The sequence below is a fragment of the Marinobacterium profundum genome, assembly GCF_001528745.1.
Lineage (GTDB): Bacteria > Pseudomonadota > Gammaproteobacteria > Pseudomonadales > Balneatricaceae > Marinobacterium_A > Marinobacterium_A profundum.
The window spans coordinates 57,672-173,014 of record NZ_BCNS01000091.1; the positions used below are offsets into that span (position 1 = coordinate 57,672).

Consider the following 115,343-nt stretch of genomic DNA (forward strand, 5'->3'; position numbering starts at 1 on the left):
CTGCACCCGCGCCAGACCAGATCCAATTACGGTTCGGCAGGCGATCAGCGACGGGCGAGGATCCTTCTTCGCCAATGCGATGGCCGCCACCACTGCCTCTATATCATGGCCGTCAACCTCGATAACGTGCCAGCGGGCCACGCGAAAGCGCTCGGCAACGTCCTCGCTCATCGACAATTCAGTACTGCCATCGTCGGTAATGCGGTTGTCATCCCAACACAGTATCAATTTGCCCAGCTGCAGATGCCCGGCCAGCGAAATCATCTCCTGGCCAATACCCTCCTGCAGACAGCCGTCGCCGACAAAGGCGTAGGTATGGTGATCGACCAGCCCGATTCCGAACTTCGCACTCAGGTTCGCCTCGGCGACGGCCATGCCAAAGGCATTGGCAATACCCTGACCCAGCGGGCCTGTGGTGACCTCGATACCAGCGGCCGGATCGATCTCTGGATGTCCGGCGCATAGCGAACCCAGCTGGCGAAAGCGCTTGATTTCATCAAGGCTGAGGTCGGCGTAGCCGCTTAGGTAGAGCAACGTATACAGCAGCATTGAACCGTGCCCGTTCGACAGCACAAAACGGTCCCGGTCGGCCCAGGTCGGGTCCGCCGGGTTGTACTTCAGGTGCTGCGTAAAAAGCGCTGTGGCAATTTCAGCCATGCCCAGGGGCACGCCCTGATGTCCTTCTCCCGCCTGCACTATGGCGTCGATGGAAAGAAAGCGAATCGCGTGGGCCAGAGGCTGCAGGTTTTCCGGCGTCATGACAAAGACCTCCCGGACGACTTCCGCTGGGAAGGCGTCGATACTAGTGATGTTCAGGTATTTCCAAATGTTATGGCTGCGCTGCACAGGCCAAAGTCCGCGAGCGGCGGGCTAACGCACCCCGTTCAGGGCGTAGTAGCTGCGGATGACCTGGCTGTCATCGGCACGGCCATCACCACGCCCGGAGGTAGCAAGAAAGAGCTGATGCGCCGCAGCGGCAAGCGGCAGAGCAGCCCTGGTCTCGCTCCCGGCCTCCAGCACTATCCCTAGGTCCTTGACGAAGATGTCCACCGCACTGGTAACCTCAGGATCTGGCTGCAGCATGCGCGGCCCACGATCCTTCAGCATCCAGCTCGATGCCGCCGAGCCGCCCATGATTTCCAGCAATACCTTCAGATCCACACCGACCTTGGCCGCCAGGGCAAAGGCCTCGGCCACAGCTGCGATATGCACGCCGCAGAGCAACTGGTTGACCGTTTTCACCATGGCGCCCTGACCCGGCCGCTCCCCGACATGAAACAGCCGCTGCCCCATGGTCTGGAAAAGCGGCTGCATCTCATCAAAGGTGGCGCGCTCCGCGGCGGCCATAATGGTCAAAGACCCCGCCACAGCACCGGCAACACCGCCGGAGACAGGCGCGTCGACAAATCGATGGCCCGCAGCGACCACCTGGTCCGCAATGCGCTCCACCGCCCCGGGAGGGCAAGTGGCCATCAGGCAAACAATCGCACCCGCGTTCAACTCCGCCAGAGCCCCGTCGGCGATCAGCACCTGCTCGGCCTGGGCGGCATTGACCACCATCAAAATCAGGATATCGACAGCCCGCATTGCCCCAACGCCGGGGTCCGCAGACTCGCCGCCGGCCGCACTGAGCGCGCCTAGTGCCTGGGGGTTCAGATCAATACCCCGCACGCGAAAGCCGCTGGCGAGCAGGTTTTTGGCCATGGGCAGGCCCATCGCGCCGAGTCCGGCGAATGCAATCGTCTTCATGGTTTAACCTTTTCGAGAACGAAGTCCCCGCGAACACGGGGACTTTTCGTGATGTTAGTAGAGAGTGAACGCTGGCACGAAGGAAATCAGCCCCAGAACCGTGATGGCCATCAGATAGAAGGGCCAAAGTTCGCGGGTAATTTTCCCCACAGGCTCGCCGGAGATGGCCGCAGAAATAAACAGCGTCGTACCGACGGGCGGCGTGAAGAGCCCAATGCTGAGATTGACCGCCATCATGATGCCGAGCTGAATCAGATCCAGGCCAATGGCATTGCCGATCGCCACAAAGGTCGGCCCCAACAGCAGTATCGCGGCCGGAAGGTCAAGGAACATGCCGATCATCAGCATGATCAAGTTCATCATCAGAATGATCATCACCGGCGACTCGAGCGTATACAGAGCCCACTCAGCGACAGCGGTCGGTATGGCTTCCACCGTGAGGACATAGCCCACTAGGTTGGAGGCAGCGATCACCAGCATGACCACCCCGGTGGTCACCGCGGTATGAATCAGGGCGTCATACAGGCGGCGTACTGTGAGGTCACGGTACAGCAGCGCACTGACCATCAGACCATAGGACACCGCTAGCACACTGACTTCGGTCGGCGTTGCGATGCCCGCCCGCAGCAGCACAACGATAAAGGCCGGCATGGCCAGTGCCGGAGCCGCATTGAGAGTGGCCCGCAGAATGTCGCGCAGAGTAACTTCTGCGGTCAGGCGTTTGAAACCGCGCAGACGCCCCGAGAGGTAGCAGATGAGCATGAAGCCGGAGCACAGCAGCAACCCCGGCAGGATGCCCGCAAGGAAGAGCGCCGCGATCGACTGGTTGGAAATTGTCGCGAATATAATCAGCGGGATCGACGGCGGAATAAGCCCGGCAATGACCGAAGACGACGCTGTCGCCGAAGCTGCGAACGCCGCCGGATAGCCTTCGCGTTTTTGCCAGGGAATCAGCATGGAGCCCAGCGCCGAGGCCTCGGCTACCGCCGACCCAGACACGCCGCCGAAGATGGTAGAGCCAACCACAGTAACCTGACCCAGACCGCCGTGAAAACGGCCGACCAGGGTGGTGGCGAAGTGGATCAGTCGCTTTCCAAGGGTGCCTCCCATCATCAGGCTGCCGGAAAGCATAAAGAACGGAATCGCCAGTAGCGGAAAACTCTGGGTTGGCTGAAAGATCTTCACAACGGCAATGACGCTCGGCATTCCCCCCAGGGTAATCGCCGCCAGCCCTGCACTGATAACCAGCGCATAGCCAACCGGTACCGCCAGTACCAGCAGAGCACCAAACACCAGGATCATTAAAAGAGTCATACATCCTCCTCAATATGGTGTCTGCGCACGGCGAGTGGATCACCTGCCTGCAGCAGACGCACGAAGGTGGTCAGCGCGGTTATCCCCAGTCCGGTAAAGCCCACTATCAGGGCCAGATAGGCCCAGCGCGCAGTAATCCCGGTCACCGGGTATACCTCGGAGCCGGTAATCGCAACCACATCGAGGCCGACCCAGGCGAGGTAGAAGAAGGTCACCAGTACCAGAACCTGCTGAGCGAGTAAAAGCACCCGATTGCCGGTTCGGCCCAGCAGGGCATTGAGCGCCGTGACGGCGATGTGCTGACCACGCTGGGCCGCCAGCACCACGCCGCTCATGACCAGCCAGGGGAACAGGAGATTGGGCATTTCTGTGGGCCAGCCCATACCCTGGTTGGTGACGTAGCGGACGATCACCTCTGCCATCAGGGAAACGAACATGATGACGAGGGACGAGATCGCGATCACCGAACTGGTGACCACGATCACATCATCGACCCACTTCACCACCAGAGCTGTGACGCCAATTCTGGCCACAGGAATGGGTGAGTGGGTCGTCATCATTGCTTGCCAGCCTCCGCAACAATCAGTGCCACCAGATCAGGGTATTGCTCAGACCACTTGTCGTAGACCGATTTGGTCTTCTGTATGAAGGGCGCCTGGTTCACTTCGTTGATCACCACTCCGGCATCGGTCAACTTCGTGCGCAAATCGGCGTCCGCGGCCAGCGACATTTCGCGGTTTAGCGTGCCGGCTTCGACTGCAGCCTCGCGCACGGCTTGCTGATCCCCCTTGGACATCTGGTCCCAGATCATCTTGCTGGCCAGCAGTGGCGTGGTTTCGTACTTGTGCCCTGTCAGCGAGATGTACTTTTGCACCTCATGCAGCTTGGACGAATAGATATTCATCAATGGGTTCTCCTGGCCATCAAAGACACCCTGCTGCAGGGCGATATAAAGCTCGGAGAACGCCAGCGGCGCCGGATTGGCACCCAGGGAATTGAAGATATCGAGGGTTACGGGGTCGGGCGGCGTACGCAGCTTGATACCGGCCAGATCTTCCGGCGTGCTGATCGGCCGGGTGTTGTTGCTGACGTGACGGATGCCGTTGTCCCACAGCGCCAGCAAAACCAATCCCTTGCCATTGGCCAGTTCATCGAGCTTGTCACCAACCGGGCCATCAACCACCTGGTAGGCGTGCTCCAGGTTGCGGAACAGGAAGGGCAGGCCCAGCGCTGCAAACTCCGGCACCACACCAGAGGTAGTGCCCTGGGAGTTGGCGCTAAAAGCCATGGTTCCCAGGCGCATATTGGTGAGTGACTCGGCGTCGTCGCCGTACTGGGCACTACCCCCGACTTCGACCTTGATCCGGCCTTCAGTCTTTGCATCCACCAGTTCGGCAAACCTCAGCGAGGCTTCCGCCTTGGGATTACCGGGCGCCGCGTTATGCGACAGGCGCAGTACCTGCTCCGCCCAGAGGGGCGATGCCGTCAGAGCCAAAGTTGCTGCAATTGCAATCAGTGATTTTTTCATGAGTATTTCCTTGTTTTTCTTTTAATGGACTCAGGGTGTCATATTGACACTGTTAAAACTTGAATTGGCAGTTCAAATAAAACAGCCGATCAAGCATCAGCCGTGGATAAGCATGCCTCCATTGACGTCGATAACCGCACCGGTGATGTAGGACGACAGTTCAGACGACAGAAATAGATAGGTTCCGGCGACATCATCCGCGCTACCCATGCGATTCAGTGGAATGCCGGCGATAATTTCAGCCATCTTGTCGTCGGCGATCTTGCCGGCATTGATATCCGTCTGAATCAGACCCGGCGTGACGCAATTCACACGGATTCCACTGGGACCGAATTCCCGCGCCATTGCTTTTGCCAAACCCAGCACACCGGCCTTGGCCGCCGAGTAATGCGGCCCGCCGAGGATGCCGCCGCCGCGCTGAGCCGACACCGAAGACATGCAGGTGATCGCCCCCGACTGCTGGTGCTTCATCTGCGGTATCACTGCCTGAGACAGGTACAGCACGCCACGCAGGTTGACGTCCAGCACGCGATCCCAGCTTGCCGCATCAATTTCCAGCGTCTTCACCGGCTGTGTGATACCGGCGTTATTGATCAGAATGTCGATCCGGCCGAACTCGGCCACGGCGCGCTCGGCGGCCTGTTCGCAGGCAGCCTTGTCGGTTACGTTGCAGCCGTAGCCACGATGCTCAGGGCCAAGGGTAGCCGCGGCCTGGGCCGCAGCCGACTCATCGAGGTCCAGAATCACGACTCTGGCGCCATGACGGGCAAACAGCTGTGCCGTGGCTATCCCGATACCCCGCGCCGAGGCGGCGCCGGAGATCAGTGCGACCTTGCCCTGCAGTAGAAGCGAATGGTTCATATTGTCGTCCTGTTATTGTTGTCTTCAGTGTGCCGCAACAAGATAGGCTCAGCCGAGCCAGCCTTTAAGCGTCTCGGTCATCACGCTTGTGGAAATGCCATATCGGTCATGCAGGGTTGGCAACGCACCGGCATCCAGAAAGGCATCAGGCAGCGCAATCTGACGGAACGGGGAGCTGATGCCTGCACGCAGCAGCTCGGTCGCGACCGCCTCGCCGAGGCCGCCGATAGCCGAGTGGTTCTCGGCCACGACCACCAGTCGACCGCCGCGACCCGCCTCGCGCAGGATGGTTGCGGTGTCCAGCGGCTTGATCGTCGCCACGTGCAACACCGCCGCATCGATCTTGTCCCGTGCCAGTTCCAGGGCAACCTCAAGTGCGCGCATCGTCATGATCCCGGAGGAGATAATCAGCACATCTCGACCGTCACGCAGCAGCTTGGCCTTGCCCAGCTCGAACTTGTAGTCGTATTCATCCAGCACCAGGGGCACCTGACCACGCAACAGGCGCATATAGACAGGCCCATCGTGCTCCGCCACCGCAGGTACCATCTGCTCAATCTCCAGCGCATCGCAGGGATCAATCACGGTAATGCCAGGCATGGCCCGCATCAGCGCCAGGTCTTCTGCCGCCTGGTGACTGGGGCCGTAGCCGGTGGTCAGCCCGGGCAGTGCACAGGCGATCTTTACGTTCAGGCCCTCTTCGGCAATGGCCTGATGCATGAAGTCGTAGGCACGGCGGGTGGCGAAGACTGCGTAGGTGGTGACGAAGGGCATTGCCCCCTCATGGGCCAAGCCGGCCGCAGCCCCCATCAACAGCTGCTCGGCCATGCCCATCTGATAGAAACGCTCGGGACAGGCCTGGGCGAAAATGTGTAAATCGGTGTACTTGGCCAGATCCGCCGTCATGCCGACGACCTCCGGACGCCGGGCAGCCAGCTCAACCAGCGCATGGCCAAAAGGGGCCAACTGCGTGCGCTGACCTTCGCTTGCGATAGACGCAATCATGGCCGAGGTTTTCAGTTTGGGTTTCTGGACATTGGTGTTCATGCGTTCCTCCCGGCATCCAGTGCTGTGAGAGCAAGCTGCCATTCGTGTTCGTCGACGCGGATAAAATGATTCTTCTCGCGGGCTTCGAGGAAGGGAACGCCGCAGCCCATCCGGGTATCAGCGATGATCATGCGCGGCTTGGCACCGGTGTAGCTGCGCGCAGCGTCAAATGCCGCCATGACCGCGTCCAGGTCATTACCGTCAATGCGTTGCGTGAACCAGCCGAAGGCTTCCATCTTGTCGACCAAGGGCTCAAATGCCATAACCTGCCCCGACGGACCGTCCGCCTGCTGATTATTGACATCGACGATTGCGATCAGATTATCGAGTTTCCAGTGCGCGGCCGACATCAACCCCTCCCAGACAGCACCCTCGTCGAGCTCGCCATCGGAAAACAGCGTGTAGACGAAGGACTTAGACGCCTTGCGCTTGAGGCCCAGACAGCGGCCGACGGCGATGGTCAGCCCCTGGCCAAGCGAGCCCCCGGACATTTCCATGCCCGGCGTGTAGCTGGCCATGCCGGACATCGGCAGGCGGCTGTCATCACTGCCGTAGGTTTCGAGTTCTTCCTGGGGAATGATGCCTGCGTCGATCAGCGCTGCGTAGAGCGCGATGGCATAGTGACCATTGGATAGCAGAAAGCGGTCACGCTCTTCCCATTCAGCATCGCCGGGCTTGAAACTCATGGCGCGACCGTAGGCCACCGCCAGCACATCGGCGATATCGAGCGCCTGTCCGATGTACCCCTGTCCCTGCACTTCCCCCATCAACAGCGCATTGCGGCGGATGCGGTAGGCGCGCTCGGCAAGCTCGGCGCGGGCTTCTTTTAGACTTGTGTCCACGCGGTTCTCCTTGGTTACAACCGGCTCCAGTTTCGAGCACGGCTGATACGTCATTTCGACCTTTCGGATTATTCCCGCCGGCTGACCTTGCGGCTGCTCAGCGAGTGATAACCAGACTATTCCCTTGAATAAGTGCGCTCAAACGAATTAATCTGGCCGATAGGTGAACTGAGTTCAGGCGAATAATGCGATGCAAAATAGAGTACCGATCAAGGCAGTACAGGCATTCGAAGCAGCTTCCAGGCTGTCGTCCTTCGCACTTGCAGCAGAAGAACTCTTCGTAACACCCTCTGCGATAAGCCATCAAATCAAGCTGCTGGAAGAGCAATTTGGGGTGCGACTCTTTCATCGGGTGCATAGAGCCGTGGTGTTGACCGATGCCGGTCGACGCTATGCCGAGGAGGTAACCGCCGCCTTTTCCCGCATCGATATGGCAACGCGGGAGCTCGGGCGCACGGCACGCAGCGACATCTTGACCGTCCATTCGACGCCGAGCTTCGCCTCACAGTGGCTGATGCCTCGCATCGCCCGTTTCAGCGCACGCCACCCGGACATAGACGTCAGGCTCAACGCCTCCCACGAACCGACCGACCTGCTCACCCAGGGTGTGGATATCGATATCCGCTACGGCATGCGGCGCCTGCAGCCCGCCGGCACCATGGTGATACCCTTTCCGCCCGAAACCATAGTGCCTTTGTGTGCCCCTGAGCTAGCGGAGGGCGAGCATCCGATTCGCTCAGTGGAGGATCTTCGCCACCACACGCTAATTCACAGCGAAGTGTGCATGGTCAGCTGGCGCGACTGGTTGCGCCAGCACCGCAAGGTGCAGTTCGACATCTCACGCGGTCCGCGCTTCGACCGTTCCTTCATGGCTATCAGCGCTGCAGTGGATGGCATGGGAGTGCTGCTGGACAGCCTGCGACTGGTACAGCGCGAGCTTCAGACCGGCCGACTGGTGGCACCGCTCGGCCTCAAGGGGCCCAAGGTGCATGGCTATACGTTCAATGTCCTCAAGGCCCAGGCGGACCTGCCGAAAATCCGCAGTTTTCAGGACTGGCTGCTGGCGGAGCTGGACAAGGACGCGAACTGAGCATTAAGCATTTCGCGTTTTTATTCCCAAACGACAGGCGAAAAAAATGCGGACATCTCTGTCCGCATTTCTTATATTTCGCTGCCTACTGATTCGAGATCAATCGATGCGCTCGAAGATCAGATCCCAGACGCCGTGGCCGAGTTTCTCGCCGCGGTTCTGGAACTTGGTCACCGGGCGGAAATCCGGCTGCGGCGAGAACTCGCCGGCACCTGCGCTGTTGCGATAACCTTCAGCCACCGACATGACTTCCATCATGTGCTCGGCATAGTTTTCCCAATCGGTGGCCATATGGAACTGACCGCCGACCTTCAGCTTGCTGCGTACCGTCTGGGCAAAGGCCGGCTGCAGGATACGGCGCTTTTTGTGCTTTTTCTTGTGCCAGGGATCAGGGAAGAACAGCTGCAGACCATCGAGACTGGCATCGGGGATGCACTTTGCCAGCACTTCCACAGCATCTTCGGCATAGACCCGAATATTCGCCAGGCCTTCGGTGCGAACATTGTTCAGCAGGCGGCCGACACCCGGACGATGCACCTCTATACCGATGTAGTTTTTCTCCGGCATCTGACGCGCCATCTGCAACAGCGAATCCCCCATGCCAAAGCCGATTTCCAGCACCAGTGGTGCTTCACGACCGAACACGGCCGCAGGCTCGATCATGCCAGCGGCGATCTCCAGCCCCAGCTCGGGCCAGGCTTCGTCCAGTCCACGCTGCTGGCCTTCGGTCATGCGCCCTGCGCGCAGGACAAAACTGCGCACGGCGCGCATCGGTTTCTGATCTTCAGTCATTCTCGGCTTACTTAGGTTAACGAGTTACAGATTTTGCGTGACCGCGGGCGGCCAGCTTGCCGGACGCCCGCTGCTGCATTAGATAATGCCTTCCATTGGCGAAGACGCACTGGCGTACTTCTTGCGCGGCATGCGGCCAGCCAGATAGGCCTCGCGCCCGGCTTCGATGGCCTTGCGCATGGCAGAGGCCATCAGCAGCGGATCACGGGCGCCAGCGATAGCGGTGTTCATCAGCACGCCTGCACAGCCCATTTCCATGGCCAGAGCAGCGTCTGAGGCGGTACCTACACCGGCATCCACCAGAATAGGCACATTGGCCGCTTCCATGATCAGGCGAATGTTATGCGGGTTGAGGATACCCAGGCCAGAGCCAATCAGGGATCCCAGCGGCATTACGGCGATACAGCCCATTTCTTCAAGCTGCTTGGCAACGATGGGATCGTCATTGGTATACACCATGACCTTGAAGCCATCCTTGACCAGCATCTCGGCACCCTTGAGGGTCTCGACGATATTGGGGTACAGGGTTTTCTGGTCACCCAGCACTTCCAGCTTCACCAGGTCGTGGCCATCCATCAGCTCACGTGCCAGCTTGCAGGTGCGCACGGCATCTTCAGCTGTGTAGCAACCGGCCGTATTAGGCAGGATGGTGTATTTTTCCGGCGAAACAGCATCGAGCAGGTTGGGCTCGTCGCGATTCTGGCCGATGTTGGTGCGACGCACGGCAACCGTGACAATCTGCGCACCGCTGGCTTCGATCGCCCGGCGGGTTTCATCAAGGTCCCGGTATTTGCCGGTGCCTACCAGCAGCCTGGAACTGTACTCTTTGCCCGCGATAATCAGCGGGTCATGGCGTAATTGCTCTGACATTCCGTCTCCACCGTTCGTAGTGTATTAAGGGATCTTCGCGGCGATGCTTAGCCGCCGCCAATAGCCTGCACGATCTCGATCTGGTCGCCGTCGTTCAGGCGCAGCGCCACATGCTGGCTGCGCGGAACGATTTCCATATTGACCTCGGCCGCAAAACGCTTGCCGCCCAGCCCCAGCTGTTCAACCAGATCGGCAAGACTGCACTGGTCGTGCAGCTCCATGGTGTCACCGTTTAGCACTATTCGCATTGATCCAATTCCGAACTTTTTTTCGGCCAGCCAACCGGGCTGCTGCCGCAATTATTGTTTTGAAGCGCTGAACCTGCACGCAGCCAAGCCAAGCATCAGCCAGCCGGCCAGAAAGGTCAGGCCACCCAGCGGCGTCACGGCGCCCAGCCAGCGAATACCGCTGAGCGACAGTATATAGAGACTGCCACAGAACAGCAGGATGCCCAGACCAAAGCAGTTGCCACTCAGGCGCAGCCATCGCGACGGCTGCTGCAGCCCCAGCAGTATCACCGCCAGCCAGGCCAGGCTGTGGTAGAACTGATAGCTCACGGCGGTCTGGAACACGTCCAGCATATCCGACGTCAGACGTCCGCGCAGGCCGTGACTGCCAAAGGCTCCCAGCGCCACAGCGCAAAAGCCGCTCAGTGCCACCAGGCGCAGACTGATCGCTGTATTCATGCAGCACCCCGCAAAATGAAGCGCATTATACCCCAGTGTTGCGATCACGGGTGGCTGCTCTGCCCGCACATGACAAAGCCGCCCGCAGGCGGCTTTGTTGGCAATCGACGCCAGAGCGGCGGGCCGGTCAGGCCTGCAGCAGCGCGCCCTTGATCTTCTTCATGGCGTTCTTTTCAAGCTGGCGAATACGCTCGGCGGACACCTGATACTTGGCGGCCAGCTCATGCAGTGTGGCTTTCTCATCCATCAGCCAACGCTGGGCCAGAATGTCCTGACTGCGCTCATCAAGCTGCTTCATCGCACTCAGCAGATTGGCCTGGGAGTTTTCTTCCCAGTTGGAGTTTTCAACCTGGAGCGCGGGGTCGGCCTGATCGTCTTCCAGAAAACTCGCCGGCGCCAGGTAAGCGCGGTCTTCGTCTTCGTCGGCCGGGGCATCAAAAGCGGTATCACTGGACGCCAAGCGACCTTCCATCTGTCGCACCACCGCCGAATCAACGCCCAGGTCTTCTGCAATGGCATCGACTTCGGCATTGTTCATCCAGCCCAGACGCTTTTTCTGCGACCGCAGGTTGAAGAACAGTTTGCGCTGCGCCTTGGTAGTGGCGACCTTAACGATGCGCCAGTTACGCAGAATGAATTCGTGCATTTCGGCCTTGATCCAGTGCACCGCAAAGGACACCAGGCGCACGCCCATGCTGGGATCAAAACGTTTTACGGCCTTCATAAGACCGACATTGCCTTCCTGCACCAGATCTCCCAGCTGCAGCCCGTAGCCGGAGTAGGATTTGGCGATATGTACCACAAAACGCAGATGCGACATTACCAAACGGCGAGCCGCTTCAAGGTCGTTCTGGTAAAACAGGCGCTCTGCCAGTTCGCGCTCTTCCTCTGCCGTCAGCACGGCGATCGCACTGACCGAGCGCATGTAGGCTTCCAGGTTACAACCCGGAGAGAGGATGTCGACGACTTGCAAGCTCTTGCCCATAGAATGTTACCTCAGTGTTACTTTCAGCTTGTCTATCCTAAATCCGCTAATATGACCGGCCCCGGGTAGTGAAGTTCCCAAGGCCACGACAAGCCAGAATTGCCTGCGGACCGGTAAAAATAGCGATATCCAGCCTAAACCGCAAGTGTGACGCCTTAATGTCACGCACTCAGCCACCAAACAGGCTTCAACTGGGTTCAATTTGCCGCAGGTGATGCCCTACCGCCAGCCAGGCGCCGAGCCAGCCCAGCATCAGGCTGGTCAGCAACAGAATCAGACTGCCGCTCAGCCCCAGCCCCATAGGTTCAAAATCGCTCAGGTAGAGCCGAGCCAGCTCCGCTACTGGCTCCTTGAGCGTTAGCAGACTGAACTGAATCAGACACCAGGCCAGAGCTGCACCCAGCAGGCCATACCAGGCACCGGTATAAAGGAAGGGACGCCGCACCCAGGCATCGGTACCGCCCACCAGCTTGGCAACTATGATCTCGTCGCGCCGGCTCTCAATCGACAGCCGAATGGTATTGCCCACCACCAGCACGACCGCCAGCCCCAGCAACAGGCCCAGCACCAGCACCGCGCGCTGTGTCAGCTGCACAAAGGCACTCAGGCGCTGCAGCCACTCCAGATCCAGCACCGCCTCATCCACTTCCACCAACGCCTGCAGCTTGGCCTTGAGTACCGGCAATGCCACCAGACTGCGATCCAGCGGCTGTACAGTAATTACCGCCGGCAGCGGGTTTTCATCCAGTAAATCGACGATATTGCCAAAGCGCGACAGCTCCCGAAACTCCAGCAACCCCTGGGCACGGCTGATCAGATCCACCGCCGCCAGATCATCCCGCAGCAGCAACTCACGGCTGAAGCGATCGGCGGCGGCATCATCCATTGCAGGGCTCAGATACAGGCTGATGCGGGGCTCATGGTCCCAGCCTTCGCTGAGTTGCTGCACATTTTTAAGACCGGTGAGCAAAAAGCCGGGCAGGGCCAGGGCGATGGCCAGTACCGCCAGCGTGATCAGCGTCGGCAGGGGCGTGGCGAAGAGCCGGCTCCAGCTCTGGCGCGCCATCAATACATGATGGCGGCGCCAGTTACGATTACGGCTGCGCCTGTCGATACGGTCCTGCTGCGCCCCGCGCCGCGGGGCATTCTTTTCATCCACGGCCATCGGCGATCAACCTCCCGTTACGCAGCACCAGGGTACGGTGGCGCATGCGCTCTATCAATGACAGGTCGTGGCTGGCAATCAGCACTGTGGTACCTACCCGATTGAACTGCTGAAACAGCTTCATGATTTCTTCGGACAACTCCGGATCCAGGTTACCGGTAGGCTCATCCGCCAGCAGCACACGAGGCTTGTGGACGATAGCCCGGGCAATACCGACACGCTGCTGCTCGCCGCTGGAGAGGCTGATCGGACTCTGATTTTCCTTGTCCAGCAGGCCGACCTTGTTCAGTGCCGCCCGCACCCGCCGGGCCGCATCCTCGGGCTCATAGCCACAGATCTGCAGCGGCAGCGCTATGTTCTCGAATACGGTGCGATCAAACAGCAGATGGTGATTCTGAAACACCACGCCGATACGCCGGCGATGGTAGGGCAGCTCACGCCGGCCCAACTGAGCGAGGTTCTGTTCGCCCACCACGACCTGCCCCTGGGACGGCCGCTCCATCAGCATGATCATGCGCAGCAGGGTGCTTTTGCCGGCACCGGAATGCCCCGTAAGAAAGGCCATTTCCCCTTCACGCAGCGTAAAGGAGACATTGCTCAGAGCTTCCTGACCACTGAGGTAGCGCTTGCTGACGTTTTCAAAACTGATCAATGCCATGTTGTTGTCCGCACCTGCCCTAAGAGCCTGTTTACGATCTATTTGCCCGACTGCGTTGCCGCCCCTAAAAGCGCCAGACAAGGCGCGAGTCGCGTGGTTTTGGGCCTAAATGAGCGACGAGCAACGCCGTATGGCGCTTTTAGGGGCCCAACCCGAAGGGACGGGGCCCTTTTCGCGCATTGCGGCGTCTCTCGTCACTCATGTACATCAAGTACACCACGTTCCTCGTTCCTTGCTCTGCGCGAAAATAGCCTCCGTCGCAGCAGGCAATAGATCCTAAACAGGCTCTCATGAATCCCTGACACTGGGCCTGCGCTACAACGCCGACCCGTCTGTTTTCCGCAGTGCGGTGCAGTTGAGTTCTTTAATCGAACTCGTTAACCAAGCTCTATTCAATCAAACAGGGCCTGGACGAACTCGTCGGCGCTGAACGGGCGCAAATCGTCCACCTGCTCGCCCACGCCTATATAACGAATCGGCAATTCCAGCTGTTTGGCGATAGCAAAGATGATGCCACCCTTGGCGGTGCCGTCGAGTTTGGTCAGGGTAATGCCCGTCACACCAACGGCTTCCTTGAAGGTACGGGCCTGGCTCATCGCATTCTGGCCAGTGCCGGCGTCCAGCACCAGCATCACCTCGTGGGGCGCGTCCATATCCAGCTTCTTCATAACGCGCACCACTTTCTGCAGTTCCTGCATCAGGTGATCCTTGTTCTGCAGGCGCCCGGCGGTATCGGCAATCAGCACATCAACATTGCGCGCCTTGGCCGACTGCAACGCATCAAAAAGCACCGAAGCCGAATCCGCCCCCGTATGCTGCGCCACCACGGGCACTTTATTGCGCTCACCCCACACCTGCAGCTGTTCCACCGCAGCGGCACGAAAGGTATCGCCCGCGGCCAGCATCACGGAGCGGCCCTCGGACTGAAAGCGCTTGGCCAGTTTGCCAATGGTGGTGGTCTTGCCGACACCATTAACGCCCACCATCAGAATGACGTAGGGCTTCTTGCCGACGGCATCAATCTGCAAAGGCTGCTCCACTTGGTGCAGCAGCGCTGCCAGTTCCTGCTGCAACGCCTGCTGCAACGCCTGGGCATCGGCCAGTTGATTGCGCGCGACCTTGTCGGTCAGGCGGCTGATAATCTCACTGGTTGCCTCCACGCCCACGTCGGCGGTCAGCAGCAGGGTTTCGATATCTTCCAGCAGCTCGTCGTCAATTTCCTTGGCGCCGAGGAAGAGATTGCCCAGCTGGGCCGTCAGGTTAGCCTTGGTGCGACTCAGGCCGGCCTTGATACGGGCCAGCACACCCTGTTTTTTCTCCGGTGTATCCACAACCGCAACCGCCGCTGCGACAGGCTCAATCACTTCAGCTGCAACAAGCCCGGGTTCAGCCGGTTCTGCAGGCACTTCATCAGCAACGGCCCTAGGAACAACTGCAAGCCCTTCAGCGACCGAAGCTGCAATGGCTGCCACCGGTTCCTGCTCAGTTTTTTGCGTTGCTGTAATTTCCTGCTCAGCCATGTCCTGCGCAGCATCGCCTGCCTGAGCACTCTCTGGCTGGGCATTCCCTGACGAGGCTCTGTCCAACGGAGCCCCGTCCGACGCTACGCTTGCCGCTTCCACCAGATCCGGCACAACGGAATCAGATTCAGCTTGTTCTACTGGCTCAACAGACTCTGCCTGCTGCACCTCATCCGACTCAACCACCGGCGGCGCCTGTTCCTTGCTACCGGAGTTGCCGAACAGGGATTTTAATTTCTTGAACATCGAACGTCCTCAGATCTGCTAAAAACGGGCGCCAGCGCCCGGATTTGGGAGCCTTGAAAAGCCTCAGGACGGGTCATCGCCCCTGATGTAAAAATATATCGCGAGCATCGCTACTGTGAATATGGCCCCGCCTGTATAGGTAACGATCGAGTAATCCCACTCGTTTTCCACCAGCCACCTGAACAAAGCTTCCATCTGCATGCTCCAAGCCTGCGAAAGGCTTAACTTTCGAGCGCAATATCTTATCATAGGCGCCACGCAAGTTATTAAGCCCCGCGCATTACAGATCGCGGTGCTGTTGCCCTCGCACGCTTGCGGTCAAGACGTCGCGCCCAAGCCTCCGACACTCGCAAACGGAATCCTGCAGTCATGGCCACCGAGCACAAGCCACTGTTCAATCCGCTCTATCTCAAGGCGCTGATCATGATCCTGCCGGTGCTGATCGTAATCTTTGCCTCCCTTGGGCCCAAAGCTGCCAGCTATCCTGAAATAGGGCAGAGCGAAACGCAGCGGCTCTACTGGATCGAACAGCCAGACAGACCCGACAACGAGCTGCGCCTGCTGCTGCCCGCCACACTGGCACTTGATCCGGAACAGCGCATTTTGCAACAGACACTGGCCGCGCTGCTACAACAGCGCCTGCACCAGCCCGCGCTCCAGGCCCTGCTAATACCGGTGCAGGATAGTCAGGTCACCGCGCTGTCGGATTACCTGCAGATCAGCCTGCGTTGGCCCGCCGGTGAAAAACTGCCGGAGCTGGATCCCATTCTGCAGGCGCTGCAGCAGACTCCCGAATCAGACGCCGCAACCGCAGCCCTGACGCGTATCCGTGCCCAGGCTTACCTCGAGGGCCAGGACCCGGCACAACGATTGCTGAACCGACTGCAGCAGCAGCTACAACAGCAAATGCGACAATCCGCGGCCAGCGCGATATCGGCCGCCGATGTGTTGCAGCAGTACCACCAGCTGTTCGCCCAACCACCTTTGCTGATACTGGGCGGACCCGACGCAGAGCCACTGGCGGATAAACTGAATAGCGCCGACGACTTTGATGGGTTCTCTGGCGCTGAGCGTTCAAGGCCTTTACGCCACGTCAATCAGCCCAAGAGTGTGCCGGCGCAACCGCTGAAACTGCAACTGGTCGATGCCCGCCAGCCCGCCATGTATCTGCTGGGCGCCAGTATGCCTGGCCGTGACGCGGAAGATTATGCCGCCCAATTGCTGACCATTCGCAGCCTGCAGCGGGCGCTGGAACTGCGCCCGGATGACGCAGGATACTACCGGCTGGTGTGGCAGCAGTCCCGCGACAGCGGCTACCGGGCACTGATTCTCGACGGTCAGCCGACAAGAGCGCAGGCAGTGCTTGAAGATGCGCAGCCATCAGTTATGAAGTCCCCTGATAAGAGGGGACTGGTCTTTGCAGTGATTGATACAGCGGCAATTAATGCAGCACTGATTGATGACACTCGCCAGCAACTGTTGCAGCAGCTGCGCGAGCGCCTGCAGACACCCCAGGGCCAGCTGGATCAACTCGCCACCCTGGCATTTAATAATCTGACCGGGCAACGCCTGGATACCATTCTGGATCAGCTCCAGGCTGTACCCGGGGATGACATTGGCCTGCGAATCGCGCACTATCTCGCCCCCGAGACCCAGATTCTTATCACCCTAAACGGACAGTGAAACCGCCGCATGCCCAAGCCTACCAAGTCAAACCGGTCCCCCCGCGTACCCGAGCCCATCAGCGGCGAGCTGCGCATCATTGCCGGCAGCTGGCGTGGTCGCAAACTCAAGTTCCCGGCCCTGACCGGCCTGCGCCCGACGCCCAACCGGGTCCGCGAAACGCTGTTTAACTGGGTGCAGGCGTCGGTGCAGGGAGCACGCTGTCTGGATCTGTATGCAGGCAGCGGCGCCCTGGGGCTTGAAGCCCTTTCCCGCGGTGCAGGCTCAGTGACCTTTATCGACAACGCGACCCAGGCCGTGCGCCAGCTGCGGGATAACCTGCAGCTGCTCAAGGCGGACAACGCCGAAGTGCTCACAGCCGCCGCCCTGGACTGGCTGCAACGCCATGAGTTGGGGGCAGCCCCCGGCTATGATCTGGTGTTTCTGGATCCGCCATTTAACTGCGATCTGCTGCCCCAGACCTGCGAACTGCTGGAGGCCCGCAACCTGCTGGCCAGCCAGGCACTGATCTACATTGAATCGGAGTCAGTGCTCGGCACACCGCAACTGCCGGACAACTGGCGCCAGCTGCGCAGCAAAACCGCAGGCAAAGTCACCTACAGTCTGTATATTCGAGACGCACAGGCAGATACAGACCCCGTCTGACATTCGCGCCTGCGCGGCCTTATCGGCACTGCCTGATTAGAGGCCCCGCAGGCAACTGCGCACCAAAAGCGAGCCCTGTTCCCGGCAGGAAAACAGCCCTGGTGCCAGCAGCAGCGACTGCACTACACCCAGCAACAGACAGCAGATGGATTTGGCCATGGGTTCGAGCTGGGATTTCTTCAGCCCGACCAGCTGCTGCTTGCGCGCCTGCTTGAGAAAATAGTGGATATGCCCCACACCCTGATTCAGCGCCCGCTGACGTTGCTGCGCCAATGCGGCCACACCGGCGCAGCTGTCATTACCGGCATAGAACAGCTGATAGACTTTCTGCGCCTGTACATCCCCAGTAATGTCCCGCAACAGTCCCAGCAGATAGCCCTCCAGGGCATTCAGTGCCTGCTGTCGCGATGCCTGTAGCTGCTCAAGGTAATGCCGATCAAAGGGAAGTGAAACCCGTTGGAACAGCGCCTCCAGCAGGGCTTCGCGGTTTTTGAAGTGCCAGTAGAGGGCACCGTGGGTCACACCGGCATGGGTCGCCACATCCTTGAGCGTTGCAGTGGCCGGGCCTCGCTGACTGAAGACATCCAGCGCCGCCATCAGCAACGCCTGCCGGGTTTGTTCTGCTTCCTGCGGGGTACGCCTTGCCATTTGCCTTTCAGTCCCTGAATACGCCAAGACCCGACAGGGGTCTTACATGTGCAGGTCAATGTATCGCGCATAGATGACCATAGGGTGACAGGCACCGCGACAAGCAGATAAAAAGAGAGGCATTGGCGATACGTTTAGAACGCAATGCCAGAAAAGAGCCCCACACGCAGCTTGCGTGTGGGGCGGGAGAGAGGGTTATAACAAGCCGCTGCGCATGGGCAGGCTATCGCGTGCTGACGTCATCCACATAGTATTTAAGCTGCATGGATGCAAAGGCCCCGACGCTCAGCTGCGGCGAGCGGAACTTCGCCTCGAACGCCTGTCCGGGCTGCACAGTGCCCGGAACCTGAGCAATATAGCGCTGCACCTTGCCCTCCTGATCCTTGATCAGCACGCCCATCACCAGATTATCCAGCGCACTCTGGCCACTGTAGCGCCAGCGAACCTGCCAGCTGTTCTGATCAATTACGGTCTCACCCAGGGGCTGCATCTGTTGCATAAACGCGGCGAGTCGCGCCTGCTGCTGCGACTGGCGGGACTCCTCCTGTTTTACGCCCTGGTGCTTCACATAGGAGCCCACAGTCGTGCCCAGCAGCGCGGCAACGCCGCCACCCTGACCGGCGGCCATCGTATCGTTGCGTTTTTGCCAGAGTACATTAGTCTCCAGCAGAGTTGCGGCGTCCGGGTTCTCCTGACCCTTGCGGTAATAACCCTGCACCAGGCGTGCCGTTGCCGCCGTTTCCTCGGCCCGCTCGCGGTTGACCGGGTGGGTGTGGAAGAAAAGCCCGCCGGCATTGCCCTCTTCACGGTACTGCCGGGCCCAGATGCGACTGGCTGCCGTAGGGTCAAAACCCGCCAGCGCAGCGTAGAGCACAGCTATTCGATCCGCTTCGCGTTCATTTTCATGGGTAAAGGCCGCCTGATAACCCGTGCGGCCGGCTGAGCTGGAGCCCGTCAGTGTCGCCAGCGTCTGGAAGCCCTGACTCTCAAACGCATGATTGGCCACTGTGTGCGCCACCTCATGGGCAATCACCGCCGCCAGTTCATCATCATCCTGCAACTGCTGCATCAGCCCCAGGTGCACCACTATATAGGTGCCTCCGGTGGTGAAGGCGTTGAAGTCCGGGCGATCGATCAATACCGGCTGCCAGCGCTCGGACTTGAGATGACTGATGCGCTGCACCCGATCAAACAGCCGCGTCAGGCGGGCGTACTGGGCCTCATCCAGCTGATCGTTGATTTTACTTTCCGTGCGCAGCAACTGCTCGACCACAGCGTTGCCCTGGCGAATCTGCGCACCGCGCCCGGCGAGCGAGAGGCTACGCTCGCCGGTCACCCTGTCCTGCTCACTGACCGCACCCACCACATTGTAAAGACCCGCGTCGACCGCCTGCAGGGACATACAGCCCGACAACAGCAGTAACGATAAGGGAAGTATCAGCCGGAGCCCGGCTCGCGACATTTTGTGCTTCATGTAGACCTCTTCACGATATGCCCAGATAGAATATAAAAATATTTTTTAATAACTCAGACACATAAACACATTCCATTAATGTATTTGTACGCTCCTGCCAATTCGGCTAACATGCCGCTTTCGCGATATACTCCCGGCAGCAGCATAACCGTCAGCGAGAGCTTTATGAATACGGCTGTCTACCCCGGCACCTTTGATCCGATTACCAATGGTCACACCGACCTCGTTCAACGTGCCGCGCGCATCTTTGACCGGGTTGTGGTTTCAGTGGCGGCAAGCCCGAAAAAAGAGCCCATGCTACCGCTTGAACAGCGGGTTGAGCTGGCGCGGGAAGTACTGCAGCACTTGCCCAATGTTGAAGTCATTGGCTTCAACTGCCTGCTGGCCGATCTGGTGGATCAACAGAGCGCCAATATAATACTGCGAGGATTGCGGGCTGTATCGGATTTCGAATATGAATTCCAGCTGGCCAACATGAATCGCAAGCTTGCACCGCAAGCTGAAAGCATGTTTCTGACCCCGGCAGAACACCTTTCCTACATATCTTCCACCCTGATTCGCGAGATCGCGAGCCTGGGCGGTGATGTGAGCAAATTTGTTCATCCTGCTGTCTCAAAAGCTATGCAGGAAAGCCTGGGACTATAACGTTTCTTATTTACGCAGTGAGTGAGGTAGCCGACCATGGCATTGATGATTACCGACGAATGCATCAACTGTGATGTATGCGAGCCAGAATGCCCGAATGAGGCGATCACTCCGGGTGATGAAATTTATGAAATCGATCCGGGCAAATGTACTGAGTGCGTAGGCCACTACGACACACCGCAGTGCGTAGAAGTCTGCCCGGTCGACTGTATTCCCAAGGACCCGGATCATGTGGAAACACAGGATCAGCTTATGATCAAATACAGCGTTCTGACTGGCCAGTAAGCCATAGGTACGCCGCCTGAAAGCAGGTTCAATCACGCCGCAAGGTGCTGATCACCTGCTATATCGGGCAACAAAAAACCCGCAAGCCAGATCCTGGCTTGCGGATTTTTTATGCCTGCGTTCCCCCTCAGTTTCAGAGACGAATTTTCAGGCTATTCAAACCAAACTCCGCATCCATGCGCTGGCCGATCACATTCTCGCCACACAGATGATGGGCGTACTGCATGTGCAGGCAACGCACCTTGTCCCACTGCGAAATTCCGCCGATACCGTACTGCTCAAAAAGCTGGGTAAAGCCCAGCTGTTCTATCTGTTCCCGGTCCTGCGGGTGCATCAACTGCCAGCGCTGTGCCACATAGCTGACATGATTCTGCCTGAAGGCTTCGCGCAGCGTCTCGTCCTGCTGCAATTCCTGTTCAATCTGTTTCACCCAACCCGAGGTCTCGATCTCGGCAATGGCGCGGTACAGATCCTTTGAACACAGCCAGAACAGGGTTGGAAAAGGGCGTTTGTCTACCAGGGAACGAATTTGCAGTACCGTGGGAACGCCATCTGCCGTCTGATGAGCGATGCCCACCAGGCCGCGTGGCTCACGTCCGAGCTGGCGGCTAATCATGTCCAGCTGTGTTGGCGTCAGTGTCGTTATCATCCCAGAAACTCGGCTAAGGTCACGACTTCAGCACCGCACACCGGAATGCGTGCGGGCATGATCAACGTGCAATTATCAAAAGGTGCCATCAGCGGGCCTGCATCCTGTGCATAGACTTCGCCCCGCGCTATACGCTCGAAGCCCCGGTACGACTGGCTGAAGCGAAACTGCTCGGTGCGCGCCTCAATCACTTCCCGAATTCGGTAATGTCCGGCACTCTGATCGGGCTCGTAGCCCCAGGGCGGTATCAGGGCATCCTGCTCCAGCAGGCCCGCACGATACAGCACTCGGCGCGTGATCGCATGTGCCTGCTGGGCACTTTCAAGCGCAAAGTGCGAACCGCACTCGGCCACCAGGCCATGGCAGCTTTTTCGACCGTGCTGCATGGCATAGGAAATCAGCATGCCGGGGTGATAGCCACCGAGCTTGTAGAGCAACTGCGCAAAGGGAAAGCCCAGGCTAGCCACCAGCGCGCTGCAGTCGGGCAGCTCGGGGTAGATCAGCATGGGCGCCACCGGGTTGCTGGTGGAATGCAGATCCAGCACCAGATCGGCTTCGCGCAGCAGTGGTGCCAGGCGGGCCGCGCGGCGGCTTTCTTCGCTATCGGGGTGCTTGAGTCGCGCCGGCAGCCAGACCCGGTTGCCGTCCTCATCCACGCAGCGGCTCGCATAAGGACGTTGCGGATCAAACTGCTGGTAGGCCGCCACATTATTGAATATCAGCGTCAGGCTGCCACGCAGCGGCCGCACATCCTGCTCCAGCAGCTCACAGAGCGTATGGGCGCCACAGAATTCGTTACCGTGGGTCAAACCGATGATGACAACGTCAGGCCCGCTGCGACCCGACTCAAAGCGGTGGCAATAATCGACACCGGTATTGCCGCGCCTGTAGCCGCCAAGATCCAGCGGCAACAGATCCAGCGATGGCTGCTCAAGCCTGAGCTTGGAGCGAGCGAGGGAAGGTGGGTTATTCATGGTCACTCACTGCATGTTTCTGCTGATCAGTTTAGCAGCCCGCGGCTTCGAAACACCGGAGAAGGCTTGGGTTTACACATGACCGTACTCCCCGCCCTGACCCAGCCAGCGCCTGATCACGGCGCTGCCGAGCGAGGCATCCTGCTGGATCTGCAGCGCGACCTCGCGCACGCCTGGTAACAGGTCCGCATCGCGGCTCAGATCGGCGATGCGAAACTGCATCATGCCGGTTTGGCGCGTTCCCAGCACTTCGCCCGGGCCGCGCAGTTCAAGGTCCTTTTCGGCGATACGAAAACCGTCGGTGGTTTCACGCATCACCGCCAGGCGCTCACGGCCCTGCTTCGACAGCGGCATCTGATACATCAGTACGCAGAAACTTTCCTGGCTGCCACGCCCGACCCGGCCACGCAGCTGATGCAACTGCGCCAGCCCCAGGCGCTCCGGGTTTTCGATGATCATCAGGCTGGCATTGGGCACATCGACACCAACCTCGATTACGGTCGTGGCCACCAGCAGGTCCAGCTCGGCGGCCTTGAATTGCGCCATGACGCTGGCCTTTTCGGTCGCCTTCATGCGCCCATGCACCAGGCCGATCCGCAAATCCGGCAAGGCTTCGCGCAGGTTTTCACAGGTCACCTCGGCGGCCTGACACTGCAGCGCCTCGGATTCGTCTATCAGGGTACAGACCCAGTAGGCCTGACGCCCCTCGGCGCAGGCCAGACTCACACGCTGCACCACTTCCTGGCGGCGACCATCGGCAATCACCACCGTGTTCACCGGAGTGCGCCCAGGCGGCAGCTCGTCGATGACTGAGCAGTCCAGATCCGCGTAGGCGCTCATGGTCAGGGTGCGGGGGATAGGCGTTGCCGTCATGATCAGCTGGTGCGGTGCGCGCTCGCCGTTACGCCCCTTTTCACGCAGGCTCAGGCGCTGATGCACGCCGAAACGGTGCTGTTCATCGACCACCACCAGACCCAGGTCCTGAAACTGCACCTCATCCTGAAACAGCGCGTGCGTGCCCACCACCAGCCGGGCACTGCCATCCTGAATGGCCGCCAACTGCTTCTGCCGCGCCTTTCCTTTCACTTTACCGGCCAGCCAGGCCACTTCGATACCCAGTGGCTCCAGCCACTGGGTGAAATTGTTCCGGTGCTGCTCGGCCAGAATCTCGGTCGGCGCCATGATCGCGGCCTGAACGCCGTTTTCCACTGCCTGCAGGGCCGCCAAGGCCGCCACGACGGTTTTGCCGGAGCCAACATCGCCCTGAATCAGGCGCAGCATGGGAAAGGTTTTGGCCATGTCTCTGGCAACATCGTTGCACACCCGTTGCTGCGCACCGGTCAGGGGAAACGGCAGGGCAGCCAGAAACGGCTTCACCAGAGTGCCTCTATATGGCAGCGCCGGTGCCCCCTGCTGCTGCGCCTGCTGACGCAGATTCAACAGGGTCAGATGGTGGGCCAGCAACTCTTCAAAGGCGAGGCGGCGCTGGCTTGGGTGACGGCCTTCAAGCAGCAAGTCCTGGTTGGCATCTACTGGCGGCTGGTGCAGATAGCGGATGGAGTCATCCAGCCCCGGCAGCTTCCATTGGCGGCGCAATGCTTCGGGCAGCAGGTCGGGCAGGGTGCCGGGCTGCAAATGTTGCATGGCCAAGGTCACGAGGCTGCGCAGCCGCGTCTGGTGCAGGCCTTCGGTGGCCGGATACACCGGCGTCAGGTTCGCATTCACCGATACCGGGTCATCCCCATCAATGCGACTGTACTCTGGATGCACCATTTCAAGCCCGCCGGGCCCGGGGCGCACTTCACCAAAACAGCGCAACCGAACTCCCGGCAGCAGCTGGTTTTTCTGCGCCGCACTGAAATGAAAAAATCGCAGGCTAATAGTGCCGGTGCCATCCTGCATGCGGCACAGCAGCGCCCGGCGCCTGCCCTGCATCAGGTCCGCCACCTTGATTTCACCGGTGACGACGCACTCATCCCCCGGGCGCAGCGCGCCTATGGGCACAACCCGGGTGCGGTCCTGGTAACGCAGCGGGAGATGAAACAGCAGATCCTGCAGCGTATGCAGCCCCAAGCGCTCAAGCTTGAGTTCCAGCGCCGCACCCACACCTTTGAGTCGGGTAACCGGCAGGTCCGACAGCAGTTCTGTCATGCAGACTCGTCCGCCGATGCCAGCTGACAGCGGCTGAGGGATTCGATCAGCACATCAATCGCCTTGGCGCGGGGAAAGCTGGCACGCCAGGCGATGGCCACGGTACGCATGGGCTGGGGCATCTGAAACGGCCGAACCACCACAAGATCGGATTGGTAATGTCCCTGCACCGCCGACTGCGGCAGAACGCTGGTGCCAAGACCTGACGCCACCATCATGCGGATGGTTTCCAGCGAGCTGCCTTCGGTCAGATGGTGACGCTGATGCATCGCCTGGGAAAGGGTCGGGCAGGATTCCAGCACATGGTCGCGGAAGCAGTGACCTTCTCCCAGCATCAGCAACTCGGTTTCATCCAGCCGCTGGCTGTCGATTAGCTCCAGGCTCGCCCAGGGATGTTTGCGGGGTAGCAACATCATGAAAGGCTCATCATAGAGCGGGCGCGTCAGCACATCGGGCTCACTGAACGGCAACGCGACTATGATCGCATCCAGTTCGCCATTGCGAATCTTGCCGCGCAAAGTCTCGGTGAAATTCTCTTCGATATAGAGCGGCATCTGCGGCGCCAGACGCTGTACTTCCGGCACCAGATGGGGGAACAGATAAGGCCCGATGGTGTAGATCGCGCCCACCCGCAGCGGGCTGCACAGCTGATCCTTGCCCTGCTGAGCCAGATCTTTGATGGTATCGGCCTGCTCCAGCACCTTCTGCGCCTGCTGCACAATACGCTCACCCGTGGGCGTCACGCGCACCGAGTTCTTGCTGCGCTCGAACAGCGCAATACCCAGCTCTTCTTCGAGTTTTTTAACGGCGATGGACAGCGTTGGCTGACTCACAAAGCAGCGCTCCGCGGCATGGCCAAAATGCTGTTCCCGTGCGAGGGTAACTATGTAGCGCAGCTCTGTGAGCGTCATCCAAAGATTCCTTTGCTATGATGGCGGCCGGCACAACTGGGAGACAGGCCCATGCACAAGCAGCAAATTCTGATCGCAGGCTGCGGCGACGTTGGCAGCACACTGGGTCTGGCACTGACCGCGGCGGGGCACAAGGTGTTTGGCCTGCGCCGTACTATAAACCAGCTACCAGCAGGCATCCAAGGGATCACAGGGGATCTGACCAACCCGGCCAGCCTGAGCGGTCAATTGCCGCGATGCGATATCCTGGTGTATTGCGCCGCAGCCAGTAACCATGACGAGGCAGGTTATCGCGCCGCCTATGTCGGTGGCCTTGCCAATGTACTGACCGCACTGCCGGCCGCACCCCGCTTGCTACTGTTTACCTCCAGCAGCGGGGTTTACCATCAGGCTGATGGCAGCATGGTGGATGAACAGAGCCCGACCGAGCCTGACCGCTTCAGCGGCCAGGTCATGCTGCAGGCCGAACAACTGGCGCTCAGTTGCGGCATTAATGCCTCGATCGTGCGTTTTAGCGGCATCTATGGCCCGGGCCGCAATCACCTGATTAACCAGGTGCGCAGCGGACTTGGCGCACCGGCCTTGCCCGAACACTACAGCAACCGCATCCACCGGGACGACTGTGCCGGCGTGCTGCAGCACCTGATCAACCTGCATCTGCAAGGTGAAGCTCTGGCCCCCACCTATCTGGCCAGCGACGACACGCCCGCCACCCTGCACGAGGTCAGCCAGTGGCTGGCAACGACACTGGGCGTGCCAATAAATACCAACCAGGCGTTGCGCCGGGGCGGCAGCAAACGTTGCAGCAATACCCTGCTTCGTGCCAGCGGCTATCGCTTCATCTACCCAGACTTTCGCGCAGGCTACAGTGCGATGTTGCAGCAGCTTCCCCCGACCTGACAACCTAACAAGCTGTTGAAAAGCGTTGGCGAGGCAGCTAGCGCAAAAATCGTCGAAATGAGGGAGTTTATAGCCTATAAGTGACCGATTTGAGCCGATTTTTAACGCAGCGATAGCACCACAGCTAGCTTTCACTCCCCATCCCTGTCCAGCGCTTCTATGAGACGACAGTGCTCGGCACTGTCGCTGTCGCAGCATGCCAGTCGCTCCAGCTCCTGCCGCATGGCCTGCAGATCCGCGATCTTCGCTTCCACATCCTGCAGATGCGCCCGAGTTAACTGATCCGCTTCGTGACAGGGCTCCTGTGGATAATTCGCGAGCTGCAACAGAGTACGGATCGCCTCTATGCCAAAGCCCAGCTCCCGACCCCGACGGATGAAGCGCAGCCGTCTGGCCGACTCCTTCGTATAGCGGCGATAACCGTTGGCTGCCCGCTGCGGTGCCGGCAAGAGCCCGATGCGCTCGTAATATCGCACGGTTTCAAGATTCACTCCTGATGCCTTGCTCAATTGCCCGATTGAATAGCTCTCAGCCATGGCTTGACCCCGTAGTTGCTACAGGGTTTAGCATAGCAGCTATAGTTGATTGGCAGCCTGCTGGGCTTGGCCGGTCGTAGCGAGGGAAGTCTGTTTTGAGGCAGTTTTTGGGCTCTTTTGAGGCGAATAGTGGTTCTATTTAACAAAAAGAGCACGAAAAATGACCAAAGTCGGCTTTTCCGCAGTAGATCAGTGTTAAGTCCGCCAGGCTGCTACATAACCCCAAAGGACGACAAAATGGGTACACATTGCTGCGAACCACAAGCTAATACAGGGCTGAATAGCGCCGCCTACCGCCGGGTACTCTGGATTGCCTTGCTGCTCAATCTCGCCATGTTTGGCGTCGAGATCACGGCGGGAATGCGGGCAGGCTCAGTATCGCTGCTGGCTGACTCGCTGGATTTTCTAGGCGACTCAGCCAACTACGGCATCAGCCTGTGGGTACTGGGGCTGGGGCTGGCCATTCGCGCCAGGGCTTCACTGCTTAAGGCCTTCAGCATGGCGGCATTTGGCATCTGGATACTGGGAACTGCGCTCTGGCACCTGTACAGCGGCATTCTGCCGGATGCCCCGACCATGGGGGTTATTGGCACCCTGGCACTGATTACCAACCTGGCTGTGGCCTGGCTGCTGTGGGCCTATAGGGATGGTGACAGCAATATGCGCAGCGTCTGGCTCTGCACCCGCAACGATGCCATCGGCAACGTCGCGGTACTGCTGGCAGCCCTGGGGGTATTTGGTACCCAAACCGCCTGGCCGGATCTGGCCGTGGGCACACTGATGGCGGTTCTGGCACTGAGCAGCGCCTGGCAGGTGACACACAGGGCACGGCAAGAACTAAAACAGGCCGCGTCAGCAGCTCAAACCTGACTGGGATCGCCCGCCAGCGGAAAGAAGGCCGTAAAGCGGGTGCTGGACTCACTGGATTCGCAGGCCAAGGTGCCGCCGTGGGATTGCACGATGGAACGGGTGATTGCAAGACCCAGGCCTGCATGACTACTGTGACCTTCACGGCGTGCAGGATCTGCACGGTAAAAGCGATCGAACAGCCGCTCTATATGCTCAGGCGGAATCACTGTGCCGACATTGGTGACGCTAACTTCCAGACTCTGTGCACCGGTGACAATGCCCACCGTGACAGTGCCGCCCTCGACCGAGTGCCGGATCGCATTGGACAGCAGATTAGACAGCGCCCGGCGCAGCATTGAAGCGTCGCCCATCAGTGTGCCCTGGCCGCTGCAGCACAGGGAAATACCGTCTTCTTCGGCTAGCAGCTCATAGTATTCAAATAGTTGATTAACAAGCGCGTTCATCTCAACAGGCTGATGCTCGGGCACGATCAGGGCATTGTCGGCCTTGGCGATAAACAACATTTCCTCCACCATCTTCGCCATGCGCTGCAACTCTTCCAGGTTCGAGTAGAGCGCTTCGTGGTACTCCTCAGAACGGCGCTCCCGCGACAGCACAACCTCGGTATGGGTAATCAGGCTGCTGATAGGGGTGCGCAGTTCGTGGGCGATGTCGGAGGAAAAGTTGGACAACCGTACAAAGTCATCGTCCAGGCGCTGCAGCATTGAATTGAAGCTGTGCGCCAGCCCCTGCAACTCGCCCGGCACCTCCTGCATGGGAACACGATCAGACAGTGACTGCGCCGATATCGACGACACCACCTGGGTTACTGAACGCACGGGCCTGAGGCCATTGCGCGCCACTAGCCAACCCAGCCCTGCGCTGAACAGGGCGCAAAGGGAGAAGCCAACCCAGAACCAATGGGTCAGGGAGTGCAGATAACGCTGATGCAGGGTGCTGTCGAGTACCAGTTCGATGCGCAGAGTCCGATTTCCCGGCAACGGCAGTTCACGATTAAGCCCACGATAGAACCTGTCCTGGCTTTCCCACTCCCAGGCCTTGTCACTCAGACCTGACAACAGGCGGGCTGGGACCTGGAGCGCGGCAGGTTCGGCAAACCAGAGCTCGCCTTCGGGCCCGCGAATCATGGCCGCCAGCCCCGGGTGATGGGACAGCAAAGCCCGCAGTTCCGGCAGGCGGCGCTCAAAAGCCGACCTATCTGTCACCTGTTGCAGTATGCCCGCCGCACTCTGCGCCTTGCTCGAGAGTTCCTGCTGATCAAGCATGCCAAAATGCATCATGCTCAATTGCTTGAACAGGATACCCGCCAGCAGCAGTACAGAGAGTACCGCCAGCGAGAACATCAGGCTCAGGCGCATTGTCAGTGTCGGTATTCTCACGGATCGCTACTCCTTTGCAACGGGGAAAAGCATCCATGTCGCGCCTGCAAGACTTTAGCCACAAGCGAGGAAAAGCGGTCAGGGCAGAGGGATTTCAAGCACATACCCCATGCCGCGCACCGTCTGAATCAGGCGCGGATTGTAGCCGTCGTCGATCTTGCTGCGCAGACGCCGTATCGCCACCTCGATCACGTTGGTGTCACTGTCAAAATTCATGTCCCAGACCTGGGAGGCAATCAGCGACTTGGACAACACCTCACCACGTCTGCGCAACAGCAGCTCGAGCAAGGCGTATTCCTTGGCGGTCAGATCAATGCGTTTGCCCCCTCGATAAACCCTGCGCTTCATCAGTTCAACTTCCAGATCGGCAACCTGCAGGCTGGTCTGCGCCGGGGCCTGGTTGCTGCGCCGCAGCAGGGTACGCACCCGGGCCAGCAGCTCTGAAAAGGCAAAGGGCTTGGTCAGGTAATCATCGGCGCCAAGCTCCAGCCCCTTGACCCGATCGTCGACACCGTCACGGGCGGTAAGGAACAGCACCGGCAATTCCTCACCGCGTTCACGCAGCTCCCGGATGACCGCCCAGCCATCCAGCCCCGGCATCATGACATCCAGAATCAGCAGGCCGTACTGATCATTCAGCACCCGTTGCAGGGCATCGGCACCGTTTTCGGTGCGCTCCACGCTGAAGCCAGCCTCGCTCAGGCCTTTTTGCAGATAGGTTCCGATCTTGGGCTCATCTTCCGCCAGCAGTATTTTCATGGGCTGAAGTTTCCGCGTTATGAAATATTTTCTTTGGTCTTTCATTCTGCATTGAAGACCAGGTCAAAACCACAAGCTGACAGAAATGTAATGCTGGGGTCAGGTTACTGTCAGGCATGGGCCAGTACACTTGAACGCAGTCATCTAAGAAACCGAAAAAGGATTACACCATGTTCTCTATCAAGCCTCTTGTAGCTGCATTCTGTCTTTCTGCCCTGGCTCCCCTAGCCATCGCCGGTGGCACCCATGGTGGGCACAGTGACGAGGCGGCTCCTAATATCGGCAAGCCCGGTGTTGCTGCACAAGCCACTCGCACCGTTACCATGGCACTTTATGACAACTACTACGAAGTCGATACGCTGGAAGTGAAAGCCGGTGAAACCGTGCGTTTTCAGCTGAAGAACGAAGGCGTACTGCTGCACGAATTCAACATCGGCACAGCGGCTATGCACAAGAACCATCAGAGCGAAATGCTAAAGATGATGGAGCACGGCATGATGACGCCGACCGGCATGGTTGAAATGGACCATAGCGGCATGGAAGGCATGGAAGGCATGAAGCATGACGATCCCAACAGCATTCTGCTGGCACCGGGCGAGTCCAAGGAAATAACCTGGACCTTCTCAGGCGATGCTGAGCTGGAATTCGCCTGCAACATGCCAGGCCACTATCAGGCAGGCATGGTGGGTGAAGTTTCCAGCCACTGATTCAGGCCTAACCGTTCCACCATTTTAGGAGATCCTGATGCGACTCAGAATGATGAAAGGATTAATTCTGGCCATCGCCAGCATGGCGCCGCTTGGCGCCATGGCTGGAACCTACGACCTGGTCATCGACGAGCAAATCGTCAATATTACCGGCAAAGACAAAAAGGCCATGACCATCAATGGTCAGCTGCCGGGGCCAACGCTGCGATTCAAGGAAGGCGAAGATGTGACTATCAACGTCACCAACCGTCTGGACGTCGACAGCTCCATTCACTGGCACGGGCTGCTACTTCCCTACCAGATGGATGGCGTGCCGGGTATCAGCTTTGACGGTATCAAGCCGGGCGAAACCTTCAGCTACCAGTTCCCAATCAAGCAATCAGGCACTTACTGGTACCACAGCCACTCTGGTTTTCAGGAGCAGGAAGGTGTATTCGGCTCTATCGTGATCGAGGCGGAGAAACGTGAGCCCTTCAAGGTCGACCGCGAGTACGTGGTTATGCTGTCTGACTGGTCCGATGAGACCGGCGATCAGATCTTCGCCAACCTCAAGGCCCAGAGCGACTACTACAACTACAGCCAGCAGACGGTTGGCGACTTCTTCGATGATGTAAAAGCCAACGGCTGGAGCGCGGCACTCAAGGACCGTCTGTCCTGGGGCAGCATGCGCATGATGCCCACTGACATCGCCGACGTATCGGGTTACACCTTCCTGATGAACGGCAAGGCGCCGGAAACCAACTGGACAGCGCTGTTCGAGAAGGGTGAGCGGATTCGCCTGCGCTTCATCAACGGCTCTGCCATGAGCTATTTCGACGTACGCATTCCCGGTCTGGAAATGACCGTGGTGCAGTCCGATGGCAACAATGTACAACCGGTTACCGTCGATGAGTTCCGCATCGCCGTCGCCGAGACCTACGATGTGATCGTACGCCCGCGCGAAGACAAGGCCTTCACTATCTTCGCTGAGTCCGTATCCCGTACCGGTTATGCCCGCGGCACCCTGGCCCCGCGCGAAGGCATGGCAGCCGAAGTTCCCGAGTTGCGTGACAGCCTGCTGCTCACCATGTCCGACATGAGCATGGCCAGCATGGGTGGCATGGATCATTCCAGCATGGCAGGTATGGAAGGCATGGATCATTCCAAGATGGCCGGCATGGCTGACATGAAAGGCATGGATCACTCCAAGATGGCCGGCATGGCTGACATGAAAGGCATGGATCACTCCAAGATGGCCGGTATGGCTGACATGAAAGGCATGGACCACTCCAAGATGGCCGGCATGGCTGACATGAAAGGCATGGATCACTCCAAGATGGCTGGAATGGCTGGAATGGAAGCTATGGACCATTCCAAGATGATGATGGGCAGCTCTTCTGCCAATAGCGACTATGCACCAGGCAGCGGCCTTACGCCTGAAGCAGCCAACGGTGGCAAGTTCCTGGTATACGCCGACCTCAAGGCCCAGACCCCCTTCGCCGACTACCGTGAACCGGATCGCGAAATCGAGCTGCGCCTGACCGGCAACATGGAGCGCTACTTCTGGTCCATCAACGGTATCAAGTACTCCGATGCAGAGCCGGTACGCCTGAAAATGGGTGAGCGGGTACGCATCAAGTTCGTCAACGACACCATGATGATGCACCCCATGCACCTGCATGGCATGTGGATGCAGCTCGACAAGGGCAACGGCCGATTCAGCCCGCTCAAGCACACTGTTAACGTGGCACCCAACACCACGCTGACCGTCGATGTACCTGTGGATGCACTGGGCGAGTGGGCTTTCCATTGCCATCTGATGTACCACATGGCTGCGGGCATGTTCCGCAAGGTAATCGTTGAGGAGGCCGTCGTTCCGGCTGCGGCGCAATGAGAAAGGGGAACTGCATGACCGTCAAAAAGACCGCCTGCGCATCCGCGCTACTGCTGGGGGCAACCCTGGCACTGGGTGTTTCGTCTTTCGCCAGCGCAGAGATGAAAGACGACTCCATCATGACCAAGTTCATGCTGGACCGTTTCGAAACCCGCCATCAGGACGGGGAAGATGTACTGAGCTGGGAAGCCCAGATCAATGCCCGTACCGATTACCAGGGCATGGCCTTCAAGACCAGCGGCGAGCGCCTGAACAACGGCCCGACAGAGAGTGCTGAACATCAACTGCTGTATCAGCGTCTGGTGTCTGAGTTTTTCGACGCCCAGTTTGGGATTCGCTACGACAGTCAACCCGGACCTTCCCGCACCTACGCAGTAGCAGGCTTGCAGGGGCTGGCGCCTTACTGGTTTGAAGTGGATGCCAACCTGTTTCTGAGCAACAAAGGCGACGTTTCGGCCAGTATCGAAGCCGAATACGACCTGCTGCTGACTCAGCGACTCGTGCTGCAGCCTTCTGCCGAACTCACCGTTGCTTTCAGTGACGACGAGGAAATCGGTGTCGGCTCAGGCCTCAGCAGCGCTGAAGTCGGCGTCCGCCTGCGCTATGAAATTAGCCGCAAGTTCACCCCTTATGTGGGTGTGAACTGGGAGAAATCCTTCGGTAACACGGCGGACTTTGCTCGCGAGGAAGGCGAAGATACGGAAGTCGGCTCTGTCGTGATTGGCGTTTCGGCCTGGTTCTGAGAATAGAGCCAGTCGGATCTGCGGTCTCCCCTTGTGGCCCCTAAACTCACACCGCCCTCTACTCGATGGGCGACGTGAGCCGGGAGAGTGCTCCCGGCACTATGCCCACAAGGACGGCACGCACGGAAGGCGAAGATACGGAAGTCAGCTCCCTGATGTTCGGCGTCTCGACCTGGTTTTAGTAGTACAGATGTTAGTGGGGGTGCAGGCTATGAAAGCATACTGTACATCCTCATTTACTCGCCGATATCCTGGTGAAAACCCGGAGCCATCCTTGGCTCTGGGCGCAACGTCCAGCTGCACACTAAGCCAAGATACCGCAGCCGACGCTTTGCAGGCGCCGGCTGCATCAGATTCAGCTTCCCCTGTTCGGACTCGTGGGTACTTTGCTCACGCAGTTCGAACGTTTTCGCAGCGATGAACCCTTTAACGGTCTCCCTCTATGCTGCAACAAATTCATCTGTTTGGTGACGACCTCGTCTCCGCCTATTTCAGTCATTCCCACTGGTGGCTACACACCACTGTGCACTGGATCCTGCTTGGTGCGCCTGTAACCATGGTGGCAGTGCTGGCTCTGCGACTGCAGACAAGCGTACGCCGCTATCTGCAGGCCAATCCTGACCCGCTGTCACGCCGTCGAATTCACAATAAAGAGCGCAACAAGGAACGCAACTCGGCCATCCAGGGTTCGGTATACAGCTATATCATCCAGCATACTGGCCGGCAGCAACTCATGCTGCTTGGACTGGCCCTGACGGCACTGCCATTACTGTATGTCACACTGGAGATTCCCAAGCACATCATCAACCATGCTATCGGCTCCGATGATTTCCCCATTCAGATTATTGGCATCGAAGCGCAGCAGATTGAATTCCTGTTTGGTCTTTGCCTGCTGTACCTGCTGACGATTCTGCTCAGCGGCTCGCTGAAGTATTCCCTTAACCTGTCCAAGGGACTACTGGCTGAGTCGGTATTGCGCAGGCTGCGCGTCAAGGTGTACAGCATCTGGCACAGGCGCGAGCGCGACAACGGTCATAGTCAGATAATTCCGGTGATCGTGCAGGAAGTGGAAGCCATCGCCGGCTTCGCGGGGGACATTATCGTACTGCCCGTATTCCAGGGCGGCACCTTTCTCACCATCCTGTTCTTTCTGTTTATGCAGGACCCACTGCTGGGGGCCGCCGCCATATCACTGCTGCCGCTACAACTGGTGGTAATTCCCCACCTGCAAAAGAAGGTCAATAAGCTCGGCCGTGACCGCATGCAGGAAGTGCGTAACCTTGGGCAGATCATCGGCGAAATGCCGGCATCGTCCTACAGCAAAACGGCGCGGGCAATGCGTTCCATCCGCAACCTTCAAAGCATCCGCGTCGAAATATTCCGGCGCAAGTTCCTGATGAAGGGGCTTTACAACTTCGCCACCCATCTGACACCGTTCTTCTTCTACACCATCGGTGGTTACCTGGTCATCGAAGGGAAGCTCACCTTCGGCGCTCTTGTTGCCGCGCTCGCCGCCCACAAGGATTTTTCATCGCCGCTCAAGGAGCTGTTCAAGTATTACCAGACGGGTGAAGACGTGCGGGTACGCTGGGTAGAACTGTCCAGGCTGTTGCAGCCTTAACAGCCTATCGGACTTAACACACACCTACTCGACTCGGGCATCCCGCTTCGCCCTGCATCCATGCGGAAAAGCCCGACAGTCGGACAGCCGCTATTTGAGGTCGAACTGAAAGGCGCTCTCCACCAGTGTACCGGCCTGCACCAACTGCACCCGGGCGCGCCATGCCATGGCATGGGCATGACCAGGCAACGCCAGGGTACCGTTAAACTGCCCAGGGCCCGCAGGCAGCAGCGCCAGCTCATTAACACCCATAAACATGTCAACGCCCTCGAACTCAATGCGCGCAGTATCGGGCTCCATGCCGCTGACCTTGAGACTGAAGTTCAGCGGCTGATAGGACGCCAGCACAGGGGCCTCCACCGCCAGCTCCAGATTCAATTCACCACGACTGGCAATACAGGCACCCTGGGCAAAATCACAGGCAGGCGCGCTTATAACCTCGCCGGACAGCAATGCCTCGCTCGCCCGGCCCGCCGGTTGATAAAGCTTGGGAAACAGCAATACCGCTCCCAGAATCAAAACCGAAAGCGCCACTACGCCATATTTTTTTGCCACAGCGCGGCGGCTGTCGGGTATTGCTGTCATCGGATTGCCCTGGTGTCTTGATACTGATGAGTCTGATAATGCGCTGCGAGTTTATCACTCGCAGCGCATTATCAATGGCGATAACGCCCAAAAAATCAGGGATTCTGCCGCGCCCGTGCTATCAGGTTTTCAAAGGTCGCCTGATCCGCAGCGCCACCAACAATTTCAGCGCCAATCACAAAGCCCGGTGTACCTGTGATGCCCAGCGAACGGGCCAGGGCGCGGTTACGCGCAAACTGAGCGCTGATTGCCTCGGCCTGCATATCGGTTTTGAGCCGGTCTATATCCAGCCCCAGATCCGCTGCATACTCCAGAATCAGTGCCTCGCTAAGTCGGCGGGATGAATTCATCATGGCGTTATGCAGCCCCAGGTACTTGCCCTGGGCATCTGCGGCCAAGGCCGCTCGGGCAGCATATTCGGAGACGGGCCCCAGTATCGGGAACTCCTTGTAAACGATACGCAGTTCCTTGTCCTGCTGCTCGAGCGCATGCATGACAGGCGCTACCTTCTTGCAGTAAGTGCAGTTGTAGTCAAAAAACTCCACCACAGTCACGTCACCCTCGGGATTACCGCCCACGGGGGCTTCAGGATCGGCCAGCAACTGGGCGCCGCTCTGCGCGACTATCGCCTTCACCCGCTCTTCCTTTTGTACTTGCTGCTGCGCCTGATACAGCTGAAAAGCCTGTACCACTATTTCGGGGTTGCTGAGGATATAGTCCTTCACCCGCTGCTCGAACTCGGCCGTAGCGGGCAGACTATGTTCGGCCTCGGCGGCGATGGTCTGGGTCGCCATGGTAATGGCCAGTCCCAGCCCAGCGGCGGCGATCCCCTGCAGAGCTCGCCTGGCAATGCCCTGAGGCACGAACCCTTGTACTAAACCTGCTTGCATCTGCTTTCCCTCTGAATTCAATAAGATGCCGGCCCACGCGACCGGCACAGACCGTTCAGTACTGCCGGGTTTTATCTTCCTGCCAGGCCTGAATTTTTGGCGACCAGTGACTTTTTAAAAAAGCCAGCAAGTCCCAGATTTGTTCATCACTAAGCTGCCCACCAAAGGCAGGCATGTCACTCTCGTAACCGACCGGCGCATAGGGCGGTACCAGGCCACTGCGGATAATGCCAAAGAGTACCTGATCAGGGTGATGCCAGGTATGGCCGCTTTCATCATGGGGCGGCGCAGGCATGCGCCCGCTGGGCAGCGGCTTTTGCCAGTCAGGCTGACCCTGGAGCTGCCCCTGGTGGCAGGCGATGCAGTATTGTCCGTATAGCAGCTGTCCTGCGGCCACCTGAGCGGCATCCTGCGGATTAGCCTTGCCTCCCGTTGGGCTCAGCCACTGCACCAGCAGGGCACCACCCAGCGCCAGTACCAGCAGCGCAGACACCAGCCAGGGCATGACACTCGAGCCCTTAGTTGCCGCCTTAGTCATGCTGATTCCCTGCAGGTTGACGCAGATACTTGATCAACGCCGCAATCAGCAAAACCGCCACGCTGATCGACAAAACGCCCATCAGCGCCATCATCCAGTGACCGCCCCCCATGCACTCCATCATCGTATTCATTGATTTAACTCCTGTGCGCTTGCCTTCTTTACCTTAACGGCACCCGATGGCCGCAATCGAACCCCGCACAGCGGGGCCCGAATACAGCTCAACTACCAGGGCAAAATACAGCCAAAATGTACGTTACTCGACGGCAAAGACCTTGGGCATACCCTCGGCGAGTTCATAGATTTTCAGAGGCTCGGTTTTCTGCCCACCCATACCGGGAGAACCCGCGGGCATGCCAGGCACGGAAATACCGCGAATCTGCGGCCGTTCCGCCAGCAGCCGGCGGATCGAGTCTGCCGGCACATGGCCTTCAACCACATAGCCATCAATCAGCAGGGTATGGCAGCCTTCAAGTTTTTCCGGCACACCGTTTTGCTGCTTGAAAGCTGCCAGGGTGTCGGTCGCGACCACCTCAATCTCGAACCCTTGTTCTTCAAGGTAATCGGCATGCCCCTGGCAGCAGCCGCATTGCGGATTCTTGTACAGGGTTCCCTTGATGGGCTCAGCGGCCCAGATCAGCCCGGACAATGCCAGCCCAATAACGAGTGTCAGTGCATTCAAAAGTTTCATGTTTGTTTCCTTCACAGAATAAAAGACGACAACCCACGGGACGGCAGGTCACGCCGGGGATGCGAAACAACACTCAGCAAGATAGAGCGCTCCCGTGGAGAGTCGTTGAACAGATTCTAAGGCCGTCTGTACAGACAACCGGATAAGCGTCAGACGATCAGGGATAGCCGGGGAGGCTGAGGCTCGGGAGCCGGGGGGAGTGAAGCATGAAAGTGACGCAAAGGCGCCCGCAGCATGGCATGCGGTAACCTAGGCTCGCTCTGGGCGCTGTCGAGCACCGCCGGTACGCTGGCGCAGGCGCCGCTGACGCAGTCCGACAGCAGGGTGTCGGTATCATCACAGCCACCGCAGTTGTCGTCGCTGTCCATCTGCCCCATCTGGGTGGCGGACATGGACATCAGCTGCGCATCCATCTGAATACGCGCGCTACTCTGCAAAGACAGGCTCAGTAACAGGCATACAAGTGCGAAGACCGCCAGAAGGCGCTGTGTGGTGATGATTTTCATGATGCCCGATTAAAGCATGGGCCCTGCAGTGGATCAAGCTGGAAAGGCGCGCGGACAATGACCCGCAACCATAGGCCCTTAGTGGCAATATTGGGCTTAACATGCACCAAAAGACGTTAAAACACGACATAACATTGCCTTGGACAGGGTATCGCCTTATTCTATCGGGTTTCCTCGCCGCCGCGTTCTATCTCTATTTCCATGGAACCCGGCGCGCGTGATACTGGGGCGCCATTTTATGCGCCTTCCTGCTCGCCTGGCATTTTTTGCCGGCTGGCCTTTGCAAGGCTGCAGGCCCAGTATTACGCCTTGCCAATTTTCCGTTTTGATTTAGCTGACAGGACAATGTGATGAGTGTAAAAGTCGCCATTGTGATGGGTTCGCGCTCCGACTGGCCCACCATGAAAGAGGCTGCCGACATTCTGGATGCACTGGGTGTGTCCTACCATGCCGAGGTGGTCTCCGCCCACCGCACGCCGGACAGGATGTTCCGTTTCGCCGAAGAAGCCGCCGAGCGCGGTTTTGAAGTCATTATCGCCGGCGCCGGCGGTGCCGCCCACCTGCCGGGCATGATCAGCAGCAAGACGCTGGTGCCGGTACTGGGTGTACCCGTTCAGAGCAAGGCCCTGAGCGGCATGGACAGCCTGTACTCCATCGTGCAGATGCCCCGCGGCGTAACAGTCGGCACCCTGGCGATCGGCGGCGCTGGCGCCTTTAATGCTGGCCTTATGGCCATTCAGATGCTGGCCGTGCACGATCCGGCTTTGCGTGAGCGTCTGCAGCAGTGGCGTACGGCCCAGTCCCAGACGGTACTGGACAACCCGGATCCCAGGAGCTGAATGATGCTGCCACGTATCGCCATTATCGGTAACGGCCAGCTGGGCCGCATGCTAAAGCAGGCTGGCGCCCCCATGGGCATCGAAGTACTGCCCTGCGACCCAAGCCTAAATGAGCCGGTAGAGCTTAATGCCGACGATGTCATCACCGTCGAGCAGGAGCTCTGGCCCGATACGCCACGCAGCCGCCAGCTAACGGCTCACCCTGGCTTTCTCAATGCCCGCGCCACCCAGTTAATCCGCGACCGCCTTAGCGAGAAGAGCCTGCTCGACCACCTCAAGGTCGGTACCGCACCCTGGTGCAATGTCACCCCGGACCACACTACCGAACACCTGGCGCTGGTGGGTGACAAGCTCGTTATCAAGCGCCGTCAGGGCGGTTACGACGGCCGCGGTCAGTGGCGCTGGAAACAGGGCGAGCCGGCGCTGGACGAGTGGCTGGGCGAGTGCATCGCCGAGAAAATGATTCCGTTCGATGAAGAAGTATCCCTGGTGGGTGCCCGCGGCCACGATGGCAAATGCGTTTTCTACCCGCTAACGCTGAACCTGCATCAGCAGGGCATACTCCACGCCAGTGTCGGCGGGCTCAAACGCCTGGCGCCACTACAGGCCAAAGCCGAAGAATGGCTGACCCGCATCATGGTCGAGCTGGACTATGTCGGCGTCATGGCCATGGAGTGCTTCGTTGTGGACGACACTTTGCTGGTGAATGAGCTGGCACCGCGCGTACACAATAGCGGCCACTGGACCCAGGCCGGGGCCAACCCGAGCCAGTTCCAGCTGCACCTGCGCGCCGTCACCGACCTGCCGCTATTTACGCCTGCGGTCGATGGCCTTAGCGTGATGTGGAACCTGCTGGGCCGCGACTGGTCCACCGACTGGCTGGCAGTACCGGGCTGCGACGTGCACTGGTACGAAAAGGAGATTCGACCAGGCCGCAAGGTTGGGCACGTTAACCTGCACCGCGGTGCTGTGACCGACCTGCAGGCCAGCGTCAATCAACTGGCCGCCTTACTGCCGGAAAATGACCGCAGCCCGCTGCTCTGGGCACTGCACGAGATCCAGGCCGACAGCTCTGCCTGATTCGTCACCACCACAGAGCCCACATAAAAAACCGCTGCAGGAGAAGTCCTGCAGCGGTTTTTTGTGCGCGACAGCCAGCCCTAAAAGTAAGGCGCCTTAGAGCATTTTCACGAAATACTTGTCTGTAAATCAAGGTTGCTCTGAGTGCTGCCTTACTTCGAAGTGGCCGGATATGGGGCGAGGTAAGATGAAAGTGCTCGAGTTGCCTACTGCCACCGAAACATCAGAGCGGCTCTTGTTCCCCCTTATGAAGCCAGCGAGCACTGAGGTCATTCGACGAATAGGCCCGAAGGGGCGCAACAGGGACTGATGCGCCTGCGATGAGGTACATGGATGTACCGTCAGTGCAGCCCGCCGAATGATCTCAGAGCGCAGCGAATAGACTTCATTGGGGCGTGCTTTCTTTGGTTACTTTATTTGCACGAGCAAAGAAAGTAACGCGCCATCAAACCGCTCCGATATCCCAGCCGGCACTGGCTCCAACAGGGTCACCTTAATCTCGTCTCAATCATCGCACTGGGTCGATGTAAGATGAAAGTGCTCTAGTGTCAGAGGCCGTCTGTGAACAGATCCTCGGCATGGGTAAAGCTTTTGAACTCCAAGCCATTACCCGCTGGATCAAGAATAAAAAAAGTTCCCTGCTCGCCCGGTTTGCCGGCATAGCGCAGTGTCGGCTCGATCAGAAAAGGCACGCCCGCCACCCTGATGCGAGCGGCCAGGGCATCCCAGTCACGCCTCTCCAGTACCACGCCGAAATGCCGCAGCGGCACCTGAATACCGTCCACTTCACTGGTCGCCATGCTGCGATCATCCGTATTCAGGTGCGCCGAAAGCTGATGGCCGAAGAAGTCGATATCAACCCAGTGGTCGCTGTCGCGCCCCAGGGCACAACCGAGCACCTGTACATAAAACGCCTTGGTCGCGGCCAGATCCTGCACGGGAAAGGCCAGATGAAACACCGGTTCTGCTGCCATTTTTCACTCCAGACAAGGACTCCAGATCAGGCCCCTGCCGCCGTCTCCGGCGGCTCCTGAGCTTCAGACTCAGGCGCGCCACGGCGCGACCACCTGCGCAGGTCCTCCAGCACCATGTAATTTACCGGCACCATCAGCAGGGTAATAAAGGTGGCAAACAGGATACCAAAACCCAGGGACACCGCCATGGGGATCAGGAACTGTGCCTGGGTCGACTCCTCGAACAGCAGGGGCATAAGCCCGAAAAAGGTCGTCAGGGATGTCAACAGTACCGGGCGAAAGCGCGAACTGCCCGCCGACAGTACCGAGCGCAGCAGCGCCCGCTGACTGCCATCGGTCGTAGCCCGGCGCTTGTTGATAAAGTCCACCAGCACCAGACTATCGTTCACCACCACGCCAATCAGAGCCATGAGCCCCATCATGCTCATGATGGTCAGATCCATGCCCATGATCCAGTGGCCGATCACTGCGCCTATGGCGCCAAAGGGAATCACCGACATCACAATCAGCGGCTGCAGATAGGAACGGAACGGAATCGCCAGCAGGCTGTAAATCACGAACAGTACGAACGCCAACCCCAGCTGCAGCGAGCCGAAGGATTCCTGCTGCTCCCGCGCCTCACCTTCAAGACTGTAGGACACGCCGGGGTACTGCAGCATCAGATCATCCAGGAAGCTGCGCATATCCTCGGTCAGCACCGTCATATTGGTGGTTTCCTTGTCCAGATCGGCAGTCACGCTGACGGTACGAAAACGGTCAATGCGATAGATCGCCGTCGGGCTCTTGCCGGGCTTGAGCGCCGCCACGTGAGACAGCGGCACCGCGCTGCCATCATCGAGGCGAATCAGCATGCCCTGCAGGCTGGATACGGACTGGCGCTCCGATTCCGGCAGGCGCACCATGACCCGCACATCATCACGTCCGCGCTGCACCCGCTGCACCTCAATGCCAAAGAAAGCCTGGCGCACCTGGTTTATCAGCTGCGATCGGGTCAGCCCCAGAGCCTCGCCCTGGGCTGTGAGTTCGAGCTGAATTTCCTCCTTGCCATCGGACAGGTTATCGACGATATCGAACAGGGTCGGATAGGTCGAAAGGCGCGTCTTGACCTTGTCCGCCACCTCGGACAGTCGGCGCAGATCCTGGCCACTGAGCTGGATATCAACCGGATCACTCACACGGCCAAACTCGGCACGATAGGTGAGCGCCTCGGCTCCCGGCACCTGGCCCACGGCTTTGCGCCACTCACGCACCAGCTCCGAGCTGGTCACCTCGCTGGAACGCTGCTCCGGCGACAGAATCTCAAACCGCACTGAGCCTGTGTGGGAACTGCCGCCGGCGGAGCCCGTGCTCGCCAGAATATTCAGGATCACGCTTTGGCCCGAAACCGGATCGCGGTACTTGTCCTTCAGTGCCCGGGCTTCGTCCACCATGCGCACAATATAACGATCGGTCACCTCGAACGGGGTGCCGGTGGGCAGTGTCAGCGACGCCCGCGCCGTTTCGCTCTGGATACGCGGGAAGAACACGAAGCGCGTCCAGCCACTCAGGATCATGCTGAGGATGAGGATAAGAATGCCGGCAAATATAGCCAGGGTCACATAACGGTGCCGCAGGCACTGTTTGAGCAGGGGCCTGTAGTAGCGCAATATCGCACGCTCAAAACCGTCGGCGAAGCCCTGCTGCAACCGCTCCAGTCGGGATTGCCCTGCCGTATGCTGGCGCAGGCGGATATGCTTGAGGTGTGCAGGCAGTACAAACTTGGACTCGATCAGAGAGAACAGCAGCACGGGAATCACTACCGCCGGAATCTGCGCAAAGAACACGCCGCGACCGCCCTCAATAAACGCCAGCGGCAAAAAGGCCGCCACAGTGGTGAGCACGCCGAAGGTCACCGGAATGGCGACCTCTTCGGTACCTCGAATGGCCGCATGCAGGCTGCTTTCGGCGCGGCGCATGTGACTGTAGACGTTCTCCCCGGTAACAATGGCGTCGTCCACCACTATCCCCAGCACCAGAATAAAGCCGAACAGGCTCATGATATTCAGGCTGACACCGAATACCGGCAGCAGCAGGAAAGCACCCATAAAGCTGATCGGTATGCCCAGAAATACCCAGAAGGCGATGGACGGACGCAGGAACAGCGTCAGTAGCAGTAGCACCAGAATACCGCCCTGCAGCGCATTGGAGAGCAGGGTATTGAGACGCTTTTTCACCACCTCGGAGTCGTCATCCCAAAAGCTCAGGGTCATGCCCACCGGCAAGGTCGCCTGCTGCCGCTCTATATAGTCTTTCACGGCATCGGCCACACCTATGGCACTCTGGTTGCCCACCCGGTACACCTCGATCAGCGCCGCCTGCTGGCCGTTAAAGCGGGTGCGCAGCGGCGTTTCCTCGAAGCCATCATTGACCCGTGCCAGATCCCCCAGCCGGATAATACTGCCATCAGGATTGGTCTTGATCACCAACCGATCGAACTCGTCACGCTGGTAGGCCTGACCCTTGGAGCGCAGCAGAATATCGCCGCCATCTGTACGCAGGTTACCCGCCGACAGGTCGACGGAACCGCCGTCGATGGCGGCGGATATATCCGCCAGTGTCAGGCCGTATTCCCGTAGCCGGTCCTGGGTCAGCTCAACCGATATTTCATAATCGCGCACCGCATCCAGATCAACCTGGGTCACCTCGGGCAGACGCGACAGGTCATCCCGCACCCGCTCGGCGTACTCCTTGATTTCGCGCTCGGAAAAATCCCCCGACACAGTCACCGACAACACCTCGCGCTTGCGCGTCGCCAGACTGATTACCGGCCGATCCGCTTCCGTGGGCAGGGTGTTGATGCCATCGACTCGGCTTTTGATATCGGCCAGCAGCTCCCGTGGGTCGTAATCACTGTCTATTTCTATATCGATTGAGGCCGCGCCTTCCTGTGAGCGGCTGCTGATTTTCTCGATGCCTTCCAGGTCCTGGACGGCTTCCTCGATGCGTACCGTCACGCCCTGCTCCACATCCTCGGGCGTGGCGCCGCGCAAGGACACCGACACGCTCACGACATCGGCCACAAAGGACGGAAACACTTCCAATGGAATTCGGGTCGTCAGCGACATAATGCCGCCAAAGAGAATGCAGACCATCAGCAGGTTGGCAGCAACGTGATTGCGGGCAAACCAGGCGATCATGATCCGGCACCCTTGTTATCCGCACCCTTGCCGTTGCGCTTGCCGGGCCGTGCTGCGGCATCAGCATCGGTGCCAGTAGCCTGAGCACCATTTGTAACCTGCACACGGGTACCACTACTGACCTGACCCAGCGCAGTTGTCACCAGTTGCTCACCGGCTTTGAGTCCCGTGCCTATCAGGGCCTGGGTATCGTTTTGCCACAGCACCTCGACCTCCTGACGCCGCAGCAGCCCATCATCCACCAGATAGACATAGCTGCCCTGATAGAGGGTGCTGTTGGGGATCACCAGCACCGATTGCAGCAACCGGCCCTCAATCTGCGCGCTGACATACTGATTAATCTTCAGTGGCTGGCGTCCCTGTGCCTTAAGCCCGTAGGGATCATCGATCACCGCCACCACATGCAGCTGCTGACTGCTGCTATCAATGGCGCCCTCGGTACGCACGATAGCCCCCTGCCAGCTCTGGCTGCCGGCCAGGGTGGAATTCAGTGTGACCACCGGCAGCGCCTGTTCTGTTGCGTTGTCAAAACGGTAGGCTTCGGGCAGGCGGATATACTCCAGATCCGGGTTCTTCAGCGGCAATCGCACCTCGACATAATCGATGGCGTAGATTTCCGCCAGGGTGGTGCTGCTGTTGACGAGCTGTCCAACATCCACTGACTTGGACAGTACTCGCCCGGCAAAGGGCGCAAGAATGCGGGTACGCTCCAGGTTCAACTGCGCCTGACGCACAGCGGCCTGCGCCGAGCCCATACTGGCCCTGGCGGCGGCCAGCTGTGGCTGACGCGACACCAGCGCAGGCGGCGCCTCGCTATTCCCCAGCCGGCGCCAGTCCTGTAGCGCCTGCTCGGCCTGGGCCTGCTCTTCCTGCAATGCCTGCTCGGCCTGAGCCAGATTAGCCCGCGCCGTGGCCAGTGCCGCTTCATAGTCTCTGGCATCGATACGTAGCAGCAGCTCACCCTGTTCAAAAAAGCCGCCTTCGCGGAAATCCGCGCCGATTTCCAGTATTTCGCCGGCGACCTGGGGCAGCAATGTGCTTTGGGTGCGCGGGCGCACAACACCATAACTTTGCAGCCGAACCTGATAGTCCTGCGGTTGCAGTACCTGAACCTCAACACGCACACTGGCTACTGGCGGGCTGCTGTTGCGACTGGCTTCGGGTCGATTAAGCATTATCAGTGCAGCTGCGGCGACAAAGACCGCGAAAACGAAAATGGGGAGGATTTTTCTGATCATGCGTCTTGATCGCCAGATAGGATTGCGGACGGAATGGAGGGCAGCTCAGCCACGGGGGCGGCAGTGGCAGCCGAGGCTTCGGCCGGGGCGAAATCACCGCCCAAGGCACGATACAGAGCCACGCGGTTGGTCAGCAGATCGGCCCGCAGGCCAATGACGGTGCTTTGGGCATCCAGCGAGCGCCGCTGAGCTTCCAGCACTGTGTTGTATTCCACCAGCCCTTTGCGGTACTGCGCAAATGCCAGTTCCTCGGCCAACAGCGCGTTGCGCTCGGCCTGCAGGTACTGTTGATACTGTTGCCCCAGCGCACTGGCACGGCTCAGGGCTGTTTCAACTTCGGCAAAGGCACTGAAAACCAGCCCCAGATACTGCTGTTCGAGCTGCTCCACCCGTGCTTGAGCCTGGGCTTCACCGGCCTTGAGTCGGCCAGCATTAAATAGCGGCTGCGTTAGTCCACCGGCCAGAGACCAGGCCAGGCTACCGCCAAGCAAGTCTGGCAAACGGCTCGCACTGTCTCCCAGGCTCGCGCTTATGGTAAGGCTGGGGAAACGCTGCTTGTGCGCGATAGCCAGGGCGCTATCAGCGGCCAGCAGCTCCATCCAGCTTGAGGTCAAATCAGGCCGACGGCGCAACAGCGTGCCCGGTACGCCCGCCGGCAGCGCCGAGTCGAGCACAGGCAGGGCATCAAGAGCAGCCCAGCGGCCATCGGGATAGCGCCCAAGCAACAATTGCAGTGCCCGCACAGCCTCGGTGCGGGCCTGGCGCTGCTCCGCCACCCGGGCCTGCTCGCTCTGTACATCATTGCGCGCCAGATACACATCCAGCGCACTGCGAAGGCCAAGCCTATAGCCTGACTCGATAATCTCCAGATTCTGCTCCAGGTTGCTCAGGCGACGGCTGAACAACGCCAGGCGCTGCTCCACGGCCTGCAATTCGAACCAGGCAGAGGCCAGATCACTGACCAGCGTCAGCCGCGCGCCCTCTAGTGCTGCCCGGCGCGCCGCCAGGGTCAAATTAGCCTGGCGTTCGCTGTCACTCAGCTTGCCCCACAGGTCCAGCTCCCAGCCCAGGGTCAGATCGGCGCCAAGACTGGAGACCCCGTTACCGCTACCACTGCCGCTACGCCCGGCGTCAAAATCGAATTCCAGCTCGGGGTAGAGTGGCGCACCGGCTATCACCAGACTCTGCTCTGCCTGTCGCACCAAAGCGCGCTGCTCGGCCAGACTGTAGCTGCCCGTCAGGGCTTCCTGCACCAGGGACTCCAACGCCGGATCCGCCAGGCTCTGCAGCCAGCCGGGCGCAGGCTCTTCGCCCTCAGTATCGGCGCTCTGCCACTGATCCGGGAGTCCTGGCGGGGGAGTATCCGTGCGGATAACGCTGCTGCTGCAACCGACCAGCAGCAACGACAACAAACTTGAATAGAGCAGGGGGGGCCTTAGTTTGAGCACGCGTTCCGGGACTCCAGTGGTCAAAGAGCTGAATCCTTAGCATAAGGGATTCCGTCTGCCGACGCAGTGCGCTTAACCTTTCTTTACGCAGATGCACAACCAGCCGAGTGGCCAGCCTCCGCTTCAGACCACCAAAGCTTGGTCCGGTTCGATAGGCTGCAGCGTTACCGAACGCCCGACACCCGCTTCGAAACTGTCAATAAAGGCTTGCTCAAGCTGCGTCTGTTCGCGCCCCAGCGGCTGCACAAAGCCAATGCAATACGACAGCGCCGGCTCAAAAGGCCTGACCAGACCGCTGTCCTGCGACAGCAGCAGAGCACTGAACGGGTCTACCAGCGCCACACCGACACCTTCACGCACCAGCGCCGGCGCAAGTATCGGCCGTTCCACCGCCAGCACCTCATCCGGGCGCACCAGACAGTCACGCAGCAGCCGCGCGGCACGCTGATACCAGGCGGAGTCAGAAGCCCCCACACTGATAAAGGGTTCAAGCTCCAGATCTTCAACCCGCACCCGAGCGCTGGCGCCAAAATGATGTCCCGCCGGGGCAATGCACACCTGATCGGCTCTGTAGGCCGGGCCTGGCTGAACGCCGGCGGTATCCGCCGGCAGCTCCACCAGCGCCAAATCAAACTGGTGAGCTGCGACCCGCGGCAGCAACTCATCGGTTTCGTAACAGCCCAGGCTAATGGCTACATCATCACGGCCGCGGCGAAAGCCCGCGATAATGGCCGGCAACACCGTCTGTGCCAACGCCGGAATGGCGCCAATACGCAGACTGCCGCTTTTCATCATGCGAATTTGATCGGCCGACTGCTCAAGGCGATCGAGTCCGCTAAAGTGATGCTGCACCTGACGATAGAACGCCCGCGCCGCCGCCGTGGCGTAGACCCGGCTATTGCGCCGTTCGAACAGACTAAAGCCCAGATCCTGCTCCAGATCTCGTATAAGACGCGAGATTGCCGGCTGTGACACGTCCAGACGGCGCGCGGCATCACTCATGGAGCCCTGCTGCATGATGGCCCTAAAGGCGTTGAGCTGTTTGGTATTCATGAATCTAACGCTAAGCCATAAGTTAATAGGAACAGTAGCGCGAGAATTTACCGGATAACTTATAGGGTTAGAAGGGGCGACGCAAAAAGAGGCTAGGGGCTAGGAACAAGGTGAAAGGTGAAAGGTGAAATATAACGGATAACGGATAACGGATAACGGATAACGGAAATTTTGAAAAAAGGTAACACTGAGGATTTTGTTCAAGCGGTAACGCTAGGAGGATAACCGAAGTTCTGCACCACTTACCGGATCTTGACCGGAATAAGTGGTGCAGATGGGGAGACTCGAACTCCCACGCCCTTTCGAGCACTAGCACCTGAAGCTAGCGTGTCTACCAATTCCACCACATCTGCATCGGTTGTGCTTTTTATCGAGAGCACACTCTTTTACGGTCTTGCGTACTTTCGTGGTTCACAAGCTGCACCGATCAGAGACTGGGCCCTGAAGTGGTGCAGATGGGGAGACTCGAACTCCCACGCCCTTTCGAGCACTAGCACCTGAAGCTAGCGTGTCTACCAATTCCACCACATCTGCGACGAAAGTGGGGCGAATTATATAGACGGTTTTTTGCCTTGTGAAGCCCCTAGATGAAAATATTTATCAATCAGACGCTAAACAGTTCGTAAAAGCCCCGGCAAGACTCTCCAGGTAGTCAACGTAGGCAGTGGGGCCGGGTTCAAAGCCCCGAGCCAGCGGGTCGAGCTCGCCATGACGCACATCGATGCCCTGAGTCACACTGCTGACCACATTGGCACGAAACTGTGGTTCGCTAAAGACACAGACCGCCTCGCGTGCCTTAAGTTGCCGCCGAATATCGCTCAGGCGCCGGGCGCCGGGCGGACGCGCAGGGTCCACGGTAAAGTAGCCCAGCTGTTTCAGACCGTAGTGGCCAACAAAATGACCGTAGGCATCATGAAACACAAAGAAGCCCCGATCAGCCAGTGGCGCCAACTGTAGCTTCAGCGCCGCGTCCTTCGCCCGCAGCGAAGCGGCAAAGCGGGCATAGTTGGCGGCCAACTGAGGCCCGTGCTCGGGCGCGACCTGTGTCAGCATCTGCTGCATGCGCTGCGCCGCGGCCAGCATCAGTTCCGGATCCATCCACAGATGAGCATCCACGGCGTGATTGTGCACATCCCCTTGCTCGGCGTCCTCGTCATGGTCACCGGCCGCGTCGGTATGATCCTCATGCGCATTGGCATGCTTGTCATCGTGCTCGTGGCCGTGCTCAGATTCTGCTGCGGACTCCAGCGCACCGTCACTACCCAGCTGCAGAATACGCGCATCGGTATTTTTCAGCGCCTTGCCAAGAAACAGCTCAAGTTCGGGCCCGATCCAGATCACCAGGTCGGCCGCCGCGAGCCCTCTTACATCCGAGGGTTTGAGCACGTAGTTGTGCACAGATGCATCGGTCGGCACCAGCAAACGCGGCTCCGAGATACCGTCCAGCAGTGCCGCACTGAGCAGTTGTAGCGGCTTGACACTGGCCACCACCTGCAGGGCCTGCACGGGCGACGCCAGCAGGGGCAGTACAAGGCCAGACAGGGCTAAAAGTTTGCGCAACGACATGATTTCAAGGATCCATCAAATTACAATTTAAGTTATACTATAACAAAACATATTCAGTGCGAAACCATGAGCAAGCAACCTTTATCATTTCAGCCCGGGCACAATCACGACAGGTGCATCCACGAGGCGCTACACAAAGCCCGCACGCTCTGCAGCGAACGCAAGCAGCGCCTGACACCGATTCGCGAACTGGTACTGCAACTTATCTGGCAGAGCCACAAGCCGCTGGGCGCCTACGAGCTGCTGCCAGCCCTGGCGGACGCTGGATTCAACTCGGCGCCGCCAACGGTGTATCGCGCACTGGATTTCCTGCAGGCCCAGGGACTGGTGCACCGCATTGCCTCCCTCAACGCTTTCATCGGCTGCCCGCACCCGGGACCGGCGCATCAGGGCTGCTTTCTGATTTGCCGCAGCTGCAGTTGCACGGTAGAGCTGGAGTCGGCTCCGGTACAAAACGCCATTCACAACAGCGCCGCGCACCTGGGCTTTGTCATTGAGCAGGAAACCGTTGAAGTGGTGGGCCTTTGTCCAAATTGCCAGCAAAGCGACGCAAACAGCCTGCAACGGGAGGCGGAATGACTAGCCACGATCACCAGCACCTGGCCAGACTCGAAGGCATCAATGTGCGCTTTGGGCGCAACCATGTGCTGCAGAACATATCCATGGAGCTGCACCGCGACTGCATCACCACGCTGATCGGGCCCAATGGCGCCGGCAAAACCACCCTGGTGCGGGTCGTTTTGGGGCTTATCAAGCCCAGCAGTGGCAAGGTATGGCGCAAGCCAGACCTGCGCATCGGCTATATGCCGCAAAAGCTGCATATCGATCATACCTTTCCGCTAACCGTGGAGCGTTTCCTGCAAACCGCCCGCAGCCGCGACAATACCTCGCTGGAAAAGGCCCTGGCCGATGTTGGCGCACTGCGCCTGCTGAAGCAGTCAATCCACAGCCTGTCCGGTGGTGAAACCCAGCGAGTACTGCTGGCACGGGCACTGCTGCAGGAGCCAACCCTGCTGGTGCTGGATGAACCGGTACAGGGCGTCGACATCAACGGTCAGATCGAGCTGTACAAGCTGATCGCCCGCATTCGCGACCAGCGCGGCTGCGGCGTACTTATGATATCCCACGACCTGCACCTGGTGATGTCGTCCACCGACCATGTGGTATGCATGAACCGGCACGTCTGCTGCTCCGGCCACCCAGAGCAGGTCAGCAATGATCCGACCTTTCGTGAGATGTTCGGTGTGCCCGGTGCCGAAAACCTGGCGCTCTATAGCCACCACCATAACCATGTCCACAATGTGCACGGCGATATCGTCAAGCCGGCAGGCACCGCGGTAAAGAGTAACGAGCCCCATGGATGATTTTCTGCTGTATGCCCTGATTGGCGGCCTGGGCGTGGCCATTATTGCCGGCCCACTGGGCTCTTTTGTGGTCTGGCGCCGCATGGCCTATTTCGGCGATACCCTGGCGCACTCGGCCCTGCTCGGCGTAGCGCTGGGCTTTATGCTGGAAATAAACGTCAACCTGGCGGTAGTGACCAGCTGCGTACTGCTGGCACTGTTGCTGGTGACATTGCAGCGCCAGCGCTTTGTGGCCACCGATACCCTGCTCGGCATCATGGCCCACAGTACTCTGTCCCTCGGACTCGTGGCCATTGCCCTGCTGGACAATGTGCGCGTCGACCTGCTGGCCTACCTGTTCGGAGACCTTCTGGCCATCACTGTGCAGGATATCTACTGGATTTACGCCGGCGGCGCTCTGGTGCTTCTGCTGCTGTGGCGCCTGTGGGATGGTCTGCTGGCCATCACCATCAATGAGGAACTGGCCCAGGTCGAAGGGATACCTGTGGCACGGCTGCGCCTGACGCTGATGCTACTGATCGCCGTGGTGATTGCTGCCGCCATGAAGATCGTCGGCATTCTACTGATAACGTCCTTGCTGATCATCCCGGCGGCGGCGGCCAGACGCCTGTCCCGCACGCCGGAACAGATGGCCTGCCTGGCCGCAGTGCTGGGTTGCCTGGCGGTCACCGCGGGACTCGCCGCGTCCTGGCGCTGGGATACTCCGGCCGGCCCCTCTGTGGTGGTCGCGGCCCTGGCTGAATTCCTGTTGCTGTACAGCCTGCCGCTGCGCCAGGCCGGAAGCCGCGCCTGATGAGCCAATACCGCCTGCGCTGGCCCAGCCGCGAAAACCACCAGCGCATCTGGCAGCTGGCCTGGCCGATGATCCTGAGCAATATCACCGTGCCTCTGCTGGGGCTGGTGGATACCGCGGTGATCGGCCATCTGCCGGAAAGTCACTATCTGGGTGCTGTGGCGGTGGGGGGCATGATATTCACCACCCTCTACTGGGCTTTTGGTTTTCTGCGCATGGGCACCACCGGCCTTACGGCTCAGGCACAGGGACGCGAAGACGGCGCCCAGATACGCCTGCTGCTGGCCCGCGCCCTGGTACTGGGGGCAGCACTCGGCCTGCTGCTGTTGCTGGTTCACCGGCCGCTGGTCGCCATTGCGCTGTCCCTGATGGATGCCGGCGACCTGGTGACCGCCGAGGCCGAGCGCTATGCCTGGATTCGCATCTTTGGTGCCCCCGCAGTCCTGTGCAACTACGCCCTGCTGGGCTGGTTTCTGGGCAACCAGAACACCCGCATTCCCCTGCTATTGCTGCTGGTGACCAACGTCGCCAACATGCTGCTGGATCTGCTGGCGGTCTACGGGCTTGGCATGCATGCCGACGGTGTAGCACTGGCCACAGTACTCTCGGAGTACCTGTCGCTGGGGCTGGGGCTTTACCTGACGAAGCGCGTGCTGCGCAACACCTCCGGCAGCCTGGATCAGCAAAGCCTGTGGCACCTGCCAGATTACATCGAGCTGTTGATGGTCAATCGCTACCTCTTTGTCCGCACCCTGCTGCTGTTGCTGTGCTTTGCCTTTTTCACCAGCCAGGGCGCGCGCATGGGCACCCTGACGCTGTCGGCCAACGCCGTGCTGCTGAACTTCCTGCTGCTGATTTCCCACGGACTGGATGGCTTTGCCCACGCCACAGAGGCGCTTGCCGGGCGGGCCATCGGCCAGCGCCGGCTGGATCACTTCTACGATACGGTGTTCACGGCGCTGATATGGTCGCTGTTCACCGCCCTGGCGTTCAGTCTGCTGTTCTGGCTGGCAGGCGCACAGATTATCGGCATCCTGACGGATATTGAACCGGTGCGCGCCCTGGCTATCGATTTTCTGCCCTGGATCATTTTGTTGCCGCTGGTGGGCGTCTGGAGCTATCTGCTGGATGGCATATTCATCGGCACCACCCAGGTACGCGCCATGCAGAACACCATGATCGTCTCGGTATTCTGCGCCTATCTGCCGCTCTGGTGGCTGCTTCAGGGTCTCGGCAATCAGGGCCTCTGGCTCGCCTTCATGGGCCTCTTTGTGGCCCGAGCGCTGACCGGGGGCTATGTTTACCACAGACTGTGTAAAAAGGAGCTCTGGTTATCCTGATGCGCAAATTGCTGCTACTCGCCTGCCTTTTCTCGGCCCTGACGGCTCGGGCCGAACTTCCACTGCACCTGCTCAAGGTGCCCAGTGGACACGACATAGCCCTGGTGGCTGAAGTTCCGGGGGCTCGCCAACTGGCGCTGGGGGACTCAGGCACCCTCTTTGTCGGCAGTCGCAACGGCGATGGCATTACGGCGCTGCGAGACCAGGATGGCGATGGCCGTTTCGAAGAGTCCATTAGCATAGGCTCTGGGCTGAACATGCCCAACGGCGTGGCAGTGCATCTGGGTGATCTCTATGTAGCTGAGGTGAATCGCATCTGGCGCTATCCGGCCATTGAGCAACGGCTGCCGGAGATTCCGGCCCGCCAGCTCATCACCGATCAGCTGCCGCGCAACAAGCATCACGGCGCCAAATACCTGTCCGTCGGGCCTGATGGCTGGCTCTATTTCAATATAGGGGCACCCTGCAATGTCTGCCTGCCGGACAACCCGCTGTTTGCCACCATCAGCCGAATCAACCCGCGCTCGGGCCGAATCGAGATGGTCGCCCAGGGCGTGCGCAACAGCGTGGGCATGGACTGGCACCCGGTGAGTGGCCAGCTCTGGTTCACTGACAATGGCCGTGATCAGCTGGGGGACAACCTGCCGGACGACGAACTGAACCGCCTCACCGAGCCCGGTCAGCATTTCGGATTTCCGTTCTTTCACAGCGATCACAAGGCCAAACCCGTGCCAGACCCGGTTTATGCGGCCACCGCCGAAACCACCGACTTTGTCTCCCCGGTGCTGGGGCTCGGTGCCCATGTAGCAGCCCTGGGCATGACCTTTTACCACGGCGAGCAACTGCCAAAAGCCAGTGGCGATACCGTCTTTATTGCCGAGCACGGTTCATGGAACCGCAGCCAGAAATCGGGCTATAGAGTCGTGAAACTGCAAACCGAGGAGGGCAGAGTGATCAGCCACAAGCCATTCGTCACCGGCTGGCTGCAGGGGCAGAGCGCCTGGGGACGCCCAGTGGATGTACTGGTCGACAAGGATGGCAGCCTGCTGATTTCCGACGATCAGGCCGGCGCTATTTACCGGGTCAGCGCCGAACGCTGAAGCTATCAGCTATCAGCTATCAGCTATCAGCTATCAGCTATCAGCTATCAGCTATCAGCTATCAGCTATCAGCTATCAGGGCAGGATGAAGCTTTCACCCGCCGCAGTACAGTCCGCATGGCACGGGCAACTCAGCAGGTGGTCGTTCACCAGGCCCACCGCCTGCATATAGGCATAACAGATGGTCGGACCGACAAAGCGCATGCCAAGGCGCTTGAGCTCTTTGGAAAGTTGCAGGGATTCCGCCGTCTGGGCCGGCACCTGCGCCATGAGCTCTCGCTGACCCTGCAATGGTTTACCATCAACGAATTGCCACAGATAGCGGGCGAAACTGCCATGTTTAGCCTGCAATTCCAGAAAAATGCGTGCATTTCCCACTGCACTTTCGAGCTTGCCACGATGGCGGATCACACCGGGGTCTGCCAGCATGGCCGCGATATCATCAGCACTCAGGGCAGCAACAAGTGCCGGATCAAAACCCTGAAAATGTCGCCGGTAACCTTGGCGTTTTTCCAGCACAGTGCGCCAGCTGAGACCCGCCTGGGCCCCCTCCAGCACAAGAAACTCGAACAGCACACGATCATCCATCTGGGGGCGACCCCATTCGGTATCGTGGTAATCAATTTCCAGCGCGCTGTTCAGCGCCCAGGCACAGCGAGTCACTGTGCCTTCGACACTCATTTCCCGCTGTCTTTGACGGGGTTGGGCACAAAGCGAATCGGCCGCTCACCGGCATCAAGCACCGGTTTGGCCTGATTCACACGGGTATCGAGCTCTTTCACTTCAGGCGTACCATCCAGACGCTGGGTGTCCTCGAAGTCGCAACGCACGCATTCGCGAAATTCGCGCTCGTCGTCCCGATACATGCGCAGACAATCCATCTGGCCGCAGCGCGGACAAACCGCGCCGGCGATAAAACGTTTGATCACTGTCATAGGTTCCTGCCCTGTAGCAGGCCGTCACAGACGGCCCGCACAGCTTGTAGCGCGTTAATGGAGACTCAGACTATGCCTGCATGACGCAGCAGCGCATCGACACTGGGCTCGCGCCCCCGAAAAGCGACAAACAGCTCCATCGGCTCACGGGAGCCGCCCATCTCGAGCACATTGCTGCGAAAATCCGCACCGGCCTGGGGGCTGAAGATACCCTCTTCCTCGAAGCGGGAAAAGGCATCCGCCGACAGGACTTCGGCCCACTTGTAGCTATAGTAACCAGCGGCGTAGCCACCGGCAAAGACATGGCTGAAGCTGTTCTGGAAGCGGTTGAAGTCCGGCACAGGTACCACCGATACCCGTTCGCGCACAGCATCCAGCAACTGCTGTACATCAGTGACACCGGGCTGAAAGTCGCGATGCAACTGGAAATCAAACAGGGAAAACTCCAGCTGGCGCACCATGAACATGGCTGACTGGAAGTTCTTCGCCGCCAGCATCTTGTCGAGCAGCGCCTTGGGCAGCACTTCGCCGGTCTGGTAATGGCCGGAGATCAGCTCCAGGGCTTCAGGCTCCCAGCACCAGTTTTCCATAAACTGGCTCGGCAACTCCACCGCATCCCAGGCAACGCCATTGATGCCACTGACATCGGCGCATTCTATCTGCGTCAGCATGTGGTGCAGGCCGTGACCGAACTCATGGAACAGGGTAGTCACTTCGTTGTGGGTTAGCAGTGCCGGATTCGTGCCCACCGCCGGCGTGAAGTTGCATACCAGATAGGCTATCGGCAACTGCAGCTGGCCATCGGGCAGACGACGGCGAATGCGACAGGTATCCATCCAGGCACCGCCGCGCTTGTTGTCACGGGCGTAGGGATCCAGATAGAAACTGGCCAGACGCTCGCCACTGCGCATGACATTGAACAGGCGCGCATCCTTGTGCCAGCGATCAAACTCCGTCACCTCTTCGATCTGGATATCGAACAGACGCCCAGCCACCTGGAACAGGCCATCTAGAACCTTGGGCATCGGGAAATAAGGCCTCAGAGTTTCCTGCGATACCTCGTAACGCGCCTGCTTGAGCTTTTCACTGCAGTACGCCAGATCCCAGGCCTCCAGGGTTTCCAGACCGTAGTGTTCGCGGGCGAAGTCGCACAGCTCACGGTATTCCTGTTGCCCCGCCGTGCGGGCGCGAGTGGCGAGGTCTTCCAGAAAACCAACCACCTGATCGGTCGACTCCGCCATCTTGGTCGCCAGTGAATACTCGGCATAGTTGCCAAAACCGAGCAGCTGGGCCAGCTCGTGACGCAGCGCAAGAATATCGTTGATCAGCTGGGTATTGTCCCACTTAGCATCGGCCCCGAGCTCCGAGGCGCGGGTAGCATAGGCGGTATAAAGCTGGCGACGCAGGTCGCGATTGTCAGCATGGGTGACTACGGCGAAATAGGACGGGAAGTCGAGTGTAAAGAGCCAGCCCTGTTGCTCGCGAGCCTCGGCGCTCTGACGCGCACCGGCCAGTGCCATTTCAGGCAAACCGGCGAGTTCAGCTTCGTCGGTAATCAGCAGGCTCCAGGCGTTGGTGGCATCCAGTACATTTTCCGAGAAACGGGTGGTCAGCAGTGACAACTGCTGCTGCAGTTCGGCGTAACGCTGCTGGCCTTCAGGCGGCAGGGCTATGCCCGACAGGCGAAAATCCCGCAGAGTGTTGGCGACGACCTTGCGCTGCGGACCGTCCAGAGCCTGGTCGTTCTCTGCCAGATGGCTGAAAGCCTCGAACAGCTGCTGGTTCTGCCCCAGCTCCGTCCAATACTGCGACAGCTTGGGCAGGCAGGCATTGTAGGCCTGGCGCAGTTCATCGCCGTTTACCACCGAATTCATATGCGACACCGGCGACCAGGCCCGGGACAGGTCGTCATTAAGCTGCTCCAGTGGTGCTACCAGACTGTTCCAGTCCGGCGTCACTGCCGCCTGGCACAGTGCTTCGATACCCGCCCGGTTGCGGCCAAGCAACTCGTCGATCGCCGGCTCCACGTTTTCGGGCTTGATGGCACTGAAAGTCGGCAGTTCAGGTTGCTGCAGCAGCGGGTTGCTCATTCGATCGAATCTCCAGGGCGTGACGGGGGCCAAAACGGAACCACCCCTATACAATGGGGGATCGGGACAGAATTTCAACAGGTTTTCGACAGGTAGGCAGCATGAAGATACGCAGTTTCAAAGGCATGACACCGGTACTGGGCGAACGCGTATTCGTCGATCCCAGCGCCGTGGTGCTGGGCGACGTCAGCATCGGCGATGACAGCTCCATCTGGCCACTGGTGGTTGTACGTGGCGACATGCACCGCATTCGCATAGGCGCGCGCTGCAGCATTCAGGACGGCTCGGTGCTGCACATCACCCATGCCGGGCCTTTCAACCCAGACGGTTTCCCGCTGCTGATTGGCGACGATGTCACCGTTGGCCACCAGGCCATGCTGCATGGCTGCACTATCGGTAGCCGCATCCTGATCGGCATGGGCGCGATGGTTATGGACGGCGCCTTGATCGAGGACGAAGTCGTACTGGGTGCCGGCAGCCTGGTGCCACCGGGCAAGACGCTGCAAAGCGGTTACCTCTATGTAGGTCGGCCGGCAAAACAGGTGCGCCCACTCACCGAAAAGGAACTGGCCTATTTCAGCTATACGGCTGGAAACTATGTCCGCCTCAAGGATCAGCACCTGCAGGAAGACTGGGCCCAGCGCTAAAAGCAGAGCCAGGCCGCTGCTGGACAGCGGCTAAGCCCTACTTCGACAAGTCGACACAAACAGGAGATAAAAAACGCTATCGTGCAGCGATATCTAGGTTTTTTGGCAGTAAATTACCGTTAAATCAAGGCACAATAAAAAAACGCAGTTGATAACAGTTCTTATTCCGTTTAGCATTCATCGCAACATTCGCTGAGCCCGGGAACACGCACAATGCCATTTACTCGCACCCTGATGTCCCTTTCACTGGCCTGCATGCTGGGCTCAACGCCGGCCCTTGCCGCCACTGTCGAGCCTGCTGCAGACTCAAAGGCCATAGTGACGCACTACGCGGATCTGGCCCTGGCAACTTACAGCGATGCCCTGACCAGCGCCCGTACCCTGCACAGCGCCATTGAGCAGCTGATCAGCGCGCCGAGCGAGCAGACCCTGCAGGCCGCGCGCAGCGCCTGGATAGCTGCGCGCGTACCCTATCAGCAATCCGAAGCCTTCCGTTTTGGCAACAGCATTGTCGATGACTGGGAAGGCCGCGTGAATGCCTGGCCGCTGGACGAGGGTCTGATCGATTACGTCGCCACTGATAGCTACGGCGAAGAATCGGACGAAAACCCCTTCTACAGCGCCAACATCATCGCCAACCCGATCCTGCAAGTAGGCGGCCGCACCCTGGATGCCAGCACTATTACCCCTGAGTTGCTGTCCACATCACTGCATGAAATTGACGGCGTTGAATCCAATGTCGCCACCGGCTATCACGCCATCGAATTTCTGCTCTGGGGTCAGGACCTGCACGGCATGACACTGGGTGCCGGTGAGAGGCCTGCCACCGATTACGACATCAGTAACTGCACTGGCGGCAACTGCGATCGTCGCGGCGACTATCTTCGCGCAGCCAGTGCATTGCTGGTACAGGACCTGGAAGAGATGGTGGGCAACTGGCAGGCCGGAGGCGCCGCCCGCAGCGAGCTGACAGCCAAATCTGTGACCGAGGGCCTGGCCACCATCACCACCGGCATGGGCAGCCTTGCCTACGGCGAACTGGCCGGCGAGCGCACCAAGCTTGGCCTGATGCTGCATGACCCGGAAGAAGAACACGACTGCTTCTCGGACAACACCCACTGGTCGCACTTCTATGACGCCAAGGGCATCCAGAATGTTTACCTGGGCAAGTACAGCCGTATCGATGGCAGTCTGATGCAAGGTCCGTCACTGGCGGCACTGGTCGCCAGCATCGACCCGGAACTGGACAAGCGCCTGCGACAGCAGCTGGATCAGACCCAGCTGGCCGCCCAGGTAATGGTGGATTCCGCCGCAGCCGGGGAGCCCTACGATGTGATGATTGCGCCCGGCAATACCGCCGGCGGCGCTCGCATCCAGGCCTTTGTCGACTCCCTGATCGCCCAGACACGGACCACCGAAGAAGTCATTGCCCGCCTTGAGCTGGGGCAGGTCAACGTTGAGGGCTCCGACAGCCTGGACAACCCGGCCGCCGTACAGGCCCCGTAACACCGCTGCCAAAGAGACCGCACGACAGTGCCCGACGGCAAGCGACGGGCACTGTCCTAATCCCATGAAACCCTGCCTGTTGAGTGCTGCACTGCTGCTCGGCCCGGCCATGATTGCTGCGGCGGATGTCGCTCGCCCGCCGCTTGCTCCTGCGCAGCCACAGTCAGGTGCTTATCACACTGGACAAGCGCAATCTCTGACTGAAAAACTCCCCGGCGGCGCTACCACCAAAAGCCTGTCAGCGTCTCCGGGCGCTTTTGCCAGCAGCGCAGCCAATCTCGCCTTTGACGACAAGATGACTTTCGCCCTCGGGCGGGCTATTTTCCGAAAACTCTGGGTTTCGTCCCCATCCTCGACCACCGCCAGCGATGGCCTGGGACCTTTATATAACGCCCGTTCGTGCCAGCGTTGTCATATCAACAACGGCCGAGGGCGCCCCCCCGAAGGTCCACATGACAGCTCTGTTTCACTGTTTCTGCGCCTGAGTATCCCGATCGACAAGGATGCCGACCCTGAACTGCTGCGCCGCCGTGGCGTGATACCTGAGCCCGTCTATGGCACCCAGCTGCAAACCTTCGCCGTGCCGGGCATGGCGGCCGAGGGACAACTGCAGGTCAGCTACGCGGAAAAGCGTGTAGAGCTGTCCGGAGGTGAAGAGGCCTGGCTGCGCACACCAAGCTACCGCATTCTGGCGCCAGCCTATGGCCCACTGCACCCCGAGCTGCAGATGTCTGCGCGTATCGCGCCCGCCATGGCGGGGCTCGGCCTGCTGGAGCAGATCAACGATGCCGATATTCTCAGCCTGGCGGATCCCGACGATAGTGACGGCGATGGCATCTCCGGGCGCCCCAATCACGTCTGGGATCAGGCCCTTCAGGCCACCCGCCTTGGTCGCTTTGGCTGGAAAGCCGGTAACCCAAGCCTTGCGCAACAGAACAGCAGCGCACTGCAGAGCGATATCGGCATAGGCAATCCGCTGTTTCCCATAGCCAGCGGCGATTGCAGCCCGCGGCAGACTGCCTGCACAGAGGCTCCCAACGGCAATACCCCTGGGCAGGACGGACTCGAAGCCTCGCAGCAGATGCTCGACTGGCTACTGTTCTACAGTCAGCATCTAGCCGTAGCACCACGCCCCACAGCCGCCGACCCCGAAGTGCTGGCAGGCCAGGCACTGTTCAATAAGGCCGGCTGCGCGACCTGTCATCAGCCACACTTCGTTACCGCCGAGAACCCGCAACTGCCAGCCCTGAGCCGCCAGTCGATCTGGCCTTACAGCGATCTGCTGCTGCACGATATGGGGGCAGGCCTGGCGGATGAACGCGCCGAATTTGCAGCGAGCGGCCGCGAGTGGCGCACCGCACCTCTCTGGGGCATAGGCCAGGCCGAGGCGGTCAACGGACACAGTTATTTCCTGCACGACGGCCGCGCGCGCAATCTGCTTGAAGCCGTGCTCTGGCACGGTGGCGAAGCCCGCGCCGCCCGCGAACAGGTCGTCACTATGCCGGCTGCCCAACGAACTCAATTGATACGTTTTCTGGAGTCACTCTAAATGCACAGCTTCACTCGACTCGCCCAGCTACTGGCAGGCTCAGGATTGTTACTCGCAGGCCTGAGCCAGGCGGCAGCGCCCATCGACTGGGAAGCCTTCAATGCCAGCACCATCAGCGGTCATATTCAGCCCCGTTACCAGCAACTGGCGCTACAGAGTCAGACCCTGGCCGACACTACCGCCCACTGGTGCGAAACTCGTAGCAGCGACGACTTTAACCAGGTTCAGCAGGCCTTCGAGAACAGCCTGCAAGCCTGGCAGGGCATTCAACATATGCAGTTCGGCCCGGTTCAGCTGCTGATGCGCAACTATGGAATCCAGTTTTGGCCAGACCGCAAGGGCATCATAGGTCGCCAGCTCAATGAGGCACTGCAGAGGCCAGAGCCGGGCAACTACGATGCAGACTTCTTTCACCATGCCAGCGTATCCATTAAGGGGTTCCCGGCGCTGGAACGTCTTTTTTATGACGAAGACGCGCTGACCAGGCTGCAGCAACAACCCAATGCCTGCGCCCTCGCGATTGCTATCAGCACTGAGCTGGCCAACACAGCCCAGGCGATACACAGCGAATGGCAGACCCCGGCTGTCGCCGACCAGGGCGCTGAGGATGACGGCGAAGGTGCCTCCCTGGGGCTGCCGGATCTCAGCCTTGAGTTGCTGCGCTCCCTGGTGCAGCCCGTTGAAATCATCCGCGACAGCAAGCTGGAACTGGTGCTGGGGAATTATCAGCCAGCAGCACGGCTGCAGCGCGCCGAAAACTGGCGCAGCGGCCAATCACTTCGCAGTCTAAACACTAATCTGGCAGCACTGCAGGCTTTGTACACAGAGGGTGCCCCAAGTCTTGACCTGATCCTGCGCCAGCAGGACGCCAGTGCCCAGGCCGACCAGATAAGTGCGCTCTTCAGCCAGGCTCGCAGCCAGCTGGACGCCGTGCCCGGCAACTTCGCGACCGCTCTGCAGGACGCCGACAACTATACCCAGCTGAAGGCGCTGTCGGTCACCCTGAAAGAGCTGGATCACGCGCTCTATAACGCCATGCCGGCCATTAACGCACAGCTGGGATTCAACAGCCGTGATGGGGACTAACCTGTGAAAGTTCAAACTGCGGTCATGACGGGGATTAATCGCCGCCAGTTCAGCCTGCTGCTCGCCGGTGCCCTGACGGCGCCAAGCCTGCTGGCCCAGCCGCTTGCATCAGGCCCCGCCGATGAAAGCGTCTGGCTGCTGGCCAGTGCCGCCAGCGATAGCCAACAGCAGCACTGGCTGGTCATCAGCGATACCGAGGGCACACTGCATCTGCGCCACCGACTGCCCGCCCGTGCACACCATGTCGCGGGCCACCCCAGCCAACCCTGGGTAGCCGTGGTCGCCAAGCGCCCGGGCGCCTTTATCGATGTGATGGACTATCGCAGCCAGGCACTGGTAAAGCGCATCGAACCTGCACCCGGCCGGCTGTTCTATGGCCATGCGCTATTCAGCAACGATGGTCGCTGGCTGATTGCCACAGAGAGCACTGTGCCCGAGGGTGCTGGGCGCATCAGTCTGCGCGATGCCCACAACGGTTTTCAGCGCGTGGCGGAATTCAGCAGTGGTGGCACAGGCCCACACGAGTTGCTGCTCAACCATGCGGGAGATGAAATCATTGTCGCCAACGGCGGCATTCGTACCCAGGGGCGCCTGAAACTCAACCTCGACAGCATGCAGCCCTCCCTTGCCTACCTGAAACTGGCCACAGGCGAGATCAGCGAACAGCGCATGCTCCCGCCTGGGCAGCACCAGCTGAGTATCCGTCATCTGGACCTGAGCCCGGACGGTACCGTCGTGATCGCCATGCAATATGAAGGCGACCCAACGGATACCCAGCCGCTGGTCGCATTGCACCGTCGTGGCGGGGAACTGCAACCACTGAGTGCGCCTGAGGCGATCAACCGCCAGATGACGCAGTATTGCGGCAGCGTGCGCATCGACAGCAGCGGCAAGATCGCCGCCATCAGCGCACCACGCGGCAATCTGATTACCTTCTGGGATATTGAGCAGGCAGCCTACCTGAGTAGCCTGGAGGTTCGCGATGGCTGCGGGCTTGCCGCCACCTCAACGCCGGGGGAGTTTATTGCCAGCAGTGGCAATGGCCGGGTCTATTGGCTCTACCCGCGAGAAGGCGTACGCGAGCCGCTGATGCAGGACATGCGGCTCGACCGCCTGGCCTGGGACAACCACCTCTGCGCCTTTCAGGCAGTCTGACAACTCGTTCTGACAGACGCTGAGGTTAGAACGCCCAAAGCGCCCGTCAAGGCGCTTTGGCAGGGGCAATTTCACGCAGGCGCTTGGTTACCGCATGGTTCACGCTACGCTGGGTGAAGCTGCCATCGGCCTTGCTCTTGCCGGCGCTGCGGCCCATCAGCACTTCGAGACACTGATCCACGGTCTCGACGGCATAGATATGGAACTTGCCCTCGCTCACCGCATCGGTGACGTCCTTTTTCAGCATCAGATTACGCACGTTGGCTTTGGGAATCACCGCGCCCTGCTGTCCGGTGAGGCCACGGGTTTCACAGAGCTTGAAGAAGCCTTCAATCTTCTCGTTCACGCCGCCAATGGCCTGCACTTCGCCGTACTGGTTAATGGAACCGGTAATGGCGTAGTGCTGCAGAATCGGGATATGAGTCAGCGCTGAGATCAGGGTGCAGATCTCCGCCAGGGATGCGCTGTCGCCGTCCACATAACCGTAGGATTGCTCCAGCGCGATGCTGGCCGACAGGGTGAGTGGGAAATCCTGGGCATACTTGTGTCCGAGGTAGCCCGACAAAATCAACACACCCTTGGAGTGGATCGACTGGCCCAGCGCCACTTCACGCTCGATATCGATGATGCCACGGTTGCCAGGGTGCACAGTGGCGGTAATACGCGCCGGCGTACCAAAGGAGACATCGCCGACCTGCAGCACGGTGAGGCCGTTGGACTTGCCCACCGCCTCGCCCTGAGTATCGATCAGCACAGTCTGATTCAGAATGCTGTCCAGTATCTTCTGCGACAGCCGACCGGTGCGTTTTTCCTTCGCCGCCAGCGCCATTTCAACGTGGCGATCACTGATCAGCTCATCCCCCGTCTTGACGCGCTTGTAATCCGCCTCGCACAGGAGATCCACCAGCTCGCCTATATGGGCCGACAGCAGCTCCTGATCCGCCGCCAGACGCGAACTGTGTTCCACCAGCCGCGCCACGGCACGTCGAGTCAGCGGTGCCAGACCCTCTTCATCGGCGAGGGTCTTGAGCAGGCGGGCGTAGTTGCGAATGCTGGAAGGCTTGCGCTCGACATCCTCGTCAAAGTCGACCACCACGCGGAACATCTTTTCAAAGTCCTGATCCAGCTCCTGCAGCAGGTAGTACATGTCGCGCCCGCCGATCAGCACCACTTTCACCTTCAGCGGAATGGGCTGCGGGCTCAGGGTAATGGTACTGATGCCGGTGTACTCGCTCACCGGATTCTCAATGCGTATTTCGTGGGCCTTGAGCGCCCGCTTGAGCGCACCATATACATAGGGCTGTTCCAGCAACTTCTCCGCTTCCAGCACCAGATAACCGCCGTTGGCGCGGTGCAGGGCGCCCGGGCGAATAAGCGTAAAGTTAGTGACCATGGCCCCCATATCCGAGTTGTACTCGATGCGCCCGAACAGGTTTTCATAGTTGGGATGGCTTTCGTGGATAACAGGCGCGCCCTTGGTCTTGCCGTTATCTACCAGCAGATTCACACCGTAGGTGTCTTCCATGTAGGCCTTGCGGGCGGAATCCGGCGCTTCGAGCACCTTGTCGTCGCCGGCGATTTCACCACTGTTGCGTACCAGACTGATTTCCAGCCGGGTCAGATACTCGGGTACACCCGAGACATTGGCATACTTTTCCTTCAACGGAAGAATCAGCGGTGCCACTGCGTGCAGGGCGGTTTCCCGATCCAGCCGGCGCATCTGCTCGGCGGCCTCGCGGCGCCATTTCGGCAGTTCGGTCAGGCTATCATTGAGGCAATCTTCCAGCTGTGAAATGGCACGGGAAAATGTCTCACGCTCTTCTTCCGGCAGCAGCGAAAATGCCGCTTCGTCCATCGCCTGGCCTTCGGCCACGGGCATAAAGCCGATGGTGCCGGATTCGCGAAACAGCGCAATGCTGTGCTCGCGGGCCTGACGCTCAACGCCTTCAATGGCCTGATCATAACGGCGGTTAAAATCCCGCTCGATACGGCTTTTCTGACGCTGATAACCTGGGTTTTCAAATGCAGCGGGCAGCTCCGTCAGGGTCGTCTCGATCATGCGACCAATATCCTTGCGGAACTGAGCGGCCTTGCCGGCGGGAAACTCCATCACCTGGGGATAGCGCGAATCTGAGAGATTGTTGAGGTAACACCAGTCCTTGAGACGGTTGCGCTCCTTTTTCGCCACGTTGCGCAGGCTTTCCATGGCAAAGGAAAAACGACCCGTATGGGGGTTGCCCATTACAAACAGGTTGTAGCCGGGGCGGCGCATGCCGACACCAAACTCCATCGCTTCTATGGCGCGTTCCTGACCGAAAAAGCCGCTAAAGGGCTCCAGGGTTTCGGTGGTTCGAAACGGCAACAGTTCCGCTTCACAGGTACGATAAAGCGCTTCGGGGGCTAACGGCTTCAGCTTTTCCATGCAACAACTCCACCGGGGCATATTTAGTTGTTATACCTTCCGGCGGGGTCGGCTTGCAAGGCAACGGGCTTGCATCTGTGCCTTGCTTATCGTTTTTTAATCAATCAGTTAAGGAGTCACGCAGGGTATCGATCAGGCTCTGGGTAGCCGGCTTTACACCGCGCCAGATCCCAAAGGACTCCGCCGCCTGCTCCACCAGCATGCCCAGACCATCAAGCACCTTGGCGGCACCCTGCTGCTGTGCCCAGTGACCAAAAGCCGTCACGTGCGCGCTATACATCATGTCGTAGCACCAGCCATCCGCTGCCAGCACGCCAGCGGGCAAGGGCGGGACTTCCCCCTGCAGACTGGCGGCGGTGCCATTGATAATTAAATCAAAAGACTGACCCGCAAGATCGGCAAAACCACAGCCCTGAACGGCGCCAAGCTCGGCAAAGAGGCCAGCCAGCTCGATCGCCTTGCCAGGCGTGCGATTGGCGATCACCAGCTGTTGTGGCTGCTGTGCTAGCAACGGCTGTATAACACCACGCGCGGCACCGCCAGCACCGAGCAGCAACACCCGTGCGTCGCGCAGCCTGCCGCCGTGGTTCTGCACAATATCGCGCACCATGCCAATACCGTCGGTATTGTCGCCACACAGACGACCTTCGGCATCGCGGTACAGCGTATTGACAGCTCCGGCCAATTCCGCCGCCGGGCTGCGCCACTGCGCGGCCGCCCAGGCCTGCTGCTTGAACGGCACTGTGATATTCAGGCCTTTGCCGCCCTGGGTGAAGAAATCATCCACCGCCACGGCAAAACCGTCTTCAGGGACCAGCACAGCATCATAGGTAAGTTGCTGGCCGTTTTCGCTGGCAAAGCAGCGGTGAATCTGGGGAGATTTGCTGTGCGCAATCGGATTACCAAAAACCGCGTACCTGTCCATTACTCCAGCTCCAGCCAGTTGTGCGGTTTAAGGTAATGATCGTACAGACGGGCTTCGGCACTGCCGGGCTCTGGCTTCCAGTCGTAACCCCAGCGAACCTCGGGCGGCAGCGACATCAGAATCGACTCGGTACGCCCGCCGGACTGCAGACCAAACAGGGTTCCGCGGTCATACACCAGATTGAACTCCACATAACGGCCACGGCGGTGCAGCTGGAAATCACGCTCCTGTTCGCCAAAGTCGATATCACGACGTTTCTCGATAATCGGCACGTAAGCCGGCAGGAAGGCATCGCCAATGGAGCGCATCAGCGCAAAACTCTGCTCAAAACCCAGCTCATTAAGGTCATCAAAAAACAGGCCGCCGATACCACGAGGCTCGTTGCGATGCTTGATATAGAAGTAGTCATCACACCAGGTCTTGAAGCGCGGATAAATTTCGGGCCCAAAGGGATCACAGGCCTTCTTCGCCACCTGATGCCAGTGTTGGCAATCCTCGTCATAACCGTAGTAGGGCGTCAGGTCAAAACCGCCGCCAAACCACCACACAGGCTCTTCACCTTCTTTCTCGGCCAGGAAGAAGCGCACATTGGCATGGGATGTCGGCACATGGGGGTTATGCGGGTGCAACACCAGCGACACACCCAGCGCCTGGAAAGTGCGCCCAGCCAGTTCTGGCCTATGGGCCGTGGCGGAGGCGGGCAGCTGGTCGCCGTGCACGTGGGAGAAGTTGACACCGCCCTTTTCGAACAGGGCACCGTCATTCATGACCCGAGTACGGCCACCACCGCCAGCTTCGCGCACCCATTTGTCGGTATGAAAACGCTGCTGCCCGTCGGCAATCTCCAGGGTTGAGCAGATCAGATCCTGCAGTTCCAGCAAATAAGCCTTTACCGCCATAATATCGGGTTGATTCATCCGGTCACCATGTAAGTGAATACTTACTTTCTGATTAGTTGATTAGTACCCAGGTCACAAATTTGTGTAGGCCGCCCGAGATCACCTAACTGTCCAGGCACGATATAATGAAGGCTAGAGCCAAAGTAAGTGCTTACTTTAAGCTTTGAGCGTGCGGGCGATGCGGCACTGCGGTTGGCCGAGGTCGAAACGAGGGGGCCGCCAAAGGCGGCACAGAGCGAACGCACTACAGGATGGGCACTTACCCGCACAGCAACACTTGAATGACGTCCGCGAACGCCCTCGGGTGCCCAGCCTCTGGGGTCGGGAATAAGCCAGGTCACAGGACCGGGCCAGCTTGCCTCAAGTTGCGCCAGCTGAGCCTTGGCAAGGCCCTGTAACAGAGGCTCTATCTGACCCATATCAGCGGCCACCAAAATCAGCCCCTTGTGCATGGGCCGTCGCTTGAGCTCGAGCAGTCGTTCAATAGCGCTGGCGTTAAAGGGGTCGCAACCCAATCCCCAGACAGCCTCTGTCGGATAAGCGATAACACCGCCACCATGCAGTGCACGCAGCGCCTGATTCAGGTGCCAGTTATTCATGAGTATTACCTGAGCGATATTAAGTATCGGACGAGCAACGGAGGTAGCCCCCCGGTACGGGCTCGATAACGCCTTTCAATTCCAGAGAAACCAGTAGCGGCATTAGCTGTGCCGTCGGTAAACCCGTCAAGGCCACCAACTGGTCAATATCGGCGATATCATACCCCATTTTTTCCAGTAGTTGCGCCTCGGCCACGGGCAGAGCCGGGGCGGGAACTGGCTCAGGGGTACTGCTTTGGGCGGCGAAAAAACCTAACAGCGAAGCCAGAGGTTCCAGAACGTGGGCCACGGTCTCAACCAGCACGGCACCTTCACGGATGAGCTGGTGACAGCCATGGGCGGCTGGGTTCTGAATGCTGCCTGGAATGGCGAAAACCTCACGCCCCTGTTCCAGCGCCATACGGGCCGTTATGAGGGAGCCACTGCGGGGCGCCGCCTCGATCACCAGTACACCGGCACAAAGGCCGCTGATAATACGATTACGTTTGGGGAAGTTGCCAGGCAGCGGCTGGCTGCCCGGCAGGAATTCGGACACCCAGGCCCCGCCGGTGTCCAGGATGCGCTGCGCTAGAGATGCATGGCGCCGCGGATAGACCTCATCGAGCCCGGTACCGAACACAGCAATACTGACGCCCTCACGATCGACCGCACCCTGGTGTGCCGCGCCATCGATACCCAGCGCCAAGCCGCTGGTTACAACCATGCCAGCCTCGCTTAACGCGGCGCTAAACTTGTAGGCATTGGCAACACCGGAGCGGCTTGCATGACGGCTACCCACCAGTGCCATTTGCGGCATAGCCAGACAATCGGTATCACCACGTACAAACAGCAATGGCGGTGGATCCGGAATTTCCAGCAACAGGGCAGGGTATTTTGTGTGATCAGGTGTAAGGCAACAGGCATCACTGTCTTCGAGCCAGGCCAAGCAGCTCTCCAGGCGCTCGAACAGAGGCCCGCTGTTTTGATCAAGGGATTCCATTGCCCGCAGCGTAACGGTGCGGGCCCCGACAAGGCGCAGTGCTTCGGGGTCATGCAGGAAAAGTTGGGAAGGGGGAATTCCGGCTACCGCAAGCCTTTTGAGCCCTATGGCACCCACTCTGGGCAGGAGGCTTGCAGCAATCCAGTCCCTTGGATTGCTGCCCATAGATTATCTCTGGATCAGGGTTCGAATACCTTGTCGCCCACCGACATCACGTTACTGGCGTTCAGCACCAGACCGTAGCTGACCTTGTCAAAAACCTTGAACAGCATCAGCAGACCGGCACGCTCATCCGGCAGGGCAATACGCTCGCCGGTGACCGGATCCCGTACATTTTCGCCGGTACGGTAGATTGACATAACGTTACCCGCTTCCACCGAGTCCCGTGCGCCCACATTGACCGCAACGGCGTTGAACTGACCAATTTTGGCCACACCGCCGAGTACCGAGAGGATCAGACCTTCGGTGCCTTCGGGCACAGCTGAAGGCTGGAACAGCGACTGAATACGGCTTTCCTCAATGGGGAGCAAGCGGTCCAGCAAACGAACTTCCTCACGTGTCTTGCGCAGATCCAGCGTGATTATGTCCTTCTCCTGAGCGGGAATCGTGGTATCGGCTATCTTGAGCATTTCATAGCCCAGGAATTCGCCGGTTACAGGATCACGATACTCGGTTGCCGGGCGATAGAGTGCCTGCACCAACTCGTCGGATTTCAGCTCGCCGCGGGCATAAACGCGATCGCCGGCACCGGCAAGTATCCGATCATTACGGCCACCGACCACATAAGGCGCGTTGTTGAGCAGGTCGTCGTCGGCCACCAGGTGGTCTGACAGGAAGGCAATGATATCCTTCAGCGGAATGGCAGGAATCGCATCATCCAGCGGCGAAACCCTTGCCTTGGGGCTCAGCCTGGCACCGCCCGGGCGCATCGACAAACGCGGCTGACCGTTAACCCAGCTCAGATAGATAATATCGCCGGGGTAAATCAGATGCGGGTTATAGATCTGCGGGTTTACGTCCCAGACATTCGGCCATTGCCAAGGGTGTTGCAGAAAGCGACCGGAGATATCCCAAAGCGTGTCGCCCTTTACGACAACATATTCAGTTGGATGATCCTCACGCAAGTGGATTCTGTCTTTTCGTACTTCGGCATTGGTAACCGATACGGTGAGAAGCAGCAGACAGGTAAACAGTCCGCACAGCAGTTTCTTCATACCCAAATCCCTTGTTAGAACTACCCCAGAAGCGTCGCTATTCCAGTGTGGTCGATAATATCAGGTGCAATGCAATGAGCAGCGATATCAGTATAATAGGCTGATAGATGAATTTCGCCATTAACGGCTCACTTTGAACCCTAGTAATTATCGGACCTCATGGCAAAACTACCGATCCTCGAATTTCCGGACCCGCGTCTGCGTACCATAGCAGAATCCGTCGAAACGGTTACTGAGAATACTCGTCAGTTGATCGACGATATGTTCGAAACCATGTACGACGCACCGGGTATTGGTCTGGCCGCATCCCAGGTCAATGTACATCAGCGCATCATCACCATTGATATCTCCGAAGAGAGTGACGAGCCGCTGGTGCTGATCAATCCCACCTTCGAAGTGCTCGATAAAGAACTTGAGCGCATGCAGGAAGGTTGCCTGTCGGTGCCGGGCTTCTATGAGAATGTCGAAAGACCTAATCATATCCGCGTAAAGGCACTGGATCGCGATGGTAACGCCCTCGATTTCGAAGCCCGCGACCTGTTGGCCGTGTGCATTCAGCATGAGATCGATCATCTCGATGGCAAGCTGTTTGTCGATTACCTGTCGCCTCTCAAGCGCACCCGGATTCGCAGCAAGCTGGAAAAGAAGCACCGTCTGGAAGAAGGCCAGCCGGTCTGATTTTCTGTGGCCTTTGTCAGACCGGCGGGGGAAGCCGTAACCAGGTCCCTGCCAGTCGATTTCACGAGGTAGCCCCCTGATGCCCGAGCCGCTGAGAATTGTCTTCGCCGGCACACCTGACTTTGCCGCAGCCAGCCTACAGGCCCTGCTTGAAACCCACCATAAAGTTATCGCCGTTTATACCCAGCCCGACCGTCCCGCGGGACGCGGCCGCAAGCTGACCCCGAGTTCGGTCAAGAAGCTGGCACTGGAGCAGGGTATTGAGGTTTTCCAGCCATTGTCACTCAAGGATGCCGACGCCCAGCAGGAACTGGCAGCACTCAAGCCCGACTTGATGGTCGTGGCCGCCTATGGCCTGCTGCTGCCCAAGGTCGTGCTGGAAATACCACGGCTTGGCTGCATTAACGTGCACGCCTCACTGCTGCCGCGCTGGCGCGGTGCCGCGCCCATACACCGTGCGCTGCTGGCCGGTGACAGCGAAACCGGCATCACCATCATGCAAATGGATGTGGGCCTGGATACCGGCGATATGCTGCTCAAGACACAGTGCCCGATTCTGCCCGACGACAACAGCGGTGTACTGCATGATCGCCTGGCGGCGCTCGGTGCCAGCACCCTGACGCAAAGCCTTGCGGCCATCGAGGATGGCAGCATTAGCAGGGAAGTGCAGGACAACGATCTGGCCTGCTACGCCCACAAGCTCGAAAAACAGGAAGGCAACATCGACTGGCAGCAAAGCGCAGATTACCTCGCGCGCCAGGTTCGCGGCCTGTCTCCCTGGCCAGTCGCTTTCACCCAGCTTGAGGGCACGACTCTGCGCATCTGGGCCGCCAGCGCACAGAATAACGGCGAAAGTAGCAGTGACGCCTTACCCGGCACTGTGATCGAGGCAGACAAGGACGGCATTTGCATCGCCTGTGGACAGGGCACCCTTCGCATTACACGACTGCAATTACCCGGCGGAACCCCGCTCAACAGCGCAGACATTATGAATTCCAGGCGTGAGACTTTCCGCCTGGGCACGAGGCTTGGAGCCGCATGAACCTTAGAACACTGGCCGCCCAGACACTGGCCCCCCTGCTGCTGCATCGCGGCTCCCTCAGTGCAACGCTTCCGACCTCCCTCTACACCTGCGTTCCGCGAGATCGCGCGCTGCTGCAGCAACTTTGCTACGGCACCATGCGTTTCGAACCCAGGCTGGCCCTGATTGCCGAACACCTGCTGCAAAAACCGTTTCGTGACAAGGATGCAGACCTGCAGGCGCTTGTGCTGCTAGGGCTTTACCAGCTCGACCAGACCCGCATTGCCGACCACGCCGCCATCAGCGAAACCGTCGATGTCACCGAAGACCTGAACAAAAACTGGGCCCGCGGCCTGGTCAACGCCGTGTTGCGCCGCTTCCAGCGCGAGCGTGACAGCATAATGGAAACCCTCGGCGACAATCCTCGCCTGCAGTACAACCATCCCGACTGGATGATTGGCAAGCTGCAGCAGAACTGGCCCGATCACTGGCCCCAGATCATGCTGGCCAACGATCAGCCCGCGCCCATGACGCTGCGCCTCAATACACGACTTAGTACGCGCGAAGCCTATATCGAGCAGCTCTACATCGCCGGCATAGAAGCGACCCCCGGTGCCTTCGCCAAAACCGCGATTTATCTGAATCAGCCCTGTGATGTCAGTGAGCTGCCCGGTTTTGCTGATGGCCTGGTCAGCGTGCAGGACGAAGCTGCGCAGTTATCGGCTCCCTTGCTCGATCTCAAGCCCGGCCAGCGGGTACTGGATGCCTGCGCGGCGCCCGGCGGCAAGCTGTGCCACCTGCTGGAACACGAACCCGGCCTGGATAGCGTGGAAGCGGTAGAGCTCGACTCACGCCGAGCCGAGCGCATTCAGCAGAATCTGCAACGCCTCAAGCTGAACTGCACCGTCACTTTGGGTGACGCCGCCAGCGAAAAATGGTGGGACGGCCAAAGTTATGACCGCATTCTGATTGATGCTCCCTGCAGCGCCACCGGCGTCATTCGACGCCACCCGGACATCAAATACCTGCGCCGCAACGAAGACCTGAAGCGCCTGGCGGATCTGCAGCTGAGCATTCTGCGCAACTGCTGGCACATGCTCAGCCCGGGCGGCAAACTGCTGTACGCCACCTGTTCGATCTTCCCGCAGGAAAACGAACGCTTGCTCGCCCGCTTCATCAAGGAGCAGCCGGAAGTCCGTCACCTGCCCATCGAAGCGGACTGGGGCCATGCGCGGCCACTGGGTCGACAGTTGTTCCCACAGCAGGATGGACACGACGGTTTTTACTACGCTGTACTTGAAAAACCCGTCAACTGATCAGGGCAGGCCCCGCTGACCTATGAAAATCATCCTACTGGGCGCCGGCCAGGTCGGCGGCACCCTGGCAGAAAACCTGGCCATTGAAGCCAACGATATCACCATTGTCGATACCGACAGCGCGCGCCTGCGCGAACTGCAGGATCGGCTCGATATCCGCACCATCGAAGGCAAGGCTTCCTACCCCAGCGTGCTGGAGCGCGCAGGCGCCAGGGATGCAGACATGCTGATCGCCGTCACCAACAGTGACGAGGTCAACATGATCGCCTGCCAGCTGGCACACACCCTGTTCAATACTCCGACCAAAATTGCCCGTGTACGTGAGCACGACTACCTGCGCAAGGAAGGGGAAATTTTCAAGAACCAGGCCATCCCGGTGGATGTTCTGATCAGCCCGGAGCAGCTGGTCACCCAGCATATCCAGCGCCTTATTCAACACCCGGGGGCATTGCAGGTACTGGACTTTGCCGAAGGCCAGGCCCAGCTCGTTGCAGTAAAGGCTTATTACGGCGGCCCGCTGGTCGGGCGCGAAATATCCTACCTGCGCACCCATATGCCCGCCGTGGATACCCGCGTGGCCGCCATTTTCCGCCAGGACAGGCCTATCATCCCCCAGGGTAATACGGTGATCGAGGCGGACGATGAAGTGTTCTTTATCGCTGCCAAACGTGATATTCGCTCCGTCATGAGTGAGTTGCGCAGGCTCGACAATCCCTACAAGCGCCTCATCATTGCAGGCGGCGGCAATATAGGCGCCCGTCTGGCCGCCAATATCGAAAACCAGTTCCAGGTCAAAATCATCGAGCGCGGTATTCAGCGTTGCAACACCCTGGCCAAGACCCTAGAGAACACTATAGTGCTGCATGGCAGTGCCTCGGATCGCGATCTGCTAATCGAGGAAAACATAGAAGATACCGATGTTTTCCTGGCACTGACCAACGATGACGAAGCCAATATCATGGCCTCGATGCTGGCCAAGCGGCTCGGTGCCCGCACCGTTATGACGCTGATCAACAACCCCGCCTATGTCGATCTGGTACAGGGTGGCGTGATCGACATCGCCATTTCGCCCCAGCAGACCACTATTAGCGCGCTCCTGACCCATGTGCGGCGTGGCGATGTGGCCGCCGTGCACTCACTGCGCCGCGGCGCTGCCGAGGCCATTGAGGCCGTCGCCCATGGTGACAGGCGCAGCTCCAAGGTAGTGGGGCGGGCGATCGAGGATATCGACCTGCCACCGGGCACAACCATAGGCGCCATCATCCGAAACGACGAGGTGCTGATCGCCCACGATGATGTCGTGATCGAGAATGGCGACCACGTCATCCTGTTCCTGGTAGACAAGCGCCGTATCCGCGACGTCGAGCGCTTGTTCCAGGTTGGCCTCGCCTTTTTCTGAGCGACTAGCACCCTATGCGCTATAGAGTCATTCTAAAAATCCTCGGCATTCTGCTGATGGTATTCAGCATTACCATGCTGCCGGCGCTACTGGTGTCCTATATCTACGAGGATGGGGCACACCAGTCTTTCGTGGCTGGCTTTGCCATTACGCTGCTCACAGGTTTCTTTCTCTGGCTGCCGGTGTACCGCGTACGGGAGGATTTGCGCACCCGCGACGGCTTCCTGATTACGGTGCTGTTCTGGACCGTGCTGGGGCTGTTTGGCGCCGTACCGCTGATGCTGGCGGAGTACCCGCACTTGCGCGTTGTGGATGCGGTGTTCGAGTCCGTCTCGGGGCTTACCACCACGGGTGCCACCGTGATGACCGGCATCGACTGGCTGCCGCCATCCATACTGTTTTACCGCCAGCAACTGCAGTGGCTCGGCGGCATGGGTATCATCGTACTGGCCGTGGCGATACTGCCGATGCTGGGCATCGGTGGCATGCAGTTGTATCGGGCGGAAACGCCTGGGCCTGTAAAGGACTCGAAACTCACCCCGCGCATCACCGAAACCGCCAAGGCCCTCTGGTACATCTACCTGTCGCTGACAATAGCCTGTGCGCTGGGTTACTGGCTCGCGGGCATGACGCCCTTCGATGCCATTGCCCACAGTTTTTCGACCGTCGCTATCGGCGGCTTTTCGACCCATGACGCCAGCATTGGCTACTTCAACAGCCCAGTGATTGAGAGCATCGCGATCTTTTTCATGCTTCTGTCCGGGGTTAATTTCGGCCTGCATTTTTTTGCCTGGCGCCAGCGCTCAATCAGTCACTATTTCCAGGATCCGGAGTTTCGCTTCTACCTGACGGTTCTCGGCGGCACTGCCCTGATTACCTTTATGGTACTGGCGCTGACACAAACCTACGCCGTTAACGAAGCCCTGCGCCGGGCGGTATTCATGGTCGTGTCCATCGCCACTACCACCGGCTTCTCCACTTCAGACTTCGCCAACTGGCCCGTGATGCTCCCATTCCTGCTGTTTATTACCGCCTTTGTTGGTGGCTGTGCTGCCTCCACCGGCGGCGGCATGAAGGTAATCCGTATCCTGCTGATCCTCAAGCAGGGTTACCGCGAAATTAAACGTCTGGTACATCCCAGCGCAATCATCTCGGTCAAGGTGGGCAACAGACCCATCTCCGACCGGGTACTTGAAGCGGTCTGGGGGTTTTTCTCGGTCTATCTGCTGGTATTTGTACTGATGCTCCTGGCACTGCTGGGCACAGGGCTGGATCAGGTTACGGCCTGGTCTGCAGTAGGCGCCACGCTAAACAACCTGGGCCCGGGTCTGGGGGATGTTTCAGTGCACTTTGGCGGCCTGAATGATACCGCCAAATGGATTCTGTGCTTTGCCATGCTGCTCGGGCGCCTTGAGGTCTTCACACTGCTGGTACTCTTTACTCCCATCTTCTGGCGCCGCTAAAACAACAGGGGCCGCAAGGCCCCTGTGTTTCTCAAAGTAGTTCATCACCTATCAGTAACGTTTGGGCTGCCCCTCAGGGCGACTGCTGAAGCGACGGTACTCCCATTGGTACTGGCTGGGCAGGGCGCGTACACAGGCTTCCACCGAGCGATTCATCGCAGCGGTGGCCTGTTCCAGATCCGGATTATCCAGCCCGGCCTCGGCCTCACGAAAAAACACCTTGAACCCCTGACCGTCAGGCAGACGCTCGGCGTAGCCACAGATCACCTTGGCTTTCGTCTGCCGTGCCAGCTGCGGCAGCAGTTTCATGGTGAGCGCATCAATTCCAAAGAAGGGTGCAAATACACCACTCTGATCATCCGGCTCCTGATCCGGCAGTATACCCACCATCTCAGTACGCTTGAGCGCCTTCATCACCATACGCACACCCGAGGCATTGGCCGGCGCCATGCGGGTACCCAGACGCGCACGCATGCGCTTGACCAGATCATCCATCAATTTCAGGCGCGGCGGCTTGTACATCGCCGTAAAGGGGTAGCGCATGGACAAATACAGATTCAGCACCTCCCAGTTACCCAGGTGAGGCGCGATCAGAATGATGCCTCTGCCCGTCGCCAGGGTCTCGGTAATCAACTCCTCGCCCTCAACCGAGCGGATATTCTTCAGGCTGCGCTGCGGTGACCAGAGCCAGGACATGCCCATCTCGGCCAGTGAACGACCAGTTTCGGCCAGGCTCGCGATTACCAGTTTTTCCTGCGCCTTCGCATCGAGTTCGGGAAAGCACATCTCAATATTGCGCCGGGTATTGTCCGCCAGCTTGCTGTTGGACTTGTGCACTTGCCGACGACCAAACCAGGCTCCCAAAGACTGGGCCCACTTAAGCGGCAGCAGGGCGAGCAAGCCGAGCACCAGTATGGCTAAAACAGCTTTTACTTTGTCCAATGCAATGCCCATCCCAAGCGTTGTTCCCAGAGTGACACAGTATATCGAATATCTCGCAGCCTGCGGCAGTGACTGCCGTGTTCATCGGTTTTGACCAGAGCCAGGCATTTTCACAATCACTCAGAAGGTGCTGCACCTCGGACGCGGCGCTTTTCGTGTATAATTTCGCTCTAATTTTGGCCAACCGACTATTAAAGATGGTGATCTCCGTGACCGAAAAGGTGACCTCAGACGTCAGCACCTTCCAGGGTTTGATCCTGGCTCTGCAGCAATACTGGGCAGAGCAGGGCTGCGTAATTATTCAGCCGCTGGATATGGAAGTTGGTGCAGGCACCTTCCATCCGGCGACCTTCCTGCGCGCCATCGGCCCCGAGTCCTGGCGCTCCGCCTATGTACAGCCCAGCCGCCGCCCGACTGATGGCCGCTATGGCGAAAACCCCAACCGCCTGCAGCACTACTACCAGTTCCAGGTCGTCATCAAGCCGTCGCCAGACAACCTGCAGGAGCTTTATCTGGGCTCTCTGAAACGCATGGGTCTGGATCTCAATGTGCATGATGTACGCTTTGTTGAAGACAACTGGGAATCGCCCACCCTCGGCGCCTGGGGTCTGGGCTGGGAAGTCTGGCTTAACGGCATGGAAGTGACACAGTTCACCTACTTCCAGCAGGCCGGCGGCCTGGAATGCTACCCAGTCACCGGCGAGATCACCTACGGTCTCGAGCGAATCGCCATGTATTTGCAGGAAGTCGACAGCGTCTACGACCTGGTCTGGGCACGCCATCCCGACGGCAGTGTTGTGACCTACGGCGATGTCTACCACCAGAATGAAGTGGAGCAGTCGACCTACAACTTCGAACACGCCGACGTTGATACCCTGTTCGGCAACTTCGATTTCCACGAGCGCGAATGCAACAAGTTGCTGGCGCTGGAAACACCGCTGCCGCTGCCGGCTTACGAGCAGGTACTCAAGGCATCCCATACGTTCAACCTGCTGGATGCCCGCCATGCGGTGTCCGTTACCGAACGTCAGCGCTACATACTGCGTGTGCGGACCTTGGCTCGTGGCGTTGCCGCAGCCTATTTCAACACCCGCAAGGCTCTGGGCTTCCCGCTGGCAGCCGCTGATATTCGTGCAGAAGTACTCGCCGCCTGCGAGGAGTCGAAATGATGACCCAAGATTTCCTGTTTGAACTGGGCACCGAAGAGCTGCCCCCCAAGGCGCTGCTGAAACTGTCCCAAGCGCTGGAAAGCGAAGTTCGCAAGGGCATCGAAGCTGTGCTGGGGCAGGGCGCTGCCGAGCTGCTCAAACCCGCCGTCTTCCGTTCCTTCGCAGCACCGCGCCGTCTCGCGCTGCTGATCGAACAGCTGTGCACTGAAGTGCCGGCCAGTGAATTTTTCGTGCAGGGCCCTCCGGCCCGGATCGCCTTCGACGCCAGCGGCGCCCCCAGCAAGGCACTGGAAGGCTTTGCCCGCAAATGCGGCACCAGCGTTGATCAGCTGTCCGAAATGGACGGCAAGATGTGCTTTCGTCAACTATCGGCAGCAACGCCATTGACCGAAGCGCTGCCGGCTATTATCCAGCAGGCGCTCGACAAGCTGCCTATCCCCAAGCGCATGCGCTGGGGCGCATCCCGTACCGAATTTGTACGTCCGGTGAAATGGGTCGCCATGCTGTTCGGTGACCAGGTACTGGACTGCGAGATCATCGGCCTCAAGGCTGGCCGTACGACCCGTGGTCACCGATTCCACTACAACCAGGATATCGAGCTGAAAGCCCCGGCGGATTACGAACAGGTGCTGCAGGAGCAGGGCTATGTCGTCGCCGACTTTGCCAAACGCCGCGAACTGATCCGTACCCAATTACTTAGCGAAGCCGCCAGGATCGGTGGCCAGGTTGTGATAGACCCTGCGTTGCTAGATGAAGTCACGGCACTCAACGAGTGGCCCGTAGCCCTGACCGGTCGCTTTGAGGAACGCTTCCTCGCGGTGCCATCCCAGGCACTGATTTCCAGCATGGCGGACAACCAGAAGTACTTCCATCTGCTGGATGCTGAAGGACAGCTGATGCCGTACTTCATTACCGTGGCCAATATTGAATCAACAGATCCGCAGCAGATCATCCACGGCAATGAAAAGGTTATTCGACCGCGTCTGGCCGATGCTGCCTTTTTCTTCGAGAACGACAAGAAGGCCAGCCTGGCAGAGCGTTGCGACAAGCTTGAGTCCATCGTTTTCCAGAAGGACCTTGGCAGCCTGCATGCCAAGACTAAACGTGTCGCCCATTTGGCAGGCTTTATCGCCAGCCGTATCGGCAGCAACCCCGAGTGGGCAGAGCGCGCGGCCCTGCTGTCCAAGTGCGACCTGGTCACCGAAATGGTGCTGGAGTTCCCAGAACTGCAGGGTCTTATGGGCTATCACTACGCGCTCAACGACGGTGAGCCAATGGACGTTGCCCTGGCGCAGAACGAGCAGTACATGCCCAGGTTTGCCGGCGACGAGCTACCCGAAAGCCTCACAGGTGCCGCCGTGGCCATCGCCGACCGACTGGACACCCTGACCGGTCTGTTCGGTATCAATCAGCCGCCAACCGGCTCCAAAGACCCCTTTGCCCTGCGCCGCGCCACTGTCGGCGTATTGCGCATCATGGTTGAGAAGGAACTGGATCTGGATCTGAGCGAGCTGCTCAAGGTTGCCGCCGACGGCCACGCCAGCCTGCCGGCCCGTGACGGACTCGAAGAGCGGGTACTGGACTTCATGCTGGATCGCCTGCGCGCCTGGTACGAAGATCGTGATATCGCGGTTGAGACCTTCCTGGCCGTGCACGCGCTCAGGCCGACCCGCCCGCTGGACTTCGATCGCCGCGTACGCGCTGTTGCCCATTTCCGCACGCTGCCCGAAGCCGATGCCTTGGCTGCGGGCAACAAGCGCGTCAGCAATATCCTCAGCAAGCAGGAGTCCCAGGGCGACGCTGTTGTCTCAGAGGATCTGCTGCAGGAAGCTGCGGAGAAGGAACTGTTTACTCGCGTGCAGGCCATGCAGCTAGAACTGCAGCCGGCCTTCGAGTGCGGTGACTATCAGACGGCGCTGGAACAGCTGGCTGATCTGCGCGGGGTTGTCGATCGGTTCTTTGAGGAGGTTATGGTCAACGCCGACGACGAAGCCGTGCGCAACAACCGCCTGGCACTGCTGTCGCAGCTGCGCGGACTCTTCCTGGGCGTCGCGGATATTTCGGTCATCGGCAGCTAAATTCGGCTGCTATACCGGTCAGACAAAACCCGCCATTCGGCGGGTTTTTCTTTTTCACGCATTCCCCCAAGCACACTTCAAACCTGGGGCAGGTAAGTCTTTCGAATCAAGGACACTGAAGTACATGTCCGCCAACAGGAAGGTTCCACGTGGAACATCGCTGCCTGATCACCGTCAGACAAAGACTGCCTACTTTGTCCGCTAGCGACTCAATGCCTCTATTGGAATAAACGAGGGGCAGGGAGAGCCTGCAACCTCACACCGGTCAAGCCTGGGCGCCCGACCTTCGCCCGCAGAAATTCGGAAGCGACACCCAGCTCGGCGGCAGGTTGCCCACCATCGACCCCAACATCACTAACACGATACTGACCATTAGGGCCGGCGACAGCGCTTCACCGAACAACGGAACGGCAAGCCCAGCCGCAAGTACTGGCACCAACGCCATCAATGCCCCCATGCGGGTAGCGCCAAGCAATTGCACCGCCCGCACATACAGCAGCATTTGCACTATTGTTGCCAGCACACCCTGATAGAAGCCCTGGCCTGCAATCAGGGCCCAGCTCAAATCACCAAAACCCTGGTAGAAGAGGCCCAGATAAAAAGGAACATAGAGGCCTCCCGCTACCATTACCACACCGACATTAGCGGTCCAGGCTGGCACTTTCCAGGCCCGCAGCAGCACCGTATAGATTGCCCAGAAGAAGCACGCCAGTACAAAGTACAGGTCGCCCAACCAGAAGCGCGTCGACTCCAGCAGAGTCGTGAGCAGCAAGAGTCCAATTCCCAGGCTGCTGACAGCAATGCCCAGCCAAACCACTCCAGTCTTGCGCTCGCCGGCAAACAGATAGGCCATCACGGCAATCATGACCGGCATCAGCCCGGGCAACAGCAGGGCCGCATGGGTTGCAGGCGCCCGCTCAAAACCGGCATAAACGAAGGCGCCATAGCCCAGGCCACCAATCAGTCCCATCACCAGAATACGCAGGTTGAACAGATCCCCGCGCTTTATCCAGATCAGCGGCGCCAGCAACACCAGCGCAGTCCCAAAGCGCACTGCCAGCATGTCAGTCATCGTCAGCGATGCCAAAGCGCCGGCCCTGGATACCAGAATAAATCCGCTCCAGATCAGCACTGCGCCCAGAGCATAAAGCAGACCTCGGGAGACTTCAGTGCTGATGTTACTTGTACCCGTGCTGTTCGCCATCACCCCAAACCCCTGTTGCCGCATTCAATGGAGATCAGTCTAGGCCTTGATGGGTTTCATAAATACTGAATAATAAAGAATACTACTGTCATATTTAATGACACATTAGCTTTCAGGAAAACGATGATGGATATTTCAGACCTGCAGGTATTCAAGGCCGTTGTCGACAACGGAGGTATTTCCAGGGCTGCGGAGCAACTCCACCGGGTGCCATCCAATGTGACCGCGCGCATCCAGAAATTGGAACAGACACTGCAGCAGCCACTGTTTCTGCGGGAGAAAAACCGACTCAAGATTACGCCGGCCGGCAAACGCCTGCTGATCTACGCCGAGCAAATGCTTAGGCTAAGGCAACAGGCCATTGACGATCTGACGGATCCAGAGCCCAGTGGCACCCTGCGTATTGGTTCTATGGAAAGTACCTCGGCCGCCCACCTGCCGCCCATACTAAGCGCTTACCACCGCGAGTATCCCCAGGTTGATATGGAGCTGAGAACCGGCGCCTCAGGCACACTGGTAGAGCTGGTACTGGAAGGGGAACTGGATGTCGCATTGGCAGCCGACCCGGTACAGGATGATCGTCTCTGCATGCATCCCTGCTTTAAGGAGCAGCTGCTGATCGTCAAGCCTGCCGGACTTAGCCATACCCAAGGCGCGGCAGAGCTACCCGCACCGCTGTCGGTCGTGACCTTCACACAGAGCTGCTCATACCGCAACCGGATTCAGCGCTGGCTCGATGGCGACAATCGAAGACCCGACAAGACCATCGAAATCCCCAGCCATCACACCATGCTCGCCTGTGTGCTGGCCGGCATGGGCATCGCCCTGGTACCTCGCGCCGTGCTGGCTTTGCACCCTCAATTCAGCGAGCTGGCGACCGAAGACCCAGGCGCGGATATAAGCCTGGCAACCACCTGGCTGATCTGGCGCAAGGACTCGACACTGCCCAGCATCACCGCCTTCATGAACACCATCGATCACCACATCAAGACCACCTCTGTCGACAACCCTCAAGGCGATAGCATATCGAACCAGACTCGACTGCGGCCGCAGTCGCCTAGCACTTAATGGTATAAGCTTGGACGAGCCAAACAGGATGTAGTTGCAAAGTCTGCGACCTTTGCCAGGCTCCATGAATTCACCCAAAGGAACACTCAAATTATGGCCGGCACAAGCCTTCTTGCCTTACTAGACGATATAGCCACAGTACTGGATGACATCACCATTCTGTCCAAGGTTGCGGCAAAAAAAACCGCAGGCGTACTGGGCGATGACCTCGCCCTCAACGCAGAGCAGGTGACAGGCGTGCGGGCGGAACGGGAGCTGCCGGTGGTTTGGGCGGTGGCCAAAGGCTCGTTCAAGAACAAGCTGATCCTGGTGCCGGGCGCGCTGCTTATCAGTGTTATCGCGCCCTGGCTTATCATCCCCATGCTGATGATCGGCGGCATCTATCTGTGCTTCGAAGGTTTTGAAAAAATTGCCCACGGCTTTTTGCATAGCAAGGAGGAGGAGGCCAGCCAGCACCTTGAAAAGATCAAGGCGCTGAGTGACCCCAAGGTCGACCTGGTGGCCTTTGAGAAGGCCAAGATTCAGGGGGCGATCCGCACCGACTTTGTGCTGTCCGCTGAGATCATCGTTATCGCGCTGGGCATCGTTAATGAAGCCAGCTTTACGACCCAGGTCGCTGTCGTCAGCCTGATCGCCTTTGGCATGACTATTGTGGTTTACAGCCTGGTTGCCGCTATCGTCAAACTGGATGACGCCGGCCTCTACCTGCTGCAACGCCACAAGGAAGACCCGGCACGCAGTCTGAGCCGCTGGTTCGGAACAGCGCTGTTGCGCTTTGCTCCGATACTGATGAAGACGCTGTCTATCGTCGGCACCGCCGCCATGTTCCTGGTCGGTGGCGGCATTCTGGTGCATGGCGTACCGGGCGCAAGCGCATTGCTGCACCCGGTCATTGAAGCGGCCTCAGCGCTGCCTGCAGGCGCGTTCTGGGCCTTTATCACTGAGCCTTTGATCAACGCACTCGTCGGTATACTGGCTGGTGCCATCGCCGTTCTGGTGCTGACTCCCATGCTGCGACTGTGGCAAAAGCTGCGCCCGAGCACCCCATCAGCCTGAGCCATTCACAGAGTTCCCCCGGTGTTTCACGTGAAACACCGGGGGGTCCTGAGTCGCCCTCTACAAGCCTAAACGGGTGCAGGGAGGTGACCCTTTCCATGGCTAGGCTCACACAATATTGCGGCTAGAGAATGCTGGCAGCCGCCCACCCAAACAGCAGCAAGGGCAGATTGTAGTGCAGGAAAGTAGGAACAACAGTGTCCCATATATGGTTATGCTGACCATCCACATTCAGCCCGGCCGTTGGGCCTAGGGTAGAATCCGATGCAGGCGAGCCCGCATCACCCAGCGCAGCTGCAGTCCCTACCAGCGCGACAATCGCCATGGCAGAGAATCCAAGCTCCATCGCCAGGGGTACATAAATAGCGGCAATAATCGGAATGGTCGAGAACGACGAACCGATTCCCAGTGTAATCACCAGCCCGACCAGCAGCATCGCCAGCGCTGCAAGTCCCCGATGGTCACCCACCAAAGCGGCAGAGGCACTTACCAGGGAAGCGATATGGCCGGTGTCCCGCAGCACCTGAGCAAAGCCGCTGGCTGCGATCATGATAAAGCCCACCATGGCCAGCATCTTCATGCCCTCGGTGAAGGCATCGTCACCTTCACTCCATTTCAGAACACCCGAGAGCGAGAAAATCAGGAAGCCAATCAGGCCGCCCAGAATCATCGAGTCGGTCCAGAGCTGAACAACAAAGGCCCCCAGAATTGCACCCAGCGCCACCAGCAGGGTGCGGCCACTATAGGTTACTGTGCGACTTTCAACCCGAGCAATCAGCGCCTCATCGTAATCTCGCTTGCCGCGATAGCTGATAAAGACCGCAATCAGCAGGCCCGTAAGCATGCCTAGAGCCGGTATCAGCATAGCTCTGAAGGGGTCTATGTTGGAGACATCAAGGCCACTCTTGCTGATGTTGGCCAGCAGGATATCGTTGAGAAAGATCGATCCAAATCCAACCGGTAACAGCATATAGGGCGTGACCAGACCAAAGGTCAGCACGCAGGCCACCAGACGCCTGTCCATGCGCAGCTGCGACATAACGAAAAGCAGTGGCGGGATCAGTAGCGGAATAAAGGCGATATGGATCGGGATAAGGTTCTGTGACGAAACCGACACCAGCATGATGACGCCGATCAGGCCGTAGCGGATCTGGCCGATACGCCGCGCGCTGCCACTCTGGCCAAGCAGGGTCGCAATGCTCTGGGCCAGCATATGGGGTATACCCGACTTGGAGATAGCCACCGCGAAGGCGCCGAGCAGGGCATAACTCAACGCTATCTGGGCGCCACCGCCAAGGCCGCCATTGAAAGAACTCACCGTCTGCTCAATCGAGAGGCCACCGATAACGCCCCCCAGCAGGGATGCAGTAATCAGTGAAATCACCACATTGATGCGCGCCAGGCTAAGCAGCAACATCGAAAGCACGCTGACCAGAACAGCGTTCATGCCAAAACCGACAGGGTCAATCGTGCGGTACACCAGAAAGGCCGCAATAGTTGCAAAGAGTCCAACGACCAGCCGCGATACACCGCGGTCAGATGCCTCGGCGCAGGAAAGCTCATGGTTCAAGATAGAGTCCTCATTATTGTTATGGTGTCACGGGTATTTGATAAGAGAGCATGGGGTACCTCTGCAGCGGATTGCGCCTGATCAAAAAGGTGCCAATCGGCACCTGTTCAAAGCGCGCAAGAATGCCGGGACAGCGCACCTCATGCAATGGCTACCAGCGTAAAAATTCGACGTAAAAGGGCACTGTAAAATCAGAGGCTCGGCAGCAACGCCGGAGGCATATAGGCATTCAGACAGCCACTGCGAATAAGCTGCTGTGCATTTTCTATGTCGGGGGCAAAGTAGCGATCCTTGTCATAGAAAGGGACAAGGGCACGCAATTCGGCCTTGGCCGCTTCAATCAGTTCAGCCGCCTTGAGCGGCGCCCGAAAATCCAGCCCCTGACAGGCCGCGAGATATTCCACCGCCAGAATACCGGAAGTGTTTTCGGCCATGTCGCGCAAACGCCGGGCGGCGAAGGTAGCCATGGAAACATGATCTTCCTGATTGGCAGATGTCGGCAGGCTGTCGACGCAGGCGGGATGCGCCAGTGACTTGTTCTCCGAGGCCAGGGCGGCACCGGTAACCTGGGCGATCATAAAGCCAGAATTGACGCCACCGTTGTCCACCAGGAAGGGTGGCAGCTTGCTCAGGCTGGAGTCGATCAGCAGCGCCATGCGCCGCTCCGACAGTGAGCCAATTTCAGCCAGCGCCAGCGCCAGGTTGTCGGCCACCATGGCAACCGGCTCGGCGTGGAAGTTGCCGGCCGAGATAAACTCGTCGGTCTCGGTAAACACCAGCGGGTTATCCGACACAGCATTGGACTCCACCAGCAATACCTCGGCGGCCTGACGGATCTGCTGCAGACAGGCACCCATGACCTGGGGCTGACAACGCAGGGAATAGGGGTCTTGCACTTTTTCACAGCCCTGGTGGGAATCACCCAGCTGTGATGCCTCGCCCAGCAAATGCCGATAGGCCCGCGCTGCTTCAATCTGGCCCAGCTGACCCCGCACTTCATGTACACGGGCATCAAAGGGGCGGCGACTGCCTAGCGCAGCTTCAACCGAAGACGCACCAGCGACTATGCCTGCGGCGAACAGATCCTCGGCGGCAAACAAACCTTCAAGGGCAAAGGCCGTTGACGCCTGGGTACCATTAAGCAGCGCAAGACCTTCCTTGGGTGCCAGAGTAATAGGTTCGAGGCCAGCAATACGCAGGCCTTCGGCACCGGACATGCGCTCGCCGCGATAGAGCACTTCGCCTTCACCCAGCAACACCGTACTCATATGGGCCAGGGGTGCCAGATCCCCGGACGCACCCACCGAACCCTTCTGCGGCACACAGGGATAAACCTGGGCGTTAACCAGCTGGATCAGCGCTTCGATGACTTGCAGCCGGATACCGGAATAGCCACGGGCCAGCGAGTTGATCTTCAGCGTCATCATCAGACGCACGGTATCTTCTCTCATCAGCGCACCAATGCCAGCGGCATGGGACAACACAATACTGCGCTGTAGCAGCTCTAGATCTTCAGGAGCGATACGGGTATTGGCCAGCAGACCAAAACCAGTATTGATACCGTAAACCACGCGTCCCTGTCTAATGGCTCGGGACACGGCATCGGCGCTGGCCTTGATAGCAACGTGGCTGGAAGGCTCCAGCATCAACTCGACGGGAGACTGCGCCACAGCGCGCAGTTGCGCCAGTGTCATCTGGCCGGGCTGGATAGTCAGTGTAAACATCGTTCATTCCTGCGTACGGATTAGGTCATCAGCGCTGATCAAATCAGCGCTCACATATGTATATACCTATATATATTAACAACCCTGAGCATCGCAATAATGAAATTCAACAGCCTCCCTGAGCTTACCGCCAGGCAGCAGAGCCTGGAGGCGAGAAAAGCCAGCGTAGATTGACCAAGCTTTTTACTGTTATTCTTAATTAACAATCACTTATAGAACAAAAAAGCCCAGCACCCAAGCGCGCTGCCTGCCTCAAGCATAGCCCGACGTCGCCATTTGGAAGCGGATTCGAAAAATTGCAGCCCTATTAACCAAACTAATGCGCTGAGAGGCAGCAACAGGGGCTCAGGCGAATGTCATCACCTCATGCAACGGGCGGCGCGGCTTCTGCGGCCAGTTATTCGCCAGTCCGTAGCCTGCCGTCACCAGCATCACCGGTACTTCACTGGCATCAAGGCCAAAAGCCTTTGCCACCGCATCGGCGTCAAAGCCACTCATGGCACCGGTAGAAAGCCCCATACCCTCGGCCGCCAGCATCAGCGTCATGGCGGCCAGGGACGCGGATCGAAATGCTTCATCACGCTGCAGCTGCGGATTATCCCGGTGCGACTCTGCGGCCATAGCGACCCACCCATCAGCTACCGCCTGGGGGACTATGCCAGCATCAACGGATGTCTGCAGTATCCGGGGCATATCCAGGTGGGCGCCCAGAGTTCCGCAGACAATAAAGGTAACAGCCGCATCCTCAACCTGTGGCTGGTTAAACGCCGCAGCCTTCAGCCGCGCCTTCGCTTCCTGGCTACGCACGGCAACGAACTTCCAGTTCTGTACGTTAAAGGCAGAAGGCGCTCGGGTCGCCAGCCTCACCAGTTCACTCACCTCATTCTCCGACAGCCCCCGAGCAGGATCAAAACGCCCCGTGGACGCACGGGATTCGATAAGCAGCTTAATTGGATTAGTCATAAGGATTTCCTCATTTAGTTGATTGAGCAGGAACCTCAGCCGGGAAGCCCACTGCTGGCGAAACCACAGGGCCAGTCACAGGGCCTGAGCTGGATACCCACTGCACAGCGAGAATGCTGCCGAGCACTGCCACAAAGCCGAAGAGCGCAACGCCAGTCATGGCCTGGCCAAGCAGCGCCCAGCCCAGCACTACAGCCGTAAGCGGGCTCAGCAATCCCAGGGATGACACTGCCACGGGCGATAGCCGGGCAATACCGCGAAACCAGAGCACATAGGCCAGCAGGGCGCCAAACAGCGACAGATATACATAGCCCAGCAGCGCGCTGGTACTCAGAGGCGGCAGGGGCGGATCAACAAGCCAGGCAACCGGCAGCAGCATCAGCCCACCCACCAATAGCTGCCAACCGGTAAAGGCCAGCAGGGGGACATCGGGCCTCCAGCGCCGCGTCAGAAAGGTACCACCGGCCATGCAGGCCGCCCCCACCAGTGCCGCCGCTATACCGACAAGATCCCAGTGGGCACCTGGCGCCAGCAGCAACGCAGCCATTCCCGCTACACCGATCAGGCTTGCCACAACCGCCAGCCAGGCCGGCTGGCGCCTGTCGACAGACCAGGCCAGACCCATAACCAGTAGCGGCTGAATAGCGCCCACAACGGCTGCCAGGCCACCGGGCAAGCGGTAGGCGGCGACAAAGAGTAACGCCTGAAAAACGCCAATATTGAGTGCGGCCAGTATAACTAGGCGCCCCCACTCAGGCCGGCGCAACAAATGACGCCCAAGCAGCACCAGCACTATGCCGGCGGGAAGCGTGCGCAGCACCGCCGCGGTAAAAGGCCGGTCCGGCGGCAGCAGTTCGGTAGTCACTATATAGGTAGAACCCCAGATGGCTGGCGCCAGGGCGGTGATCAGTACATCGATCCAGACGGGATGTTGTGTGCGATTGCTCATGATATTATCTTCAATTCAAGATAAAAACCGAGTCTCGCATACAACTATCTTGATATCAAGATAGTTTCAACTGCGTAAGCCAAGCAATGAATTCGGCATTTAAGGAAGCCCAGCATGAGTACAGAACGACAGCCCGATGCCGTGGACGCCATCCTGAACCAATGGCGACGTGAGCGACCAGATCTGGACGTAAGCCCCATGGCCACCATAGGCCGCCTGAAACGTTGCTCTGCGCTGATGCAACGTCGACTGGATGAAGCCTTCTCGGCCTTTGGCCTGACTATCTGGGAATTTGATGTGCTGGCGACCCTGCGCCGCGCCGGCGCACCCCATTGCCTGGCCCCCACTGCACTGTTCTCAACCCTGATGGTCACCTCGGGTACCATGACCCACCGCATGCAGCGCCTGGAGGCCAGCGGCTGGGTAGAGCGGGTCGCCAATCCGGACGATGCCCGCGGCAAGCTGGTGCGGCTAACGCCGGCCGGGCTCGAATTGATTGATCGCGCAGTGGAGGCTCATGTGGAAAACGAGCATCGCATTCTGGCGCCTCTGAGTGCTGCCGAGCTGAACACTCTGGAAACCAGCCTCGCCGGGCTACTGGCAGTACTGGAACCCGGCAAAGACAGAGCCGATTAGCGTCTGCTGCAGTAGCAACCCTTGAGCAGCAACACACAGCTCCATCTCGCAGACGACATTGCTGTGAATGCTGCCGTCTTTAGGTGCGCAGACCATTCCAAATACAGGAACAATAAATTGCGTAGTTTGATTATTCTATCGGTGATAGAAACTATTTAGGCTGTAAGAACGCTCCAAAACGAGCGATCTGAATTTACCTGAACAGGAACTACGGCCATGGCTATCAAGATTCATGATTTCCCGCTTTCGGGTCACGCCCATAGAGCGCGTCTGTTTGCGTCCCTGATTGGCGTTGATGTCGAACTTGTGTTCGTCGACCTGGCGGCAGGTGAGCACAAAACGCCTGAGTATCTGCACAAAGACAAATTCGGCCAGGTTCCCCTGCTGGAAGACGGTGACACTATAGTCGCCGACTCAAATGCGATTCTGGTCTACCTGGCGAAGAAATTCGGCAAAACCGACTGGCTGCCGGAAGACCCAAAAGGCGCCGCCCAGGTGCAACGCTGGCTTTCCATTGCCGCAGGCCAGATCGCGTACGGCCCGGCCGCCGCTCGCCTGATCACGCTTTTCGGTGCAAAACTGCATGCCGATGAAGTCATCGCGCGCGCCCATGCGGTGCTAAAGATTATTAACGAAGAGCTGCGGGAGCGTTTGTTCATCACTGGCAACAACATCACCATCGCGGACGTCGCCCTTTACAGCTATATAGCCAGTGCGCCTGAAGGCAATGTTGAGCTGTCACCCTATGGCAATATCAATAGTTGGCTGGCGCGCATAGAAGCTTTGCCAGGCTTTCTAGCCTTTCCCCAAAGCAACGTCGGGCTGCGCAAAAGCGCTTAGTTCCAAACTGACAACTACGCTCACCCGGCGCACTGGCAGCTCCGCCCAAAAACCCCAAAAAAAAGCCCTCCCATCATGCAGACGCACGATGGGAGGGCTTTTTCATGCAGCCGGCTTCCCTTAGCGGGATCCGGCGCTGGCGTCATCAGACGTCGAGGTTGGACACCCGCAGGGCGTTGGCCTCGATAAAGGCACGACGCGGCTCAACATCATCACCCATCAGGGTGGTGAACAGCTGATCGGCGGCGATGGCATCATCGACGGTCACCTGCAGCATGCGGCGCGACTCCGGATCCATGGTGGTTTCCCACAGCTGGCTCGGGTTCATCTCGCCCAGACCCTTGTAGCGCTGGATGTAGTGACCGCGGCGCGACTGATCAAGCAGCCAGTTGAGGGCTTCCTCAAAGTGGACCACCGGGCGTACCCGTTCGCCACGCTTGATATAGGCACCCTCTTCCAGCAGGGTACCGAGCTTGTCACCCAGGGTGGTGATCGCCAGATAATCGCGTGAACCGAAGAAGTCGTCACCAAAGCGGTAGTAGTTTTCCACTCCGTGCAGCAGGTGGTTCACTTCAGGCAGGAACTGGCTGTGCTCGCGGTCTTCAATGATCTCGGCCAGGAAGCGCTCATTACCCACAGCTTGCACAGACAGCTTTTCACACAGCAATTGCGTCCACTGCAGTACGGCATCGCGATCTTTCAGCTGGTCCTTGCTCAGGCTCGGCATATAGAGCATCTGCTTGAGCAACTGGGTTGGATAGAGCATGCCCAGACGATTGATCAGCTTGTCGACCGCGCGGTACTCGTTCACCAGGGATTCAAGCGAGGCGCCGCTCAGCGGGGGGGCATCTTCGTTGACATGGAAGCTGGTGCCATCGAGGGCCCCCTGCAGCAGGTAGTTATCCAGCGCATCGTCGTCTTTAAGATACTGTTCCTGCTTGCCTTTCTTGATCTTGTACAGCGGCGGCTGGGCGATATAAATATGGCCACGCTCAAACAGGATCGGCATCTGACGGAAAAAGAAAGTCAGCAGCAGGGTACGGATGTGCGAACCGTCGACGTCGGCGTCGGTCATGATGATGATGTGGTGGTAGCGCAGCTTGTCCGGGTTGAACTCCTCGCGACCTATACCGCAGCCCAGGGCTGTGATCAGGGTGCCAACTTCAACCGAGGACAGCATCTTGTCGAAGCGGGCCTTTTCAACGTTGAGGATCTTGCCCTTGAGCGGCAGAATCGCCTGGTTACGGCGATCGCGGCCCTGCTTGGCGGAACCGCCAGCGGAATCTCCCTCCACCAGGTAGAGTTCAGACAGCGCAGGGTCCTTCTGCTGGCAATCCGCCAGCTTGCCCGGCAGGCCGGCGATATCCAGCACACCCTTGCGACGGGTCATGTCACGGGCCTTGCGGGCCGCTTCACGGGCACGGGCAGCATCGATCATCTTGGCGACGATCAACTTGGCTTCCTGTGGGCTTTCCTGCAGGTAGGCGCTGAATTCCTGTCCCATCATCTGCTCAACCGAGGTCTTGACCTCGGAGGAGACCAGCTTGTCCTTGGTCTGGGACGAGAATTTGGGGTCCGGCACTTTCACCGAGACGATGGCCGTCAGGCCTTCGCGGCTATCATCGCCGGTGGTGGCGACCTTGCTGCCCTTGTTGAGGCCTTCAGCTTCAATGTAGGTATTCAGGCAGCGGGTCAGGGCGGTACGGAAACCCGACAGGTGGGTGCCGCCGTCGCGCTGGGGAATGTTGTTGGTAAAGCAGTAGATGTTTTCCTGGAAGGTATCGTTCCACTGCAGTGCCACTTCCACGCCCACGCCGTTTTCGTGCATGGAGTTGAAGTGGAACACCTTGTTGACCGCGCTCTTGTTCTGGTTCAGATAAGCAACAAAAGCACCCAGACCGCCGTCGTATTCGTAGATATCTTCGCGGGCGCTGCGCTCGTCACGCAAGACGATGCGCACGCCTGAGTTAAGGAACGACAGCTCGCGCAGACGCTTGGCCAGAATATCGTACTGAAACAGGATATGGGTGAAGGTATCCGTCGAGGGCTTGAAACGCACGCTGGTACCGGTATTGCTGGTCTCACCCACGACCTTTAGCGGCTCATCGGGCACACCATGGCGGTAGGTCTGCTCGAACACTTCACCGGCGCGGCGAATGGTGAGCTTGAGCTCGCTGGAAAGCGCGTTCACCACAGAAACACCCACGCCGTGGAGGCCGCCGGATACCTTGTAGCTGTTGTCATCGAACTTGCCGCCGGCGTGCAGCACCGTCATGATGACTTCGGCCGCCGATACGCCTTCTTCTTCGTGCAGCTCGGTCGGAATACCACGACCGTTATCGCCAACGCTAACGCTTTCATCCGGGTGTATAACCACCCGGATCTCGGAGCAGTGACCGGCAAGGGCTTCGTCGATCGAGTTGTCGACCAGCTCGAACACCATGTGATGCAGACCGGTACCGTCGTCGGTATCACCGATATACATGCCAGGGCGCTTGCGCACGGCATCAAGACCCTTGAGGACCTTGATGCTCGAGGAGTTATAGCTCTGGTTTTCGTCGCTCATCAATTATCTCCTGTTAACCTGGCAATCAGGCAGACCGTCCCGACCTGCCTAACGTCGCCCACTTAATCGGGCGGAAAATTCTGCGCGCACCCATAGGGCATTACAGCCCCGCCCCGGCGCCAGAAAAGGTGCCGGGCAGGGCATTTAATCAATTTGTGTCAGCGTCCCTGCCTCAACCCGAAAACGGCTAACATCCGTCTGGGGTAACCAGAAGCCACCAAGGGCTCCGGGATCAACACAGGTGATAAAGCACTGATTGGAGGTTTCCTCCAGAAACTGGCAAAACAAACGGCAATGCTGTTCATCCAGTTCCGACGGCAAATCGTCGATCAGGTAAATACAGGGGCGGTTATTCAAACGATAGAACAGGGCACCCTGGGCCAGTTTCAACGCGCTGACCACCAGTTTTTTCTGGCCGCGAGACAGTCGCTCAGCGGCACTTTGTCCATCCGTACGTACCCGCAAATCAGCCCGCTGCGGGCCGCTGCCGGTAAAACCCTGCTTCAGGTCGCGTGCGAAACCTTCTTCGAGCAATTCATCCAGCGGGGTTTTCCGATCCCAGCCCTGGCTGAATTTAAGCTCTACCGGTACGCCCCCCAGCAAGCGACTGAGAGTGGTTTCAAAATCAGGTTTTAGCAGCTCGATATAGCGTGCACGCAACGCCGTCATGCGCTCGGCATAGGTGACAAATTCTCTGTCCCACACACGCCGTAGCCGAGGGTCGATTTTACCACATTTAAGCAGTGAGTTTCGCTGTTTCAATATGCGCCTGAAGCCGCGCCACAGCTGGATAAAACTCGGGTCGGCATGAAACACGCCCCAGTCGATAAACTGGCGCCGCACACCGGGACTGCCCTCTAGCAATTGGAAGGTATCGGAGTCTATAACCTGCAGGGGTAATAGCTGGGCCAGCTCGGACAGACCAAGCGTCTGGCCGGCATGGCGAATGCGCACATCACCGTCTGGACGCCGCTCCACCCCAAGGGGGTGCTGATCGCCCTTGCCCATGGGATCAATCTGGGCGAATACCAGGCAGTTGTCAGCACCGCTTTGCAGCAAATGGCGGAACTGGCTGGTACGAAAGGATCGGGTCATGCCCAGAAAGTGCAGCGCTTCCAGCAGGCTGGTTTTGCCACTGCCATTGTCGCCGCTGATAATGTTGATCCGCGGCGACGGCGTGATTCGCACATCCGACAGATTGCGAACGTGCTGAACATGAAGGCTTTTTATCGGCATAAAGAAATAGCCGAGTCTCTCAACCCGGCCCTGCGAGGAACGCTGATCACATGCGCATCGGCATCACGACATAGAGGCTATCCGCCTCGTCGATACCTTCGATCAAGGCACTGCTGTTGGCATCGGACAGCGTGAAACGCACCGTTTCCGAATTCAGAATCGACAGGCTGTCGAGCAGATAGTTAACGTTAAAACCGATTTCCAGCGACTCGCCATCGTAGTCCACCGCCACGGTTTCTTCGGCTTCTTCCTGTTCCGGGTTATTGGCCATAACCTGCAGGAAACCGCTGGTCAGCAGCAGACGCACACCGCGGTACTTCTCGTTCGACAATATGGCGATACGGCTCAACACCTGGCGCAGCACCTGGCGATCACCGAGCATGTATTTGTTGCCATTGCGCGGGATAACACGCTGATAATCCGGAAACTTGCCATCAACCAGCTTGGAGGTGAAGATGAAATCACCCACATGGGCGCGAATATGGTTGGCCCCAATCAGCAGGCGCACACCGTCTTCACCGCTTTGCAGCAGACGCGCCAGCTCAAGGATACCCTTGCGCGGCACTATGATCTGATGGCTGCTGTCGCTATCAGCCACAACATCGGCAACACAGGTCGCCAGACGGTGTCCGTCGGTAGAGACGGCGCGCAGCTGCCCGTTGGCGACTTCCAGCAACATGCCGTTGAGGTAGTAGCGTACATCCTGCTGCGCCATGGAGAAGCCGGTCTGATCGATGAGGTGGCGCAGGTGCCCCTGGGTCAGATTCAGATCCAGCGCCTGAGGGCTGTCTTCCACATTGGGGAACTCGGCCGCCGGCAGCGTCGACAGACTGAAGCGACTGCGCCCGGCCTTGATCACCATCTTCTGGCCGCTCAGGGCAAGCTCAATGCGAGCATCGTCCGGCAGCGACTTGCAGATATCCATCAGCTTGCGCGCAGGCACAGTAATGGAACCCCCCTCGGCCGGCTCATCCAGCGTCACACGACCCACGAGCTCGACCTCAAGGTCGGTCCCGGTCATGGACAGCTGGTCACCCTCGGCTACCAGCAGTATGTTGGACAGCACCGGCAAGGTCTGACGACGTTCGACGACACCGGCGACCAGCTGCAGGGGTTTGATTAACGCTTCGCGCGATATGACGAATCTCATGGCGATCTACCTTGCTCCGATCCGATAACTACGCCGTCAGGTGACGCAGCAGGTTCTGATAATCTTCTCTGATGTCCGTATCAATTTCCCGTAGCTCCTTGATCTTGCGACAGGCATGCAACACGGTAGTATGATCACGACCCCCAAACGCATTGCCGATTTCAGGCAGACTGTGGTTAGTCAGCTCTTTCGACAAACTCATCGCGACCTGCCGGGGCCGGGCAATAGACCGGCTGCGGCGCTTGGAAAGCAGATCGGACATTTTAATCTTGTAGTAATCGGCTACAACCCGCTGAATATTATCAATACTAACTTGTTTGTCCTGCAAAGCCAGCAGGTCTTTCAGCGACTCTTTAATGAAGGGCGTACTAATAACGCTGCCGGTAAAATGTGCGTTGGCAATAACGCGCTTTAAGGCACCTTCAAGTTCACGCACGTTAGAGCGGATTTTCTGCGCCAGGAAGAAGGCAGCATCATCCGGCAGGATAATCTTGGCTTCTTCAGCCTTCTTCATCACGATGGCAACGCGGGTTTCCAGCTCCGGCGGCTCAATGGCGACCGTTAGCCCCCAGCCAAAGCGGGATTTCAGTCGTTCTTCAACGCCATTAATTTCCTTGGGGTAGCGGTCACTGGTCAGAATCATCTGCTGACCGCCTTCAAGCAGGGCGTTAAAGGTGTGGAAAAACTCTTCCTGCGAACGCTCCTTGCCGGCGAAGAACTGAATATCATCGATCAGCAACGCATCCACAGAGCGGTAATAGCGTTTGAAGTCATTAATCGCATTTAGCTGCAGCGCCTTCACCATATCGGCAACAAAACGCTCGGAGTGCAGATAAACGATACGGGCATTGGGATTGCGCTTGAGCATTTCAGCGCCCACGGCGTGCATCAAATGCGTTTTACCCAGACCTACGCCACCATATATAAAGAGGGGGTTGTAGGAGCCGCCCGGATTGTCAGCCACCTGCTGCGCGGCCGCCAGCGCCAGCTGATTCGACTTACCACCCACGAAGGACTGGAAGGTAAAGGACGGGTTGAGGTTGGACTGATGCCGCACACCGCCCTCAACCTCAACCACCTTGCGATCGTGTCGCGGACTCATGGTCGTCGCGAACACCGGCTCGGCAGGCGCCATATCCAGCTCTAGCTGTGGCTCTGGAACTCTGGGCAAAGCCTCGGGCTGATATTCCTGTTCCTGGGGCGCAGCATTGTAACGTTGCTGCATCGGTGCCGAGGCCGGCTCGCTGCTATAGGCAGGCTCTGGATAGGCCGGTGCCGGGTCCCGCGGCGGTGCCGCCGGACGGGTACGCAGTGGCGCCATGGCAGGGCGGGAAGGAGAACGCAAGGCTCCGCCTTGCTGGGCGACTTCCAGCCGCACATCGGCACCGACATCCCCGGTGACATCACAGACCACCTGGCGAATACGGTTAAGGAAACGGTCATTCACCCAGTCACGCACAAAGCGGTTCGGCGCCATGAGAACAAGCAGGCTGTCACGACCAGGCTCCGCCTTTAAAGGGCGAATCCAGGTGTTGTACTGCTGAGCCGGGAACTCCTCCTGCAGACTCTTCAAGCACTGTTCCCAAAGCTCGGTGGACATTGACTCTCCTGTGGCGCGGTCGAACGCTATCACTAGCAACGTTATAGCGGGTGATTCTAGCGGGTAAGCAGAAACTTATCCACAGTGTTGAAAACTTATTTCCCACTGCGCCACCGCTGGGCCTGCGGCGATCAAAACAGCCGCCTAATACGGCCTTGTACGGCCAAAGTTAGCTAGTTAACTACTTAATGACAGCTTATCTAACAGGTTACAAACAGCATATTTATCTGTTTTTAAAGGATTTATATAAGTTGCTAACATAAATATACCCCAAGCCAGGAATACCTGACTCAATACACCCTCAAAGGCCTGACCCAGCCTCTGTATCGCTGCGGGCGTCGCCATACAAGACGTAGCGGGCAACATCGTGCACAGCCTTCCTTATAGATGAAGTAACAACAGACTTGCATTCAAATGCAGCTGACTGGAGGCACCGGGCTGAGAATCGGTCATTAATTGTGCATTTCTGCCAACGAAGCCGTTGCGAAGGCAAAACATTTACCCTATAGTGTCGCGTCTGAATTTTACCCCTGATTTTTTCCAGTCTCCTAACACTCCTCGCGATGTTAGTCGGACTGAGCGAGTAGGACTGAACCCATGAAAAGAACATTTCAACCCAGCGTACTGAAACGTAAACGCAGCCACGGTTTCCGTGCTCGCATGGCTACCAAAAATGGCCGCCTGGTACTGAACCGTCGTCGTGCAAAAGGTCGTAAGCGTCTGTGTGCTTAATGCATACAACGCTTATGGTCTGGTAGCAGTGGATGGCCGGATTCGAATATCCTCGCCAGCTCAGGATTCTGACTGGCGAGGGCTTTCAGAAGGTTTTTGATAAAGTCTCTCTGAAAGTCCCTGATCAGCCCATATTGATACTTGCCAGCTTCAACGAGCTCGATCACCCCCGTATCGGGTTTGTCATCTCCAAAAAAAATGTACGTCGTGCTGTGAAACGCAATCGTATTCGACGTATCATTCGCGAGTCATTTCGCCTTAATCAGCATAATCTTCCCCCGGTTGATCTCGTAATTCTGGCACGCAAAGGCCTGGATGAGCTTGAACCCGAAGAAGTGCATCAGCTAATGAAAAAATGCTGGTCACGGCTGAAACACAAGGCAAAAAAAGCTAACCCGCAGAGATAATGGTCCTTACGCCATGGATGTAAAGCGAGTCATATCATTTGCTGCCCTTGCACTGATTTCCTATGTGCTGGTGCTGCAGTGGAACGAAGATTACGGGTCAAAACCCGTCGCTCCCGCAAGCCAGACATCCGTTTCGGCCTATAGCAGTCCTGACGGTGACGAACTGCCCTCGGCAGACGTAACCACCGCAATCCAAAATGCGGAACTCCCGGCGACAGGCACAGAAACCACCCCAACCGCCGCAGTCAAATCCCGTCTGATCAACATCAAGACTGATGTACTGGACGTGCTTGTTGACACTACCGGTGGCGACATCATTCAGGTTGCACTGCCCCAATACAAAGCGACAATCGACTCTGATGCGTCCTTCGTACTGCTGGAGCAAACTGCCAATCGAACCTATGTTGCCCAAAGCGGACTCGTTGGTGCCAATGGCCCCGACGCCGCCACTTCCGGCCGCCCGGTGTATGCCGTTGAAGGCGCCGAGTTTGATTTAGGTGCCGCCGATACCCTGAACGTAGACCTGAGCTTCACCGATGCCGCTGGCGTCAAGGTGATCAAGCGCTACAGCTTCACCAAGGGTTCATACCAGATCGGCCTGGAATATATCGTCGACAACCAGAGCCAGCAGAGCTGGACCGCCAACCTGTTTGGCCAGATCAAGCGTGACCGCAGTGAAGACCCTGCCGCCACTACTGATATGGGCATGCAGTCGTACCTGGGTCCGATATTCTCCACCGCCGAGAACAACTACCAGAAATATGATTTCGACGACATCGATGACGGCGCCTTCAAGCAGCGCTCCGCCGATGGCTGGGTCGCCATGGTGCAGCACTACTTCATCAGTGCCTGGATTCCGGCCCCAGGCGCCGAATACACCTACAGCACCCGCAAGCAGAACGGCAACTACATCGCAGGCTTCGTATCTCCTGCTATGACGGTAGCGCCTGGCCAGCAGCAGACAGTGAAAGCCACCTTCTTCGCCGGTCCCAAGGACCAGGAGCAGCTGGTTGCCGCGCAGGAAGACCTGCAGCTGACCGTCGATTACGGCTGGCTCTGGTGGATCGCCTCGCCGCTGCACTCGCTGCTGACATGGATTCACGGTCTGCTGGGCAACTGGGGTCTGGCCATCATCGCCATTACCATTCTGGTGAAGGGTGCGCTGTTCCAGCTTAATGCCAAAGCATTCAAATCCATGGCCAACATGCGCAAGTTTGGCCCGGAAATGCAGCGTCTGAAGGAACTCTATGGCGACGACCGCCAGAAGATGTCCCAGGAAATGATGGCGCTGTACAAGAAAGAGAAGATCAACCCGCTGGGCGGCTGCCTGCCGATGGTTGCACAGATGCCGATCTTCATCGCCCTGTACTGGGTTCTGATGGAATCCGTTGAGCTGCGCCAGGCTGACTTCCTCTATCTGGCTGACCTCTCCGCCAAGGATCCGTACTTCATACTGCCGATCCTGATGGGCGTGAGCATGTTCATCCAGCAGTCGCTCAACCCGTCTCCGCCGGATCCAATGCAGGCGAAGATCATGAAGATGCTGCCTATCGTCTTCACTTTCTTCTTCCTCTGGTTCCCCTCCGGTCTGACGCTGTACTGGGTGGTCAACAACATCCTGTCGATCGCACAGCAGTATGTGATCAACAAGCAGATCGAAGGCGGCGGCAAGAAAGAAGTCAAAGCCAGCAGCTAACAGGCTGCATCAAGAAAGGCCCCTTCGGGGGCCTTTTTTCGTTAGACGCGGCCCACGCAGAAGTACATCCTTGAGGTGCTCTGTGCATCACCGTACCTGCCCAAACCGGAACAGAACGCCCATGAGCCCAATCAATCAGGACACCATCGCAGCCCAGGCCACAGCACCCGGTCGTGGTGGCGTCGGCATTATCCGCGTTTCCGGACGCAAGGCCGCCGCCATCGCCCAGAGCGTTCTCGGTCTGAGTCCCAAGCCACGCTATGCCCACTACGGCCCGTTCCGCGATACAGACGGGCAGGAGATTGATCAGGGCATCGCGCTATATTTCCCGGGGCCCAATTCCTTTACCGGCGAAGACGTACTGGAGCTGCAGGGTCATGGCGGTCCGGTAGTGATGGATTTTCTGCTTAAGCGAGTACTCACACTCGGCGCCAGGCTTGCCAAGCCTGGCGAATTTTCCGAGCGCGCCTTCCTCAATGACAAGCTCGACCTGGCCCAGGCAGAGGCGATTGCCGACCTGATTGACGCCAGCTCCGTGCAGGCAGCCCAAAGTGCGCTGCGCTCTCTGCAGGGCGAGTTCTCGCGCCGCATCCATGCGTTGGTCGAAGCCCTGATACAGCTGCGTATCTACGTTGAGGCAGCGATTGATTTTCCCGAGGAGGAAATCGACTTCCTTGCCGATGGCAAGGTACTGGGCGATCTGCTGCAGATCATCGATCAGCTGGAGGCGGTACAGAACGAAGCGCGCCAGGGCAGCCTGCTGCGCGAAGGCATGAACGTAGTAATCGCCGGGCGCCCCAATGCCGGCAAGTCCAGCCTGCTGAATGCGCTGGCCGGGCGTGAAACCGCCATTGTTACCGATATCGCCGGCACCACCCGGGATGTCCTGCGCGAGCACATTCATATCGATGGCATGCCGCTGCACATTATCGACACCGCAGGCCTGCGCGATGCACCCGATGAAGTTGAACGCATAGGTATCGACCGTGCCTGGCAGGAGATTCGCAAGGCCGATCGCATCCTGATGATGGCCGACAGCACCCAGACCAGCGCCACCGAACCGGATGAACTCTGGCACGATTTCGTCGAGCACCTGCCCGATCTGTCGAAAGTTACAGTGATCCGCAACAAGGCCGATATCAGCGGTGAAGAACCAGGTAAAAAACAGGTTGGTGAGCACACGCTTATCTCTCTGTCCGCTAAAAGCGGGCAGGGTATAGAGGTACTGCGCGAGCATCTGAAAGACTGCATGGGTTTCCAGAGCACCACCGAAGGCGGTTTTATGGCACGGCGACGCCATCTGGATGCGCTTGAGCGTGCCCATGAACTGCTGCACACCGGCCGCGACCAGCTTGAACATATGGGGGCCGGCGAACTGCTGGCCGAAGACCTGCGCCAGGCCCAGCAGGTGCTGAACGAGATCACCGGCGAGTTCAGTTCCGATGACCTGCTCGGGCGTATCTTCTCGAGCTTCTGTATCGGCAAGTAAGACTGTGAACACAGAAAAGCCCGCGACCGGCATAGCACCGGTCGCGGGCTTTTTAATGCGTTACCTTTTCAGGCAAGGATTCAGGCGCCGGATGTCGATAGCTGCTCATCCACACCCACTGTAAGCCCTGCGATTGGCTCCAGGCGCAGCGCACGGTGCACCGATATCGCCATCAGCAAGACCAGAATGGCTGCTGGCAATGCCGCGCAAATGGTGGCGGTCTGCACGGTTTTGAGCCCCCCCGCCCAAAGCAGGCCCGCCGCTATGGCGCCCACCATCAGCCCCCAGAGAATACGGCTCGCCTGGGGCGGCTCCAGACTGCCACGACAGCTCAGCGTACAAAGCACCAGGGTGCCCGAATCTGCCGAGGTGACGAAATAGGTGACCAGCAGCAGGGTCGCCAGGGCGCTCAGCAGCGTGCTGACCGGCAAGCCGGATGCCACCTCGATCTTGTCAAACAAGGTAAAAATGGCCAGGGTGGAATCCGTCTTGGTGGCCAGCAGAATATCGCCGCCCTCAAAGGCAGCCTGCTCGACCTGCAGCGGTGCTGCTTCAACCTGCGCCTGGTGTGCCGCCCGATCGGCATGTTCATAGCTCAGGGCGGCGCCGCCAAAGGTAGCGATCCAGAAAAAACCAAACAGGGTGGGTGCCAATAGTGCGCCACCGATCAGTTCGCGGATGGTACGCCCCCGGGATATGCGGGCGATGAACATGCCGACGAAGGGCGCCCAGGTCAGCCACCAGGCCCAGTAAAAGGCCGTCCACCAGTTCTGCCACTGGGTATCATCCTGAGCATCGCTCCACAGGCTCAGGCCAATGATGTTCTGGGCGTAATCGGCGGTGCCTTCAAGGTAGGTATTGAGAATGTAGCGGGTGGGGCCGAACAGCAGTACGGCGGCGAGAATCACCAGCGACAGCACCATGTTCCACACCGACAGCAGCTTGATACCGCGCCCGACACCGGACATAACCGACAGTATCGCTATCACCGAGATACCACCGATCATGGCGATCTGGCTACCGATGCCCACCTCCATGCCAAACAGCCGCTCCACACCGGTACTCATCTGCACAACGCCAAGACCAAAGGAGGTCGCAATACCAAAAGCCGTGATCACCACGATCAGCACATCCAGCATGTGACCAAACCAGCCGTTCAGACGAGCTTCGCCAAACACAGGTGTAAGGGCTGCACGAATTGTCAGCGGTTTACCCTTGCGGTACGAGAAGTAAGCCAGCGCCAGGGCGGTCATGATGTACAGCGCCCAGGGGTGCAAACCCCAATGAAAGAAGCTGATGCGCATGGCGGTCTGAGCCGCTTCATTACTCAGGCTGGTAGCCGAAAAGGGGTTACCGGCGTAGTGCCACATGGGTTCTGCCACTGACCAGAACAGCAGGCCTATACCCATGCCGGCGCTAAACAGCATGGATAACCAGGAGCCGAGGCTGAATTCAGGTTTTTCGTTGTCCAGCCCCAGGCGGATATTGCCGAATCGACTCGCCATCAAATACAACAGGAAGATCAGTACCACCGACGCCATCGCCAGGTAGAACCACTTGAAGTGATGCAGGATATCGGTCGATATGCTGCTGAACAGGGCGCCGGCCTTTTCCGCCATCACGGCGCAAACGACGACGAAGCCGATAATCAGTATTTTCGAGATCAGAGTGACAACGGGATCTATCCCGCTGAACAGGCCAGTGTTGCTACGCATGTAAGCTCTCCGCTTTTATTCTTAGATGGAGAGAACCGAGGCCCAAAGCCTGCAGGGCCGTTCAGCTTCTCCTGCAGGCATAGTGTGGAAATAGACCCCGGGCTTCAAACGACTTTTTAGCCCAGGGCTAATGAGTTTTGATCATGTCAGGAAACACAGGCAGGCTGAGATCGAGACTGTGACCAGATCATCAGCAAGGCGGCTCCAAGCACCATGACTCCGCCCAGCAGGCTGTTTTCACTCAGGGTTTCATGCAGTATCAGCCAGGCCCAGAAGATTGAAGCCACCGGCTCCAGCGTCGAGAATATGGCCACATCAAACTGACGCCTGAGCATGCCGATGCCCTTTATCAGCAACAGAAAGGGAATGAAGGTCGAAACAATGCCAAGCGCGAGTACCGCACTCCAGCCTCGTACCGTCTGGGGAAGGTCGGCGTACCCCAGAATGGCCGGCACCGAGAACACCAGCGCCGCCCCGATCAGTGTCCAGGCAGAGGAGCCCAGCGCATCACCAACGGGCATCCAGCGCGGCGCCCCCACCAGATAGGCGCTGTAAAACAGTGCCGCCCCCAGGCCAAACAGGATGCCAACCCAGGAACCGGCGAAGTCGCCATCCAGGGTGAAATACACCCCCGCCAGGGCACCAATCAGCGCCAGCAGGCGAGACCCCGTAAGGCTTTCCTGGCGCCGTGCCCAGCCCTGCAGAAACACCAACAGTGGGAACAGGCTGAGCAGCATGACGGTCAGACTCACGGTGACCTGTTGTAGCGCAATGAAATAGCACAGCGATGCCATGCCGTTAATCATTCCCAGCACTCCAGCACCCGGTCTCAGTCGCCGGGTTTTAGCGGGAATAAACACTAACAGCAGGACGCTGGGCACCAGGAAACGCAACCACACCAGCCCCAGCGCATTGGCACCGTCTGCATAGACTTCGCGGGCAAACAGCGGCTGCAGGCTAAAGCCCAGCGCCGCCAGCAGTACCAGGGATGCACCCTGCAGATAAAACTTGATTGGCATGATTAAGGTGTCCACAAAGGAAAAAGGGACTCACCGGTCAATGCGATGAATCCCAAAAAAAGTGTTTCTGACCCGGCGACTCTCACCGCAGGGTTATTAGCTTGGGTAAACGGTGCGATTTGCTTCGCTCATCAGCACCCGACAAAAGCCGCTAACTCCAGACCTGGAGATCCCTCCGATCTGGCAGAACAGCTCATGTTGAGTCGTGGCGTGATCGCACACACGCGTCCAAGCGTATGCGTATGCGTCATCTCCGACAGGTTAAGCGCGCAGCCAGTCGTCCTGCCACGGATAATGTGACAGCGGCTCGCAGCCATCGGCGGTAATCAGTACCTGCTGTTCCAGCTTGATACCTTCAGCGCCACCCTTGGCACCTATGTAGCTCTCAACGCAGACCACCATATTCTCCTCGAACAGGCCATCGTAGCCGCCGCTATCCCAGTCCTTGCCGGCATGGGCTACGGCCGGAAACTCATCCGCCAATCCGACGCCATGCACCAGGCAGCAATAGCGGTTGTGATGAAATTCTGCCGGAATCGGCCAGGCACTATGGGTAAAATCCCGATAACTGAGCCCGGCCCTGAGAAGCTCCATATTGGTATGGATTTGTTCATGGGCCAGACTATAAAGCCTGCGCTGCTCATCCGTAGGGGCAACATGGCCGACCGTCCAGGCCCTGGAAATATCCGCGCAGTAGCCGTAGGGGCCAATCAGGTCGGTGTCAAAAGACACTATCTCGCCGGCCTGCATAACCCTGTCACTGGACTCCTGCATCCAGGGGTTGGTGCGCGGCCCTGAGGCCAAAAGCCGGGTCTCGATCCACTCGCCGCCATTGCGGATATTCTCGTAATGCAGCCAGGCCCAGAGTTCGTTTTCCGTCATGCCTGGGCGCAGCTCATCGTGCATGCGGACGATTCCCTGCTCGCAGACATTGATGGTCCAGCGCATCAGCGCCAGCTCGTCCGTCGACTTGATGCGACGGGCTTCCTCCATCAGGCTATGGCCTTCAACAACCTTCACATCCAGACGCTGTAACAGTTCAAGCCCTTCGAACTCGGCTTTGTCTACCGCCAGGCGCGCACCCTTGCCACCATAATGACGTAGCAGATCCGCGATTTCGGCGGCCCAGAGCGCGGCTTTCTCACCCATGCGCGAACCCGCACCGAAGTAGCTCCAGTTCAGCGCCGGACGAATCTCGTCGATCAGCTCATTGCCGTGCTGCAGATGCTCGCAGTTGTGGAACTCCCACAGGATCACCGGACCCTCTGCAAACACCAGCGCATAGCGGGCATAGTTGTGCAGCGTCCAGACCTGCATGTTCGAACTGTCGGTGGCGTAACGTATATTCACCGGGTCGTACAGCAGCATGGCGGTGCAATCATTTGCCCGCAGTTGCTCGCGCACACGCTGCAGACGATAACGCTTGGCCGCACTGTGCGTCTCTGGCGTGACAGGGTTGCGCAGCGGCGCCTCTACGACAGATAGCTTTTCACTGCACTGGTTTTTGTCGGGCATAACTCACCTTTAAAGGCAGCATATTGTCGTTGTTCTGGCGTCAAAAATACGCTAATCAGAGGCGCTGTAAATCGACAAATACTCACCGGGTCATTACCAAAAATCACCCTGCTCAGAGCCCCGTCATAACCCGGTACGCGTGACGCCCAAGCGGATCAATCGACGGTCATCACCACAGTCGATAGCAACAGAGAATTCAGCAAAATATCGAATTTGGAATCTTCAATACAGGATTTTGATTTATACAGGCAAGATCTGCACAGCCAGAAAAGTATCCACAGGAAATAACTGCAAAATAGTTATTCACTGATATAACTTTACTCACAGAGAAAAGCGCCGCAGCCGGTAAAACAAGGTTATTCACAGGCGGTTATTTAGTGACTATACAGCTGCTATCCCACTATGAAACAACAGCTATTCAACCAGGTTGTTCAATATACAAATAGCTGTTTTATATAGATTTATACCAATTACGCACAGAAACTATCAACATAGCCAGACTAGGTGCCCAGGGTGACGGCTGTAAGATATAGGGAAGGCGCACTGCGAATTGAGTCACTGTGGATAGAACCTCATCTTGCCAACAGCTTATTGACAGAAAGGGCACAGCAGCGGCAAATATCCGTGTGAACTGCCAGGCTCGATTTTATCCTGTGCATAGCTACGGGATAGACCTTTGGATATCACTGTGTGTAACTACCCCTGTGCATAACCACCTGTTTCATCAACAGCCTATGCAACGCTTGCTCCCCCATCCGATAGCACCTTCATAACAACCTAGCAACTCTCGCAACATATTGTTTTATATAGATAATAATGCCTTTTAAACAGAAGAGGCCTTTACTAATAACAACAACAATTACTAAACACATATATAAAGAAAAATATATTTAACTCTTTAAGATCTAAAAGCGTTGAACAAAGGGAGTGTTCATTTTTTGAACATTTTCTAATCGACAACATGGGAGTATACTTAGCGCCCATTTTACGACTGGCTCATCTGTCAGGCGGGCAATACTCAACCAGAGGTAATCATCGGTGGACTATCCAGGTCGTTTCGACGTGATCGTGATTGGTGGAGGTCATGCAGGCACTGAAGCTGCATTGGCCGCTGCACGCATGGGAGCCAAAACCCTGTTGCTCACTCACAACATCGAGACACTCGGACAGATGTCGTGCAATCCAGCCATCGGTGGCATCGGCAAAAGTCATCTGGTGAAAGAGATCGATGCCCTGGGTGGTGCCATGGCAACGGCCACAGATCTGGGCGGTATCCAGTTTCGAGTGCTGAATTCCCGCAAGGGTCCAGCGGTCAGAGCAACCCGTGCCCAGGCTGACCGTATTCTGTACAAGGCCGCGATTCGCGAAATACTGGAAAATCAGCCCAACCTGCAGATCTTCCAGCAGTCCGCCGATGATCTGATCATGGAAGGCGAAACAGTACGCGGTGTCGTTACCCAGACGGGCATTCGATTCCACGCCACCTCCGTTGTGCTAACCGTAGGCACTTTCCTCGGTGGTCTGATTCACATTGGTCTGGAAAATCACTCTGCCGGTCGTGCCGGTGATCCTCCATCCATCGCCCTGGCCCACCGCCTGCGTGAATTGCCACTGCGGGTCGATCGCCTGAAAACCGGCACACCGCCGCGCATTGATGCCCGCTCAGTGGATTTCTCCGTGATGCAGGAACAGCCCGGCGATACTCCGGTACCGGTGATGTCTTTCATGGGCAAGCTGAGTCAGCACCCGCGTCAGGTGAGCTGCTACATCACCCACACAAATGAGCAGACCCACGAGATTCTGCGCAAGGGACTCGACCGTTCGCCGCTCTACACCGGTGTCATCGCAGGTGCAGGACCGCGTTACTGTCCATCGGTGGAAGACAAGATCATGCGCTTCGCCGACAAGACCTCGCACCAGGTGTTTGTTGAACCCGAAGGCCTGACAACCCACGAACTTTATCCCAATGGTATTTCGACCAGTCTGCCATTTGATATCCAGCTTGAAGCCGTGCGTTCTATCCGCGGTTTCGAACAGGCCCATATCACTCGACCGGGCTATGCCATTGAGTACGATTTTTTCAATCCCCAGGATCTCAAGCACAGCCTGGAAACCAAGCACATGCCGGGGCTGTTCTTTGCCGGTCAGATCAATGGCACCACCGGCTACGAAGAAGCTGGCGCCCAGGGTCTGTTGGCGGGCATCAATGCGGCTAACCGCGCCTTCGAGCGCGATGCCTGGCATCCGCGCCGTGACGAAGCCTATATTGGCGTACTGGTGGACGATCTGATTACCCACGGTACCGCCGAGCCGTACCGCATGTTTACCAGCCGGGCCGAATACCGCCTGATACTGCGTGAAGACAATGCCGACCTGCGTCTGACCGAAAAAGGCCGCGAGCTCGGCTTGGTCGACGATGCTCGCTGGGCGCATTTCTGTATCAAGCGCGAAGCCATAGAGCTGGAAAAGCAGCGTCTGCGTGAAACCTGGGTACAGCCTGGCAGTGATCGCGCCAATGCGCTGAACGCCAAACTGAAAACCCCGCTCACCCGGGAATACAACCTGGCGGATCTGATCAAGCGTCCCGAACTTGAGTACCGTGATGTAGCCGCGGTTGCAGGTACGCCTGAGGTTGATCCCCAGGTCGCCGAGCAGGTCGAAATCCAGTTCAAGTACGCCGGATATATTGATCGCCAGCGCGAGGAAATCGAGCAGATGCAGCGCCAGGAAAATACCGCGCTGCCCGCCGATATGGATTACAGCCTGATTAGCGGTCTGTCGAACGAACTGCGCTCTAAGCTTGAATCCGTTCAGCCGGCCAGCATTGCCCAGGCATCACGTATACAGGGCATGACGCCGGCAGCCATTTCGCTGCTGCTGGTGTACCTGAAAAAGCACCGCTTTAAATCCAGCCAGGAACAGGCCGCCAGTTAATGGACGCAAAATTCAAGGAACAGCTATTGCGCCAAAGCGGTGCAATGGGAATCGAACTGACCCAGCAACAGGCAGACCAGTTGATGGCCTATCTGGCATTGCTGGTGAAATGGAACAAGGCTTACAACCTCACCGCCGTGCGTGATCCGGCGCAAATGGTAACCCGCCATCTGCTCGACAGCCTCAGTGTGCTGCCCCATATCCAGGGGCCCCGTCTGATCGATGTGGGCAGTGGCCCGGGCCTTCCCGGCATACCCCTGGCGATCTGTCGCCCCGATATAGCGGTAACCACGCTGGACAGCAACGGCAAAAAGACCCGTTTTCAGCAGCAGGTAAAGGCGGAACTGGGGCTCGATAACCTTGAGGTGATCAATGCCCGGGCCGAAAACTGTGACCGGCCGCCATTTGATCAGGTGATTTCCCGCGCCTTCGCCTCGCTGGAGGCCATGCTGCACTGGACCTCCCACCTGTGCCGCGAAGATGGTGTTTTTCTTGCAATGAAAGGTCTGTATCCTGATGACGAACTCCAGGCACTCACGCCTGGAATCGAACTCAAGGCCAGTCATCCCCTGCGGGTGCCGGGCAGTGAGGGTGCACGTCATCTGCTGATTCTCGGGAGAGCCTGACCTTGGCGAAAATCCTCACCATCACCAACCAGAAAGGCGGGGTGGGCAAGACAACGACCTGCGTCAATCTGGCAGCGTCACTGGCGGCGACCAAAAAGCGCGTGCTGATGATCGACCTGGACCCCCAGGGCAATGCCACCATGGGCAGCGGTATCGACAAACATACCCTCAAGCTGTCGGCCTATGATGTACTCACCGACCAGGCCAGCGCCGCAGAGGCGCGTCTGACCGAGGTGCCGGGTGGCTATCATGTAATCGGTGCCAATGGCGATCTGACTGCCGCCGAGGTTGAGCTGCTGAGCCTGCCACGGCGCGAGTTCCGCCTCAAGATGGCGTTGCTCGAAGTGGTGGATGAGTATGACTATATACTGCTCGACAATCCGCCCTCGCTGAACCTCCTGACCGTCAATGCCCTGGCCTGTTCCAGCGGCGTGATTATCCCCATGCAGTGCGAGTACTACGCGCTTGAGGGGATCAGCGCTCTGGTGGGCACCATCAACAAGATCAATCAGCGTCTTAATCCGGAACTGAAGATTGAAGGCATTCTGCGTACCATGTTCGACCCGCGCATGAGCCTGACCCGCGATGTCTCCAACCATCTGGTGGACTACTTCGGTGATCAGGTCTATCGCACTGTAATTCCGCGCAATGTACGTCTGGCCGAGGCACCCAGTCATGGGCTGCCGGCGCTGATGTACGATAAAAGCTCCCGCGGCGCTCTGGCTTACCTCGCGCTGGCGGGTGAGCTTATTCGCAAGACGGCGCAGGTTAAGGCGGCCGAGGCTGCCGATACCACGGCGGCTGATAAAGCACAGGTACAGGAAACAAACTGATGGCTGCAATGAAACGGGGCCTGGGACGCGGGCTGGATGCGTTACTGTCCACGGTGGAACAGGTACATGAACCGGTGAGCCGGGAAGCGGCCGCGCCGCTGGAGGGCTTTCGACTGCTGTCGGTCGACGCCATTCAGCGTGGCCGCTATCAGCCCAGGCGTGATCTGGAACCCGGTGCCCTGGAAGAACTGGCCGATTCAATTCGCGCCCAGGGCATCATGCAGCCGATCGTGGTGCGCTCGGTGGACGGCAAGGACCGCTTCGAGATTATTGCCGGTGAGCGCCGCTGGCGCGCCGGCCAAATGGCGGGCCTGACCGAAATCCCGGTGCTGGTGCGCGAAGTATCCGATGAGTCTGCCATCGCCATGGCACTGATCGAAAACATTCAGCGCGAAAACCTCAATCCCATCGAAGAAGCCGTGGCACTGCAGCGGCTGCAGCAGGAATTCGAGCTGACACAGCAGCAGGTCGCCAAGGCTGTAGGCAAATCACGTTCGACTATTGCCAATCTTCTGCGGCTGATGAAGCTGGAGGAAGAGGTCAAGAAGATGCTCGACTACGGCGACCTCGAAATGGGCCATGCCCGTGCGCTGCTGTCACTGGAAAGCGAAGCTCAGCTTGAAGCCGCCAGAGAGGTGGTTGCCCGCGGCCTCACCGTACGTCAGACGGAAGCTTTGGTGCGCAAACTGCAAGCTCCGGAAACCCCAAGTGCTGCACCTGCAAAGCCCGATCAGGGACTGGAACAGCTGGCCGGCGAGCTGTCGCAGCGCTTTTCGACGCCCGTTACCATCAGTCGCAATGCCCGCGGCAACGGCAAGATCACTATTGCCTACAGTGGCGAAGCCGAGCTGGATGCCATTCTGAAGACCCTCAAATAAGTTGCTGCTTTTTTGCACACTCAGGCCCGGCGCGGCTTTGCCGGCCGGGGCGGGTGGCAAAACACAGAGAATAGCCGCAGCGCAGCCCCTGTAAGCCGTATTCGCAAGGGGTGATGCTCTAGTACCTTAGTGCAAAAGGCGCTGACTTCGGTTGATGCCTTACAGCAATACCCCTATAATCGGCACGCTGTTTAGGGGGTAGTCGCCAAAACAGTCTAGGCTGATCGGGTTGAACTCGGGGATATGATGGGAAACCAGCGCACAGGTGCCCAGTCCCGGGATACAGGGAAAGATGTCCTTGGCATTCTGTTAATTCAGGCTATTGTTGTACTGCTGCTGTCGGCGGCACTGCTGCTGAAAGGGAATGTTCTGGCATACTCGGCACTGCTGGGTGGGCTTATTTATCTGATTCCCAATCTGTACGTGACGTTGCGTACACTACCCCACCGCGCAGGCTCCACCGCTGGAATGGTGCTTGCGCAGTTGTATATCGGCCAAATATGGAAAATGGCACTGTCAGTCGCAGGGTTCACCGCGACCTTCATCTGGGTTAAACCCCTCAGTCCATTTTCCATATTTGGTACATTCATTCTGTTGCAGCTGCTGGGTATGCTGCTGCTGATGATGTCCAGACAACGGTTCCTGAAACTTTAAGTGAGAGAGACTGAGAATGGCGAGCGGGACAGTTACATCCTCAGAATACATATCGCACCATTTGACCAATCTGACGTTTGGCAACCACCCGGAAGCGGGCTGGAAGCTGGCGGAAAGTGCTGGTGAAGCAGCAGCAATGGGCTTTTGGGCGATCAACGTCGACACCATGCTGTGGTCTGTCGGTCTTGGCGTATTCTTCCTGTGGTTCTTCGGCAAAGTCGCCAAAACAGCGACCGCTGGCGTACCGGGCAGCACCCAGAACTTCATCGAGACGATCATTGAATTTGTCGATGACAACGTCAAAAGCATTTTCCATTACAAGAGCCCGGTCATCGCGCCCCTGGCACTGACCATCTTCGTCTGGGTCTTCCTGATGAACGCGATGGACCTGGTGCCGGTCGACTGGCTGCCCTACATCGCAGGCCAGATGGGTATCGAGTTCATGAAGGTTGTACCCACGACTGACGTCAATGCCACTGGTGGCATGGCGCTGAGCGTATTTGCTCTGATCGTGTACTACAGCATCAAGCAGAAAGGCGTAAACGGCTTCTTTAAAGAGCTGGCATTTCAGCCGCTGCCCAAAATTTTCATGCCGTTTAACCTGTTTCTGGAAATCGTGGGCCTGATAGCCAAGCCGGTATCACTGGCACTGCGACTGTTCGGTAACATGTATGCCGGCGAAATGATCTTTATTCTGATTGCACTGCTGCCTTTCTGGATTCAGTGGCTGCTGTCAGTACCCTGGGCGATTTTCCATATTTTGATCATCACCCTGCAGGCATTCATCTTCATGGTACTCACAATCGTGTACCTGGCGATGGCTCACGATGACCACTGATTGAAGTATTGGTCAGGGAAAATTGTAAACAGTTTGCTTTAAACGTTTTAACTTTAACTTAACCTTGAAAAACTGGAGAAATCTAATGGCTGAACTGCTGTATATCGCTGCTGCGTTGATGCTGGGTCTGGGTGCAATCGGTGCTGCTATCGGCATTGGTATCCTGGGTGGCAAGTTCCTGGAAGGCGCTGCTCGTCAGCCAGAACTGGTTCCACTGCTTCGCACTCAGTTCTTCATCGTAATGGGTCTGGTCGATGCGATCCCGATGATCGGTGTAGGTCTTGGTCTGTACGTACTATTCGCTGTTGCCGGCTAATAAGTAGTAGTCATTCGTATATCTACTCTATTAGACAACCGCGAGAGGTAATGGCGTGAATATCAATCTCACCATCATTGGTCAGGCCATTGCATTCTTCTTCTTCGTCGTATTCTGCATGAAGTATGTGTGGCCACCGATTACCGGTGCCCTGGCAGAGCGCAAGAAAAAGATTGCTGAAGGCCTGGATGCTGCCGACCGCGCTACACGTGATTTGCACCTGGCCCAGGAAAAGGCCACTGCAAACATGCGTGAAAGCAAGTTGGAAGCAGCCGCCATCATTGAACAAGCCAATAAGCGGGCGAGCCAGATCGTCGATGAAGCCAAAGAGCAGGCACGTGCAGAAGCTGACCGTGTCAAAGTAGCCGCTCAGGCCGAAATCGAGCAAGACGTCAACCGTGCCAAGGAAGCCCTGCGTTCGCAGGTTGCTGCTCTGGTTGTGGCTGGCGCCGAGAAGATTCTGGAAACCTCTATTGACGAGAAAGCCCATGCTCAGCTCCTAAACAAGCTGGCTACCGAGCTTTAAGCGAGGTTTATGATGGCTGAACTTAATACAGTCGCTCGGCCCTATACAAAAGCTGCGTTTGAATTTGCGCTGGCTGAGGGAACCCTTGACGCCTGGTCCGACATGCTCCGTCTTGCTGCCACTGTGGCGCAGGATGGGCATATGGCCCAGGTGTTGGGTAACCCCGCACTGACCAGTAAGCAGAAAGCGCAGGCGATGCTCGGTGTCTGTGAAGACAGCCTGAGCGCAGCCGGCAGGAATTTCATTACTCTGCTGGCAGAAAATCGCCGTTTAGCTCTGCTGCCGGAAATCCTGGCGCAGTTCGAGCAGCTGAAAGCCAATCAGCAACAGTCCGTCGATATAGACGTGACTACGGCTTTCGAACTGGACGAGCAGCAGCAACAGAAACTTACTCAGGCAATCGGCGCCAAGCTGGGCCGCGAAGTGAAAATGACGACTCAGGTAGATAAATCTATCCTGGGTGGCGTTGTTATTCGTAGCGCAGACCTGGTGATCGATGGTTCGGTCCGCGCCCGATTGGCGAAACTGACCGAAGCGATGAGCTCCTGAGGGTGAGGTAAAATCATGCAGCAACTGAATCCATCTGAGATCAGCGAGATTCTCAAGAAGCGCATCGAGAAACTCGATGTGTCTTCTGAAGCCCGCAACGAGGGCACTATTGTCAGCGTTTCCGATGGTATCATCCTGATCCACGGTCTGGCTGATGTCATGTACGGGGAAATGATCGAATTTCCCGGCGGCGTTTACGGTCTGGCACTGAACCTGGAGCGTGACTCCGTCGGTGCTGTTGTACTGGGTGACTACCAGAAACTGGTAGAGGGCATGACTGCCCGTTGCACCGGTCGTATCCTGGAAGTACCTGTTGGTCCGGAACTGCTCGGTCGCGTTGTAGACGCCCTGGGTATCCCGATCGATGGCAAGGGTCCGCTCGAAACCAAAATGACCGATGCAATTGAAAAAGTTGCACCGGGCGTTATCGATCGTCAGTCAGTTGATCAGCCGGTTCAGACCGGTCTGAAAGCCATCGATGCGATGGTACCAATCGGCCGTGGCCAGCGTGAGCTGATCATCGGTGACCGTCAGATTGGTAAGACTGCGATCGCTATCGATGCGATCATCAATCAGAAAGGTACAGGCATCAAGTGTATCTACGTCGCAATCGGACAGAAACAGTCCACTATTGCCAACGTAGTACGCAAGCTGGAAGAGCATGGCGCGATGGATCACACCATTGTTGTCGCTGCCGGCGCATCTGATCCTGCTGCCATGCAGTTCCTGGCGCCTTACGCCGGTGCAACCATGGGTGAGTACTTCCGCGACCGCGGTCAGGACGCCCTGATTGTATTTGACGACCTGACCAAGCAGGCCTGGGCTTATCGCCAGATCTCCCTGCTGCTGCGTCGTCCGCCGGGCCGTGAAGCATACCCGGGTGACGTCTTCTATTTGCACTCCCGTCTGCTGGAACGTGCTGCGCGCGTTAACGCTGATTACGTTGAGAAGTTCACCAATGGTGAAGTGAAAGGCCAGACTGGCTCGCTGACGGCTCTGCCGATCATCGAGACTCAGGGCGGCGACGTATCTGCGTTCGTACCGACCAACGTTATCTCCATCACCGATGGTCAGATCTTCCTGGAATCGAGCCTGTACAACTCAGGTATTCGCCCGGCGATCAACGCAGGTCTGTCTGTATCCCGTGTAGGTGGTGCAGCCCAGACCAAGATCATCAAGAAACTGGGTGGCGGTGTGCGTCTGGCACTGGCTCAGTACCGTGAGCTGGCTGCGTTCGCGCAGTTTGCTTCCGACCTTGATGACGTGACCCGCGGTCAGCTGGAACACGGTCAGCGCGTTACCGAGCTGATGAAGCAGAAACAGTACTCTCCGATGTCGGTTGCCGATATGGGTCTGAGCCTGTATGCCGCGAACGAAGGTCATCTGAACGATGTTGAGCTGAACAAGATTGGTGCCTTTGAATCGGCCCTGATCTCTTACTTCAGGTCCGAACATGCGGATCTGATGGCTCAGGTTAACGTTGCCGGTGCCTACAACGACGAGATTTCAGCGCAGTTCAAGGCCGGAATCGAGAAGTTCAAGTCAACCCAGACCTGGTAACAGCCCTAGGGCAGAGGGTCTGCGGGCTTAACCCCGCAGACCGATAACCGGTTCAAGGTATAAAGGCGGAACTATGGCAGTCGGAAAAGAGATAAAGACGCAAATTGCGAGCATCAGCAGCACGCGCAAAATTACTAGCGCCATGGAAATGGTGGCCGCCAGTAAGATGCGCAGGGCTCAGGATCGCATGCAGTCGTCCCGACCGTACGCTCGCAGTATCCGTGGCGTTATTCAGCATCTGGCGAAATCCAATCCTGAATATTCTCACCTGTACATGCAGGAACGTGAGGCCAAGCGCGTCGGCTACATAGTTGTAGCCAGTGACCGCGGTCTCTGTGGCGGCCTGAACACGAATGCGTTCAAGGCCACCATCGCCAGCATGAAGGGTTACCACGACAAGGGCGTTGCGATCGATGTCTGTGCGCTGGGCACAAA

At 58.4% G+C, this 115,343-nt stretch carries 108 protein-coding genes and 2 tRNA genes (2 of these 110 cut by a window edge); 49 read left to right on the forward strand and 61 right to left on the reverse strand.

Annotated elements, in window-relative coordinates:
- The 8 genes from tkt to MPRO_RS06275 form a co-directional block, all read right to left on the reverse strand.
- Positions 1-759, reverse strand: the beginning of a protein-coding gene (gene tkt, locus MPRO_RS06240) for a transketolase (protein WP_067288951.1). It extends 1,221 nt beyond the left edge of the window; the window shows 759 of its 1,980 coding nt (coding positions 1-759); the start codon lies at positions 757-759; the stop codon falls past the left edge of the window.
- 111 nt (positions 760-870) lie between these two features.
- Positions 871-1,749, reverse strand: a complete 879-nt coding sequence (locus tag MPRO_RS06245; protein ID WP_067288955.1) for an NAD(P)-dependent oxidoreductase — start codon at positions 1,747-1,749, stop codon at positions 871-873.
- A 54-nt stretch (positions 1,750-1,803) separates the two neighbouring features.
- A complete protein-coding gene (locus MPRO_RS06250) occupies positions 1,804-3,063 on the reverse strand; it encodes a TRAP transporter large permease (RefSeq protein WP_067288957.1) in 1,260 nt (419 codons plus the stop codon).
- Positions 3,060-3,623, reverse strand: coding sequence for a TRAP transporter small permease (locus MPRO_RS06255; protein ID WP_216821252.1), 564 nt, complete (start codon positions 3,621-3,623; stop codon positions 3,060-3,062). The genes MPRO_RS06250 and MPRO_RS06255 overlap by 4 nt, the downstream gene beginning before the upstream one ends.
- Entirely contained in the window at positions 3,620-4,591 is a 972-nt protein-coding gene (locus tag MPRO_RS06260; protein WP_067288958.1) for a TRAP transporter substrate-binding protein, read from the reverse strand. Before MPRO_RS06260 ends, MPRO_RS06255 begins: the two co-directional genes overlap by 4 nt.
- Before the next feature lie 96 nt (positions 4,592-4,687).
- A complete protein-coding gene (locus MPRO_RS06265; RefSeq protein ID WP_067288960.1) occupies positions 4,688-5,452 on the reverse strand; it encodes an SDR family NAD(P)-dependent oxidoreductase in 765 nt (254 codons plus the stop codon).
- Between the two features lie 48 nt (positions 5,453-5,500).
- On the reverse strand, positions 5,501-6,499 hold the full coding sequence (locus MPRO_RS06270) for a transketolase family protein (protein ID WP_067288961.1): 999 nt from the start codon (positions 6,497-6,499) through the stop codon (positions 5,501-5,503).
- Positions 6,496-7,341, reverse strand: a complete 846-nt coding sequence (locus MPRO_RS06275) for a transketolase (protein WP_067288963.1) — start codon at positions 7,339-7,341, stop codon at positions 6,496-6,498. The genes MPRO_RS06270 and MPRO_RS06275 overlap by 4 nt, the downstream gene beginning before the upstream one ends.
- A gap of 190 nt (positions 7,342-7,531) precedes the next feature.
- Here MPRO_RS06275 and gcvA point away from each other — a divergent pair, with 190 nt between their 5' ends.
- Entirely contained in the window at positions 7,532-8,431 is a 900-nt protein-coding gene (gene gcvA, locus MPRO_RS06280) for a transcriptional regulator GcvA (RefSeq protein ID WP_067288965.1), read from the forward strand.
- Between the two features lie 99 nt (positions 8,432-8,530).
- Here the strand turns inward: gcvA and trmB are convergent, their stop codons facing one another.
- The 8 genes from trmB to ftsY all read right to left on the reverse strand — a co-directional run bounded on the left by trmB (position 8,531) and on the right by ftsY (position 15,353).
- On the reverse strand, positions 8,531-9,223 hold the full coding sequence (trmB, locus tag MPRO_RS06285; protein ID WP_067288967.1) for a tRNA (guanosine(46)-N7)-methyltransferase TrmB: 693 nt from the start codon (positions 9,221-9,223) through the stop codon (positions 8,531-8,533).
- 78 nt (positions 9,224-9,301) lie between these two features.
- Positions 9,302-10,093: a thiazole synthase gene (locus tag MPRO_RS06290; RefSeq protein WP_067288969.1), complete on the reverse strand. Its 792-nt coding sequence runs from the start codon at positions 10,091-10,093 to the stop codon at positions 9,302-9,304.
- Positions 10,094-10,140: 47 nt separating this feature from the next.
- A complete protein-coding gene (thiS, locus tag MPRO_RS06295; protein WP_067289424.1) occupies positions 10,141-10,341 on the reverse strand; it encodes a sulfur carrier protein ThiS in 201 nt (66 codons plus the stop codon).
- Between the two features lie 51 nt (positions 10,342-10,392).
- A complete protein-coding gene (locus MPRO_RS06300; RefSeq protein WP_067288971.1) occupies positions 10,393-10,779 on the reverse strand; it encodes a DUF423 domain-containing protein in 387 nt (128 codons plus the stop codon).
- 127 nt (positions 10,780-10,906) lie between these two features.
- Positions 10,907-11,764, reverse strand: coding sequence for an RNA polymerase sigma factor RpoH (gene rpoH / locus MPRO_RS06305; RefSeq protein WP_067288973.1), 858 nt, complete (start codon positions 11,762-11,764; stop codon positions 10,907-10,909).
- Between the two features lie 187 nt (positions 11,765-11,951).
- A complete protein-coding gene (gene ftsX / locus MPRO_RS06310) occupies positions 11,952-12,929 on the reverse strand; it encodes a permease-like cell division protein FtsX (protein ID WP_067288975.1) in 978 nt (325 codons plus the stop codon).
- Complete coding sequence (gene ftsE / locus MPRO_RS06315) at positions 12,916-13,587, reverse strand: cell division ATP-binding protein FtsE (protein ID WP_216821253.1); 672 nt, start codon at positions 13,585-13,587, stop codon at positions 12,916-12,918. Before ftsE ends, ftsX begins: the two co-directional genes overlap by 14 nt.
- A 392-nt stretch (positions 13,588-13,979) precedes the next feature.
- Complete coding sequence (gene ftsY, locus MPRO_RS06320; RefSeq protein ID WP_067288977.1) at positions 13,980-15,353, reverse strand: signal recognition particle-docking protein FtsY; 1,374 nt, start codon at positions 15,351-15,353, stop codon at positions 13,980-13,982.
- A 369-nt stretch (positions 15,354-15,722) separates the two neighbouring features.
- Between ftsY and MPRO_RS06325 the strand changes: the two genes are divergently transcribed.
- Positions 15,723-17,036 (forward strand): peptidase M16 family protein, encoded by a 1,314-nt coding sequence (locus tag MPRO_RS06325; protein WP_067288979.1) that lies wholly within the window; start codon positions 15,723-15,725, stop codon positions 17,034-17,036.
- A gap of 9 nt (positions 17,037-17,045) precedes the next feature.
- Entirely contained in the window at positions 17,046-17,681 is a 636-nt protein-coding gene (gene rsmD / locus MPRO_RS06330) for a 16S rRNA (guanine(966)-N(2))-methyltransferase RsmD (protein ID WP_067288982.1), read from the forward strand.
- A gap of 36 nt (positions 17,682-17,717) precedes the next feature.
- Here the strand turns inward: rsmD and MPRO_RS06335 are convergent, their stop codons facing one another.
- Positions 17,718-18,329, reverse strand: a complete 612-nt coding sequence (locus MPRO_RS06335) for a TetR family transcriptional regulator (protein ID WP_067288985.1) — start codon at positions 18,327-18,329, stop codon at positions 17,718-17,720.
- 223 nt (positions 18,330-18,552) lie between these two features.
- Complete coding sequence (locus tag MPRO_RS06340) at positions 18,553-19,803, reverse strand: M48 family metallopeptidase (RefSeq protein ID WP_067288988.1); 1,251 nt, start codon at positions 19,801-19,803, stop codon at positions 18,553-18,555.
- Between the two features lie 165 nt (positions 19,804-19,968).
- Between MPRO_RS06340 and coaD the strand changes: the two genes are divergently transcribed.
- On the forward strand, positions 19,969-20,448 hold the full coding sequence (coaD, locus tag MPRO_RS06345; RefSeq protein WP_067288991.1) for a pantetheine-phosphate adenylyltransferase: 480 nt from the start codon (positions 19,969-19,971) through the stop codon (positions 20,446-20,448).
- A 36-nt stretch (positions 20,449-20,484) separates the two neighbouring features.
- Complete coding sequence (locus tag MPRO_RS06350) at positions 20,485-20,733, forward strand: YfhL family 4Fe-4S dicluster ferredoxin (RefSeq protein WP_067288995.1); 249 nt, start codon at positions 20,485-20,487, stop codon at positions 20,731-20,733.
- Positions 20,734-20,866: 133 nt separating this feature from the next.
- Here the strand turns inward: MPRO_RS06350 and MPRO_RS06355 are convergent, their stop codons facing one another.
- The 4 genes from MPRO_RS06355 to MPRO_RS06370 form a co-directional block, all read right to left on the reverse strand.
- Entirely contained in the window at positions 20,867-21,382 is a 516-nt protein-coding gene (locus MPRO_RS06355) for a DUF501 domain-containing protein (RefSeq protein WP_067288998.1), read from the reverse strand.
- Positions 21,379-22,356 (reverse strand): M14 family metallopeptidase, encoded by a 978-nt coding sequence (locus MPRO_RS06360; RefSeq protein WP_067289001.1) that lies wholly within the window; start codon positions 22,354-22,356, stop codon positions 21,379-21,381. Before MPRO_RS06360 ends, MPRO_RS06355 begins: the two co-directional genes overlap by 4 nt.
- A 72-nt stretch (positions 22,357-22,428) precedes the next feature.
- On the reverse strand, positions 22,429-24,507 hold the full coding sequence (gene recG / locus MPRO_RS06365; RefSeq protein WP_067289003.1) for an ATP-dependent DNA helicase RecG: 2,079 nt from the start codon (positions 24,505-24,507) through the stop codon (positions 22,429-22,431).
- Positions 24,504-25,418: a hydrogen peroxide-inducible genes activator gene (locus MPRO_RS06370; RefSeq protein WP_067289005.1), complete on the reverse strand. Its 915-nt coding sequence runs from the start codon at positions 25,416-25,418 to the stop codon at positions 24,504-24,506. Before MPRO_RS06370 ends, recG begins: the two co-directional genes overlap by 4 nt.
- A 51-nt stretch (positions 25,419-25,469) precedes the next feature.
- On the opposite strand from MPRO_RS06370, the gene MPRO_RS06375 reads away from it, so the two are divergent.
- A complete protein-coding gene (locus MPRO_RS06375) occupies positions 25,470-26,318 on the forward strand; it encodes an SDR family oxidoreductase (RefSeq protein WP_067289007.1) in 849 nt (282 codons plus the stop codon).
- Positions 26,319-26,449: 131 nt separating this feature from the next.
- Here the strand turns inward: MPRO_RS06375 and MPRO_RS06380 are convergent, their stop codons facing one another.
- Positions 26,450-26,854 carry a MerR family DNA-binding protein gene (locus tag MPRO_RS06380; RefSeq protein WP_067289009.1) on the reverse strand — a complete coding sequence of 135 codons (405 nt, stop codon included), beginning with the start codon at positions 26,852-26,854 and terminating at the stop codon, positions 26,450-26,452.
- 237 nt (positions 26,855-27,091) lie between these two features.
- Between MPRO_RS06380 and MPRO_RS06385 the strand changes: the two genes are divergently transcribed.
- Positions 27,092-27,724 (forward strand): cation efflux transmembrane domain-containing protein, encoded by a 633-nt coding sequence (locus tag MPRO_RS06385; protein ID WP_067289011.1) that lies wholly within the window; start codon positions 27,092-27,094, stop codon positions 27,722-27,724.
- Here MPRO_RS06385 and MPRO_RS06390 read toward each other — a convergent pair.
- Together MPRO_RS06390 and MPRO_RS06395 are read right to left on the reverse strand one after the other, a co-directional pair.
- Positions 27,715-29,103 (reverse strand): heavy metal sensor histidine kinase, encoded by a 1,389-nt coding sequence (locus MPRO_RS06390; protein ID WP_067289013.1) that lies wholly within the window; start codon positions 29,101-29,103, stop codon positions 27,715-27,717. The two genes, MPRO_RS06385 and MPRO_RS06390, sit on opposite strands and share 10 nt — an antisense overlap.
- A gap of 78 nt (positions 29,104-29,181) precedes the next feature.
- The gene (locus tag MPRO_RS06395; RefSeq protein WP_067289016.1) at positions 29,182-29,862 is read right to left on the reverse strand and encodes a heavy metal response regulator transcription factor; all 681 of its coding nucleotides are present in this window, start codon (positions 29,860-29,862) and stop codon (positions 29,182-29,184) included.
- Positions 29,863-30,032: 170 nt separating this feature from the next.
- Between MPRO_RS06395 and MPRO_RS06400 the strand changes: the two genes are divergently transcribed.
- The 4 genes from MPRO_RS06400 to MPRO_RS06415 all read left to right on the forward strand — a co-directional run bounded on the left by MPRO_RS06400 (position 30,033) and on the right by MPRO_RS06415 (position 34,806).
- Positions 30,033-30,569, forward strand: a complete 537-nt coding sequence (locus MPRO_RS06400; protein ID WP_067289019.1) for a cupredoxin domain-containing protein — start codon at positions 30,033-30,035, stop codon at positions 30,567-30,569.
- A 37-nt stretch (positions 30,570-30,606) separates the two neighbouring features.
- Positions 30,607-32,442: a copper resistance system multicopper oxidase gene (locus MPRO_RS06405; RefSeq protein ID WP_082708493.1), complete on the forward strand. Its 1,836-nt coding sequence runs from the start codon at positions 30,607-30,609 to the stop codon at positions 32,440-32,442.
- Between the two features lie 14 nt (positions 32,443-32,456).
- Positions 32,457-33,185, forward strand: coding sequence for a copper resistance protein B (locus MPRO_RS06410; RefSeq protein ID WP_067289025.1), 729 nt, complete (start codon positions 32,457-32,459; stop codon positions 33,183-33,185).
- A gap of 442 nt (positions 33,186-33,627) precedes the next feature.
- Entirely contained in the window at positions 33,628-34,806 is a 1,179-nt protein-coding gene (locus MPRO_RS06415) for an ABC transporter transmembrane domain-containing protein (protein ID WP_067289027.1), read from the forward strand.
- A 90-nt stretch (positions 34,807-34,896) separates the two neighbouring features.
- On the opposite strand, the gene MPRO_RS06420 is transcribed toward MPRO_RS06415, so the two are convergent.
- From MPRO_RS06420 to MPRO_RS06440, 6 genes are all read right to left on the reverse strand, one after another.
- On the reverse strand, positions 34,897-35,391 hold the full coding sequence (locus tag MPRO_RS06420) for a hypothetical protein (protein ID WP_067289031.1): 495 nt from the start codon (positions 35,389-35,391) through the stop codon (positions 34,897-34,899).
- 95 nt (positions 35,392-35,486) lie between these two features.
- Positions 35,487-36,281, reverse strand: a complete 795-nt coding sequence (locus MPRO_RS06425) for a DsbA family protein (protein WP_067289035.1) — start codon at positions 36,279-36,281, stop codon at positions 35,487-35,489.
- Positions 36,282-36,336: 55 nt separating this feature from the next.
- Positions 36,337-36,819, reverse strand: a complete 483-nt coding sequence (locus tag MPRO_RS06430) for a c-type cytochrome (protein ID WP_067289038.1) — start codon at positions 36,817-36,819, stop codon at positions 36,337-36,339.
- On the reverse strand, positions 36,812-36,952 hold the full coding sequence (locus MPRO_RS26075; RefSeq protein WP_173645500.1) for a hypothetical protein: 141 nt from the start codon (positions 36,950-36,952) through the stop codon (positions 36,812-36,814). Before MPRO_RS26075 ends, MPRO_RS06430 begins: the two co-directional genes overlap by 8 nt.
- 123 nt (positions 36,953-37,075) lie before the next feature.
- Positions 37,076-37,510 (reverse strand): DUF411 domain-containing protein, encoded by a 435-nt coding sequence (locus MPRO_RS06435; protein WP_067289042.1) that lies wholly within the window; start codon positions 37,508-37,510, stop codon positions 37,076-37,078.
- 149 nt (positions 37,511-37,659) lie between these two features.
- Positions 37,660-38,016, reverse strand: a complete 357-nt coding sequence (locus tag MPRO_RS06440) for a hypothetical protein (protein WP_067289045.1) — start codon at positions 38,014-38,016, stop codon at positions 37,660-37,662.
- Between the two features lie 350 nt (positions 38,017-38,366).
- Between MPRO_RS06440 and purE the strand changes: the two genes are divergently transcribed.
- On the forward strand, positions 38,367-38,855 hold the full coding sequence (gene purE, locus MPRO_RS06445) for a 5-(carboxyamino)imidazole ribonucleotide mutase (protein ID WP_067289049.1): 489 nt from the start codon (positions 38,367-38,369) through the stop codon (positions 38,853-38,855).
- The gene (gene purK / locus MPRO_RS06450; RefSeq protein ID WP_082708497.1) at positions 38,856-39,935 is read left to right on the forward strand and encodes a 5-(carboxyamino)imidazole ribonucleotide synthase; all 1,080 of its coding nucleotides are present in this window, start codon (positions 38,856-38,858) and stop codon (positions 39,933-39,935) included.
- A gap of 548 nt (positions 39,936-40,483) precedes the next feature.
- Here the strand turns inward: purK and MPRO_RS06455 are convergent.
- The 8 genes from MPRO_RS06455 to znuA form a co-directional block, all read right to left on the reverse strand.
- Positions 40,484-40,909, reverse strand: coding sequence for a VOC family protein (locus tag MPRO_RS06455; RefSeq protein ID WP_067289052.1), 426 nt, complete (start codon positions 40,907-40,909; stop codon positions 40,484-40,486).
- Positions 40,910-40,935: 26 nt separating this feature from the next.
- Positions 40,936-44,085 carry an efflux RND transporter permease subunit gene (locus MPRO_RS06460; protein ID WP_067289055.1) on the reverse strand — a complete coding sequence of 1,050 codons (3,150 nt, stop codon included), beginning with the start codon at positions 44,083-44,085 and terminating at the stop codon, positions 40,936-40,938.
- Positions 44,082-45,323: an efflux RND transporter periplasmic adaptor subunit gene (locus MPRO_RS06465; protein WP_245635040.1), complete on the reverse strand. Its 1,242-nt coding sequence runs from the start codon at positions 45,321-45,323 to the stop codon at positions 44,082-44,084. Before MPRO_RS06465 ends, MPRO_RS06460 begins: the two co-directional genes overlap by 4 nt.
- Positions 45,320-46,795: an efflux transporter outer membrane subunit gene (locus MPRO_RS06470; protein ID WP_082708499.1), complete on the reverse strand. Its 1,476-nt coding sequence runs from the start codon at positions 46,793-46,795 to the stop codon at positions 45,320-45,322. Before MPRO_RS06470 ends, MPRO_RS06465 begins: the two co-directional genes overlap by 4 nt.
- Positions 46,796-46,894: 99 nt before the next feature.
- Positions 46,895-47,824, reverse strand: coding sequence for a LysR substrate-binding domain-containing protein (locus MPRO_RS06475; protein ID WP_067289065.1), 930 nt, complete (start codon positions 47,822-47,824; stop codon positions 46,895-46,897).
- A gap of 266 nt (positions 47,825-48,090) precedes the next feature.
- Positions 48,091-48,177 (reverse strand) — tRNA-Leu (locus tag MPRO_RS06480).
- A 94-nt stretch (positions 48,178-48,271) separates the two neighbouring features.
- Positions 48,272-48,358, reverse strand: a tRNA-Leu gene (locus tag MPRO_RS06485).
- A gap of 66 nt (positions 48,359-48,424) precedes the next feature.
- Complete coding sequence (gene znuA / locus MPRO_RS06490; RefSeq protein WP_067289068.1) at positions 48,425-49,390, reverse strand: zinc ABC transporter substrate-binding protein ZnuA; 966 nt, start codon at positions 49,388-49,390, stop codon at positions 48,425-48,427.
- Positions 49,391-49,456: 66 nt separating this feature from the next.
- On the opposite strand from znuA, the gene MPRO_RS06495 reads away from it, so the two are divergent.
- Genes MPRO_RS06495 through MPRO_RS06515 form a run of 5 tightly spaced genes read left to right on the forward strand, consistent with a single transcriptional unit; the run spans position 49,457 to position 53,987 of the window.
- The gene (locus tag MPRO_RS06495) at positions 49,457-49,969 is read left to right on the forward strand and encodes a Fur family transcriptional regulator (RefSeq protein WP_067289071.1); all 513 of its coding nucleotides are present in this window, start codon (positions 49,457-49,459) and stop codon (positions 49,967-49,969) included.
- On the forward strand, positions 49,966-50,754 hold the full coding sequence (znuC, locus tag MPRO_RS06500; RefSeq protein ID WP_067289074.1) for a zinc ABC transporter ATP-binding protein ZnuC: 789 nt from the start codon (positions 49,966-49,968) through the stop codon (positions 50,752-50,754). Before MPRO_RS06495 ends, znuC begins: the two co-directional genes overlap by 4 nt.
- Positions 50,747-51,547, forward strand: a complete 801-nt coding sequence (gene znuB, locus MPRO_RS06505) for a zinc ABC transporter permease subunit ZnuB (protein WP_067289077.1) — start codon at positions 50,747-50,749, stop codon at positions 51,545-51,547. The genes znuC and znuB overlap by 8 nt, the downstream gene beginning before the upstream one ends.
- Positions 51,547-52,887 carry an MATE family efflux transporter gene (locus MPRO_RS06510; RefSeq protein ID WP_067289080.1) on the forward strand — a complete coding sequence of 447 codons (1,341 nt, stop codon included), beginning with the start codon at positions 51,547-51,549 and terminating at the stop codon, positions 52,885-52,887. The genes znuB and MPRO_RS06510 overlap by 1 nt, the downstream gene beginning before the upstream one ends.
- Positions 52,887-53,987, forward strand: a complete 1,101-nt coding sequence (locus MPRO_RS06515; protein WP_067289083.1) for a PQQ-dependent sugar dehydrogenase — start codon at positions 52,887-52,889, stop codon at positions 53,985-53,987. The genes MPRO_RS06510 and MPRO_RS06515 overlap by 1 nt, the downstream gene beginning before the upstream one ends.
- 75 nt (positions 53,988-54,062) lie before the next feature.
- Here the strand turns inward: MPRO_RS06515 and MPRO_RS06520 are convergent, their stop codons facing one another.
- The 3 genes from MPRO_RS06520 to prlC all read right to left on the reverse strand — a co-directional run bounded on the left by MPRO_RS06520 (position 54,063) and on the right by prlC (position 57,012).
- On the reverse strand, positions 54,063-54,668 hold the full coding sequence (locus tag MPRO_RS06520; protein WP_067289085.1) for a DNA-3-methyladenine glycosylase I: 606 nt from the start codon (positions 54,666-54,668) through the stop codon (positions 54,063-54,065).
- Complete coding sequence (locus MPRO_RS06525) at positions 54,665-54,922, reverse strand: YheV family putative zinc ribbon protein (protein WP_067289091.1); 258 nt, start codon at positions 54,920-54,922, stop codon at positions 54,665-54,667. The genes MPRO_RS06520 and MPRO_RS06525 overlap by 4 nt, the downstream gene beginning before the upstream one ends.
- 65 nt (positions 54,923-54,987) lie before the next feature.
- A complete protein-coding gene (prlC, locus tag MPRO_RS06530; RefSeq protein ID WP_067289094.1) occupies positions 54,988-57,012 on the reverse strand; it encodes an oligopeptidase A in 2,025 nt (674 codons plus the stop codon).
- Positions 57,013-57,113: 101 nt separating this feature from the next.
- Here prlC and MPRO_RS06535 point away from each other — a divergent pair, with 101 nt between their 5' ends.
- The 5 genes from MPRO_RS06535 to MPRO_RS06555 all read left to right on the forward strand — a co-directional run bounded on the left by MPRO_RS06535 (position 57,114) and on the right by MPRO_RS06555 (position 62,955).
- Positions 57,114-57,659, forward strand: a complete 546-nt coding sequence (locus MPRO_RS06535) for a gamma carbonic anhydrase family protein (protein ID WP_067289099.1) — start codon at positions 57,114-57,116, stop codon at positions 57,657-57,659.
- A gap of 213 nt (positions 57,660-57,872) precedes the next feature.
- The gene (locus MPRO_RS06540) at positions 57,873-59,165 is read left to right on the forward strand and encodes an imelysin family protein (RefSeq protein WP_067289104.1); all 1,293 of its coding nucleotides are present in this window, start codon (positions 57,873-57,875) and stop codon (positions 59,163-59,165) included.
- A 79-nt stretch (positions 59,166-59,244) separates the two neighbouring features.
- The gene (locus MPRO_RS06545; RefSeq protein WP_245635041.1) at positions 59,245-60,714 is read left to right on the forward strand and encodes a di-heme oxidoreductase family protein; all 1,470 of its coding nucleotides are present in this window, start codon (positions 59,245-59,247) and stop codon (positions 60,712-60,714) included.
- Positions 60,715-61,800 (forward strand): imelysin family protein, encoded by a 1,086-nt coding sequence (locus MPRO_RS06550; protein ID WP_067289117.1) that lies wholly within the window; start codon positions 60,715-60,717, stop codon positions 61,798-61,800. It abuts the gene before it with no gap.
- Between the two features lie 3 nt (positions 61,801-61,803).
- A complete protein-coding gene (locus MPRO_RS06555; RefSeq protein WP_245635042.1) occupies positions 61,804-62,955 on the forward strand; it encodes a DUF1513 domain-containing protein in 1,152 nt (383 codons plus the stop codon).
- Positions 62,956-63,001: 46 nt separating this feature from the next.
- On the opposite strand, the gene MPRO_RS06560 is transcribed toward MPRO_RS06555, so the two are convergent.
- From MPRO_RS06560 to MPRO_RS06585, 6 genes are all read right to left on the reverse strand, one after another.
- On the reverse strand, positions 63,002-65,377 hold the full coding sequence (locus tag MPRO_RS06560) for a Lon protease family protein (RefSeq protein ID WP_067289127.1): 2,376 nt from the start codon (positions 65,375-65,377) through the stop codon (positions 63,002-63,004).
- A gap of 100 nt (positions 65,378-65,477) precedes the next feature.
- Positions 65,478-66,302, reverse strand: coding sequence for a shikimate dehydrogenase (gene aroE, locus MPRO_RS06565; RefSeq protein WP_067289130.1), 825 nt, complete (start codon positions 66,300-66,302; stop codon positions 65,478-65,480).
- On the reverse strand, positions 66,302-67,219 hold the full coding sequence (gene hemF / locus MPRO_RS06570; RefSeq protein ID WP_067289134.1) for an oxygen-dependent coproporphyrinogen oxidase: 918 nt from the start codon (positions 67,217-67,219) through the stop codon (positions 66,302-66,304). Before hemF ends, aroE begins: the two co-directional genes overlap by 1 nt.
- Before the next feature lie 23 nt (positions 67,220-67,242).
- A complete protein-coding gene (gene tsaC, locus MPRO_RS06575; protein ID WP_067289137.1) occupies positions 67,243-67,800 on the reverse strand; it encodes an L-threonylcarbamoyladenylate synthase type 1 TsaC in 558 nt (185 codons plus the stop codon).
- A 19-nt stretch (positions 67,801-67,819) separates the two neighbouring features.
- Positions 67,820-68,944, reverse strand: a complete 1,125-nt coding sequence (gene dprA / locus MPRO_RS06580; RefSeq protein WP_067289141.1) for a DNA-processing protein DprA — start codon at positions 68,942-68,944, stop codon at positions 67,820-67,822.
- A 14-nt stretch (positions 68,945-68,958) separates the two neighbouring features.
- The gene (locus MPRO_RS06585; protein ID WP_067289144.1) at positions 68,959-69,993 is read right to left on the reverse strand and encodes a LysM peptidoglycan-binding domain-containing protein; all 1,035 of its coding nucleotides are present in this window, start codon (positions 69,991-69,993) and stop codon (positions 68,959-68,961) included.
- 159 nt (positions 69,994-70,152) lie between these two features.
- On the opposite strand from MPRO_RS06585, the gene def reads away from it, so the two are divergent.
- The 5 genes from def (at position 70,153) to MPRO_RS06610 (ending at position 75,870) form a co-directional block, all read left to right on the forward strand.
- Positions 70,153-70,671, forward strand: coding sequence for a peptide deformylase (gene def / locus MPRO_RS06590; protein ID WP_067289147.1), 519 nt, complete (start codon positions 70,153-70,155; stop codon positions 70,669-70,671).
- A gap of 79 nt (positions 70,672-70,750) precedes the next feature.
- A complete protein-coding gene (gene fmt / locus MPRO_RS06595; protein ID WP_067289149.1) occupies positions 70,751-71,713 on the forward strand; it encodes a methionyl-tRNA formyltransferase in 963 nt (320 codons plus the stop codon).
- Entirely contained in the window at positions 71,710-73,008 is a 1,299-nt protein-coding gene (gene rsmB, locus MPRO_RS06600; protein ID WP_067289153.1) for a 16S rRNA (cytosine(967)-C(5))-methyltransferase RsmB, read from the forward strand. Before fmt ends, rsmB begins: the two co-directional genes overlap by 4 nt.
- A gap of 22 nt (positions 73,009-73,030) precedes the next feature.
- A complete protein-coding gene (gene trkA, locus MPRO_RS06605) occupies positions 73,031-74,407 on the forward strand; it encodes a Trk system potassium transporter TrkA (protein WP_067289157.1) in 1,377 nt (458 codons plus the stop codon).
- Between the two features lie 14 nt (positions 74,408-74,421).
- A complete protein-coding gene (locus MPRO_RS06610) occupies positions 74,422-75,870 on the forward strand; it encodes a TrkH family potassium uptake protein (RefSeq protein WP_067289160.1) in 1,449 nt (482 codons plus the stop codon).
- Between the two features lie 51 nt (positions 75,871-75,921).
- On the opposite strand, the gene MPRO_RS06615 is transcribed toward MPRO_RS06610, so the two are convergent.
- On the reverse strand, positions 75,922-76,812 hold the full coding sequence (locus MPRO_RS06615) for a lysophospholipid acyltransferase family protein (protein ID WP_245635043.1): 891 nt from the start codon (positions 76,810-76,812) through the stop codon (positions 75,922-75,924).
- Between the two features lie 197 nt (positions 76,813-77,009).
- On the opposite strand from MPRO_RS06615, the gene glyQ reads away from it, so the two are divergent.
- Positions 77,010-77,981 carry a glycine--tRNA ligase subunit alpha gene (gene glyQ, locus MPRO_RS06620; protein WP_067289167.1) on the forward strand — a complete coding sequence of 324 codons (972 nt, stop codon included), beginning with the start codon at positions 77,010-77,012 and terminating at the stop codon, positions 77,979-77,981.
- Positions 77,978-80,059: a glycine--tRNA ligase subunit beta gene (gene glyS, locus MPRO_RS06625; RefSeq protein ID WP_067289169.1), complete on the forward strand. Its 2,082-nt coding sequence runs from the start codon at positions 77,978-77,980 to the stop codon at positions 80,057-80,059. Before glyQ ends, glyS begins: the two co-directional genes overlap by 4 nt.
- 265 nt (positions 80,060-80,324) lie before the next feature.
- Here glyS and MPRO_RS06630 read toward each other — a convergent pair whose 3' ends face one another.
- Complete coding sequence (locus MPRO_RS06630; protein ID WP_067289173.1) at positions 80,325-81,263, reverse strand: DMT family transporter; 939 nt, start codon at positions 81,261-81,263, stop codon at positions 80,325-80,327.
- A 126-nt stretch (positions 81,264-81,389) separates the two neighbouring features.
- Between MPRO_RS06630 and MPRO_RS06635 the strand changes: the two genes are divergently transcribed.
- A complete protein-coding gene (locus tag MPRO_RS06635) occupies positions 81,390-82,331 on the forward strand; it encodes a LysR substrate-binding domain-containing protein (protein ID WP_082708501.1) in 942 nt (313 codons plus the stop codon).
- 93 nt (positions 82,332-82,424) lie between these two features.
- Positions 82,425-83,387 carry a DUF808 domain-containing protein gene (locus MPRO_RS06640; protein WP_067289177.1) on the forward strand — a complete coding sequence of 321 codons (963 nt, stop codon included), beginning with the start codon at positions 82,425-82,427 and terminating at the stop codon, positions 83,385-83,387.
- A gap of 124 nt (positions 83,388-83,511) precedes the next feature.
- Here the strand turns inward: MPRO_RS06640 and MPRO_RS06645 are convergent, their stop codons facing one another.
- The 4 genes from MPRO_RS06645 to MPRO_RS06660 form a co-directional block, all read right to left on the reverse strand.
- Positions 83,512-84,834, reverse strand: a complete 1,323-nt coding sequence (locus MPRO_RS06645) for a Na+/H+ antiporter family protein (RefSeq protein WP_067289436.1) — start codon at positions 84,832-84,834, stop codon at positions 83,512-83,514.
- 314 nt (positions 84,835-85,148) lie between these two features.
- Positions 85,149-86,681, reverse strand: a complete 1,533-nt coding sequence (hutH, locus tag MPRO_RS06650; protein WP_067289180.1) for a histidine ammonia-lyase — start codon at positions 86,679-86,681, stop codon at positions 85,149-85,151.
- A 345-nt stretch (positions 86,682-87,026) separates the two neighbouring features.
- On the reverse strand, positions 87,027-87,644 hold the full coding sequence (locus MPRO_RS06655; RefSeq protein WP_067289184.1) for a nitroreductase family protein: 618 nt from the start codon (positions 87,642-87,644) through the stop codon (positions 87,027-87,029).
- 10 nt (positions 87,645-87,654) lie between these two features.
- A complete protein-coding gene (locus tag MPRO_RS06660; protein ID WP_067289187.1) occupies positions 87,655-88,593 on the reverse strand; it encodes an EamA family transporter in 939 nt (312 codons plus the stop codon).
- Positions 88,594-88,707: 114 nt separating this feature from the next.
- Between MPRO_RS06660 and MPRO_RS06665 the strand changes: the two genes are divergently transcribed.
- Together MPRO_RS06665 and MPRO_RS06670 are read left to right on the forward strand one after the other, a co-directional pair.
- A complete protein-coding gene (locus tag MPRO_RS06665; protein ID WP_067289190.1) occupies positions 88,708-89,229 on the forward strand; it encodes a MarR family winged helix-turn-helix transcriptional regulator in 522 nt (173 codons plus the stop codon).
- A gap of 216 nt (positions 89,230-89,445) precedes the next feature.
- Positions 89,446-90,069 carry a glutathione S-transferase family protein gene (locus MPRO_RS06670; protein ID WP_216821254.1) on the forward strand — a complete coding sequence of 208 codons (624 nt, stop codon included), beginning with the start codon at positions 89,446-89,448 and terminating at the stop codon, positions 90,067-90,069.
- Between the two features lie 145 nt (positions 90,070-90,214).
- Here MPRO_RS06670 and gyrB read toward each other — a convergent pair whose 3' ends face one another.
- The 4 genes from gyrB to dnaA all read right to left on the reverse strand — a co-directional run bounded on the left by gyrB (position 90,215) and on the right by dnaA (position 96,621).
- Entirely contained in the window at positions 90,215-92,635 is a 2,421-nt protein-coding gene (gyrB, locus tag MPRO_RS06675) for a DNA topoisomerase (ATP-hydrolyzing) subunit B (RefSeq protein WP_067289195.1), read from the reverse strand.
- A 144-nt stretch (positions 92,636-92,779) separates the two neighbouring features.
- Complete coding sequence (gene recF, locus MPRO_RS06680) at positions 92,780-93,871, reverse strand: DNA replication/repair protein RecF (RefSeq protein WP_067289198.1); 1,092 nt, start codon at positions 93,869-93,871, stop codon at positions 92,780-92,782.
- A gap of 46 nt (positions 93,872-93,917) precedes the next feature.
- Entirely contained in the window at positions 93,918-95,021 is a 1,104-nt protein-coding gene (gene dnaN / locus MPRO_RS06685) for a DNA polymerase III subunit beta (RefSeq protein ID WP_067289200.1), read from the reverse strand.
- A gap of 28 nt (positions 95,022-95,049) precedes the next feature.
- The gene (dnaA, locus tag MPRO_RS06690) at positions 95,050-96,621 is read right to left on the reverse strand and encodes a chromosomal replication initiator protein DnaA (protein WP_067289203.1); all 1,572 of its coding nucleotides are present in this window, start codon (positions 96,619-96,621) and stop codon (positions 95,050-95,052) included.
- 597 nt (positions 96,622-97,218) lie between these two features.
- Here dnaA and rpmH point away from each other — a divergent pair.
- The 4 genes from rpmH to mnmE all read left to right on the forward strand — a co-directional run bounded on the left by rpmH (position 97,219) and on the right by mnmE (position 100,945).
- Positions 97,219-97,353 carry a 50S ribosomal protein L34 gene (gene rpmH / locus MPRO_RS25015; protein WP_082708503.1) on the forward strand — a complete coding sequence of 45 codons (135 nt, stop codon included), beginning with the start codon at positions 97,219-97,221 and terminating at the stop codon, positions 97,351-97,353.
- 32 nt (positions 97,354-97,385) lie between these two features.
- A complete protein-coding gene (gene rnpA / locus MPRO_RS06695) occupies positions 97,386-97,760 on the forward strand; it encodes a ribonuclease P protein component (protein ID WP_067289207.1) in 375 nt (124 codons plus the stop codon).
- 13 nt (positions 97,761-97,773) lie between these two features.
- The gene (yidC, locus tag MPRO_RS06700) at positions 97,774-99,456 is read left to right on the forward strand and encodes a membrane protein insertase YidC (RefSeq protein WP_067289210.1); all 1,683 of its coding nucleotides are present in this window, start codon (positions 97,774-97,776) and stop codon (positions 99,454-99,456) included.
- Positions 99,457-99,577: 121 nt separating this feature from the next.
- On the forward strand, positions 99,578-100,945 hold the full coding sequence (gene mnmE, locus MPRO_RS06705; RefSeq protein WP_067289213.1) for a tRNA uridine-5-carboxymethylaminomethyl(34) synthesis GTPase MnmE: 1,368 nt from the start codon (positions 99,578-99,580) through the stop codon (positions 100,943-100,945).
- Between the two features lie 80 nt (positions 100,946-101,025).
- On the opposite strand, the gene MPRO_RS06710 is transcribed toward mnmE, so the two are convergent.
- The 3 genes from MPRO_RS06710 to MPRO_RS06720 all read right to left on the reverse strand — a co-directional run bounded on the left by MPRO_RS06710 (position 101,026) and on the right by MPRO_RS06720 (position 105,194).
- Positions 101,026-102,660 (reverse strand): BCCT family transporter, encoded by a 1,635-nt coding sequence (locus tag MPRO_RS06710; protein WP_067289216.1) that lies wholly within the window; start codon positions 102,658-102,660, stop codon positions 101,026-101,028.
- 146 nt (positions 102,661-102,806) lie between these two features.
- On the reverse strand, positions 102,807-103,679 hold the full coding sequence (locus tag MPRO_RS06715; RefSeq protein WP_067289219.1) for a DMT family transporter: 873 nt from the start codon (positions 103,677-103,679) through the stop codon (positions 102,807-102,809).
- Positions 103,680-103,940: 261 nt separating this feature from the next.
- On the reverse strand, positions 103,941-105,194 hold the full coding sequence (locus tag MPRO_RS06720) for a M24 family metallopeptidase (protein WP_067289223.1): 1,254 nt from the start codon (positions 105,192-105,194) through the stop codon (positions 103,941-103,943).
- A gap of 1,038 nt (positions 105,195-106,232) precedes the next feature.
- Here MPRO_RS06720 and mnmG point away from each other — a divergent pair.
- From mnmG to atpG, 11 genes are all read left to right on the forward strand, one after another.
- Entirely contained in the window at positions 106,233-108,128 is a 1,896-nt protein-coding gene (gene mnmG, locus MPRO_RS06725; protein ID WP_067289227.1) for a tRNA uridine-5-carboxymethylaminomethyl(34) synthesis enzyme MnmG, read from the forward strand.
- Entirely contained in the window at positions 108,128-108,754 is a 627-nt protein-coding gene (gene rsmG / locus MPRO_RS06730) for a 16S rRNA (guanine(527)-N(7))-methyltransferase RsmG (protein WP_067289230.1), read from the forward strand. Before mnmG ends, rsmG begins: the two co-directional genes overlap by 1 nt.
- A gap of 2 nt (positions 108,755-108,756) precedes the next feature.
- Complete coding sequence (locus MPRO_RS06735; protein WP_067289233.1) at positions 108,757-109,587, forward strand: ParA family protein; 831 nt, start codon at positions 108,757-108,759, stop codon at positions 109,585-109,587.
- On the forward strand, positions 109,587-110,465 hold the full coding sequence (locus MPRO_RS06740) for a ParB/RepB/Spo0J family partition protein (protein ID WP_067289235.1): 879 nt from the start codon (positions 109,587-109,589) through the stop codon (positions 110,463-110,465). Before MPRO_RS06735 ends, MPRO_RS06740 begins: the two co-directional genes overlap by 1 nt.
- Positions 110,466-110,708: 243 nt before the next feature.
- Positions 110,709-111,119: an ATP synthase subunit I gene (locus MPRO_RS06745; protein ID WP_067289238.1), complete on the forward strand. Its 411-nt coding sequence runs from the start codon at positions 110,709-110,711 to the stop codon at positions 111,117-111,119.
- A 16-nt stretch (positions 111,120-111,135) separates the two neighbouring features.
- The gene (gene atpB / locus MPRO_RS06750) at positions 111,136-111,957 is read left to right on the forward strand and encodes a F0F1 ATP synthase subunit A (protein ID WP_067289241.1); all 822 of its coding nucleotides are present in this window, start codon (positions 111,136-111,138) and stop codon (positions 111,955-111,957) included.
- Positions 111,958-112,042: 85 nt separating this feature from the next.
- Complete coding sequence (gene atpE / locus MPRO_RS06755; protein WP_020679585.1) at positions 112,043-112,273, forward strand: F0F1 ATP synthase subunit C; 231 nt, start codon at positions 112,043-112,045, stop codon at positions 112,271-112,273.
- 55 nt (positions 112,274-112,328) lie between these two features.
- Positions 112,329-112,799, forward strand: coding sequence for a F0F1 ATP synthase subunit B (locus tag MPRO_RS06760; protein ID WP_067289244.1), 471 nt, complete (start codon positions 112,329-112,331; stop codon positions 112,797-112,799).
- 12 nt (positions 112,800-112,811) lie between these two features.
- The gene (locus MPRO_RS06765; protein ID WP_067289443.1) at positions 112,812-113,348 is read left to right on the forward strand and encodes a F0F1 ATP synthase subunit delta; all 537 of its coding nucleotides are present in this window, start codon (positions 112,812-112,814) and stop codon (positions 113,346-113,348) included.
- Positions 113,349-113,363: 15 nt separating this feature from the next.
- A complete protein-coding gene (gene atpA / locus MPRO_RS06770) occupies positions 113,364-114,908 on the forward strand; it encodes a F0F1 ATP synthase subunit alpha (RefSeq protein ID WP_067289247.1) in 1,545 nt (514 codons plus the stop codon).
- Positions 114,909-114,981: 73 nt separating this feature from the next.
- A protein-coding gene (gene atpG / locus MPRO_RS06775; RefSeq protein ID WP_067289249.1) for a F0F1 ATP synthase subunit gamma crosses the window boundary here: on the forward strand, positions 114,982-115,343 show its 5' end (the start). 502 nt of this gene lie beyond the right edge of the window; only the first 362 of its 864 coding nucleotides appear in the window; its start codon is at positions 114,982-114,984; the stop codon falls past the right edge of the window.

Bases quoted from the DNA above. Each gene is read 5' to 3' on its own strand.
- MPRO_RS06245 (WP_067288955.1), bottom strand. From the start codon at position 1,749: ATGAAGACGATTGCATTCGCCGGACTCGGCGCGATGGGCCTGCCCATG.
- MPRO_RS06250 (WP_067288957.1), bottom strand. From the start codon at position 3,063: ATGACTCTTTTAATGATCCTGGTGTTTGGTGCTCTGCTGGTACTGGCG.
- MPRO_RS06255 (WP_216821252.1), bottom strand. From the start codon at position 3,623: ATGATGACGACCCACTCACCCATTCCTGTGGCCAGAATTGGCGTCACA.
- MPRO_RS06260 (WP_067288958.1), bottom strand. From the start codon at position 4,591: ATGAAAAAATCACTGATTGCAATTGCAGCAACTTTGGCTCTGACGGCA.
- MPRO_RS06265 (WP_067288960.1), bottom strand. From the start codon at position 5,452: ATGAACCATTCGCTTCTACTGCAGGGCAAGGTCGCACTGATCTCCGGC.
- MPRO_RS06270 (WP_067288961.1), bottom strand. From the start codon at position 6,499: ATGAACACCAATGTCCAGAAACCCAAACTGAAAACCTCGGCCATGATT.
- gcvA (WP_067288965.1), top strand. From the start codon at position 7,532: ATGCAAAATAGAGTACCGATCAAGGCAGTACAGGCATTCGAAGCAGCT.
- trmB (WP_067288967.1), bottom strand. From the start codon at position 9,223: ATGACTGAAGATCAGAAACCGATGCGCGCCGTGCGCAGTTTTGTCCTG.
- MPRO_RS06290 (WP_067288969.1), bottom strand. From the start codon at position 10,093: ATGTCAGAGCAATTACGCCATGACCCGCTGATTATCGCGGGCAAAGAG.
- thiS (WP_067289424.1), bottom strand. From the start codon at position 10,341: ATGCGAATAGTGCTAAACGGTGACACCATGGAGCTGCACGACCAGTGC.
- MPRO_RS06300 (WP_067288971.1), bottom strand. From the start codon at position 10,779: ATGAATACAGCGATCAGTCTGCGCCTGGTGGCACTGAGCGGCTTTTGC.
- rpoH (WP_067288973.1), bottom strand. From the start codon at position 11,764: ATGGGCAAGAGCTTGCAAGTCGTCGACATCCTCTCTCCGGGTTGTAAC.
- ftsX (WP_067288975.1), bottom strand. From the start codon at position 12,929: ATGGCCGTGGATGAAAAGAATGCCCCGCGGCGCGGGGCGCAGCAGGAC.
- ftsE (WP_216821253.1), bottom strand. From the start codon at position 13,587: ATGGCATTGATCAGTTTTGAAAACGTCAGCAAGCGCTACCTCAGTGGT.
- ftsY (WP_067288977.1), bottom strand. From the start codon at position 15,353: ATGTTCAAGAAATTAAAATCCCTGTTCGGCAACTCCGGTAGCAAGGAA.
- MPRO_RS06325 (WP_067288979.1), top strand. From the start codon at position 15,723: ATGGCCACCGAGCACAAGCCACTGTTCAATCCGCTCTATCTCAAGGCG.
- rsmD (WP_067288982.1), top strand. From the start codon at position 17,046: ATGCCCAAGCCTACCAAGTCAAACCGGTCCCCCCGCGTACCCGAGCCC.
- MPRO_RS06335 (WP_067288985.1), bottom strand. From the start codon at position 18,329: ATGGCAAGGCGTACCCCGCAGGAAGCAGAACAAACCCGGCAGGCGTTG.
- MPRO_RS06340 (WP_067288988.1), bottom strand. From the start codon at position 19,803: ATGAAGCACAAAATGTCGCGAGCCGGGCTCCGGCTGATACTTCCCTTA.
- coaD (WP_067288991.1), top strand. From the start codon at position 19,969: ATGAATACGGCTGTCTACCCCGGCACCTTTGATCCGATTACCAATGGT.
- MPRO_RS06350 (WP_067288995.1), top strand. From the start codon at position 20,485: ATGGCATTGATGATTACCGACGAATGCATCAACTGTGATGTATGCGAG.
- MPRO_RS06355 (WP_067288998.1), bottom strand. From the start codon at position 21,382: ATGATAACGACACTGACGCCAACACAGCTGGACATGATTAGCCGCCAG.
- MPRO_RS06360 (WP_067289001.1), bottom strand. From the start codon at position 22,356: ATGAATAACCCACCTTCCCTCGCTCGCTCCAAGCTCAGGCTTGAGCAG.
- recG (WP_067289003.1), bottom strand. From the start codon at position 24,507: ATGACAGAACTGCTGTCGGACCTGCCGGTTACCCGACTCAAAGGTGTG.
- MPRO_RS06370 (WP_067289005.1), bottom strand. From the start codon at position 25,418: ATGACGCTCACAGAGCTGCGCTACATAGTTACCCTCGCACGGGAACAG.
- MPRO_RS06375 (WP_067289007.1), top strand. From the start codon at position 25,470: ATGCACAAGCAGCAAATTCTGATCGCAGGCTGCGGCGACGTTGGCAGC.
- MPRO_RS06380 (WP_067289009.1), bottom strand. From the start codon at position 26,854: ATGGCTGAGAGCTATTCAATCGGGCAATTGAGCAAGGCATCAGGAGTG.
- MPRO_RS06385 (WP_067289011.1), top strand. From the start codon at position 27,092: ATGGGTACACATTGCTGCGAACCACAAGCTAATACAGGGCTGAATAGC.
- MPRO_RS06395 (WP_067289016.1), bottom strand. From the start codon at position 29,862: ATGAAAATACTGCTGGCGGAAGATGAGCCCAAGATCGGAACCTATCTG.
- MPRO_RS06400 (WP_067289019.1), top strand. From the start codon at position 30,033: ATGTTCTCTATCAAGCCTCTTGTAGCTGCATTCTGTCTTTCTGCCCTG.
- MPRO_RS06405 (WP_082708493.1), top strand. From the start codon at position 30,607: ATGCGACTCAGAATGATGAAAGGATTAATTCTGGCCATCGCCAGCATG.
- MPRO_RS06410 (WP_067289025.1), top strand. From the start codon at position 32,457: ATGACCGTCAAAAAGACCGCCTGCGCATCCGCGCTACTGCTGGGGGCA.
- MPRO_RS06415 (WP_067289027.1), top strand. From the start codon at position 33,628: ATGCTGCAACAAATTCATCTGTTTGGTGACGACCTCGTCTCCGCCTAT.
- MPRO_RS06420 (WP_067289031.1), bottom strand. From the start codon at position 35,391: ATGACAGCAATACCCGACAGCCGCCGCGCTGTGGCAAAAAAATATGGC.
- MPRO_RS06425 (WP_067289035.1), bottom strand. From the start codon at position 36,281: ATGCAAGCAGGTTTAGTACAAGGGTTCGTGCCTCAGGGCATTGCCAGG.
- MPRO_RS06430 (WP_067289038.1), bottom strand. From the start codon at position 36,819: ATGACTAAGGCGGCAACTAAGGGCTCGAGTGTCATGCCCTGGCTGGTG.
- MPRO_RS26075 (WP_173645500.1), bottom strand. From the start codon at position 36,952: ATGAATACGATGATGGAGTGCATGGGGGGCGGTCACTGGATGATGGCG.
- MPRO_RS06435 (WP_067289042.1), bottom strand. From the start codon at position 37,510: ATGAAACTTTTGAATGCACTGACACTCGTTATTGGGCTGGCATTGTCC.
- MPRO_RS06440 (WP_067289045.1), bottom strand. From the start codon at position 38,016: ATGAAAATCATCACCACACAGCGCCTTCTGGCGGTCTTCGCACTTGTA.
- purE (WP_067289049.1), top strand. From the start codon at position 38,367: ATGAGTGTAAAAGTCGCCATTGTGATGGGTTCGCGCTCCGACTGGCCC.
- purK (WP_082708497.1), top strand. From the start codon at position 38,856: ATGATGCTGCCACGTATCGCCATTATCGGTAACGGCCAGCTGGGCCGC.
- MPRO_RS06455 (WP_067289052.1), bottom strand. From the start codon at position 40,909: ATGGCAGCAGAACCGGTGTTTCATCTGGCCTTTCCCGTGCAGGATCTG.
- MPRO_RS06460 (WP_067289055.1), bottom strand. From the start codon at position 44,085: ATGATCGCCTGGTTTGCCCGCAATCACGTTGCTGCCAACCTGCTGATG.
- MPRO_RS06465 (WP_245635040.1), bottom strand. From the start codon at position 45,323: ATGATCAGAAAAATCCTCCCCATTTTCGTTTTCGCGGTCTTTGTCGCC.
- MPRO_RS06475 (WP_067289065.1), bottom strand. From the start codon at position 47,824: ATGAATACCAAACAGCTCAACGCCTTTAGGGCCATCATGCAGCAGGGC.
- znuA (WP_067289068.1), bottom strand. From the start codon at position 49,390: ATGTCGTTGCGCAAACTTTTAGCCCTGTCTGGCCTTGTACTGCCCCTG.
- MPRO_RS06495 (WP_067289071.1), top strand. From the start codon at position 49,457: ATGAGCAAGCAACCTTTATCATTTCAGCCCGGGCACAATCACGACAGG.
- znuC (WP_067289074.1), top strand. From the start codon at position 49,966: ATGACTAGCCACGATCACCAGCACCTGGCCAGACTCGAAGGCATCAAT.
- znuB (WP_067289077.1), top strand. From the start codon at position 50,747: ATGGATGATTTTCTGCTGTATGCCCTGATTGGCGGCCTGGGCGTGGCC.
- MPRO_RS06510 (WP_067289080.1), top strand. From the start codon at position 51,547: ATGAGCCAATACCGCCTGCGCTGGCCCAGCCGCGAAAACCACCAGCGC.
- MPRO_RS06515 (WP_067289083.1), top strand. From the start codon at position 52,887: ATGCGCAAATTGCTGCTACTCGCCTGCCTTTTCTCGGCCCTGACGGCT.
- MPRO_RS06520 (WP_067289085.1), bottom strand. From the start codon at position 54,668: ATGAGTGTCGAAGGCACAGTGACTCGCTGTGCCTGGGCGCTGAACAGC.
- MPRO_RS06525 (WP_067289091.1), bottom strand. From the start codon at position 54,922: ATGACAGTGATCAAACGTTTTATCGCCGGCGCGGTTTGTCCGCGCTGC.
- prlC (WP_067289094.1), bottom strand. From the start codon at position 57,012: ATGAGCAACCCGCTGCTGCAGCAACCTGAACTGCCGACTTTCAGTGCC.
- MPRO_RS06535 (WP_067289099.1), top strand. From the start codon at position 57,114: ATGAAGATACGCAGTTTCAAAGGCATGACACCGGTACTGGGCGAACGC.
- MPRO_RS06540 (WP_067289104.1), top strand. From the start codon at position 57,873: ATGCCATTTACTCGCACCCTGATGTCCCTTTCACTGGCCTGCATGCTG.
- MPRO_RS06550 (WP_067289117.1), top strand. From the start codon at position 60,715: ATGCACAGCTTCACTCGACTCGCCCAGCTACTGGCAGGCTCAGGATTG.
- MPRO_RS06560 (WP_067289127.1), bottom strand. From the start codon at position 65,377: ATGGAAAAGCTGAAGCCGTTAGCCCCCGAAGCGCTTTATCGTACCTGT.
- aroE (WP_067289130.1), bottom strand. From the start codon at position 66,302: ATGGACAGGTACGCGGTTTTTGGTAATCCGATTGCGCACAGCAAATCT.
- hemF (WP_067289134.1), bottom strand. From the start codon at position 67,219: ATGAATCAACCCGATATTATGGCGGTAAAGGCTTATTTGCTGGAACTG.
- tsaC (WP_067289137.1), bottom strand. From the start codon at position 67,800: ATGAATAACTGGCACCTGAATCAGGCGCTGCGTGCACTGCATGGTGGC.
- dprA (WP_067289141.1), bottom strand. From the start codon at position 68,944: ATGGGCAGCAATCCAAGGGACTGGATTGCTGCAAGCCTCCTGCCCAGA.
- MPRO_RS06585 (WP_067289144.1), bottom strand. From the start codon at position 69,993: ATGAAGAAACTGCTGTGCGGACTGTTTACCTGTCTGCTGCTTCTCACC.
- def (WP_067289147.1), top strand. From the start codon at position 70,153: ATGGCAAAACTACCGATCCTCGAATTTCCGGACCCGCGTCTGCGTACC.
- fmt (WP_067289149.1), top strand. From the start codon at position 70,751: ATGCCCGAGCCGCTGAGAATTGTCTTCGCCGGCACACCTGACTTTGCC.
- rsmB (WP_067289153.1), top strand. From the start codon at position 71,710: ATGAACCTTAGAACACTGGCCGCCCAGACACTGGCCCCCCTGCTGCTG.
- trkA (WP_067289157.1), top strand. From the start codon at position 73,031: ATGAAAATCATCCTACTGGGCGCCGGCCAGGTCGGCGGCACCCTGGCA.
- MPRO_RS06610 (WP_067289160.1), top strand. From the start codon at position 74,422: ATGCGCTATAGAGTCATTCTAAAAATCCTCGGCATTCTGCTGATGGTA.
- glyQ (WP_067289167.1), top strand. From the start codon at position 77,010: ATGGTGATCTCCGTGACCGAAAAGGTGACCTCAGACGTCAGCACCTTC.
- glyS (WP_067289169.1), top strand. From the start codon at position 77,978: ATGATGACCCAAGATTTCCTGTTTGAACTGGGCACCGAAGAGCTGCCC.
- MPRO_RS06630 (WP_067289173.1), bottom strand. From the start codon at position 81,263: ATGGCGAACAGCACGGGTACAAGTAACATCAGCACTGAAGTCTCCCGA.
- MPRO_RS06635 (WP_082708501.1), top strand. From the start codon at position 81,390: ATGGATATTTCAGACCTGCAGGTATTCAAGGCCGTTGTCGACAACGGA.
- MPRO_RS06640 (WP_067289177.1), top strand. From the start codon at position 82,425: ATGGCCGGCACAAGCCTTCTTGCCTTACTAGACGATATAGCCACAGTA.
- MPRO_RS06645 (WP_067289436.1), bottom strand. From the start codon at position 84,834: ATGAACGCTGTTCTGGTCAGCGTGCTTTCGATGTTGCTGCTTAGCCTG.
- hutH (WP_067289180.1), bottom strand. From the start codon at position 86,681: ATGTTTACACTGACTATCCAGCCCGGCCAGATGACACTGGCGCAACTG.
- MPRO_RS06655 (WP_067289184.1), bottom strand. From the start codon at position 87,644: ATGACTAATCCAATTAAGCTGCTTATCGAATCCCGTGCGTCCACGGGG.
- MPRO_RS06660 (WP_067289187.1), bottom strand. From the start codon at position 88,593: ATGAGCAATCGCACACAACATCCCGTCTGGATCGATGTACTGATCACC.
- MPRO_RS06665 (WP_067289190.1), top strand. From the start codon at position 88,708: ATGAGTACAGAACGACAGCCCGATGCCGTGGACGCCATCCTGAACCAA.
- MPRO_RS06670 (WP_216821254.1), top strand. From the start codon at position 89,446: ATGGCTATCAAGATTCATGATTTCCCGCTTTCGGGTCACGCCCATAGA.
- gyrB (WP_067289195.1), bottom strand. From the start codon at position 92,635: ATGAGCGACGAAAACCAGAGCTATAACTCCTCGAGCATCAAGGTCCTC.
- recF (WP_067289198.1), bottom strand. From the start codon at position 93,871: ATGCCGATAAAAAGCCTTCATGTTCAGCACGTTCGCAATCTGTCGGAT.
- dnaN (WP_067289200.1), bottom strand. From the start codon at position 95,021: ATGAGATTCGTCATATCGCGCGAAGCGTTAATCAAACCCCTGCAGCTG.
- dnaA (WP_067289203.1), bottom strand. From the start codon at position 96,621: ATGTCCACCGAGCTTTGGGAACAGTGCTTGAAGAGTCTGCAGGAGGAG.
- rpmH (WP_082708503.1), top strand. From the start codon at position 97,219: ATGAAAAGAACATTTCAACCCAGCGTACTGAAACGTAAACGCAGCCAC.
- rnpA (WP_067289207.1), top strand. From the start codon at position 97,386: ATGGCCGGATTCGAATATCCTCGCCAGCTCAGGATTCTGACTGGCGAG.
- yidC (WP_067289210.1), top strand. From the start codon at position 97,774: ATGGATGTAAAGCGAGTCATATCATTTGCTGCCCTTGCACTGATTTCC.
- mnmE (WP_067289213.1), top strand. From the start codon at position 99,578: ATGAGCCCAATCAATCAGGACACCATCGCAGCCCAGGCCACAGCACCC.
- MPRO_RS06710 (WP_067289216.1), bottom strand. From the start codon at position 102,660: ATGCGTAGCAACACTGGCCTGTTCAGCGGGATAGATCCCGTTGTCACT.
- MPRO_RS06715 (WP_067289219.1), bottom strand. From the start codon at position 103,679: ATGCCAATCAAGTTTTATCTGCAGGGTGCATCCCTGGTACTGCTGGCG.
- MPRO_RS06720 (WP_067289223.1), bottom strand. From the start codon at position 105,194: ATGCCCGACAAAAACCAGTGCAGTGAAAAGCTATCTGTCGTAGAGGCG.
- rsmG (WP_067289230.1), top strand. From the start codon at position 108,128: ATGGACGCAAAATTCAAGGAACAGCTATTGCGCCAAAGCGGTGCAATG.
- MPRO_RS06740 (WP_067289235.1), top strand. From the start codon at position 109,587: ATGGCTGCAATGAAACGGGGCCTGGGACGCGGGCTGGATGCGTTACTG.
- MPRO_RS06745 (WP_067289238.1), top strand. From the start codon at position 110,709: ATGATGGGAAACCAGCGCACAGGTGCCCAGTCCCGGGATACAGGGAAA.
- atpB (WP_067289241.1), top strand. From the start codon at position 111,136: ATGGCGAGCGGGACAGTTACATCCTCAGAATACATATCGCACCATTTG.
- atpE (WP_020679585.1), top strand. From the start codon at position 112,043: ATGGCTGAACTGCTGTATATCGCTGCTGCGTTGATGCTGGGTCTGGGT.
- MPRO_RS06765 (WP_067289443.1), top strand. From the start codon at position 112,812: ATGGCTGAACTTAATACAGTCGCTCGGCCCTATACAAAAGCTGCGTTT.
- atpA (WP_067289247.1), top strand. From the start codon at position 113,364: ATGCAGCAACTGAATCCATCTGAGATCAGCGAGATTCTCAAGAAGCGC.